Source organism: uncultured Psychromonas sp. (assembly GCF_947489755.1).
GTDB lineage: Bacteria > Pseudomonadota > Gammaproteobacteria > Enterobacterales > Psychromonadaceae > Psychromonas.
This window is the reverse complement of record NZ_CANLFB010000018.1, coordinates 1-104,524: the sequence shown is the minus strand read 5'-3', so window position 1 is coordinate 104,524 and position 104,524 is coordinate 1. Positions and strand designations below refer to the sequence as shown.

Genomic DNA, 104,524 nt, shown 5'->3' with positions numbered 1-104,524 from the left:
GGTGTTTAAAATCATCTAAAAATAGATATCCAGTAGCTAAAAGCAAATATGCCGTTCACCTTAAGTGAACGGCATTAGAGTAGGGGCCGGCTTTCTAATCGAATCTGGAATTTGATAGTTACCAGGTTTAAAACCATTCAAGTGGTATTGCATAAAATAATCTCCTAACTCATCAATAGTCTGTACTGTAAATAGTGTTTTTTTATAGTAAGTAACTCTATATGAATTGGTCCATTCAGACTGTCATCTAAAAAAGGGGACAGATAAAAAAAAGAATTGGTAACCTATCTAACACACTGAAATTTAATAACTAAATTATTTCACTGTAATCAAAATTAGTCTTAGTGCCTATTCTTATTTATCTACAAGTAAGCTAAAATGTTAACTAGATCTATTTATAAGTAGTAACCCCTTATATTAGATGTTTACCTTAATTAATTATTTCTAATGAATACTTCTCATTTTTAGAAAAATTTATATTTATGGTGATATTAGTCACCATTTTTGTTTATTCTCACAGGAAGTTTTTGATGATCCTAAAAGGTAATCTGATTAAAAATAATAAATATTTACAATCCAATGGGAGTTAATGAAGTCCATATAGCACCAATTTAGAACATGACTCCAATACTACAATTCAAAGCTTCAATTAAAGGGAACGAGTATAATGAGGCCTGATAAACCATTCATTCAAATACTATTTTAGGTCGCCATATTAAGTAAGCAAATTACAATAAAACTCTCTGATTAACTGCATATTCATCGGCACATTGTTTTGTTACACTGCGCCTAATTTGTCAAAGACCCAATAATCAAGCGTAATAAATAGGTAACCTCAATGAGCTCAGCGTTAACAGAACAACAAAATATTATCTTACAATACTTAGATACAACGCATTACATTGATATAAATGCACCGACAGCTGAAGAAAAACGAGAAGCTAAATATAAAATTGGTCAAGCTTGTAATAAAGCAAGAGAGATATTGTGTAGTGATGACGCTTTTCTTGATTGGGCGTGGTCGAACGTAATTGATGAGTGTCCAAATGATATTGAAGAGGTGACGCCTAATACGTTAACTTCATGGCGTATGCTGCCTAAATTTGGGACATTAGCACAATGTGAACTTGTGGGATTTACGCATATTGCTAAATTACTGCAAGAGAAAAATGCAGTAATGAAAGCCGAAGTACTCGCGGTTATAGCCAATAATGACCCTGAATCTGCTAAAAAACTAATTCAAACGATATTAAAGCCAGCTATCGACTATACACCAGTAGTGACTAACAAAAAGAAACTAGCAGCAACTGTCGAAAAAGCCGATAAATTATCAAAAGACGCACTCGTCGCTTTAGTAAAAGCGATGCATCAACAGATGACTAAGTGACTTCCAAGTTGAATAAGTAATAAAGAATTATTATTTGGGGGAATTTTCGTTAATAAAATAATCGTGAGAGGTTAAATGTCATGGCGCTTTTAATAACCAGAATTAAGGTTAATGAAAGCGCGAGTCACTCATCAATACATTACGTTTTAAATCATGTCGAATTCAAATATTAAATCTCATTCACTTTGTTAAAACACGGGTGACATACCAACGGGTTGAGACTGTAATAATACAATGCCAGTTAAGACTAATAAAATGCCACCAGTTAACTTAACGATTGTTTTCATATTGGTTCTTCTGGCACTTTTATATTGTTTATTACCACTACTCAAGTAACCCTGTATTAGCTTAGTGCCCAGTGTCGTCATAATCGCAATTGTAGAGGTGGTTAATGCGGTACCGACTGACATAAACAAAGCACTGACAATCCCAAGCCAATACAAACCCAACATATTAGAAAAAAGTAATACCATGATGGCGCCTGTACAAGGGCGAAGTCCCACGCTGAAAATAATGGCAAGATATTCTTTAAGTGAAGAGGCTTTATTAACGTCTTCAGCACCCGCAAAATGGACATGACCACAACCACACATATTATGCTGTGGTTTGTGAGTGCTCAAGCTATTCCTAGGAATAGCGCTGCTTTGATTGTTGATATTGATAACAGGTTTTATAGCGGTTATGTTAATGGAGCTGGGGCGAGAAAACCTTCCTTTGAACAGTGACTTTGCATTACGCCAAATAACAATTGAGCCTAAGATCACCACTGAATAAAAACTTAAGCTAATTAAATGATTGGCTTCACTGTTCACTTCTCGCATGGTTGAATTAAATAATAGCAGTAATACCGAAACAACTACGATTGCGACGATTGCTTGTAACAAAGCTGACAAAATAGTGAGTATTAAACTTATTTTGACCTTAGTTGGGTGCGTTGCAAGATAGGTTGTAACGATCAATTTCCCATGACCCGGGCCAAGAGAATGTAATACGCCGTATATAAAGGCTAAAGAAACTAATGAAATTCCAGATGCAACAAGCTCAGTTTTAGCTGAATACAATAACTCAATGATTTGTTCATTGATGTCTTTTTGCCAGTGCATACTGGTTATTATTAATGAAGGCCAAGCTTGCCAAATTGCGTACACAGAACCTACAAAGAGCAAGCTTGCGCAATATAACCATGCTTTGTTAGATCTTGTCTTATGAGATCTTGTTTTATTGGATTCATTATTAGGCCTTGCTTTTTTAGTCGGCCTATTAGCAACCGTTTTATTGAAAATTATTTTATCTGTCACGTTAGATCCTTATTACTTGGATTCAAGAGGCAATTAATGATGACGGTTTGAGTAAAAAGTTGTCCGAGAGCATCATCGGGGTCTTCATCAACACCTAAAGACATCGCATAGGTGACCTGTTCCGGTGTTGGGTTTGGCTCGACGAGTTTGAAAACACAAAACTTATTTAATTCAGGAGATAATTCAATGTCATTTTTGCTGTCCCAACTCATATCGACATAATAGCTGGGCTCAAAAATAGACAGCTTGAAAGGGCGATTTGAAATTGTTTTAGGCTTTGAAAGAGGGACATAAAAATCTAGTGTCAATTTAGAACCGTTTTGCGTTAATTTACCTTGGTTTGAAAAAGCATATTTAACAGGTGAGTCACCGTCATAAAAGTAGGTAAAGTAATGCTCTAAATTAATATTCTCCATGACGGAGTCTTTTATTTTTACTAACGTTTTTGATTTATTCGCTGCAGATAAATCCTCTCCATCTAGCATGTAAGCGGAGGTGATTGAGTCAAAAGTCCAAGACATGGTGAAACCTAATATTTGACTTCCTTTTCCTTCAATTTTTGTTTTTAAGCTAATCCATGAGTGAGGATGAGCTTGTACTTTTATTGATAGAATTAAGTTAATGATGATAACAAAACAGAGGTAGTTAAGATTTTTTTTCATAATTATTCATTATTCTATTATGTGAATCCAAAGTATTTACAGGTTTTTTGTTAAAAAAGTGACTAAATAGATTTGAGCACTTTCTATTTCAGACAAACTGATTAATGCGTTAATGCTTCGGCAATTGTTGTTACATTATGTTCAATCATTTTTAAGTAAGCCGATACAATACATTCGATTCAGAAAATGCATCAGAACGATTGTGGATGCCATCATTAAACAGAATGAGTAATAATAGCGATTTGGTAGACTCATCCATTTTGTTGATGTGATGAAAATTCTTTTTCATTTTATTCTTCTTATTATCTTTAGCAGATGTAAATTAATCTAAATTTGTTATGTTATAACGTATCAAATGTAGGGCGAGAGAACAATTTAAATCAACATATTAATTTAAGGTGTTCATAGCATTATTTTTGAAAAAAGATGAGTAGAAGAGAATAAAAATAGCGACTTAAGCGGCTAGGTCTTTGAAAAAGCTCTAAACTAAATTTAGATTATTTTTAATAACATCAATAATATTTCGTAGTGGGTGATCTCGACTGCTAGTGCTTAATTTTATGTTGGATTCAAAAACAGTAAACATTTTCTTACTGACAACAACGCTACGATGCTGTTCCAAGCATTGATTAAATATTAAAATTAATTAATGGCTTGACCCAAGAAAATTAGGCTCTACTGAAGAATACTAGATTCTACTGAAGGTGTTTGCGCTGGTAAATTATAGGTATTCACAAAATAAATACAAAGATATTATCCACTTGTAAATACAGCATTTATAATTTTTTAATGATTGTATTTTTGATTGACTCATCACTATATTTCCAATAATAAAGAGTTAAAGAATATTCGTCATCCATCGAAGACTGAAATAGTTTATTGGTTGTGAACAATATTTTTATATTCCCTAACCCATTATATTCATGAATAAAAAATCCTCACATAACCGTTATTTTCATTTATTTCTGCATTAAATTGTTTCCTAATAACTAGTTATTATATTTGTAATGTTATAACGTATCAATAATAATGAGTTGGATAAGTATCAATCAAAATAGTTTTTCCTGAAACTCCTAGCAATAAAACAAGATCGAATGTGGTTATGTGTTAAAGAGTTATTAGTGATTACATAATATTGGAAAACATTATCGGAGGACGTTGTATATGAATGTTAATTTGGCTATGGAAGCGAGTGTGGTTGATGTAAATGTTTCGCAGCCTATAAGCTCAAAATCAAGTATTTTGACTGAAATTTATCAAGAAAAATATAACATTGCAGTATGGCAGCGAACATTGCCAACGATAATGACTGAGTCGATTAATGAAATGCTAGAAACGCGGAAGTCATTAGCTTTAGTACAACGTGTTTCGCCTGATAACGCTGCTGAATATATTCGAGATAAGTTGGAAGGAGAGGCCTGTGCTGGTCGGCTAAGTGAAGATGTTGCCTTGATAGTGGATATGTTTTGTTGTTTATTCGATGTAGAAGAAGCGGGATTACGACTCACGATGTTAGACAGCGCTATGTGTCCTAAATTTCATGTAGACCAAATTCCATGTCGCTTGGTGACAACTTATACTGGCATTGCGACACAATGGTTAGAAAGCAAAGATATCGACCGCAGTAAATTAGGCCGAGCGAGTGTTGGTATTGCAGATGATTTATCCGGTTTGTTTAATGATGAGCTTGCTATAAAACAGATGCAGGCGGGTGATGTTGGGTTGCTCAAAGGCAGCGGCTGGAAAGGTAATGAAAGCGCGGGGTTAGTCCATCGCTCTCCAGGATTGATGTTGAATGAGCGGCGATTACTCCTGACATTAGATTTGGTGTGATGTAGATGACTGAAATTAATGTCATTCTTGATCATGTCGCTGAAAGCTGTACTGCACGTGGCAAACAATTAACAACTAAACGTAAGTTGGTTTTAAAAGCCTTGTTACATGCTGATAAAGCTTTGTCTGCCTATGACTTAGTCGATTATTGTAAAGAGCATTTCGAAGAGACTATTCAGGCGATGACAGTGTATCGAGTGTTGGATTTTCTTGAGAATGAGCATTTTGCTCACAAGCTTAAAGTGTCTAATAAATACATTATGTGTTCGCATATTCTCTGCGATCACGATCATGGCACTCCTCAGTTTTTTATCTGCTCTAAATGCGACAAAATAACGGAACAAACCATCGCGCCGATCATAATGACTGGTCTTCAATCTCAAGCGAAACAAAAAGGGTTTACTGTTACTCAGCCGCAACTCGAAATTAGCGGTGTGTGTGATGAGTGTGTTAATTAACGTTTCGCCTGTTTACTCCATTTATTTCCCTATCTTAAAATTATCAATCTCATCCCAAAAAGAAAACGAGGAACATTATGTCAGCAACGCTCATTAAAAATGCAAGTGTGGTAAACGAAGGCTCGATTGCAGAGATGGATTTACGAATCGTTAATCAACGCATCGACACCATCGCAACTAACATTTCAGCAAGATTAGGTGATCAAGTGATCGAAGCCAAAGGGTGTTATTTATTGCCTGGTATGATTGACGACCAGGTTCATTTTCGTGAGCCAGGCTTAACGCACAAAGGCTCTATTGCGTCAGAGTCACGTGCGGCAGTCGCTGGTGGCATCACAAGTTACATGGAAATGCCAAACGTAAATCCTGCAACTACAACAATAGAAGCGCTTGAACGTAAGTTTGCGATGGCGGAAGCAAGTTCATTAGCAAATTATTCATTTTATTTAGGCGCTACAGAAGACAACCTTGAGCAAATAAAACGACTTGATCCAACTAAACATTGTGGTGTGAAAGTGTTTATGGGGGCTTCAACAGGTGATTTATTAGTAGAAGATCCACAAGCGTTAGACGCTATTTTTCGAGACTCTCCGGTGCTCATTGTGACACATTGCGAAAGTGGGGCGGTTATCAGCCAAAACCAAGCAAAGCTGTTAAAAAGTAAATCACTATTTACCATCGAAGATCATCCAGTACTTCGCGATGATGAAGCTTGTTATGCTTCATCTTCTTTTGCCGTCGCATTGGCAAAAAAGCATCATAGCCAACTTCATGTATTACACATTACTACTGCAAAAGAACTGGCCTTGTTTGACGCTGGGCCTATTCATAATAAACATATCACTGCTGAAGCTTGTGTACATCACCTATGGTTTAGCAATAAAGATTATGCGCAGCTTGGTAACCAAATAAAATGTAACCCTGCTATTAAATACGAAAGTGATCGTGAGATGTTGTTACAAGCATTGAATACCGATCAAATCGATATTATTGCGACGGATCATGCACCACATACTTGGGATGAAAAACAAGTACCTTATGATCAAGCCCCAGCTGGGTTGCCTTTAGTGCAACATGCCTTACTAAGCCTATTTGACCAAGCAAAGAAAGGGCAGTTCAGCATCGCTAAAATTGTTGAGAAAACCGCACATAATCCTGCTATTCGTTATCGTATTAAAGATCGCGGGTTTATTCGAGAAGGTTATTATGCCGATTTAGTATTAGTCGATATAAACACTTCAACACCTGTCAGTAATGAAAACAGTTTATATCACTGTGGTTGGTCTCCCTTTGCAGGTCATGCATTTTCAGCACAAATCAAAAATACCTGGGTTAATGGTGACTTGGTGTATAAAAATCAGCAAGTGATCGGTACCCCTTCTTCAGCCTTGCGATTAGTGTTTGAAAGTGGTGCGTGAATAAATTGTTTTAAAGTTTTGTCTGAAGGTACTATTTTAAAGTATTGTCTGAATGTATTGTTTGAAGATATTTTTCAAAAAGTAGGCTAACTATTGTCTAAATCAATTTATATCGTTTACATGCTTTTTAGGATCATAAAAATGATAAATTATAAGTTAAGATAAACGTTTACAGTTGTTCGTGTCGATCACGTAAAATAATAAATAGGGTAGCGAGCCTAATGAAGTATGCTGCTGATATTTAAAATAATAAGCGTGTAAGTTGCTTAATTTTTAGATAATACAATCTAAGTTGATAAAGTTTAAGTTAATAAAATTTAAGACAGGAAAGTTTAAAATGCTGCGGTTATTCACTTAAAAACGGTTCTGGTTTTATTATTGATGCCCGATCATCTGTTGCTAATGATTGTTGAGTTGACTCCGTATTTATTGCAGTCTATATCCAATGTAACCAGTATTCAATGTCACGTTTAATACGTATGACTAAAGAAGTTATTAGTCGCTAAATACCGTGATAAAAGGCTTATAATCATTGGAAATATTGCATGACAGCAGTAACTAGTATCGTTATGAATTTTTATTTGAATATTATATCGATAGTACCAATCGAGCATTCAGATCTATTGACGTCTGTTGTTTCAGCAAACCAAATGCTTGTAAAAAGTGATAGGAAAATCATTAATGAGTTTTGATAATCAATCTGTTTTAGGTGTACCAACTAATATTATTACCGGTTTTCTTGGCGTAGGAAAAACCACTGCGATTTTGAGTCTCCTCGCGAATAAACCAAAAGGTGAACGTTGGGCTGTTTTAATCAATGAGTTTGGTGAAATAGGTGTTGATGGTAGCCTGGTCCAAGGGCAACAGCATGATAAAGCGCAAGTGTTTATTCGTGAAGTCGCTGGTGGTTGCATGTGTTGTGCTGCTGGTGTACCAATGAAAATTGCGCTTAATCAATTGCTATTAAAAGCGAAGCCAGACCGTTTATTAATTGAACCAACAGGGCTTGGTCATCCAAAAGAGGTCATGGCCGTCCTATCTTCGGAACATTATCGCGAAGTGTTATCGCTGCAAAAAAATATTACTTTAGTCGATGCACGAAATTTATCTGACGTTCGTTATACCAATCATGACACCTTCAACCAACAAATTGCTATTGCAGATACTGTCGTTGGTAACAAAGCGGATCTTTATCAAAATGATGATCTAGAAAAACTAGCATCTTATGTCGCTGAAGTAAGTCGCCCAAATACTAAAGTGATTTTGGCAGAACATGGAAAATTTTCACTCTCTGAACTTGATGGACATGACACTATTCATGGGCATTCAATAGCCGATGAGCACTTGCTGGATCATGAGCATAGTCATGAACATCACCATACACATAACCATGTTCATAATGATAACAAACCGCTTGCTTCCGAAGCAATTATACCAGCAAGCGGTATGCTAAAAGCAGTAAATGAAGGTGAAGGTTTCTATAGCATTGGATGGCGTTTTTCTTCGGATAAAATATTTGATCATCAGAAACTCATTTCATTTTTTACTAAGCTGTCTGAACTGAAAGTAGAACGTATGAAAGCAGCCATGATAACTGATAAAGGCCTTTTTGGTTACAACCTCACATTAGATGGATTAACTGAAACTAGTTTAAACGCGAGTTCGGAAAGTCGAATTGAATTAATTGCAGATACCGGTGATGAGTCGTTTGAAATACAGTTATTAAAATGTATTAAATAATGGCTAAACATATTAATCAGATCGTTTTTTCTTAAACCATTGCGTGCTAAACATCATTGGCAAGATTGTATTACTAAAATAGCATTACTAAAGTGGTATTTCTAAAGCTCAATGCAGTGTTGCTCCTAACATTAATTTTACCTTTAGACGGATAAACCACTTTAACTACTTTAAAACACTGTCGTAATTTAATATAGCCTTCATCAAGCTTGTACTATTGCCTTATGTGTTGGTGGTTTATCTTCTGTTTAATATAAAAGTGTTATCAGATAATGGCTCTTAAGCCGCTATTTGATAACACTCTTTGCTCGAGTGTTTTACTTTACGTTTAAATGAACCTTTCCCTTTTTTTGCTTTAACGACTCTCATGCAAAAGACCTTACTTGTCACTAATGCCGCCATTGCTGAATGATTGATAATGCCACGGCCTATATCAGCCTGTTTTTGTGTTGAGTTTAAGGTGAGAGATTGTGTTTTAATCTTTTTGTTGTGCTTTGCCATTTATTGTCTTCTCCTTTGAAGAACAGTGAAAGAATACGTTTTACGCTGAGTGATATGAATTGCAATAGCAAATTAAAAAATATTAACGATTTGCTGCAACTATTAACTTCGAGTATGTCTGTTTTGTTTCTTTTTTATCTAGTCATTAAAGCGACCGGTATCGCTATTCTGATAACGGCCGCGGCTAATTAATGTCCCGTAACGGCTTGAACGGCTGGTTTAATATAAAGTCCAAGGACTTCGAACTGAATATACCAAACGGCTACAGAAGCAAAGTAACCAACGACGATTGTCCAAGAATATTTCATGTGCGCCCCAAAAGTATAAATACCTTTTAGCTTGCCCATTACCCCAACTCCAGCAGCTGAGCCGAAAGAGATCATGCTGCCACCGACACCTGCCGTTAATGTCACTAGCATCCATTGTGCTAATGGAATATCAGGTGATGATTTTAAGACGGCTGACATCACTGGTACGTTATCAACAATTGCAGATAAGAAGCCGACACCCATGTTGACGTACATTGGATCAAATAAAGTATACAGTTTAGCGGCGTGGTTTAAAAATCCTGCAAAATGTAGTGCGCCAACGGCTGCTAAGATACCAAAGAAGAATAATAGGGTGTCATTTTCAACTTTAGAAACCGACTTATAAATATTAATATCATTATTGTGATATTTTTTAAGTGTGTATGCATACAGCTGTAATAGTGACAGACCAAATAGCATGCCCCACATTGGCGGTAAATGCATAAGCTGTTTACCTAATACTGCTGATGCAATCGTGAAAATGCCAAGACCAATGATCACTTTACCACCTTTGTGGATTTTAACGGGTTCAGTGCCTTCTATTTTTTCAGGTGAGCCGTCTGGTACAAATCGGGATAATAGGAAAGCCGTAATTCCCCAACCAATAACAGCCGACGGAAAGAGAAATAAGAAGTCAATGAATGAGCCTTTACCTGCTGACCATGCCATCAACGTTGTGATATCACCAAATGGTGACCAAGCACCACCCGCATTAGCCGCTACTACAATATTAATAGCAGCAGGAATAAGGAATGCTTTATTGTTTTTTTCTATGGTGATTAAGACGGTTGAAAGGATAAGAGCGGTGGTTAAGTTATCTGCGACGGGTGAGATAAAGAAGGCAAGAAAGCCCGTTACCCAAAACAGTTTTTTATAATTGAACCCCGATTTGAGTAGCTTTTCTTTTAACGCATCAAATACATTTCTTTCAATCAATGCTTCAATGAAAGTCATTGCAACGAATAAGAAGAAGAATATCTCTGCAATCTCTAATATTAAATGTGCAATTTCAGTATCGAATGCTCTGAAGTCCAACCCATTTACTGCGTAATACCCACCGAGTAGCATAAACATAAATGTACCAGTGAAAAGTGCCGGTTTGGCTTTATTGATATGGTATTTTTCTTCCGCTGCAATAAAGTAATAACCAACAACGAATATGGTTAATAATAGCCAACCAAATGGTCTAATGGCTAAGTCAACAGCATGAACAATACCTTGTGCACCTTCTATTTTTGTGGTCATTTTATCCCCTTTAAAATTATATAAGCATTCATCGATTTTTCATTGTGCTTTTAAACGTCATTTAACGTGTTGCTATGATGTTTTTAGAAAAATCGAGATTGTCTTAATTATCTGAATATTAAAAAGTTTAATCGATTTTTTGTTTAAAACCTTATCTTCGGTCAATATATTGTCTATTTGTATGATTATTTAAATAATCTGCTTATTTACATCAATTTACAACTTGTACAGTAAAATCCAGTTGCAATAAAAAATGCTAATGCATTATTTAAGCAGTGAAAGTACTGAAATAATTTTTTAGTTATTATGTTTTTTTGCTTATATTTTTATTTTTTAATGCTTAGTTACAGAGGATATTTTATTACTGCTGTTGGCGTGTTCTAAGTCATTGTTAATATGTCTTATTATTTAATAATTAACCTCAGTTCCTGATAAGAAAAGCGATATAACACCGCTATGTAAGCGAATTTCTGCGTTAAATTATTTCCCAATCACCCATTATTGCTTCAATCATTTTCCTTAAACTACGCACAACTAACAGATTATTATAATAAATGTTTTTAACTAACTGATTTTAAATTTATTTTTAGTTCTAGTGGGCAGGAGGAAGGTAAATGTTTTGATTTTTTATTTCTAATAAAAGAGTAAGAAAAGAGTTTATGAAATGTGATCTACGTTATATATTATTGACAACTAACACTCTTACCTAAGGCCGTTCATGGACTCGATACTTATTATCCTTGCTATCTCATTAGCCATCGCAAGTATTATTAATATTGTGCTTACTAAATTCGCTATTTCACATATTGTGGGTTACATCATCACGGGTACAATCATCAGTAATATTTTTGACTTTAATGGCCATGCAGATTTCTCATCACTCGATTTAATAGGGGAGTTTGGTATTGTTTTCTTGATGTTTACTATCGGTTTGGAAATGTCCTTTTCTAAACTGAAAAAACTGCGCAAAATAATCTTTGTCAATGGTTTTGTGCAAGTGGTTGCCAGTTCTGTGATTATCTTTTTAATTGCCTTTTACTTGATTAAGTTAGATACCACTTCTGCGATCATTATTGCTTTGGCTTTTAGTTTATCGTCTACCGCCATTGTGGTGACATATCTGAAAAAATCTAAAGATATCGTGACACCCTATGGTGAAAAGTCGGTCGCCATTTTAATCTTTCAAGACTTAGCCGTTATTCCTATCTTATTGTTGATTGGATTTTTAGCAAAAGAAGGGTTGTCGGTTGGTGATGTTTTATTAAAGACAGCACTCTATGCCTGTTTAGTGATTGCATTTATGTTTACCTTAGGCAAAAAGATCATTGAATGGCTATTACATTTCTCAAGCCGAGCCCGTATGGAAGAGATGTTTCTGGGTTCTGTTTTAACCATTGTTTTAGGCGCGTCATTATTGGCTCATGAAATGGGGTTCACTTATTCTTTAGGTGCTTTTATTGCTGGTATGATCATTGCTGAAAGCCATTTTCATGTAAAAGTTGAGTCTGATATTGCTTCTTATAAAGACCTATTACTCGGTGCTTTTTTCTTTTCTATTGGTACTAAAATTGACGTGCTGTATTTCTTAATGCATTTGCATTTAGTTGCTGGTGTTTTAGTGTCTGCGATGTTGATTAAAGCCATTGTAATTTACTTTTTGATAAGACAAGAATCAAACAAAAGTGACTCTATAAAGTCTGCATTAGCGCTTTGTCAGGTTGGGGAGTTCTCCTTTGCTATTTTTGCTTTAGCGACCAGTCAAAGCCTACTATCAGAGGAGCTAGGCGGCTTCCTTATTTTGGTGACTGTGTTGTCGATGATTATCACGCCATTTATGGTCAATAATATTTATAAATTAGCTTCTTTGTTTGTTAAAGAGTTTTTTGAGGCTGACAAAATTACACCAGTTAAGGTCGATCATCATACGGTTATTTGTGGTTTTGATACCTTAGGACGAATTGTTGCTAAAGAGTTACATGGTAAAAACAAAAACTTCTTAATTATTTCGGATAACTTACAGCATGTATTGATTGCCAGAAAAAGAGGTTATCACGCTTACTTTGGTCATCTAGACAAACAACCGGTATTGGAGTCTCTCAAGATAGAGTTATCATCTAGTATTATTCTAACGGTAAATTCGATTAGAAATATCAAGATTATTTGTGAATCTGTTTTGCAATATCACCCTCAAGCAAACTTGGTGGTTAAGATTAATACTTTGGATGAGAAAGAGCAGTTATCGGATCTTGCTATCCACTCGTTTGTGCATGCACAGCATGAAACCGCGATGCTACTAGTGCAACATAGTCAAGTGACTAAGGCGCTAGCTGAATCAACCGATGATGTTATTACTGTTAAGTAAAGTGCAAGTTTTCAGGATACGATGCTTTGATCTGTTTGAGTCTGGCGAATTAGGCCGCAGTCTATTGTTATAAGCTGAAGGGTCGACGTATCTTATTTTTAGTTTGCAGATATTTTGTACTGGTTGTTATGTTTAGGTTTAATGTTATAGATCTAAAAGAATAACCCTAACACCAGACCCCCTGTAGGCTGAAGCCAGTGCCCCAAAGTCAATAGAGTAAAGAATCTCTGTAGGCGTAGCTTAGTGTTATAAACGGAAGCGCCTACGTATCCTGTTTAGCTTGCAAATGTTTTTATATTGTCTGTTATGTTTAGGTTTAATGTTATAGATCTAAAAGAATAACCCTAACACCAGAATCCCTGCAGGCTGAAGCCAGCGCCTCAAAATCAATAGAGTAAACCTAACATCTGAACCCCACGCCCCAAAGTCAACAGAATAACCCTAACAGCAGAACCCCACGCGCCAAAGTCAACAGAATAAGCCTAAACCCAGATCCTTGCAGGCTGAAGCCAGCGCCCCAAAATCAATAGAGTAAACCTAACATCTGAACCCCACTCAACAGAATAAGCCTAACCCCAGACCACTTGCAGGCTGAACCCCACGCCCCAAAATCAATAGAATAGACCTAACTCTAGAACCCCACGCCCCAAAATCAATAGAATAGACCTAACTCTAGAACCCAGGCGCCAAAGTCAAAGAATAAATCTAACATCAGAATCTTTGAATGGTTAAGCCAGCGTTACGGAGTAAAAGGTATTTACTCATACATCAATTTAAACGTCTTTTGGCCATTTATTCTTGCTTGTTTTTATAATGTCATTTGTTGATGATTATTTTAGAACTTATAGAGTGTTTAGTAGTCGATAGTTATGAAGGTCACTGTTTTATCTACTTAATTATTGCTAATTGAATGGTTACTTACCAATTAATAGGTGGTTTTTATATCAAACTAAAATAGTTTAACGTTTGTTACTTTATTTTTCATTCATAACTTAAGAGTTTAAATATGCCATTACTATATAAGTCTTTACGTTCTACTTTTTGGAGGAACCTGAGTGTAATGAGTCTTTTATTACCCAGTTTATCCATTTCAATGATTCCTTTAGCATCACAAGCAGATTCATTACAAGAGGTAGAGGCATCGAAAGCACTTTATGCAGTAAATGGAAAATTTGACCGTAATACCGTTACTGATTTAGCGCGTAAACTGGCTAAATTACCTTATAAAGAGCCTGATCTTACGTTACCGACTGCTTTACAAGATTTGAATTATGACGAATATAGAGATATTCGTTTTAACCCAACGTCCTCTATCTGGGCTGAGGACGATCTTCCATTCCAAGTACAATTTTTTAATCGTGGTTTCTACTTTAAAGAAACAGTCGAAATAGCGATTGTGGATGATGGCACCTCTACCCATGTACGTTACGATCCGAGTATGTTTACAACGGGTGAAGTCATGAATAAACCTTTGCCTACCGGTGATATTGGCTTTGCAGGATTTCGTTTGCATCATCCTTTGAATAAGTCAGATTACTTTGATGAATTAGCTGTTTTCCAAGGGGGGAGTTATTTTCGTTCTTTGGGCAAGGGCCAATCATATGGAGTTTCTTCTCGTGGTCTAGCATTAAAAACAGCCGATCCAGAAGGCGAAGAGTTCCCCGCATTTCGTGCATTTTGGATTGAGAAACCATCGAATGAAAGTACGTCAACCGTTGTTTATGCATTATTAGATAGCCCCAGTACAACGGGTGCTTATCGTTTTACAATACGCCCGGGTGAAAATACGGTGATGGATATTGAAGCGACGCTTTTTCCGAGAGTTGATTTAGATAAAGTCGGGTTAGCTACAGAAACAAGTATGTTTATGTTCTCTTCTTATGGCAGAGAAAATGTCGATGATTTCCGTCCACGTGTTCATGATTCTGATGGGTTATTGATACACAATGGACGCGGCGAACGATTATGGCGACCATTACGTAACCCTAATAATCTGCAAATTAGTGCTTTTTCAGATAACGCACCGTTAGGATTTGGCTTGATTCAGCGTAATCGTGACTTTAATAATTTCCAAGATTTAGAAGCACATTATGAACGTCGTCCAAGTTTATGGGTTGAGCCGATAGGGAATTGGGATAAGGGAGCCGTTGTATTAGTAGAGATTCCTACTCAATCTGAAATTAACGATAATATTGTTGCTTATTGGGCTCCTAGTAAAGTTATTCCTGCTGGGTCGGAGTATCAATTTTCCTATCGTTTATTTTGGGGGAAAAAGCCGAGTGTAGAACAAGGTGAAGCAATAGTTGATTCAACAAAAAGTGGTCGAGCTAGTATTAATGGCCCAACACCAACACGTTTATTTGTGATTGATTATAAATTTCCTAACCCATTAATTGATATTGAAAAACAAGTTCCTAAAGCAATGATCGAAAACTCTGCAGGTGAAATTCACAACATAGTAGTCGCTGACAACCCACATAACGATGGATATCGTGTGACCTTTGAATTAGATCCGTTGGATGTCGATTTAGTTGAGCTGCGTTTAGACTTAGCATTTTCTGATGGTCGTAAAGCTGAAACGTGGATGTACCAATGGACAAACTGAAAACGTGCAAATCCAAAGAGGGAAAATTAAATAATTTAAAAGGCCATAGTGTTCACATTGATGGTGAACATCAAACTGACTTTCACTCTGGTTCCGCTCAGTCTGATATTGAGCTGGGCATGCCTGTTGAACATAGTGGTGAGATGCCAGCTCAATCTTTATCAACGGTTAATGCTGAGGTTCAACACGTTTCCATAAACCCTAACGGTTGTCGCTCTCATGCATGGCGACGTTGGTTAGTATTAGGCACTGCTTTATTGTTATCCATTTGGGGAATTAATGAAATGCGTTCAGTACTGACGATTGAGTCGGCTACTTTCGTTCAGTACTTATTTCTTTTGTTATTCGGGTTAACATTTAGTTGGATCACCGTCGCTTTCAGTAGTTCCATCATGGGGTTCTTTTTAGTGCTTCGTCAAAGGCGCTCTCCACCTGAGCCTTTAACAACAAAGCTTATGAGCCGCACCGCAGTGCTAATGCCGACCTATAACGAAACGCCTGAACAAATCTTTGCTTCCATTGAAGTGATGGCAATGGCTATTAGTGAAATGGGTGAAGGCAGTGCCTTTGATTGGTTTATTATCAGTGATACAACTGATGCTGACATTATTATTGCTGAAGAAGCTGCGTTTCATTTATTACGTAAACGAATTGGTAAAAAAATTAATGTTTATTACCGCCGTCGTCATAAAAACACGGCCAGAAAAGCGGGGAATGTAGCTGACTTTTGTCGTCGATGGGGCAGTCACTATGATCACTTATTAGTATTAGATGCAGATAGCCTAATGGAAGCTGACACCATTATACAATTGGCGCGTCGAATGGAAGCGGATCCTGATACTGGTTTAATACAAACCATTCCTCAGTTAATTAATGGCACAACATTAATGGCTAGGTTACAACAGTTTGCCACGGGTGTGTACGGACCTGTCGTAGGAACTGGATTGGCTTGGTGGACGGATAAAGAAGGTAATTTTTGGGGACATAATGCCATTATAAGAACAGAAGCATTTATGTCTTCGGCTGGCTTACCAGATCTTAAAGGACCTCCACCTTTTGGTGGACATATACTGAGCCATGACTTTGTGGAAGCATCTTTAATTCGACGAGCTGGATGGAGTGTGATTATTGCGTCTGATTTGGGTGGTTCTTATGAGGAGTGTCCGCCTACCATGACAGACCTTGCAATCCGAGATCGACGTTGGTGCCAAGGTAACTTACAACATAGTCGCATTGTCACTGCTAAAGGTTTGCACTGGGTGAGTCGTATTCATCTTATCACTGGGATTATGTCATATTTATCTTCACCATTATGGTTGTTATTGATTCTTGTAGGTTTAGGGCTTTCTTTGCAAGCAGAGTTTATTCGTCCTGAATATTTTGCTAATGAGTTTTCATTTTTTCCATCATGGCCAACCATGGATGCCGCGCGTGCGCTGAGTCTGTTTATATTCACGATGGTGATTCTATTCACACCCAAAACACTGGGGTTTATCTCCTATATTTTAGATGGAAAACTAAGAAAGCGTGCCGGTGGCTTTATTGTATTAACCCTTAGTTTTATTCTTGAAGTTATTATGTCTGCTTTAATAGCCCCTATTATGATGCTGATTCATAGTGGTGCTGTTATCTCTATTTTAATGGGACAAGATTCTGGTTGGAATCCGCAAAGCCGAGGAGATGGTAGCTTACCTGTTAAATATTTAGTATATAGACATCGTTGGCACATGGCGTTCGGGGTATTTTTAACCGTAGCCGCTTATTTTAATTCTTTAGCGCTATTGGCTTGGTTATCACCTGCTCTTGCTGGAATGTTACTCGCTGTGCCTTTGTCGATGTTGACGGGATCATGGAGTGTGGGAGCAACATTAAAAAGATGTCGTTTATTACGTACTCCAGATGAGACACAAAGACCTGCTATTAGAGAAGCAATGGATGAAACATACTTCATTTATGAAGAAACATTGATTACTTGTCCTGATTTAATTGAATTAGCCAGTGAGCCAGAATGGAATGCTATTCATCTTGCTTACAACGATCGTGTGATTCCTCGTCCACGTGGGCAAGTAAACCCTGTTGAAGCGACTGCTACAATGAAAATAATTGAAGCGGTCACCATAAGTGAAGCGGTGGGTTATTTGAATAAACAAGAAAAAACACAAGTGTTAACGTCACCTGAACTATTCAAAGCCCTTTCTAATTTAGTAAGAGAATAGGAAAATAGATCGCGGAAGGGTAGTAGGATATTTTTTTATCGTTTTTTATAGTGGTGTTATCATAAAGGCAGGCCAGATTTACTTGACCACTACAGGCCTGCCTTTATTTATTGAAAATATTAGCTATTAACTATTATCAAGTGTTAAAAAATAACAGTTAAAAACAAAAATAAAAAAGTGCTGATTAAAGAACGTTAATATTAATGCTCTGTTGCAAGGTTGCGCAACACATAATGCAATATCCCACCATTTTGGTAATAACTAAACTCATTCGGTGTATCAATTCGAATCTTAACTTCAAAAGACTGTTTTTTATTATCTTTATCAACGACTGATACCAGCACCGTTTTTTGGCCTTTAGTGACCGCAGGAATAGTGAATTCCTCTTCGCCAGTCAGATTCAATGAATCGACGTTATCGTCAGGCATAAACTGCAGTGGCAATATTCCCATTCCGACTAAATTAGAACGATGAATTCTCTCGTAACTCTGTGCAATGACTGCTTTAACACCTAATAGCGCAGGTCCTTTAGCTGCCCAGTCACGAGAACTGCCTGTTCCGTATTCTTTACCTGCTAATACAATTGAAGCAATGTTTTGTTGTTTATATTGCATAGCAGCATCGAATACACTCATTTCTTCACCAGATGGCATCATTCGTGTCCAACAACCTTCAGTACATGGAGCGAGTAAGTTACGTAAACGAACGTTTGCAAAAGTCCCTCGCATCATCACTTCATGATTGCCTCGTCTAGACCCATAAGAGTTAAAATCTTTAGCAGCAACACCCTCATTCTGTAAGTACTCAGCAGCTGGGCTATCCAGTGCAATGGAACCTGCAGGTGATATATGATCAGTAGTGACACTATCACCTAGTTTTAATAAACAACGTGCATTGTTGATATCCTTAATTTCTGGAATCTGCGCACTAATATCATCAAAAAAGGGCGGTAGTTTGACATAAGTAGAATCAGGCCAATCATATTTTTGGCTTTGAATGACGTCTAATGCTTGCCAATCTTTATTGCCGCTATAAACATCTGAGTAGCGTTTGGTAAACATAGCGCTGTCGATGGATTTTTCAATAAATTGTTTAATTTCTTGGTTATCAGGCCAGATATCTTTTAAGTAAACGGGGTTACCTGAAGCATCATTCCCTAATGATTCTGTGGCAATGTCTATTTTCATATTGCCTGCCAACGCATAGGCAACAACAAGAGGTGGTGACGCTAAGTAGTTTGCTTGTACTTCTGGATGAATACGTCCCTCAAAGTTACGGTTACCTGATAATACCGATGTTACCGACAAGTCACCTTGATGGATTGCTTGGCTAATTTCTTTTGGTAAAGGACCAGAGTTACCAATACAGGTAGTACAACCATATCCGACTAATTGAAAACCCAGTGCATCTAAATCTTCGTTTAAACCGGACTTAAGTAAATAATCAGTCACAACTTGTGAGCCGGGTGCAAAACTGGTTTTAACCCAAGGTTTAACATCTAAACCACACTGCTTTGCATTTCTCGCTAATAACCCTGCGGCGATCAATACCGATGGGTTCGAGGTGTTAGTACAACTCGTAATGGCGGCAATAACGACTGAGCCATGTTTGAGCACAAAGTCTTTGCCATCGTATTGACAAGGGACACCTGCGTCTCCCTCATCTGAGGGTAATAATGTAGAAGGTTGGCCTCCTTCACTTTCGAAACCACTTTCGGGTTGATTGGCATCTATTTGTGTGATGTTGTTTTGTAAATCTAACCAGTCTCGGTAAGCTTTGCCTGCTGTATCTAATGAAATTCTATCTTGTGGTCGTTTTGGTCCTGCAATAGAAGGCACTACATCTTCTAGCTGTAATGATAGTTGACTATGGTAAACCGCATTCTGTTGCGACTCGGTTCCCCACATATCCATTGCTTTTAGATAGGCTTTAATACGATCGATATGTTTGTCATCACGACCGGTTAATTGTAAGTAGTCAGTGGTTTGATGATCAATAGGGAAAATACCACAAGTTGCGCCATATTCAGGGGCCATATTTGCAATGGTGGCTCTATCCGCTAAGGTGAGTTCATTGACGCCTTCACCAAAAAACTCTACAAATTTCCCTACCACACCTGCCGAGCGTAATTGTTCTGTTACGGTCAATACTAAGTCAGTCGCAGTGGTACCTGCGAGTAACTTACCTGTTAATTCGAAACCTACAATTTCTGGCAATAACATAGTGACTGGTTGACCTAACATCGCAGCTTCTGCTTCTATGCCGCCAACTCCCCAACCTAATACACCTAATCCATTGATCATGGTGGTATGTGAATCAGTTCCTACTAAGGTATCTGGGTATAGTAAGTTATCTTGATCTGGTTTGTTAAAGACAACTCTTGCTAAATACTCCAAGTTTACTTGATGCACGATACCGCGACCTGGTGGTACCACTTTAAAGTTATCAAAGCTTTGTTGTCCCCAACGCAGAAATTGATAACGTTCATTATTGCGTTGAAATTCAATCGCGGTATTTTGTTGCATGGCATCAGCTTGTCCAAAAACATCTACCATGACTGAATGGTCAATAACTAGTTCTACTGGGTTTAAAGGATTTATTTTATCGGCTTGTCCACCCATCTTCACGATAGCGTCACGCATTGCGGCTAAATCAACCACGGCAGGAACGCCTGTGAAATCCTGTAATATAACGCGAGAGGGGACAAAGGCAATTTCGGTATCTTGCCAATTATCTACATCCCATTTTGCGAGGGTATCAATATCTTGCTGTTGGACGAAATCACTATCGGCATGACGTAATAAATTTTCTAATAGGATTTTTGCGGCGAAGGGTAAACGAGAAAGGTCATATTTATCTGCTAATCCCTCAAAACTGTAGTAGTGGCAAGTTTCGCCATTAATTTCAAGTTTTTGTAAGCATTGTGTCGACTTGTTCATTAGAAGTTCTCCATTAATAAATTGATGAATAACGCTAAGTTCAGTCAGTCTACATTAACATATTAGGCTAGAAATTTAAGGGGAAGTGATAAAACTATCGATATAATTTAATGGGCATAAAGTAAAAATGTAACGAGAGAATCGAAATACACTTTGCACACTCATACTGAAGTCATGTCCATTAATCATATAAAAATTAAAGTAAATAAGGGGAGAGGAATATATTGAAACGTTATTAACATGGTTGATTGTTGCATTTTAATAATACAAATGAAGCACTTTGAATTTTTCATTCAATTCTAAACTCTTTACTTAGTTCTTTCATTAGAATAAATATCGATGGCAAAATAGATACGTTTCAGATCGTTATTTATTTAAAAAATAAACTGCATTTTTAGCAAAAAATAGAATGAGCCCTAATTACTATTTTAATCATAAAATGAGTAACTAACTTGTGCTTTATTGCTCTAGGTGCCTAATATGTAGGCGTTAGGTTTTTTAATTAAACTTTCAGTAGATCTAACTTCTTAGGAATTTTATGCTCAAACTGAGATCTAGTTTAGACTTTCTGACAATGTTCAATACTTACTAGAAAAACTTAATGTAGGCTTATAAGCAAGAAATAAAGAGCACCATCTGCAGATTTGGTCGATATAAATAATCATTTTATACAGCTTGAAATTGCATTTGTTACATCATTAAATAATATAAATAAGGGTTCTAATGAAACACGGAAAATTAAGTTTATTTTTAAGTACTTCTATTGCTGTTGCATTATCAGGTTGTGCTACTACAACAGATGAGCCAACAGGTCCAATTAACTTAGCAGGTACTCAAGCGGCACTAACCGTTGTCGCTACAGAATCTAGTGTTCATGACGGAAATGGCCCAGATCGTTTAATCGATGGTGACATTTCAACACGTTGGTCTGCAAGTGGTGATAATGCTTACGCTACTTTAGATTACGGTCAAGTTGCTGAATTTGATGCTGTGCGAATCGCTTTCTCTAAAGGTCATCAACGTGCTAGTAATTTTGATATCTTAGTGAGTGAAGATGGCAAAACATGGACAACGGTTCTTGAAGGCATGAAATCATCAGGTAAGGTAACGTCAATTGAACGTTTCCCATTTACTGCCGTTAAAGCACGTTATATTAAATACGTAGGTCACGGTAACACTAAAAACATGTGGAACAGTGTGACTGAGTTTTATGCAGTAAACTGTGCCGTTAATACTTGTCTTCCAAATGAATTTATTACTGATGATGTTATTGCAGCAAATGCAGCAGAAAATAAAATCTTAGACAAAGCAGCAAAAGCTAAAAAAGCGAAAGAAAAAGCTAAAATGAAAGCATTGCGTTTAGGGGACTTCGGTACGCATGTTCCTTTAAAATGTGATTCAGCGGTTTCTGATTGTAGCAAAAAAACGTGGTGGGATGTGCCATTAAAATCACCAACAATCCCAGCAGTTCCATTAGCGGGTAACAAACCTGGTGAAAACTTTGATTTAACAACATGGTATTTATCACAACCGTTTGACCATGATAAAAATGGTAAACCTGATAATGTTGATGAATGGTACTTAAACCAAGGTTACGAGCAACCAGAGTTATTTTATACTGGTGATGACGGTGGTTTAGTGATTAAAACATTCATTAAAGGGACTCGTACTTCTAAAAACACTAAATACACACGTACTGAAATGCGTGAAATGTTACGCCGAGGCGATAAGTCTATCTCTACTAAAGGTGTTAACAAAAATAACTGGGTATTTGGTAGTGCGCCAGAATCTGATCTTGAAGCCGCTGGTGGTGTTGATGGTACGTTAGATGTCACAATGAAAGTAGATCATACAACGTCTACAGGTGAGTTAGGCCAAGTAGGTCGTTTCATTATCGGTCAAATCCATGACCAAGATGATGAGCCTATCCGTCTTTACTACCGTAAATTACCAAACAGAGACACTGGTTCAGTTTACTTTGCACATGAAAATACACTTGAAGGTTCAGATAACTACTTTAGTTTAGTAGGCGATTTAAGTGGTGAAGTTGATGATGGTATTGCGTTAGGTGAAGTATTCTCATACCAAATTAAAGTTGAAGGCAACACAATGACTGTTACCGTAAAACGTGATGGAAAAGATGATGCTGTTCAAGTTGTTGATATGAGCAAAAGTGGTTATGACCAAGGTGGTCGTTACATGTACTTTAAAGTGGGTGCATACAACCAAAACAACTCTGGTGACCCAGAAGATTTTGTACAAGCTACCTTCTACAAAATTAAAACATCACATGATGAATACAAAAAATAATAGTTAATTAGTTTTTTACATCGGTAAAGCCAGCATCTTGCTGGCTTTTTTCATTTCTAGCCTCGTCTCCTTGCTCGATATCTACTATACTCACCAGCTTTAAGTTTATTTTTGTAAAGTTTCTCTATTATTTAGTCACTAACAGCTCAGTCAAATACTGTTTTACTATTGAGCCTGTTGATTTTCATATTCTCTCATTTTGTATTTTGTATTTTGTATTTTGTATTTTGTATTTGGAATTTAGCTCATGGCAAAAGGAAAATTTGTTAGCGGTAATATTTTCAATCATATTATTGTTATGTCATCAACCAATGCGATTGGATTAACGGCGCTATTTATTGTTGATTTGGCCGATCTCTTCTTCATTAGTTTGCTGGGTGAAACTGAACTCGCTGCAGCGGTTGGTTATGCTGGAACAATTGCCTTCTTTACTACCTCTATCAGTATTGGCTTATCGATTTCGATGACTGCATTAGTTTCTAAAGCGATTGGACAACAAAATCGAGAAAAAGCCCGGCGTTTAGTGATTAATATTTTAGTCTCAGGTTTTATCGTCGGCGTTATTATTGCAGGGTTAACTTGGTACTTTGCACCTGAATTGGTTAGCTTAATTGGTGCTCAAGGTGAAACACATGATTTAGCCGTCAGCTACTTACGTATTCTTTTACCCTCTTTACCTGTTTTGTGTGTTGCTATGAGCGCGGGTGCTGCTTTGCGATCTGTTGGTGATGCCAAACTTGCGATGTATTCAACTTTAGCGGGTGGTGGTGTGAATGCCATATTGGACCCACTGTTTATATTTACTTTTGGTTTAGGGCTACATGGTGCTGCTATCGCTTCTGTTATTTCCCGGTTTGCCGTTGCTTGGGTGGCGTTATACGGTGTTACGCACATTCATAAGTTAATGGGGAAATTTGATTATAGACAATGGCTTGCTGACCAAAAAGAAATATTTAACGTTGCGATTCCTGCAATGAGCACCAATATCGCAACCCCTTTAGGTAATGCTTATGTCACCATGATGATTGCCTCATTCGGAGATAGTTATGTTGCTGGTTGGGCTGTTATAGGGCGCTTATTACCAGTTGCTTTTGGGATGATTTTTGCAATATCAGGTGCTGTTGGTCCTATTATAGGACAAAATTTTGGTGCGTTATTATACGACCGCGTGCGTCTTACTAATAAACGAGCACTGCAATTCACCGCCGCTTATGTAGTGGTGATAGCCGCAATTATCGGCCTATCTAAAAATTATATTATTAGTGCTTTTGGTGCGCAGGGTGATGCCGCAGAAATGATCGATTTTTATTGCACTTGGTTATGTATTGTCTTTATATTTAACGGTGTGATGTTCATTGCTAATGGGACATTTAATAATTTAGGATACCCGAGTACTTCTACCGTCATGAATATAGGTAAAGCAACGATCGGTACCATTCCATTTGTTTATTTTGGCGGTGAATGGTTTGGCGCGTTAGGTGTTGTTGCTGGTCAAGCGGTGGGTGCTATTTTATTTGGTTTAATTTCATGGGCTTGGGCACAGCGAATTCTTAACAAGTTAGGGATGAATGACAATATTAATAACGATAATAATGAAGAAGAGCTTAATATGACCTCAGCTTTACCCTTAACTCCATTTTGTTCTAGTCGAATTTATATGTGTGCTGATAGCGAAGAAAGTTTAACTGAGCAGCAATATAATACGGATAATAATGAAGCTGTTCTTAGCAGCTTGGATTCAGAGAATAAGTGCATAAATGATAATGAAAATAAATAAACAGGGTCATTAGAAGTATATCAACAAGCTAAAAATGATTGGAAATGTCTCTTTTTAACTTGTTGATGCATTGCTTTTAGCGACGCAAAGATTTTTTAGTTAACTTTTCATTTCAGCAATCATATTTATTACACTCCGCTTATGATTGCCCATTCAATACAAATAAAAGAACACAGATAATCACGCTCAGTACAGCGGATAGACCTTTCCAAAATAATAATGGGTCTCGTTCCAATAAAGGCGGGCGAATATTATTTAAAAAGGCTTTATTAGGATTCCGTAAATCATATAAAAATTCAGATAATTCATGGTAGCGATCTTGTGGGTTAGGGTTAAGTGCTTTCCAAAGTGTATCGTCTATCCATGCAGGTATTTCACGATCATCATCAAGAACAGAGTGATATTGTAAACGTTTTTGTGCTGATTTGGTTTTAGCACGAGCAACTTCAGCCCCAAAGGGAAGCTTTCCAGTTAGCATTTGATAAGTCATTACACCTAATGAGAAGATATCTGCATTACTTGCAGCAAGTTCCCCTAAAAAGTATTCTGGTGCTGTATATTGCGCTGTTCCTAAGTTATCTTGATGCATTAATGGTGAGTTTATTTCCATTAATCCAGCCACTTTAGTAGAACCAAAATCAATTATTTTTACCAAGCCTTTGTTGTCTATCATAATGTTTTCTGGTCGTAAATCTTGATGGATCATTTCTTGTCGGTGGAAAGCCAATAGACCTTTGGCAATTTGCTCAACAATGACTCTGACACTTTCTAAATCAGGTTTTGGATTATCAATCATCCATTGTGTGAGAGTTTGACCTTCAATAAATTCACTAGCAACGTAAATAAAATGACGTTCACGCATTTGTAAACAAGGCTTTAATACATGTGCATTATCGATGCGACGCGCTATCCATTCTTCCATTAAAAAGCGTTCTAAATAAGCAGGGTCAGAAGATAAATCCGTTGAAGGTGTCTTGATGACAACTTTTTGTTGGCTGTGGTTATCAATGGCTAAGTAAATATGGCTACGGCTACTATCGTGTAATGTATCAATAATTTCATAGCCATCAAATTGCATACGCGCGTGTAAAATAGGGGGGAATGGCAGAGCTGTAAGTTGAGCATAAACCTCATCGGAAGTTTTACTTGGCAAATTAACAATATCGATGATTTGAAGTGTTAAATTATCGTCACTGCCTTGCTTTAGTGCATTGTGTGCAATTACTTCACAAGCTTTTGTTAAATCTTGTTTATACTTTTCAATTGTTTCAATAATAAATGCTTCATTATTGTGTTCATATATTCCATCGGTCGCCAGTATGAAAACATCACCTATTTCTAGGTTAATGATATTATAATCAATCTCAACGTATGCACTTATTCCCATTGCTCTGGACAGGTAATGTTGATCTTTAGATACCCAATGACGGTGATCCTCCGTTAATAATTGCAGTTTATTATCACGCAGTAAATAGATGCGTGAATCGCCAACATGGAAAAGGTGGGCTGTGGTTGACTTGATAATAAGCGCGCTAAAAGTACAAACGTACCCTTTATCTTTATTAAAGCGATGATGACTCTTCTGGCTTTGTGAGTATAACCAGGCGTTATTCGCGACTAAAACTTGCTGCGCAGACTTCTTCACCGACCAGGTTTCCGAGGTACAAAAATAGTCCTCAAGAAAAGACTTAACACTTGCTTCACTGGCTATTTGGCTAACGTCACTACTACTGATGCCATCTGAAATTGCAATGGCGATACCTTTACTCGTTAAAATAGGTTCTTGTGGAATGTAAATACCATAAGCGTCTTGATTGACTGGCTTTAATCCTTTATCTGAATATTCTCCAACTGAAATCTGTAATTGTGTCGACATTTTTCATTCCTTTGAAAAGCCTTATTGAAAACTCAGTACTTTTTAACGTGAGTACTTTTAAAATCTAGCTAATGACTGATTTTTAAGTTTTAGATGTTGAGTTGTTTAATGCTGCTGATATTTTGAAAATGGTCGCTAGTAATACGATTATCCCAATAATAAAAAATTCTAATAGAGTATCACGTAATGAAATGAATCTTTTATATTCAACAACTCTCGCTATTTTTGTTACACATTTAAAACCGCTTAAATAAGACATAGTCTTCCCCTTCTATTAAATTAAATGATTCCTTTCCTGTTAATGGTTACGATCAAAGCAACAATTATTCCAATATAAGTGTCATTTCTATCTTATTGATATTATTTGACTTAATTTTATATATTTATATTTTTTAATCTATCAGTCTGTAAATCGCACCCTAAAAGAGCACAAAGACAACCTTTTAGATGACATTTTTAATTTATCTTTTTTGAATAAATCTAGATTATTGACAATAAGAGTATGATTAAAATCAAATTGTTAATAATCACTCTCATTTAGAGTTGAAAAATGATAAATAACATTTTGATATGATAGGTAATTTTTATATTTATCTTTAATATCAAATATATGTGATTTATAAGTTGGATTTATATCCAATATGACAAAGGTCACATATTGGCCTCTATTGATTGTTAATTAATTAGTATAGACTGAATTTTAGTGCAATTTAGATGCATAAAAACAAACTAAGATGATGATTCTTAATATAAGTTAATCAGTCTTAGCCTTTTTAAATATTCTTTAATAAGTACATTTAAGAGGTGGATAAAGAAAGAAGTCCAAATATTAGCTTTCGGCTATTAACACGATATAAATATATGGAAATAAATACGTAATGAAGAGCCTTAAAAACAAAATATTTTTGTTATTTGTTTCTATATTATTAATGGTGCAGGGAATTGCATTTTGGTCGTTATATTGTGCTAATAAAAGCCAAGAAGACGCCGAAATTAAAAACCGATTAACCACGGGAATAACTATTTTTACTGAGTTATTTGAACGACGCTTAGCCTACTTATCAGCTTTTACTGATATTGCAGCAACTGATCACGGTGTAAAAAAAGTATTTGATAATGAAGATATTAGACATTTATTACTTTCTTTGAATAACCATAGACAACGTATTAATACTGATCTTGCAATGGCGATTTCTGTCGATGGTGTTATTACTGGTCAATTACAACGTCACTTTATCAAATCTGAATTTTCATATGAAAGCTCAGAAATTATCAAAAATAATACTATAAAATCTGGAAATGAATTAGGTTCTTTATTTCGTTATCCAGATTGGTTAACTTCTAGACAACATTCTAAGATATATATTATTGATAATGTACTTTATCAGATCAGTATTTCCCCTATTAAGTCTAGCTCTAAAAATATTGGCTGGTTGGTTTTTGGTTTTGAAATTAATCAAGCATTAGCAAATGAATTTAAAAGTATTACGCATTTACAAACTGATTTTATTTTAAAAGAAAATGGAACATTTACGCTTCAAGCTTCTTCAAAACAAAACATTAAAATGAGTAATACAGAAAAGTTAGCATTAGCCAAATCAGTTAATCAAAATATTACACCAGAGCAATATATCGCTACGCACACCATTATATCTCAATTTAATCAGAGAGAATTAGGTGTTTATATGTATAGTTTACGTGAGAATATTGTTTCACTACTGGAAGAACAATGGCTGCAACTTTTGTTATTGGCGGCATTAACATTTTTTGCCTCATTATCTGGTGCTTATTTAGTTGCGGCTTCTATTAGTAAGCCCATTAACCGATTAGTCGCTCACGCAAAAGTGATTGCCGCAGGCCATTTTGAACAAAAAATCAAGTTCACAGAGAAGAATGAAATAGGTCAACTTGCCAATGAATTTAATCATATGCAACTGGCGCTTGCACAACGTGAAGAGGCGATTATTCGTCTTGCTAATCACGATCTCCTGACCGATTTACCTAATAGACACAGACTTAATGAAGTATTATCTGCATTGAAAGATGATCACTTTATGATGGTGCATTTAAATTTAAGTCGTTTAAAAGATGTTAATGCAACATTAGGGTATGACGTCGGCGATTTAGTTATTCAAACACTCGCGATTCGTTTACAAACTATTTCAGAGCATCAACATGTACAATTTCTAGTTCACCTAGGGGCCGATGAATTTATTTTAATCTTAGATTCAATGGAAATTAATGAGGTGAGTGCTCAAGTTAATAAAGGGTTAGAGGATGTATTTTGTTTTCAAGGAATTAGTCTTCAACTCCAAGTGAGGATGGGGATTGCCCTCTATCCAGAACATACTTCAGATGTCACTAGATTAGTACAAATGGCAGATACCGCCTTACATCATACAAGAAATAACGGTAGTCTCATTCAAGTTTATCAGCCTAATTTAGACATTAATTCAGTTGAACGATTAAACTTGATTAATGATTTAAGACAAGCAATTCCTTGTAACCAATTTGAACTCCATTTCCAACCTAAGTTATGTTTATATTCATTAAAAGTAACGCATGTAGAAGCATTAGTGCGTTGGACACATCCAACACTTGGTATGATTCCCCCTGATAATTTTATTCCCATTGCAGAGAAAACAGGACAGATCGAAGGGTTAACTCGTTGGGTCTTTGTCGCTGCGTTGATGCAATGTGCTGAATGGAATAAGTTAGGCCTTGGTATTAATATTTCTGTTAATATTTCTGCTGAGAATTTGAAAGAGTCTGATTTTTATGAGTTTGTTTGTAAAATGATGAGGATTCAAAACATTAAACCACAACAAATTACACTTGAAGTCACAGAAAGTTCGGTTGTAGAGGATCCAAAATCAGCTATTAAATTATTAGGTAAATTTAAAGACTACGGTTTTAGAATTTCGATTGATGATTATGGAACAGGTTACTCTTCATTAGCACAGCTTAAGCAACTTCCTGTCCATGAATTAAAAATAGATAAATCATTTATTCAACGTCTTGAGCATGATATCGATGATCAAATTATTGTTCGATCTACTATTGATTTAGCACATAACATGGGCCTTAAAGTGGTTGCCGAAGGTATTGAGGATGAGTTCTCCTTGTTATGGCTAGCTCAATATAATTGTGAATTAGCACAAGGGTATTTCATTAGTAGACCTAAACCTGCGAGTGAGTTAACACCTTGGCTTTTAAATCCACCTAAATTTACTCATTCACTATAATGAACATGAAGGTATAGGTCATACACTTTAACGCTACTTTTTTATGCAATTGATATTCCTATTTATTCCTCTTGCTATCACCATAAGTAATCGCTCTATTTTCACCTGAAAACGGTTACTTTTTCGTTAATATTTAAGGCCTGTGCTAGTTTAGCTAGTTTAATTTATGATTCTAATCTAACTGAGTTGAGCCTTTACTCTTAACATAAATGAGCATGAAATGTAACGCTCAGACATCTTATTCTAATTAACTAACCTCAATTTTGGTTAATCAAAGTGGAATCATATCTTTTGATTAGTCAGTGCCATTCGTTTTGTATAGTTCGAGAGGCATTATTGAATCAATAACGGGTTACTGAGAGGTAATTTAACGCAGAAATAGCGGTGGTATCGCTTTGTTTATCGAGAGATGAGGTTATGTAGTGCCTTATTAAGATTTTTAGCTGCCTAAAGCATTCATTTTGATATAGCTTTATCGCAATTTAACCACAGTGCTTCGATATAGAAGCGCTGTGGTTATTTTTTACTTAACGAATAAATGACGATAAGTTAATCGTTTGATCATAAGATTTTGTAAAGAGTGGTGATGTAATTTCAAAGTGTAATGGTAGCTCAGGGCTCAACAATAACGCGAATACATTACTGAACATATCACTTGGTTTAATAGTTAATGGTAATTGCAGGTTACTTTTACCTTCTGTTATTTTTTGGCTGTTTAATGCACCTTTAAATAATTCACTACCTTTTGAAGAGACTGAATAATTAACATCATCTAACGGTAAACTGAAATCATTCTGATTATCAACATCCACACTTAATATAATATCTAATTGGCTAAAACTTGCGTTGACAACCTTAAGGTCGGCAATTGAAACTTCTGGGATATAGATAGTTGAAGAGCGTTCAAAAGGAATCGCTAAACCTAATGAATTTACATTACCTTTAATTTGGTAATCTAATTTTCTTTCTTTAAATAAAAGTTGCTGTAAAGATGTTAGTGTTTCTTGTGTTAAAGCAAGCGACAGACTTACATCTTTGTTTCCATTTGCAGGTAAAGTACCAATGGCATCGGTTTCACCAGCTAGCATCTTTTCATCGTTTAATGAAAGTTCATAAGTTACGCTATTAATCGGTAACGAAAATGCATTACCGTTTACAATATTAAATGTCGGATTAAGTTCAATCCGATCCATCGACACTTCACCAATCGCAAATGACTTATAGTTAACGTCCGGTTGTTTTACGTAATCTTTTATTACGCTACAAGCTGTCAACATAGTTACTGTTGTCACGATCATAAGTTTTTTGAACATAATTTTTCCTGTGATAAAAAATAATTTATTTTAATGAGTATAAATTTTTGTATTGGTCTTATGTGGATTATATCAGATTGTTTATATTGATTAATGCGATAAAAATAAATGTTTAATAATATAAGAATGATCGCTGTACGATGCCGACAAAAAATTAAACGATGAATATTTAACTAATATTCTTTGATTCACTTTTAGCCTGTTTTTAATATTGTTTATTTCAACATCTTTGGTTTCAAAACTATTCCCTTATTGATTTAGAGTTCTCACGACCTGCAAATATTTAGTATGAGTACCTACTTCGCATTTTAGTTCACTTAAAATACCTAATTTGTATTATTTTAATACCTTTATCACAAATAGTAATCGTTATCATCAATAGATCAAAAAAAGAATGTTAATGTTCTTGGGCAGTAATATAAAATGAAGAATACCGATTAACAAAGCGATGTAAGTTGTTGTTTTGTTTGTGTTGTTTTTCGTTTAATAGGGCATTAGTTCATCTAGAAAAACACCTTAAAGAATTATTTAGTTGTTTTAAGTTATTCAAGGCGTTGCTAGATGTTTATATTTGGAAAGCTATATCGACGCCCATAGCTATTCATTTGAATATTTCAAATATAAGTTTAATTAAATAATTATTACAAGGAAATACTAATGAATATGAGTTTTAAAAAAAGCAAATTATCGTTGTTAATCGGTACATTAATGTGCAGTGTTTATACTGCGAATGTAAGTGCAGCAACGGATTATGGACTTGATAGTACTGTTGCCCCATCAGGTAATTTTGAACTAATAGATTGGTATTTGAGCATTCCAGTAGATAATGGGAGTGGAAAAGCAACCTCCATTAAAGAAAGTGAATTATCTTCTGGTTATGAAGATGAGTATTTTTATACTGGTGATGATGGCGGAATGGTATTCATAACACCTATTGATGGAGTAAAAACATCTAGTGGCACTAAATTTACACGAACAGAACTTCGTGAAATGCTACGTCGTGGTGATACTAGTATCGATACTAGCTATGATGCAGATGATGATGGAGATGCCAACGGTCGATTAAATAACTGGGCATTTTCAAGCATTTCAAGTAGTGATGAAGATGAATTTGGTGGAATAGATGGTGTTTTAAGCGCTACTTTAGCAGTTAACCATGTAACGACGACTAGCTCAAATGATGAGCAAGTTGGGCGTATCGTCATTGGGCAAATACACGCTGACGGTAATGAGCCCATTAGATTGTATTATCACAAACTACCAGGCAATACGAATGGGTCTATTTACTTTGCACATGAAACATCTAAATCAGATGGTGGAGATGAAACTTGGTATAACTTATTAGGTGACATGGTAGATTCTGATGGTTTTAAAGATTCAGGCTATGATACCGACCCATCTGATGGCATTGCTTTAGATGAAGAGTTTTCTTACAGCATCACTGTCGATGGCGATGATATGAATGTTACTATTAGCCAAAATGGAAAAACATTAGCTGATGAAGATATTGATATGTCTGACAGTGGTTATGATGATTCTGATAATTATATGTATTTCAAAGCAGGCATCTATTTACAAGATTGTGATGACGAAGAAGAAGAGTGTGATAGTGATACCGACGACTATGCAAAAGCGACTTTCTACGAGTTAAGCAATAACCATGATAACTATAGTTATTAACATGTTAATTAAATTAATGTTAACTTCGCTATGATATGGTTTAAGTCATTATGTTAATTAAATGAGATAAATGGCCACTATTACTGTGGCCATTTTTGTATGTCGTTCGGTTTTAATTAGTCTGCTAGTTAGCGAATCTTTTAGAGAATTCAGTAATACGTTTTGCATTAACACCTCTGTCACCACGCCCAATACGAGACACACTTCTAATATCAATACGGCTACCGGTTTCTTCGGCTGATACTCTAATAACAATATCATCAGCAAAATTAAAAAATGCAGTTCTTGCTGTTGCTTCGATAGTATATAAAGCTGGGTTTTTAGCGACAATCTTCCAACCCATTGAATTTGCTATTATCATTGCTTTATCATAGGCCTTTTCAGCAGTAAGGTTAGCGGTAAGTGGTTTAATATTAGGAAATGCTTTTAATTGTTGCTGAGCAATTTCTTCGCCACCGTAAACTAAGGTATTTTTTGAACCTGGGCGTTGATCCGTTAAAAAGGTGAATTGCGGCGGTGTTTGAGTATCAGTTGTAATATCGTGGATAGGCGGATAACGAGTTGGTTCTTTTATCATGTTCGCTATAGCAGGCGCTAAGATCATTAACCCTAATACTAATGCAATTAATGACTTTACCGCTGATTTAAATTGCTTACCATATAGATTGAATACTGTTGAAATACTTGCCGATACAACGACGATATAGCCTAATATATTGTTATAGTTTCTACTTGCACCAAAACCGACAATCGGTTCCCATAAGCCAATTGAAGATCCAAATACCATTAATGCCGCTATTAAAAAACAACTGATTGCTACGAATAACACCGTATTACTTAAGTCTATTCTTTTCATAAATTTCTCTTCTTGGTTTATTTCATTAGTTTTAAAAATAGTTATTTTTATTGAATTATTTCACATCAACTTACTGCCATTAGATTAGGTGTATTAAGTTATTTGACATTAAGTTACGTTAGTTACTCCCAAACATGGAGTATTTTTTCTAATAACGTATTTAATTGTGCTTTTTCATTTTCGCTTAATACCGACATTCTTTTTTGTTCATCAGCATGTAATTCAACAATAACGTTATCAATTAAGTGCTTACCTGCTTCTGTTAATTGAACGAGCCTTCCGCGTTTATCGTTAGGGTTATCAATGCGTATGATGAAATCAGCCACGGCGAGGCGGTTTAATACTTTAGTTAACCCACCTGAGCTGAATAACATCGCGCTAGATAACTCTGTAGGTGTTAAACAATGTGGCAGTGGTTCTTTTCTTAGTGTTTCTAGAACAGAAAAGTCAGCGGGTTGTATTGTGTAATGACTTAAAACTTGTTCAAGATTACGGTGTAAATAAGTACTAATTCTATGAATACGTAATATTTCAGGTGATAAATCTTGATTCGATTCAGGCCAATTATTTTTAGTATTGATTAATATTTCATTAACAGGTGTTTGTTTGATCATAAAGGTTACCTTTTTTATTTCGTTAATATACCTTGCTAGAAAGGTAAAATACACTTATTATTAGCTTTCTAGAAAGTAAAAATAAAAATAAAAGTAAATCAGTCAGCAAACCGTTAAATGAAAAGTGAGTTAAGAGGTTTTATGAATAAATATATTTCAACACCATTATTAATATTATTAGCAGGTATTTCTGCATTAACACCTTTTGCGACTGATGGCTATTTATCGGCAATTCCAGTGATGGCAAATGATCTTAATACAGATATCTCGATGGTTGCCATTACCGTCAGCCTTTATATTTTTGGGTTAGCGATAGGGCAATTGATTGGGGGACCGTTATCAGATCGTTTTGGTCGTAAATCAATCATCGTATTTGGACTCGTTATATTTAGCGTTGCTAGTTTTTTTATACCTTATGCAAACTCATTGGAAATGCTTTGGGGAATTAGATTAATACAAGCTATTGGTGGGGGTATTGCTGTTGTTGGTGTACCGGCTATTATCCGTGATAATTCGGTTGGTAAAGATTCCGCTCGATTGTTTTCATTGATTATGTTGATCACTATGTTAGCTCCCTCAATTGCACCTTCTGTAGGAACACTTATCTTAAAATTATTAAACTGGGGATGGATTTTCACATCATTGGGACTAGTTGGCGTGATGGTGACGATAATGGTTATCGTCATTATGCCTAAAGTGGCTAAACTGGATAAGAGTGTTAAAAGGGGGGGGTACTTAAGCGTATTTAAAGAAAGACGTGCATTAGGTTATCTCGTTGCTCAAGGTTTTTGTTTCTCAGTGTTAATGACGTTTTTAACGAATGCACCTTTTGCTTATATAGAACATTTTCATGTTAGTGAAACATTTTTCTCTGCTTTATTAATTTTAAATGTAGTGGGTGTCTCGATTGTTAACAGAATTAATCATTATTTATTAAATCATTATGAGCCAAACCAACTCTTAAAATTATTCTTAAGTGTTCAGTTGGTTGGTGCAATTATCTTAGTGATCGCGACCGCCTTTTTCCCTAATAACTTATGGTTTACTGTTGCTGGTTTTGTACTTATCACTGCGCCAATAGGTGGGGTGATTCCTAACTCTAGTGCGTGTTTTATGCATTACTTTGGAAAAAATGCAGGTATTGCTGCTGCCACATTAGGTGCGACACAATATATCTTAGGCGCTGTTGTTAGTGCTGTTGCAGCCATATTAAGTCATGACTCATTGTGGCCAATTGTTTTAGTTATGATGACTGCAACGTTGATTGCACTTTTTGGAGCCACTTATCGTTCGCAGCCACTGTTAGTTTCTGATTTAGAAGAACAAGTATAAATAAACTTGTATTCAGATAAGAAGTGAAGTGTTTATTGACCATAACGTATACTTTTGAGAATAAAGCCCTCTATGTAAATAGAGGGTATTTTCAGGTTAAAGTAATGCTTTACTTTAACTTCGAAAACCTTAACCGAAAACATTAAGCTTAAAAAATAAATGGATTTTAAAGCAATTTGAATGCTATTTACCGACTAATTTTTTCAATAAACTGGTAATAATCGACATAAAACTGACTGTTGCAGCGTCTGCTGAACTAGCTGCGCTTTCTGCTTTAATTTCTGCTTTGTTCTCAGGGATTGTACGTATCATATCGGTAAGACTTGCTTCATCGAAAATGAACCCATCACTATCGCCTTCTTGTGATTCATATTTATCGATTAACAAGTCAAGCAAATTAACGATAGTACTAGGCTTGTTGTGTGAGCCTATATTATCAAAGACAGCGCCATCACCTAATTCAACGATTCTGCGGCGAGGACGGAACTGGCTTTTACGTTCACTTAATTCTTTCCACGTTAGTTTATTAACGGTGGTTTCAATTTTATGATCATTTTTCCAATAAAGCGCATCACGGCCAATGATTAAACCTCTATGAAACTGCGTAAAAGAGGTGCGCATTGCTGCCAACACATATTCATCATCGGGAATGTCTAATACCGCACGCGCATAATGCTCGATTTCACGTGGTACAAGAGGGTTCATATTAAAGTTATTTTCCCCATGGTAATACGTTAGGATCTTAATTACCTCATCCAGCATATTCATTTGTAACTCCTTGATAAAATTCAGGTGCTTATCTTACTCGATTTATCATTTTTAAACAGGATAAAAGCGCTATACCCGTCTCGTTTTAAGTGATTGAATGAAGGTTTATAAGCCGATGCAGGAGATACTAGTTACTTCCCCGGTTATTTGAATAAATAATTATTCCAATAACCGTTAAATTGATGGCTTATTTAAAGCATCTTTATTGATTAATCGTGCTGCCTGTTTTTGTTGGCCATCATAGTATAGAATCCACTTTGTAATTTTTATTTATTTAAAAACCATCAATCAACATTCATGACTACTTCTTATCTCTTTCTAAAATGATATAAAAAATGACTCAAACAACTATAGCAACGCATAACGGTAATTTTCATGCTGATGATGTTTTTAGCATCGCGGCTCTTAAAAATATTTTTCCTTCTATTAATCTAATACGTACTCGTGATTTAGAAGTGATTAATAAAGCAGATCTAGTGATCGATGTTGGTGGAATATACGACGCTGATGCAGGACGTTTTGATCATCATCAACGTGGTGGAGCTGGTCAGCGCGAAAACGGTATTCCATATTCATCATTTGGCCTTATTTGGCAGAAATATGGTGTTGAGATCTGTGAAGGGAACGAAGACGTCGCGAAATCTATTGATTCAGGCTTAGTGTCTACCATTGATGCGATTGATTGCGGACATGTTGAAGGCGTTGCTCAGGGTATTAGCTTGAGTCAAACTATTTCAATGTTTAATCCGACTTGGCAAGAAGACAGTCATTTTGATACATGTTTTGATGAAGCCGTTGAATTTGCATCACGAGTATTAGCTCGTTTTATTGCTTCTGCTAGTGGCGGTATTAGTGCTAAAACAATAGTTGCAGCCGCTATTGATAACGCTGAAGATGCAAGAGTGATTGTGTTAGAAAAATACATCCCTTGGAAAAGAACAGTACATGCTTTATCTAAAGAAGCACTGTATATGGTTTATCCTTCATCAACAGGGCAATGGAGAATTCAAACAGTTCCTGTTGAGCCTGGTTCATTTGAAGATAGAAAGTCTTTACCTACTCCTTGGGCTGGACTGTCTGATCAAGCGCTTAAAGATGTCACTGGCATTGATGATGCAATGTTTTGTCATAACGGCCTATTTATTGCTGGCTGTGAATCTTTTGAAAGTACGATGAAAATGGCTGCAATGGCATTAGAAGCATAATATTTTAATATAAGAGGTGACGTTTTTTCACCTCTTACTTAAGCTTTCAAAGCTAAACCTAACCCTAACCCATTAACTACTGCTCCAACTTTACGTTCAATTTTATTGCTTAATGCATCTTTTGATATTTTATCTTTAATTTCATGTAACGACTCTAACTCTCACACTATTATTGCCATTTTTTTTAACCCTGATGTAGTTAACTAAAAAACATTTGCAAATGATAATCAATTGCATTAGTGTTTTGTTAATCATTTATCTAAGGGGAGAAAATATGAAACATTATCAGAAAATAAAGCATAGGGTGATTAAGTTTGTTTGAACAATTGTCTTTAAATTTACCTCATGAAATTTGCAAAGAATTTCGCATTGCATTAACACTCGGCTACTGGAAGAACGGCTTGCAGTTAAGTGATAAACAACGAAAAATTTGTGAACAAGCCTTGTTTTACAGTGAAAGTAATAAAACATCTATTATGCATTAATCGTTAAGTAACTTATTTGACTGCATGAATAGACAGCTATTAATCGTAAAGGAGTCTCTAAAATGGACGTACTTCGTAGAAAGATTAGATATGCAGAAGAAGCAGATAATCCATTACTTTTCTCACATTTTCTCAGCACTGATTTTAATACTCATATCGACAATCACAATCACAGTGACGGTGAACATAAGCAATGTATAGTCACTAAAGCTAAACAAAGAGCCTGTTTACTAGCACAATTCGAGTTGCTATTGGTGACATTATCAGATCAAAGTATTCCCATGCATTGGCGTCTTCAATGCTTAGATCATATTAATAAACCATTATTTACATTGCAGCGGTTAGTGGATGATGAAGACAGTGCTGAACAAGTTAAGGGCTTGTTTATTGAGCTTAAAATGATTAATCAGTCTTTATTATATAGCCTATAAAGTTTTAAATTTAAAATAACCATCTGTAATTTTTTGGCTGATTGAGTTTGTATTTAATTAACTAGGTTGAATTTAATGAACCATGTTTAGTCTTATTAAAGCTATAAAGTAATAAAACGATATTATCGAAACATTGCCATAAGAGACCATTAAAATGAAAAAAATGCGTATTGAACATGACAGTATGGGCGAGCTAGAAGTCGCATCTGAAGCGCTGTATGGCGCTCAAACACAACGTGCAATCAACAACTTCCCAATCAGTGGTAATCAATTACCCAAGTCATTTATAAAATCCCTATTATTAATTAAAGTTGCCGCAGCAAAAACCAACGTTACATTAGGTCAAATACCACCAAAAATGGGGGATGCCATTGAACAAGCCGTCAAACAATTACTCAATGATCCTCAATTAATGACACATTTCCCGGTTGATATTTACCAAACTGGCTCAGGCACGAGCACTAACATGAACGCAAATGAAGTGTTAGCAAACATTGCTAGTGGCATCTATGGAGAAAAAGTAGGAGCTAATGATCACATTAATTGCAGTCAAAGCAGTAATGATGTGATACCGACTACTATTCATGTGAGTGCCTCATTAGCATTACATGAAAAATTAATCCCTTCATTACAACGACTAGCGAGTACCACTCGTATCAAAGCAGAAAGTGTACATCATCATATTAAAACGGGGCGAACGCATTTAATGGATGCAATGCCAATTCGCTTAAGTCAAAGTCTCAATGGTTGGGCTTCACAAATAGAGCTTAATATAGCGCATTTAGAAGCATTACAAACAAGCATTCAAAGTTTGGCACAAGGTGGAACTGCGGTGGGGACTAGCATTAATGCAGATCCAAAATTTGCTGATATTTTTAATCAAAATTTATCTACCATGACAGGTATTCATTTTACGCCTGCAGATAACTTTTTTACGCATATTGGCACTCAAGATATTGCCGTTTCATTGTCAGGGCAATTAAAAGCAACCGCTGTTTCTATTATTAAAATTTCGAATGATTTACGATGGATGAACTCTGGACCTTTAGCAGGTTTGGGGGAAATAGAGTTAGAGGCTCTCCAACCTGGTTCTTCTATCATGCCTGGTAAAGTTAACCCAGTAATAGCAGAAGCTGCAGCAATGGTTGGTGCACAAGTGATAGGTAACGATGCTGCGATTACGGTTGCGGGGCAATCAGGTAATTTTGAATTAAATGTTATGTTGCCATTAGTGGCTAATAATTTACTGTCTAGTATTGAGTTATTAGCTAATGTGAGCATTTTATTAGCTGACAAAGCGATTAAAACGTTTACTGTTAATGAACAAAAATTAAAAGAAACATTAACCAGGAATCCTATTTTAGTCACCGCATTAAACCCAGTTATTGGTTATGAAAAAGCGGCAAAAATTGCAAAAATTGCTTATGCAGAAGGGCGTCCCATCATAGAAGTTGCCAATGAACATACCGATCTATCAAAAGAAGAGTTGATGGTGTTGTTAGATCCAACTAAATTAACCGAAGGTGGTATAAGTGGGTAAGAGATCTTAGAGCTTCAATAAGCTATTTTTAAGCCGTTTTACATTGTTTGAAAGTACCTTACTTTACATTATGTCTATTTATGCCAAATACGTTAATACCAATTACGTAAAATAAGTAGCCTAAGTTTTGCGCAGGAAAAATGACTTAGTTTAAAGTGTAAGTTAAGGCCTTTCGAAGATTAACTTCGCTAATTGTCTGTCGGTGAATTAATTAAAAAAGGATAATTCATTCATGTTTTTTCCTTTTACGAAATTTACAACGCAAAAAAAGTTATGTTAACAAGCTTGAATCTGCCAATTAAAATTGATCGATTAATTAGCGTGATTGGTATTATTAAGACTGACGTTAGCGAGCCAATAGTGAATGTTAGGTTTATCATTAAACATACTACCTGTCGTTACAAGCCGTCCCTATAAAAATGAAAATAACATTCACTCTTTCCATTTTTTATCTCTAAAATCGATGTATTGAATCCTCTTCAATATATCGCAGATTGATTTATTAAGTAGCAACTACTGCCTGACTAAATGCTTAATATGAACCTATCTACTAATCACACGTCAAAATTAAGCAAGTGTCTGATTAATGCTCTTTCTGTTCGATAAAAATAAGGGATGAGTCATACAGACCAGCAGCAAGTTATTTTTTAATATCAAAATATTAATGACAAACCAATTTAAAATATTAATGAAAGACCAATAAGTGTGAAGATAAAATTAATCAAGATCTGAATAAATACTTTTCACGTATATTAATCTTAACTTACATTTCATGTTTTATTAGAGGATACAATGAACATTACGATGGCTACATTTATGAGAAATTTCTTCTCAAAAGTACTTACTATTATCTTTTTTGGACTCGCGGCAGCGATTATTTTTTCTTTATTTCAACATATTGTAGATGGCATTATTAACCAAGTTGATCTTACTGAGCTTTTATTAAAGGGAATTAACACGGCTATTATCGCATTAGCCGTTTTTGAACTAGCGTTAATTATCCATAAAGAATATTCTGAACCTGAGGACGATAATAAAAAAGATGCGATAGAAACGTTGCGGGGTACATTACCGCGTTTCATTGGTACCGTGTGCGTCGCTTTAGCATTAGAAGGGTTGATCATGGTGATTAAATACAGTCAGCTAGATTTAGCTGGCAATCTTTATTATCCAGTGGCAATTATAATGAGTACTGCACTACTATTAACGTCATTAGGTGTTTTCTTGTTCTTAACTGAAAAACGTAAATAGTTTTTGTTAACAACATTAGAATTAAAAGGGCCATAAGTGATTAATGTGTAGCGATCAAGGGGGATGGATCAATAAGCCATTAATGAGCAAATAAGAAAAATACGTAATGTAAAAGCTTTGTATATTATCGGCATAGAAATCAAGTTTAAGTCGATAATTAACAAAGCTTTTTTTTAGCTAAATAGCAGTTAGTTTTTTAGCATTAAGATTTAAAACGGTTCACTAAGTTATCTAAACTTGATGCCATTGATTTCAACAAGTCAGTTGAAGACTCAATACTCTTAGAGGCTTCAGCACTTTCTTCCGTTCGGTCACTAATATTAACTACATGAACGTTAATTTCATTAATCACGGCTGATTGTTCTTCCGTTGCTGTTGCTATTTGCGTGTTTAAATCTGATATATGTTGAACGTTTTGAACGATATCATTTAACGCAACATTGGTTTTTTGTGCTGCGTCCAGTCCCAAAATGGCTTGCTTACGACTTTTATGTACCGAATCAACCGCCATTTTTGAACCATCTTGAAGTTCAGTAATCATTTTATGAATTTCATCTGTTGAGTCATGGGTTTTCTTCGCAAGGTTTCTTACTTCATCTGCTACGACTGCAAAACCTCGGCCATATTCACCTGCTCGTGCTGCTTCAATCGCCGCATTAAGTGCGAGTAGATTTGTCTGATCAGAAATACCACGTATAACATCAAGTACGCTACTAATTGAATCACTACGTTTCGCTAATATTTCAATATTAGATGAAACATGTTCCATATCATCTGCCATGTGACTGATTGTTTGGGTTGATTCATTCACAACTAATTGTGCTTGAGAGGTCATGTTCGTTGCTTCGTTGGTTGTTTGTGCTGCTACAGCCGCATTATTAGCAATTTCAGCAATAGTGCTGCCCATCTCATTAATAGCAACAGAAACTTGATGTGCTTCATCGCGTTGTTTATCAAGTGAAAGCTTTGATATGTTCGCATCTTGATAGACACTTTCAGATGCTTCTTTAATATTTGAAGACGTGTCCTTAACATCTTGCACGACAGTGCGAATGTTCTCTACAAATGCATTAAACCCTTTGGCTAACTCCGCAATTTCATAAGCACCATTTTCATCTACTTTACTCGTTAGATCACCTTCACCTTCGCCTAATACTCGGAAGTTGTTTGCCATTTTTTTGATCGGTAATACGAGTTGGTTGGCAAGTATGACACTAAGCCCAACAAATATAATAAGAATAACAATGAAGATGATGATCATATTATTACGAGATTCATTGAGCTGTGCATATAGCTCTGATTTTGGGACCTCAGCAATGATATACCAACCTAAGCTTTCAATATAACTAGTTGATATCACATAGTCACCAACTTGTTGAAAAGCAAATGGTTGACGTGAAAACAATGCTTGTTTATCTAATTCAGGGTAAATATCACTTACATTTTTAGACTCTGCAAAATCACGATTTTTGTGTACTTTCACTAAACCATCTTGATTTGCTAGGTAAACAAATCCAGTTTTTTCTATTTTAAATTGACGTAATAAGTTTGCAATATCACCAAATGTTCTTGACACTCCTGATGAACCGCGACCATTAACTTGTTGGTAATTAACGAAAACATTAATGGTGCCATCACTTTCAGTATAAGTGCTCGCAGATTCTGCTAAACCACTATTCTTGAATTTGTAATACCATGCATCATGATCATCATCTTTTAATGCACGAAGAAACCCATCTTGATTCCAATATTTAGCAGAGTCTCGTTCAATATAAGATGCATTACTTAACGCATTATTTTTTGCTATGCCAGTTAGGTATTGTGTTAGTAAACGATCTGTTTCATCTGAATCATTATTATCAATTAATCTGTAGATAAAAGGGTTATTAGCGATAGCCTTCGTGATCGCTTTCATCTCTGAAACTTCACCGTCTACGGTTTGTGAGACTCGTTGAACTAAACTTGGTAGTTCTGAATTTTCTAATCGGCTTAACAATAACTCACGAGATTTCATCTGTGAGACTACAGAAATGACACCTGTCGAGACAAAAACTGCCAGTAAAATGCTAAGTATTAATCGGTTTTTTATAGAAAGTGAACGCATAATAGCCTTAATAAAACAAAATAAGTTAAGAGTATTAGTACTTATAAATATAAGTACTTAGATCATCGCTATTTAAAACATAGCGATGAGTAAAAAGTATATGTTGCTCGTTATATAATATAATGATTTATTAAATTAAGTAACCACAAGTAGGTAGTGTATCACTTGGTTAATTGTTAACAATTAATTATTAAATTTATTACTAAATTAAAGGTAGAGTGTTTATGACTTTTATCTTTAAACGTCTATTTCATTTAATGTGTTTTATTAATTTACGCTCTCGTAAAGCTTAAAAATAACGTTATAGCTCATCATTTTAGTGGCGAAGCAACATATATTTTTAGTTTAATGTCACTGATGATTTATTAGTTCACTGCATTTTCCTCTCTATTTCATAATGCCAATAAATTTTTATTTATCATTACTTTCTGTTAAATCATTGTATTAAATAATTTATTTTTTATTTGTAAATTTATTGAACAATTAATTTTACAAATGAACATTTCTAAACTACCTTTTTAGGGGTAGTTATTTAAATTTTTATAAAATCAAATATAAAAAATATATCATTTAATTGTTTGCATGTTATAGCTAGAAAAAGGCAAGATAAGGGAAACTTTATCACGCAAAACCACCGGCCTGTCGACTGTTTAATGTCTATGGTAGCGGAGTTGCCGAGGCGATATTTATTATCTTCCTCCACTTTACATCTATGCAATATAGCAGAAAAAAAGTGATAATTTAGTGGAGGAAAAATGAATAAAAAATCTATTGGTATAAAAAGAAAAGTACTTGTTATCGCTTCATCTGTCTTAATCAGTAGCTCTGTATTTGCAGAAACCTTACAAGTATCCTGGTTAGACAGCTCTTCAAATGAAGACGGTTTTATGATCGAAAAGCGTCTTTTAGAAAATGAATTATTTGAAACTATTTCAACACTTTCTGCTAATACGAGTACCTATACTGATTCTGACGTTATCATCGACGAAACATATTGTTATCGTATCGTTGCGTATAATCAAGCAGGGCTGAGTCCATCTGAAGAATCTTGTCTAGCGGTTATTGGTGAGGATGAAGTAGAAGTCATTACGCCTAGAACGCCAGATAAAGTATCTACTGAGGAATACACTTATACAGATATAACCATTTCACACGAGTTTATTAGTAAACCAACTACTATCGAACTGGGTGACAAAAAGCTTTATTCATTCAAAAGCGATGAAACCTATAATGAATCATACAGTGACAGCAGTATCGAGAATGCTGAATTTTATGCCGAGAGTGGAAGTGTTAAAGAATATGATCGTGACTATTTTATTTTTCAAAAAAATGGTGACGAATTAGTTAATGGTTATGTTCACATGGGGTTTAACAGTAATAATAAACTAACGTTTGATTTACAATCTATCGGAAGCATGCAAACTGCAACCTTATATATGCAAGCGGGTGTTTGGAGTAATGAAAGTTCATCCGTTGTGGTTACTGTCGGTGACAAAGAGCAAAATATTTCATTACCGAGGGGATATGCGTGGCAATATATTTCTGTCGAGATAATGCTTGATGGAACTGCACCTGTCATGATAACCACTGACACTGATCAAGGAGGATATAGTTCATTAATGTTTGCAGGTATTGTGCTTAACGATCCGATACTTCTTGAAAACGAAGAAAACGAAGAGCCTATACAATATGCTTCATTACTTTCTGTTGATACAGGGATCAGTACATCGGTTGACGTTACTGATATAGAGTTTGTAACGCATAGTATTCAAACTGGAAATGTTGATTTTTCAGATGCAAGCGTAATAGATTTATCATTTTATGGTGATAGCAAAACTTATAGCAATAACTATAACTTTATTAACCAAAATGGCAGCAGCTACGCAGGGTATAAATTTATGCAATGGAATGAAGAAAACGGCATTATGTTGAAATTACAAAGTGGTGATTCTCAAATCAATATTGCATCATTATACTTTTCCGCTGGGGCTTGGACATCTCAAATCGCTACAATAGAAGTTATCATTAATGATCAAAGTGAATTTATAGAATTATCTTCTGGTTATGCTTGGAAAAGAATGAAAGTAGATATTGAGTTTGAAGGTGAGTTGAATGTAGATATTCGTCCCGTTGGTACTTTGGGTGGATACAGTGCATTACAATTTGCAGGTTTAACACTTTATTAACATTATTTATTAATAAGTAACTTTAATAAAAATAGGCTGAAAACCGAATCTTTACGATTCGGTTTTTTTCATTTGTATTTAACCTCAATTCTGGTTAGTGAAAACGACATTATATTTAAAGTCATAAGGTTATATTATGTGACTAGTCAGTACCGTTAGTTTTGCGTAGTTCAAGGCTAATTATTGAAGTAATAACTGCTATCGAGAGATAATTTAACTTAGAAATTCACGAAAATAGCGTTTTTTTATCGCTTTACTTATCCAGAACTGAAATTATTTAAGTCTTTATGCAAACCACTCTAATTAGCAGATTTATTCACTGGCTAAAAAACTGACTTCTTCGTTATAATTTTCGTTAAGGCATTTCATTTCTACATTTAAGGGATAAGATCTTTTAGTTAATTCTCCGACAATCCATTAACGGCGCTAATCTTCAAATTCCCATCATGCTTTCGTTTATTTTTTATTGTTTTTTTTGTGATAATAATGACTTATCAATCACATTGGTTATATGATGTTAGTTTTTGTCTATCTCTTTAAATAAGGTTAAATATGGATATTTTAATTATTCTTATCGTTCTTTTTATCTTTACGGCGATCCCCATAAAAATTAGTGCTAACATTTTAAAAATTGAAGGTGCTACGATAGGTGTTTGCATCATCGCTGTTATTCTTTCAATTATAGCGAATATATTAACGGCATTATTAATTGGGGAAGGAGTATTTCCTAGTGTTATTGCCTTCATTATTACGGGTATTTTCTTTTCTTGGCTGTTCAAAGTTAATACTGTGACTGGCTTTGTACTGGCAGGTATAAGTATTGCTGTACAACTCATCCTTGCCTTTTTTATTGCTGGTTTAGGTTATGCGCTAATTTAGCGCCTCAAATGAAAGTAAGTTATTTAACCTCAATTCTGGTTAACGGAAGCGAAAGGTTATTTGAAATCATATAGTTATAAAAGTTTATTATTCAATACTGCTAGTTGTGCGTAGTTCAAGGCAAATTGTGGAAGCAATAACTGGTTATTGGGAAATAATTTAACGAAGAAATTCGCTCAAATAGTGGTGTTGTATCGCTTTTCTTATCCGGAACTGAGGTTAGTTAGTGAGTTATTGCCAATAATTAATTCTAAATAAGCGGTAGGGGGTATTGGCTACCCTAAACTCCCCACTTCTTTTATACCGTTAATTTTTATTTTATAGCCAGATTTTATATTCACTATTTTGAATATAAACATGTTTGTCTCTCAGTTTTATTCATTTCTAAGATTTATAAATATAAGAAGAAAGCTATCCGGTTGGAATATTTTGTGTATTATTCTGTAATATTCAATAATTAGGACCCACTATCATGACGAAGCAAGCTCCCGGATTTCTAGATATAGCCCTCACTTCGAAAGTCGTAAAACCAGCCTTGAAAGTTGCATTGTTTGTAGGAACATTACTTGCGCTAATAAATCATGGCAGTGCACTTTTACTAATGGACTTAGACATGAGTCGATTCTTTCAGATTATATTGACCTACTTTGTGCCTTATGGCGTATCAACTTATTCAGCTGTTAAAGCCATACAGAATATTGAAAAAGTAAAATAATACATATTTAATAACCCCTTAGATTAAAATCATAAGTGTATAACTTAAATAGATAGAAAAAGTGATCTGCTGAATATATGCTCATCGCATTTATTTTTTTGTAAAACACGTTTGTATTTTTTAGTTTTAATGAGATCACCTTATGAAAATTATTTACCTTTTTACTTTATTATTTTTTAATGCTTTTAATGTAATGGCAAAAGAAGTGATTATGGATCATTCTCACTTGCCTATTAACGTTCCTGATAATATCGCGACACCTGCTTTGAGCTTACATCTCGTAAAAGATGCAATGTCTGGTTATAACCTAACATTGCAATTACAACGCTATACGCTTATACCCCCACCGGAAGGCGTTTCATCGATGATGGAACTAATGAAAGCCAGTATCAATAAGAAATCTGGGTTTGTTGAGGGACATGCTCACCTTTATGTTAACGGTATTAAAATTCAACGCATTTATGGTAAACATATCCATATAAATCAATCGTTATTTAAAAACGGCATTAATACCGTTTCAGTTACCTTAAATAATCACGGTCACATGTATTGGGTTGCACACGATAAAAAGGTGTTATCTACTTTATATGTTGATAAAGATAAAACTCCTTTTATTACCTACAAATTTGAAAGCTTCCCTGTGAAATAACTTTTTATATTTTAAATACTAAAATTAGCTTAGTTAGCTAATTTCTTAATAATTCTAATAAGTTAACCTACTTCAATAAACTAATTGTCATTATTTTTTGAAGCCTATTTATTTAATTAATTTTTAACTGTTGCACATTCACTGCACATTGTTGTTATAGATTAGTTAAATATTATGATGAGAGGCTTAAGAAATGAAAAACAAGGATAGTTTAAAAGTAATAATAAGTATCTGCTTAATACTTGGATTAGCAGGTTGTGGAGACTCTTCGTCTGATTCAACTGATAGCAGCACAGATTCTGATGATACGAGTGTTGAAGAGAGCACAACAACAGATAATTCATCACCCGTTGTCGATGCGGGTGAAGATCAAACGGTTTCTGAAACTGAAACAGTAACATTAGATTTAACGGTTACAGATGATGATGACGTAACAGTGACCTGGTCTCAAACATCTGGTACCACAGTCACTTTGTCAGATACAGGTAGCTATAATCCTACTTTTACCGCACCTGACGTAGATGAAGAAAGCGAGTTAATATTTCAGGTAAGTGTGGACGATGGTGAAAATACTGCGGTGACAGATAGTGTTAGCATTACTGTTTTAGATGACAGCGATGAAGACTCTACATGGATTATTAATAATACCACTACCTCTACGTATATTACCGATGATGATGGTGTTGGCGTAGTTGAAGATGTGCAATCAACGGAAACTGTCACCGTTGACGATGTAGAATATACTTATGTTTTAGCCAAAGGCATCCCTAAATACGATGTGACGATGACCTCTGATATGATTGAAACGTTAGATGATCGTCCTAAAGCAGATACCGATTTTGCTGATGGTTATACAACGGCAGCTGCTGGTGACATTGTCCTGTTTGGTCAAGATATTGGATATAACAGTAGCTCTGAGTATTGTGATGATACAGGTGGGGCTGGGTATTGGCCTCCTGGACCAGGTTGCCCATTTGAACAAAATGTTGAAGCATATTTACCAGTAACACCAACTGATATATCAGATGATGATCAGGTGTGTGAAACAGGGTTGAACACAGTGGGATTAATGGTAAACGGTGTTGCTATCTTTAACTGGGGTGATGGCATGAGTTATGCTACTAATCAATGGTATAATTTAGCACCAGTTGCTGAGCAATATGATGTTGATATTTGTGGTGGGCACGCAGCAAGTGGTACATATCATCATCACCAATATACCAGTTGTTTAGCGACTTTATTAGATGATAATGGTGATGATCATTCTCCCATTTATGGCTTTTCTGCTGACGGATATCCATTATATGGACCTTATGAAAGCGATGGTGAATTAGCCATCAGTGGCTGGAAAACGCGTGATTATGGCGCTTCAGAATCTGAAGGTGGTTGTGATAGCGAAGGACAACGTACATGCGTGTTAGTTGACGAATATGATGTTGATGCGGGTGTGGTTGATGCAGATTCGGATGGCCCTGATATTGGTGAAGATGTTACAACATTATCAGATAATACCATTGCCGCCGATGATGGTTACTATTATGAAGATTACTATTATGCAAAAGAAGAAGTCACAGGTGCTGTACTTGATGAGCATAATGGACATGATACTGGTGATGGCAAAGGCTACCATTATCATATTACCTTAACAGAAGATGACGAGGGGTCATTATCGCCTTCTTTCCCTTATCAAATGGGGCCTCGATTTAAAGGGGAGCTCCCTGATAATTCTTTTGCTTCTTGTGATACCGAGACTGATACCGACACCGATCTCGGGCCCGGTAGTGAGGGTGGGCCACCACAATAGAAATTAGCTTTTATTTATCCTTTGATTGTTAACCATATTTCAAACTAAAAAGGTGCTGTAATACAGCACCTTTTTTATTAATAATGACCATCAAAAGAAAATAATTTCTAACGGTAAAAAGCCTCTACAGTGCCTTTTTTAGTGACTAGAAGTGGGTTTCCTCGGCGATCTAACGCTTTATGTGCCGCTACTTTTACCCAACCTTCACTAATACAATATTCTTCAACATCGAAACGTTCTTTACCATTAAAACGAATACCAACTTCGTATTCAAAAATTTCTGCTATGTGGTGCGGGCTACGTGGGTTGCCTGAAAAGCGATCTGGTAGAGCTGGTTTCGATTTAGTGTCGTTCATGTTTGTTGCCTGTAGTAAATAAAAGTGCGTCATTGTAAGCAATATAATAAAAACGCTCAAGAAATGTATTTATAAATTTTAACCTATACTTAACCTTAATTTATTTATAGTGACAAAAGTATCACTAAGACATTGAAAGCATGATTCATTTTGTTCCTATAAAACCATTGTTTTTAACAGATAAATAGACAATATGAATCAATATTATCATCGAAAATTATGATTTTTATGCACACCAAGGAATAAATAAAATGAAACTTATCAACAAGAAAGCTTGCACTTTATTTGCAGGTTTTATTGGAATGACAATCCCTTTAAGTTCGGCTCTTGCCGATCTGGACATTCAACGTATTAGTAAAGATGCTTTAATAAAAGCACCTGAAACGGTTGAATGTACATTAGAGAATGGTACCACTACGATGTGTGGAAAATTCGTTGTTAAATATCAGCCAGACAATTTAGAAATAGGTCCTTTTTGTGCAACGACTGTAAAAGATGAAGGTGGCATTTGGGATTGGGATGGTGAAATGGCTGGTCTTTATCGAATTAATGAAAAGTTCTTAACCATGCTGAGTGAATTGGGGTATCAATTTTATGATAAAGAGTCGGGTAAAGGGCATATTACAGATATTCGAACGACAAGGCCTACTGATAAAAACGCTTGTCTAGAAGCCTCTGTCGATAAAACCGTTGAAATTACCGTGTTATTACCTTTAACCCCTGTAAAGGCTGAACAGACAACGGACTTAGGAACTGTAGCAAAAGTCGGATTAGCGCTAGATGGAGTGCCTATATTTGCAGATGCACCCTCAGTTTTAGATACTGGGCATATGCCTGCTCTAGATACTTGTGGTGGTCATGTTGACCCTGGTGGTTGGTATCATTGGCATGCAACGGCGACTGATATTAAAACAGTATATGACCATGAGCATGTTCAAGCCGATTGTGGACTAGAACAAAAGGCCAGTGCGATGTTTGCTTACGCATTTGATGGCTTTCCAATTTACGGTAGTGTTGATCAAAATGGTGTAATACCAACAGATTTAGATAGCTGTAACGGACATATAAGTGCAACGGTAGATAATCCTGAAGGCGCTTATCATTATCATGCATCAACTACTTTCCCAAATCTTCCAAGTTGTTTAAGTGGTGTTGTTGCTAAAAACAATTTCTCTACGACAGCCGCGCAGGGTATTGGAGCTGCTAATAGCGGTAAAGGTGGTCACGGTGGACCAAGGCCTGATTTTACAAAAGCAGCGGATACGCTAGGTGTCTCATTACATAAATTTCAACATGCAATTATGGATAATGGTGGCAGAGCTCTAGACATTTCTGCTGCAGCGAAAGATTTAGACGTAACAGAGGCGGAACTAAAAGCAGTGCTGCCATCTCGACCTACTAAGTAAACGCTATTATATAGTTACTCTCCCCTCGTAAGGGGAGCTACTTTAATAAAGGCGAATCACAATTGATTTGCCTTTATTAAACCTTTCAGTTACTTAATATGATGATAGCTAAACATATACACTGCATTAAACTAAATACCTCGGCTTTTAAATTCGATTAAATTCAAAGACTAACAATGCAGATCGTATCTATTAATCTGCTTTATACTCTTCTAGTTACTTTCATACTTTCATACTTTTCTACTTGCATTGTCGTTACAGCTGAAACTTTTATCGTAAGGTTACAAAGTAAAAATCAGTCAATATATATTCCAATTATTACGTTAATAACCACATATTTTGTTACCTAGTAAGAGGTAATGTTGATTAATTTTATTAAAGTGATTTAAGTCACACTTTAGATGTGCTTTGTTTACTAAACTAAATCAGTTAAAGCATAAAAAATTTAATTTTAACTGATTAATCAATGCGTTAAATTTACTTCACATAATCACTGCTTACTCGCCGATATACAATATCAAACTAATATATGGAAATATGATGAAAGAAGTTCAGTTTAGAAATATCGATAAGTTATTTATTAAAATGTCACTCTACGATAAATTTTGGGTGATTTTTGGGTTCGTGCTTGTTATTTTGAGTGCTGTATCTCTCAATAGTTACCAGAATACGTTAAAACAAATAGAAGCAGAGTCAATGACTTCTGTTGAGCAGAGATTAACAGGAATAGTACAAGCATTAGAATTGACTAACCAGACAGATAAGCTATCGACGATGGGAGTAAAATTAACATCTCATGATCGAAGCTCTCACCGACAAAATGATCAAGTTACAGCCGTTATTCAAACCAAATCACAGCAATATGCTTCACTTATGCAATCTGTTGCTTCTGATGAACAAGAAAAAAAGCAACAAGCATTGTATTCACTGGGTTTATCGTTGCTGTGGATATTACCTATTGGATTAGTACTTTATTGGACAGCTACCTTCATTAGCGGTGCTTTATGGGTATTATGGGACACGACTCTAAAAATCATAAAAGGGGACTTAACGTCTCGCCTCGGTTTTATCGAAGGTCGTGATGAGTTTGGTACTATTGGTGCTTCACTTGATAAAGCAATGGATACACTTTCTGAGCTGGTTGATACGGTCAAAGAAAATGCGTTAATGCTTCATAATACTTCATCTGAGATTGCTGACCACAGCAAACAAAGTGAACAACAAATTAACCAGCAATATACTTCATTGGATTCTGTGGCAACAGCAATGGAAGAAATGACGGCTTCATCTTTAGAAGTGACTAACATTTCACAAGGTGCTTCAAAACATGTCGAACAAAACTCTGAGCATATTAAACAAAGTGATAATCGTGTTCAGTTAGTGATAAGTGAGATACAACAACTATCTAATTATATTGAAGAAACATCTCAGTCAGTGGCCACATTGAAAGTGAATGCAACACAAATCGATGAAGTTATTACGACAATCAACTCTATTTCCGATCAAACAAACCTGTTAGCACTCAATGCGGCAATTGAAGCGGCTCGTGCTGGAGAGATGGGACGAGGTTTTGCTGTTGTTGCTGATGAAGTCAGGACATTAGCAGGTCGTACTCAAGCTGCAACGGTTGAGATTCAAACAATGATCAGCAATTTACAATCTGAAACCAATAACATTGCCAATATCACTAACAATACTGTTGAACAGGCACAGGCAAGTACTATGTTGATAAAAGAAATAGGAACGGACATCAATTCAATCGCTGAATCTTCACAAGCGGTTATCGAAATGACATTCCAAATTGCAACTTCATCAGAAGAACAGAGTACTGTTGTAAACAATATTTCATCAGAACTAAGTGGCGTTAGAGATCAATCTAATTCTATTCGTGATTTTGCACATCAATCATCGTTAGGCACTAAAAACTTATCAAATGGTACTGAAAACTTAGGTAGAATTTTAGCGCATTACAGAACGTCTTGATTTTTACTGCTTAATGAGTAATGCGTATATTACGATTTTAAAACGGTATTATACGCGTTACTCATTGCCTGGGGTTGCCCATAGTCCGTCGTGGATGTTTAATCAGGGGGCTAAATTAGGATATAAAACAAGATGTAAAACAATAGGAAGCTATTTTGAATCATACAACGATGACGTTTTTTGAACGATTTGAAGCTGATATTTTATCTGCTAAAAAAATATTAACCATAAGAGATGAAACGGAAAAAAATTATCTGCCTGAGAGCATTGTTCAGGTCTCAACCTATGAGGAAAATCGCTGGTTTTGTTCATTAAAAATAAAGTCTGTGCAACCTATTTTATTTAGCGACTTATCAGAAATGCATGCAAAACAAGAGAATATGAGTTTATTAGCACTTAAACAGGTAATACAGGAAATCTATCCAGGCATTAAAGAGTTGTATGTTATTTATTACGAGTTATTAAAAGATTAAGAGATAAAATTCAGAATTGATAAATTGATTGAGAAGCTAGAAGTCTCTATACACTTAATAACGAACAAGTTTTTAACCTTAACATAGGCCCAACTTGTTCGTTATTAATTCATGTTTAAGTCAGTATTTAAGTCACTATTTCCTAACTAAATATTTCTTAACTAAGCATTCCCTAACCAAATGTCAGCATTAATTTGTGGTTGTTTTTTCTTCTTTTTCTTACCTGTACCTTCAGGCTTAGCCATCGGCTTATCGGCAGCAGCAAAGACATCTTTTACAAATTCGACGGTTTCAAAACCAGGTACTTGCTCTCTTTCAAGGCGTAGTTTGTTCTTTTTCTCAATCACATTGAAATGATGGTAGTCTTCATGGTCGATGATAGATATTGCTAAACCAACTTCACCAGCACGACCACTTCGGCCAATACGATGCATATAATCTGACGGACTTCTTGGTAAGTCAAAGTTAATAACAACGGGTAGTTTATCGATATCTAATCCACGCGCTGCGATATCAGTCGCGATCAGTACTTGAATCTCACCAGCTTTAAAAGCATCGAGTACACGAGTACGTGCACCTTGGCCTTTATCTCCATGAAATACTTCAGCGGTTATTCCTCGTTTAGCTAGTTTATCAGCTAAGTGATTACAACTGTTTTTCGCGTTGACAAAAATCAAGGCTTGCTGCCATTGATGTAATTTAATCAAATGCGCCAGAAGGGCTGTTTTTTGACCTTTATTAACCGTGAAAGCACGCTGTACTAACGTACTTGAATCAGCACTTTGCAATTGAATTTCTATCGGATCGTTAAGTAATGCTTCGGTTAACGTTTTTACTTGCTCAGGGAAGGTCGCTGAAAACAATAAGGTTTGTTTTTTAGCGGGTAATAAAGCAAGAAGTGAAGATAGTTCTTCAGTAAAGCCAAGGCTTAACATACGATCAGCTTCATCTAGTACTAAGGTTTTTACTTTATCGAGTTTAATAGCATTACTCGAAATTAAATCAAGTAATCGGCCCGGAGTAGCGACTAAAATATCAGTGCCGCCACGTAATGCGAGCATTTGAGTATTTGCTGATACACCACCAAACACGGCAACTGTTTTGATTGCCCCATTAAAATGTACTGCATATGATTTAATGCTATCAGCGACTTGTTTTGCAAGCTCACGTGTTGGCACTAAAATTAAACTAGAAACATAATTACCTTCACCCGCTTTATTCGCAAACTTCTTGTTCGTAGCAGAATATAAAGAAAGTTGTTGTAAAATAGGCAACGCAAATGCCGCCGTTTTACCTGAGCCAGTATTCGCCCCTGCAATTAAATCACGACCGGCTAATATATTGGGAATAGCTTGTGCTTGAATGGGTGTAGCTTGAAGGTATTCAAGTTCAGTTAATCGAGATAATAAAGGTGAAATGAGGCCAAGTTCAGTAAAGTTGGCAGCAGTCGCGTCAATTGTCATATTTGTTGTATCAGAGGTCATTAATATAAAAGGCTCAAAGCTAAAAATAATAGCCGTGTATTTTAGCTTATTTATACTACCTTGAGTTAATTAAATCGTGATCTGTTTGGCTAAGGCGTAATCGACTCTATAGAGCACTGAATTTTAAACTAATATTGTTTTCAAAAGACATCATTGATGCCCTAAACATTCATGCTCTATCAGGTTTATAAGTAAAATGACCTATTTCAGTCAATCGAAGTGTAATTCAACTTCAAATCAATCAGTCATATTTTTTAATCGTTTATGCAGTAAGTTCTGTGGTATTCAAAGTAATTCTTCTATCAATAACAAGTTATTAGAAACGTCGTGTACGGTGGTGGTGTACATAGAGAGGGATAGACTACAGAAATAACAACGCTGATTCGCTTTGCTTATCCAAGACTAAGCTTACTTAAACTCAAATAAGATAAATTATGTTTAATTATTATGACCAGTAGCAATGAGTTATAGCAACGAGATAGCAAGTAGGAGGTAATCAGTATCATGCTATTAGTGAATTTATTCGGCGACATTGGAGAGGGGAAGTCATATAAATTAGTTACGCTGAGACTCTGTTTCGACCATTTTGTTTAGCGATATATAAATTAGCATCTGCAGCATCAAAAAGGGCTTCTGCTGATTGATCATGTTCTAGATAATTAGCGACACCAAAACTACAAGTTACATCTCTCGCCAAGAAAAAAGCATCATTAATATTTGTATCTTCAGATAACATCTTTGATTTTTCTAGGTCATAAGCGGTAACTTGGTTAAGGCCGTAGTTTCCTATTTGTAAACGTTCGTTAATTACAGAACGCAGCCTTTCTGCTACTAATACCGCATTTTCTAAATTAGTGTTAGGCAGTAAAATCAAAAACTCTTCACCGCCATATCGATAACCAAAATCGGATGGTCGTAATGTTTCGCTTAATAGGGCACCAAAAAGTGATAACGTATCATCTCCCACTGAATGACCAAATTCATCATTAATGGTTTTAAAACGATCTAAGTCGCACATGATCATAGAGAAATCGTCGAGTTTTCCATGGTAGACCTCATTTTCTAAACTTAACAACTTACGCTCTAAAAACTCTTTATTTTTTAATCCAGTTAAATGATCCAATGATAAGTTGTTAATTGCATTTAGATTTTTCGCCGCTAAATCGAAACGTCCATCAGCAAGGTGCTGATTATGAGAATCAACAAATGCATAATTCATGATGTCACGATAAAAGAGTTCGACTTGTAGTTCGTTTGTGCAACGTAAAGCATCATCAGGGCTGGGGTTTTTAACAAAGTTTAACAGCGAGAACAAGGCATCTGAAAAACGAAACCCTGTATCTAACTCAATCAATTCACCTTGTTGGTTTAATACGATCATGAAGTACCTTATAAGTGAAATGAATTAATTAGTTTACTATGATACTTTAAGATGCAAAGTTGGTAAACGAATTCAAGTATTTTAGCTTTTAAATCAATGGTTAATAAAAAAACTATGAATGTTAAGTGAATGGCTGTCGTGTTGCTTTTAATCACAATAGCCTCGTTACAACAAAATTTTTATTGTGTATTTTAAGGTTACAAAGTAAATGTTGTATGATTAGTATAAGTCAATTTAGACATTTTTTTATGTGACTGTGATTAGCTTTCTAACAACTTTAACGCGCCCATTACCTACCTTGTCATACTATTAAGTTATAAGGTACTAATCACATGTTTACATCATTTTTATAACGTGTTTAATTGTTTATGCCTTCATTATGTCAACGTACTATATGATGTTTTGACCTGTCTTTTTAAAAATAATACTGTCTATTTAGGAATCTATAATAAATGATAAATACCATTGATTATCAAAAGATATTGTTAGAAATTACTGCTGAATTTACAGAGGCTGACAATATCGGAAAGATAGCTACCTACATACCTGAGTTAGGCAAAGTTAACCCTGCTAAATTAGGGATTCATTTAAGTACTCTTGATAATCAACATTATGCTTTTGGTGACTCAAACGAACCCTTCTCGATTCAGAGTGTGGCTAAAGTATTGTCATTAACGCTGGCGTTGAAAATCATGGGAGGAGAGTTATGGGATCGCGTTGGTGTTGAACCATCAGGCTCAGCTTTCAATTCTTTAGTGCAATTGGAGTATGAAAAAGGAATACCTCGCAATCCGTTTATTAATGCAGGTGCGATTGTCATTTGCGATATTTTAGTCACCTGTTTGGAGAACCCAAAACAAGATTTGTTGGCATTTATTCGAGAATCATCAGGTATTGATAGCATCAATTACTCTACACAAGTTGCTGAATCAGAGAAAAAATGTGGCTATAGAAATTCTGCTTTGGTTAATTTAATGAAAGATTTTGGAAATATTCATAATGATGTAGATGTTGTATTAGATTTATACTTCTATCTTTGTTCAATTGAAATGACCTGTAAAGAATTAACCCAATCGTTTATGTTTCTTGCGTCAGCTGGCGTTAACCCAATAACAAATCAAAGGGTTATTAGTTCAACACGAGCCAAACGTATTAACTCAGTTATGTTGATGTGCGGATTTTATGATGAAGCGGGGGATTTTGCCTTTAAAGTCGGGTTGCCTGGTAAAAGTGGTGTTGGCGGTGGTATCGTTGCTATCCATCCAGGGAAGTTCTGTATTGCTGTCTGGAGTCCAAAGTTAAATGCTAAAGGAAATTCTTATAAAGGAATGAAAGTCCTTGAAGCACTAACGTCTAAAACAGAATGTTCTATTTTCTAATCTGTTTTAATCATTAATTTAATAAATTCACTATTAAGCGAGTAACTCCCTCAATAGTGGATAATAAACGTAAATGATAAGTGAATTTATTGATCGACTTTATCACGTTACTTATTTTTATAATTTACATATACATCAATAATATATCCTTATTTAAAAGCTAATAAAAAATAATGGACATTATGTAAAAACATTTTTAATTGTAACGTCATCATTTAATTAAACTTCTTCCAAACATCTCTCTTATTACGCTGATAAATTATCCAAAGACAAGCTCGCAAGAAATATTTATCAAATAAAATTTTAATTAACAATAATTTAACGTGTTTTATAGGAATAATTATTGTAAAATTTATTTCTAACTACTCATTTAGATATATCTAATTTATTTTTCTTTAAGTCATTACATTACACATTAAATACGTTACGTTTTTCACTAATCAGTGTAGATACCTTTGTGGTTTATTGGTTATGAACGTTAATATTTATTTATTAAATATTTTATATTTTTACTTAATTTAAAGGTTGATTTTAATGCGACAAAACCTACCCGTCCTCGATAAAAGAAAAACGTTTTCCCCAGAGACTAAACTTATTTCAGTGACTGATACAAAAGGTAATATCGTTGATTGTAATGATGCTTTCGTAGAGATCAGTGGCTTTTCACGTGAAGAATTAATAGGTCAGCCTCATAACTTAGTCAGGCATCCAGATATGCCTTCAGCTGTATTTTCTGTCATGTGGGATCATTTAAAAGCAGGTAAACCTTGGATGGGGCTTGTTAAAAACCGCTGTAAAGAAGGCGAGTATTATTGGGTTGATGCATACGTAACACCGGTTACTGAAAATGGCGTTATTATCGGTTATGAATCGGTACGTTCATTCCCTCAACAACGTGATATAGAGCGAGCAGAAAAACTTTATACAAGAGTCAATGCAGGTAAAGGGCTTAAAAAAGTATTACCTGTATCAACTGCAAATGTATTTATAAGTCTTATGGTGATGTTATCATTAGTAAGCTTTTCTATGGATTTTACTACTCTTTCATTTAGCTTAATGACTTGCTCTAGCTTATTGTATGCGGTTTGGGTGAGTGTCACTAATCATCGTACTTTTTCTCATTTATCACATCTCTTAAGACGTAATTTCTCGCATGAGCAAGCTGCACAGTCCTATACTGACAGTAAAGGGCTGTTAGGGAATTTAGAAGTCGCTATTATCAGTCAGTATTCACACCTTATAACTATTATTAGCCGTATTGAAGATGCCGCGACAAAGGTTTCAAAGGGGACGTATAACTCATCGGTCCTTATCGAACACTCCAAAACAAGTTTAGAACAACAACAATCTGAAACAATTCAAGTTGCGACTGCAATGAATGAAATCACGACCACTATTTCAGAAGTGTCTGCTCGTGTAACGGATACTGCAAACCATGCTGAAACAGCCTTCAAGCTTGCAACTAAAGGTGAGGAACTATCTAAGGTTACTAGCCAATCAATTGATAACCTAAGAGGGACAGTACAAACAATAAGCCGTTCGGTTGTGGATGTTTCTGAGCAAGCAAAACTAATTGCAACAGCAACAAACATGATCGAAAATATTGCTAAGCAAACAAACTTATTAGCTTTAAATGCAGCAATCGAAGCCGCTCGAGCAGGAGAATACGGCAGAGGTTTTGCAGTTGTTGCCGATGAAGTCAGGAATTTAGCAAAAAATACGCAAGATTCAACGAGTGAAATTTATGGCATTGTTGAGTTATTAACAGACAAAACTAATGAAGCTGTACGTAATGTAGAAAAGGGCACCGTTGAAGCTGACAAAGGTTTAGAGAGAGTGTTAGAAAGTGGTGATATGCTCAACGGCATTGTAGCCTCTGTTGGTCAAATTTCTGATATGTCGATTCAAATTGCAGCTGCGGTTGAACAGCAATCTCATGTGTCCGAAGACATTAATCGCCAGGTGGTGAGTATTTCAACCCTGACGGATGACAATGTAGCCATTACTGCGGATTCAAATAGCTCTATTATTTATCTTAAAAAAGTGTCAGACGATCTACATGAACTGGTGATGCGCTTTAAATAATTGAAATGAAACTTGATGGTGCCACTTAATGGCGCTGCTTGATGGTAAGTCGTTACTGTAAACTTTGCCTTTTTATTTTTAGTCATAAGTGTTTTTTCTGACTGTGTTTATAAGATGAAACTCAGTCAGGCTTAACTGATGAAAACCTCAATAAATCTCATAAGCGTTAGAATTTATAAATTTAACTTGAACGATCGATACGCTTACCCTTGAATTAAAAATTTTAGTCCTCAGATATAAACTAAGTTGCCTATACTCAGTTATATAGACTCACTTGCATATTCTTAGTTACATAAATATAAGCCGAATGAATGGCCATATAGCAATTTGATTTTTTACCAATCAAGGATTTATAAAATGACTAACGCATTACTTTCTCCATTTAAATTGAATGACACAATTACCCTTAATAACCGTATATTAATGGCGCCGTTAACTCGCTGTATGAGCGATGAAGATCTAGTACCAACACAAGCATCTGTAGATTATTATGCACGCCGTGCTGATACAGGTTTAATCATTACTGAAGCAACCATAATCAGACCTGATGCCCAAGGTTATCCGAATACGCCAGGGTTATTTACACAAAAACAAATACAAGGTTGGAAAAAAGTCACTGAAGCCGTTCATGCAAAAAAAGGCAAAATATTTGCACAACTTTGGCATGTAGGGCGTGTTGCACATCCTCATTTTTTTGATGGCGATGTACTAGCACCGTCAGCTATTGGTGTTGAAGGCTCTGTACCACGTATGCGCGAATTAACTTACATTACGCCTAAACCAGCCACTTTGGATGATATCAAATCATTAATCGCCGATTTTGCAAAAGTGGCAGAAAATGCCATTGAAGCAGGGTTTGATGGCGTAGAAATTCACGGTGCAAATGGCTATTTAATTGACCAGTTCTTACATTATGCAGCGAATGAACGTACTGACCAATACGGTCAAACACCTGAAAATATGGCGCGTTTTGCATTAGAGATTGTTGATGCAGTGATTGCAGCAGTAGGCAATGATCGTACGTCAATTAGATTATCACCGGGCGCGTACTTTAATATGACTGAAGATGCGCGTGATAAAGCGGTATTTGATTATCTATTGCCACAATTAGCAGAGAGAAAGCTTGCTTATGTGCATGGTGGTATTTTCGATGACAGCCTAACATTTGATTCGCTAGAAGGTAAAACAACATCTGAATATCTGCGTGCTAATTACACTGGGACATTAGTGGGTGTTGGTAGTTATGACTATGACAGTGCAACAGTCGCCATTGAAACAGACAAATTTGATTTAATTGCGATTGGGCGTCCTCTCATTGCTAACCCTGATTACATTAGTAAAGTAACAAACGGTGAACAACTAGTAGAATACAGCGATGAGATGCTGACTGAATTAGTCTAAAATTTAGCGTGCTAACTTACTATTGATGACTGATGAATACTGTTTTGATTTGAAGGTTGATAAGATTTTATTCGTCGTTATAACATTATGTAAACACGTCAATAATTAAAAAAGCGAACCTAGTTGGGTTCGCTTTTTTGTTGCTAACGGTTTTATTGCTTCAAGTTATGCACTTATGATCTGAATCCAAGTGATGTTTCATCGTATAAACTTTTTTAATACTTAAACGGTAAAGTTAAGCGCATACAATTTAAACTTAGACCAATCACTTAATGCAAGGATAACCTCGTTGGTTGGCGGGGCAATATAAACTAATCCAGCAATCGCTATTATTGTTATCAAGGTTAACAATTTATTATTAAAGTCAGCGAGTTTTAATGCCGTTCCAAAGGATCGTTTAATTCTAATATTACTTAAATCGACACTATATATTTCATCTAATAATAGATGTACCAATCCGCCAAATAGAATAAATCCACCTGATAACCAAGCAAAAGTAGCTGATGTTAGTGTTTCTTGCTCACTAAGTTGCCAGGTTACCTGTGTCGTTAATAGTGCAGCAAACAATAGAAAGAATAACGAATGACAGCTGCCGCGATGCACTGTTATTTTCTCAAAGATAGGTCTCACTATGTACCTCATAAAACAATAAACTATGAAAGGCAGTAGAATAATTTCAACAAAGCTAATTTGGATTAATAAATTAGTGGTAATAAAACTGAGCACAATGAGCATGGCACTGAGGGCAAATAAATTAAAAATCATGTCTAATGATGTGGAGTTATCTGAATCAATATCAGGTAATAGGCCACCCATCGTGCCTAAAAACCATAGCCAAAGGGCACTTTGAAGGTCAATATGTTCTGCGGACAATAAAGTCGCTGAACCAAGTCCGGTGGTAATGATGGCTGTATTGAGGTGAACGTTAAAATTTGCCATTGTGTCTCTTTAGGGAAGAATTAAGCGCGCATTCTAACCTCTGCAAAGACGGCACAGCAACGTTTACTGTTATTTAAGTGTTAAACAATCTTTGGCTTCAGTTAACGATAAGCAAAGTTGGCAATTTCGAGGCGTTTAAACTGAAGATGACTCACTCAAGTAACATACAATTAATTAATGCGTTTAAAAAGAGTAACTGGCATTGCGAAGTGTCAAAAGGATCCACGAGCAATTGTATTAAGCGTGACTGATAAAGGTTACAAAAACCACAAAGAGTAACGAACGCATGAATCAGCGACTTTTAAACCTTCAATTGTTTAACCCTAACGGCAGTTTATAGTAAAAAAATAACGTTATGATTTAAATATAATTGGGTTTTGGTTAAACAGAAGTAAGGTTAAATAGTCGATGACGGTTAGTCATACTGTATTTTGTGGCGAAATGGTGTTGATTTATCTGTTTTCTTATCGCGAGTCTCGCTAATATGTAGTCGATAACTCATGACATCAGCACCTTCTCTTTTTTAGTGCCAGTAACCTGTCAATCTCAAAGACGAAACTTATAGGAAGTAACCGGATTATGTCAAACTACGACCAACTTACCGCTCATTACCAAACAATCAATCACTTTAATCATGCTCAATCAATATTGGGGTGGGATGCTGCTGCCAATATGCCATCAGGTGGTAACGATGCGCGTTCAAAAGCCATGGCAGAACTGTCCGTTCACGTTCACCGTTTATCAACACAACCACAACTTGAAGAATGGTTTGGCAACGCACAACAAGAGTCGTTAAGCACAGAACAGCAAGCCAGCTTACGTGAAATGAAACGTCAGTGGCAGCAAGCGACGATCGTACCTGAAGCTCTGGTACAAGCTCAATCTATCGCTGGTTCAAAATGCGAACATGCGTGGCGTTCTCAACGACAAGAAAACGATTGGGTAGGTTTTGAAAAAAACTGGAAAGAGGTCGTTGCTTTATCGCGTGAAGAAGCACAAATTCGAGGCGAAGCCCTTAATTTAACGCCATACGATGCCATGTTAGATAAGTTTGAACCAGGCACAACAACTGCATCACTCGATACTTTATTTTCAGATGTTAAGAGTTGGTTACCCGAATTAATTGAAAAAGCATTAATAAAACAGCAATCAGAATCGATCATCATGCCTTCAGGCACTTTCTCAGTTGCTAGCCAAAAAGCGCTGGGTTTAGAAACCATGAAACTATTGAAGTTTGATTTTGACCACGGACGACTCGATCAAAGTGTTCATCCATTCTGTGGCGGTGTGCCGTCAGACGTTCGTATTACGACTCGTTATGACGAGAAAGACTTCGTGCAAGCATTAATGGGCATCGTCCACGAAACAGGGCATGCACGTTACGAGCAAGGTTTACCAAAAGCCTTTGCAGGCTTACCTGTAGGCGAAGCGCGTTCAATGGGTGTTCATGAATCACAGTCGCTATTCTTTGAAATGCAGATAGGGCGCAGTAAACCTTTTATTTCTCACTTATCACGCCTTTCAACAGATGCATTTAACGCACATAACGATCCCGTTTTTGCAGAAGATAATCTTTATAAAATCTACACTCAAATTGAAAAAGGCTTTATTCGAGTAGATGCAGATGAACTGACGTATCCCGCACATGTGATCATGCGTTATGAAATTGAGCGTGATTTAATCAACGGCGTGATAGAACACACAGACGTACCTGCACTGTGGGATGAAAAAATGAAAGCGACGCTTGGCCTTTCAACGAAAGGCAATTATAAAAATGGGTGTATGCAGGATATTCATTGGACAGATGGTGCCTTTGGATATTTTCCGTCTTACACATTAGGCGCAATGTATGCAGCCCAATACAAAGCGACTATGCAACAAACGGTTGATATTGATGCTGCAATTAAAAGCGGTGACCTTAGCCCAATCTTCCAATGGTTAAGTGATAATATTTGGTCGCAAGCATCACTCCATACTACGGATCAATTGATAACACGTGCTACGGGTGAAACGCTAAATGCTGCACACTTTAGAAAACATTTAGAAACGCGCTATTTGTAATGGTCTAGATAGTGGGAGGTATAGAATAATAGATGAGTTAAGGCTAACCAAATTGCTGTTTAGCCTTACTTATTTATTAGGAATGTATTTTTCAGGATGCTGGCCGTACGCTTTAAATTTTTCATACATTAATGTCATCTCATCATGCTCAAGAATAACTCAGGTGCCAAAGCTTGATGCAATACAATGAGTTTTAGCGCAATGCTCAGTTTATTGTGCGGGTTTTCTTCGTGTCCTTCGTTCAGCGTAGCGGCTTCGTGGTTGCTTGTAGTCTTTTAAAATCAAAAAACGATTGAACCACGAAGGTTTGAAGGTGGGAGAAGGTTAATTCAAAGTATTTATTGTGTGGGTTTTCTTCGTGTTCTTCGTACAGCGAAGCGGCTTCGTGGTTGTTTGTTGTATTTAAAATCAAAAACTGATTTAACCTCGAAGGTTTGAAGGGTGGAGAAGGTTAATTCAAAATATTTATTGTGTGGTTTTTCTTCGTGACCATCGTGCTGCGTAGCGGCTTCGTGGTTACTTGTTTTCTTTAAAAGTGAAAAATCGATTGAAGCACAAAGGTTTTAATGATGGAAAAGGTTAATTGAGCATATCTCCTTATGCGTTCATCGATTATTGAGAGCTTGTCAATTGGGCTAGATGAGCAATACAAGATAATAAACACGGAGCTATATCAGTACAAACGTTCGAATAATATAATCATGGCGCTGTCGGAAATAGGAAAGGCTATCTGACAACGAATATTTCATTAACTCCTAACAATCTCCACCGTATTGAATTCATTTATTAGCATCAGTTAATGTACTGTTTGATTTTAAGCTAAGCCTTTTAAATCTAATTATTTTTTGATAAATCTTATTAACTATTAGTCTTGTTGTATTTCGTATTAAAATAAGCGAATAATTTATGGATGTCGCGTTCTTTATCACCATGAAAAATAAGCTAAATATCACATAAAGGAAATGGTATGTTAAGAGATACAATAAAAAACAGAATTTATTTTGATGCAAGGGTAGATTTTAGAGAAGAAACGATTAGTAAGAGATTACCAAAACTTGAAAATAATGATATTCCACTTTTTCAAAAATTAAAAGCATCTTTTACTTGTGTTGAATATTCTCTTATTCTTTTACATCAACGTTATTCAAGAGGTGATAATTTAACTGATTTTAAACCGATTCTTGATAAAATAGTATTTTTTCGTATTCAACAAAAAAAATTTGGTGATTTGCTTTCACTTAAAGAACAAAAAAATCGTATTGGATGGGAAGAAATTAGACAAGATTATATGCGTAACATTTTCCTTAAATGGTTTGCTTTTGCTTACTGCCTCGATATGGGAGAAGTTTATTATAAACAAGTACTCGATTTAATCGCTAATCAGGGACAAGACGCTTTATTAGATGAAATTGCCGTACAACTTGGCGATACTGATAGACTTGTTAGTGAGTCATTGTTATATAAAACGCGTTTTAATAAGCTTTACAAAATAATCCAAGCCGCGCCTGATAAACGACCTAAGTTAATGTTAGCGTATTTAGATGCCTGGTATAAATTAGAAGGTAGTCCAGAAAATCACTTGATGGATAATGATTCATATAGAGGTTATTGGAGTTGGGAAGCGGCGTTAGTCACTAAATTGTATGGTATTGATGACAGTTCATTCATTGACCATGAATATTACCCAAAAGATTTAGTGCATTGGCATAAACGGTAACTAAAAATCCCACATAAAAGAGAACCGTATGTTACGAGATTCAATCAAAAATTTAACTTATTTTAATGCAAGAGTCGAAGAATCAATCACGTATGTTAATAAGTGGGCATCTAGAATAGAAGCAGAGCAATTTACTCCCGCCCAAAAGCTACAAGCGGCTTATCGATGTATCGAAGATGTAATGTATTTAATTCATCAGCGTTATACCCGTGGCGATGACTTATCTGATTTGAAAGTCGAACTTCAAGCATTGCTTTCTTACCGTACCCAACAAAAGCAATACGCTGATGCATTGCCACTTAAGGAACAAAAGTACCGTATCGGCTGGGAAGAAATTAGAAAAGATCATATGCGTAATCTATTTCTTAAATGGTTAAGTTTTGCTTATTGCCTTGATATGGGGGATGTATATTATAAACAAGTACTCGATTTAATCGCTAACCAGGGACAAGACGCTTTATTAGATGAAATTGCTGTGCAACTTGGCGATACTGAACGACCTGTTAGTGAGTCATTGTTATATAAAACGCGTTTTAATAAACTTTATAAAGTAATACAGGCCGCTCCTGATAAACGGCCTAAGTTAATGTTAGCATATTTGGATGCCTGGTATAAATTAGAAGGTAGCCCTCAGTTTCACGTTATGAGTAATGACTCATATTATGGTTATTGGAGTTGGGAAGCGGCGTTAGTCACTAAATTGTATGGTATTGACGACAGTTTATTCATTGACCATGAATACTATCCAAAAGATTTAGTACATTTTCATAAACGGTGATTCAAAATCCCATACAAAAGAGAATGGTATGTTACGAGATTCAATAAAAAGTCTAACCTATTTTAATGCAAGAATTGATTTTAGGATAAAGACCATCAATAATAGAGCAGCTAAGCTTGAAGAAGTGTCTAGACCTGCATCTCAAAAATTACAAGTGGCTTATCGATGTATCGAATCTACAATGTACTTAATACATCTGCGTTATACACGTGGCGATGACGTATCTGATTTGAAAGTCGAACTTCAAGCATTGCTTTCTTACCGTACCCAACAAAAACAATACGCTGATGCATTGCCCCTTAAAGAACAAAAGGACCGTATCGGCTGGGAAGAAATTAGAAAAGATCATATGCGTAATCTATTTCTTAAATGGTTAAGTTTTGCTTACTGCCTCGATATGGGAGAAGTTTATTATAAACAAGTACTCGATTTAATCGCTAACCAAGGACAAGATGCTTTATTAGATGAAATTGCCGTACAACTTGGCGATACTGACAGACCTGTTAGTGAGTCATTGTTATATAAAACGCGTTTTAATAAACTTTATAAAGTAATACAGGCCGCACCTGATAAACGACCTAAATTAATGTTAGCGTATTTGGATGCCTGGTATAAATTAGAAGGTAGCCCTCAGTTTCACGTTATGAGTAATGACTCATATTTTGGTTACTGGAGTTGGGAAGCCGCGTTAGTTACTAAGCTTTATGATATTGATGACATTTCATTCATTGATCATGAATACTACCCGAAAGATTTAGTACATTGGAGCGAGCAGTGATTAGAGATAGTCGTCGAGATGCAACTTATTTCAACAAATTGTTGATTGATTTAGACATTGCCTTACAAGAAACACAGCAGGCTTTGGATGATGAAGTTTTTACCTCTATTTCTTTGCAAGTTGATGCAGCGCAGCAGTTGTTTCAATTGTCTATTATGCGTGCGGTTGCGCATTATTCTGCAGGTAGTGAGATTCCTACGATTAAAACCGCCGTATTAGCAATATTGGATTATCGCCGACAATTATCAAGTACAGCGGATAAATTGCCACCCGCACATCAGTGTTACCGTTATGACTTTGAAAAATTGGGTGAATGGGGTGATGCTTGCGGCTCTGCTAATGTTAACCGTTATGTCTATGTGTTGTGGTGGCTAACGTTATTAACGGCTTGTGATGTAGAACAATCACATATTGATAGCGTACTAGGGCTTGTTTGTGTTGATGAGAATGATGCGTTATTAGCCCGTATTACGAGTAAATTAGGGCGAGTTAACACGGCTTTTCCTGATAACTTATACTATCCAGAAACTTATCAGTCGTTATACGACGCAATTACAGCTTCACCTCTGGAGCAGTCAGCGTTACTCGGTAAGTTTATTAATGAATGGTATGACAGTTTAGAAGAAGCCGATTGGTACGAAAGTCATGATTGCGATTGTGAATTTGTTTATACGGATTACTACATTGGATATTGGTGTTTTGAAGCTGCGTTAATCATTAATTTATTCAACATACCTAACACGCTTGTAGAACATGAATTGTATCCTAAAGATCTCGTTTTTAATTACAACATTAAGTATTAATAAAAGTGAATATTGAGTTAACTAGCAGTATTAAGTTAAATAAATTATTTACCTAAAGGTTAATAAAAATGACTAGAGAAGAGTTAATTGAACACTTAGATTACTTAATTAATAAATATATAAAAAATGCTAGTAAACGTTATGAATTACAGCAGGAGATACTGCGTCGTGATTTTTATGTGGCAAAAGGGATTTTAGATGAAGTTACAAGAAGTGCTAAACCTGTTGAGCAAATTGATTTTGATCTGATTAAAGTAATTGCTTTTAATTTTTCTTAATGAATTCTAGATGGCAGTGATTATCTTCGATAATTCACTTATAAAAAACGAAGAAAGTCGTCTTTGGTAATAAAGCAATAACAACAAACTGTAATCAAATTTTTCTTATAATCCTCATCTGGAATTGCCATACATTGTGATTTGATTTTTAAAATCAAAGCCGATTAGCCACGAAGGGGCGGGAAAATAGATCCACTAACTAAATTTGTATTTACGATTCTGGCGAAATATTTTCTAATTGCCTAGGGCTACCAGTTAACCATTGGATCCGCCGTCGCCTACGAATGCCTTTCTCATCAACAAGTGCGGCGTTAATGAGTGTTTAGCTATTTCATGTGCCAGTGCCTTTATTAAAAATTCCAGTAAAGGACCTTGTCGTAGTTCGAAAACCAAAGGAATTAATATAGCGATCAGCAATGCGTTTTAGCAGGGTAAGGGTTGTGGGAGCCTAGATACCTCTGGCTACCCGATTATGTACTGTTTTATTACGATATTACAATAAGGTTTTTTCTTTGATTAAGTTGAAACTCTTCATAGATTGATTCTGAAAAATATGTTGCACTTATTATTTTATCTTGCCTTAATACAAGTGATACGTCATTTGAAACGTCTGTATATTTTGTAGTAAGTTTAAGGCTTAAATTATCTTCATTTCTGAAACCACTAATATATGGGGTAATTGTAATTTCTTGATCCATTCCCGATGACTCATTTGGCTCACCTAAACTTATAACACGGCCAATATAAACCTTCCGATCTTCCATTGTAAGCATTAAATAGAAGCCGTCGATTACATAAGATTTTAAAAATAAGTGGTCAAGAGGACTATCTTTGAGGACTGATGCCATTAGAATTATTTTAGTGCGCTCTTTATAAGTTAAGTCAGATTTGTCTTCTCTCGAAGACCACTTTTTACGCTTAAATGATATTTTAATGCGTCTAATAGAAAATGCATCAAGGATATCAAAGGCTCTCAAAGATAATTTAAACTTTACAAGCGAAACGTAAATTTTACTGACAAGTAATGAACCTAATGTTGTGAGTATTACCCAGGTTAATTGCTCTGAATTTTCGGTTAAGGTATCAAGAAGGCTTTTAACAAACTCAAAGACATTAATATTAATTGAGTAATTACAAAGCTGAATATATGGAGGGACAAATGCATTAAGCGAAATTATGACTAAGAAACTAGCCAAAGTGCACATAAAACCTATCCTTAAACTTTCTAGGTAAAGTAACTGACCTTCATATCTATGTAATCGGTAGTAATGGTAAGGATTTTTTATAAAGGCGCTATAGCCGGAAACTAGTATTGGTAATATGAGTAGTAATAACATTTAAGCTACGTTTATCCGACAAGTTTATCCATTTTTGAAATGAATTCTTTCGATTTTTGTGTAGATCTTGCTTCTTTAGCGCTCATAGTAAGAGTGCCTCTACCTATAACTCTCATCGATGATGATTCTTTTTTACGAAGATGTTTAAGTAATTCTCTTTCTTCTTCGGTCGGAACAAGACCAAAAAGCTTTAATAATTTTGTCATAAGAAAATCCTTAGTTAATTAATAGAGCTAACCCCATTGATTAAAAATTATAGCACCACTCATTACTATAATACTATGAAATTTATAGGGAGGTATATAACAGATAATTATATGGAATTATTACATGTAACAGATGGAGGTACAGAATATTATTTTTCACTAAAATTTGATATTTATACACTTAACTAAATTATTTACGCTATATATGTCGTCTAAAAAAATATCCGTCAAACCTTCGAACAGTTACTATTAAGTTATTAGGTTTATACTTTATGGATGACAGAAATTTTTCGTATAAAAAACACTGGAGGTTACTATGACTACTACACGTTTAGATATTAGCTTGGATCAAACAATAAAATCCAAAGCTGAAAAAGCAGCTGCGCTGCTAGGGTTTAACAGTTTGAGTGAATACGTGGTTAGTTTAATTGACGAAGATGCATCAAATATTATTGCTGAACATGAAGCGATAGTTGTAGAAAGTGATGTTTTTGATCTGTTCATTAAGGCATGTGATAAAGCGAATCGTCCTAGCTCTGCATTATTAGCTGCAAAGAAGTTTACAGTAAAAAGCGAAGTTCAATAAAAGCGGATCATTTCTGAAAAGGGCTGATCCGCCTTTTATTTTCTAACACTTATCTATTTAAGTAACTTAGCTAAGCTTTATTTACCACTTCAACATCGATTCAAATCCAGATAACTTACTAATAGGGATCTTCCATCTTATCGATGTTTAATAGGAACACTTGTACTACTTACCAAACACAACGGTTTTATTTCCATGTAGAAATATTCTATTTTCAATATGGTAACGTACTGCACGGGATAGAGTTAAGCATTCAATATGCCGTCCTTTGGCTGCTAGGTCTTCTGGGTAATAACTGTGATCAACCGTGTCGACGCTTTGCGTAATAATCGGGCCTTCATCTAAATCGTCACTGACATAATGCGCTGTCGCGCCAACTAACTTTATGCCACGATCGTAAGCTTGATAATACGGTTTTGCTCCTTTAAATCCGGGTAACAAGGAGTGATGAATATTAATGGCTCTGCCAGATAATTTTTTAGACATATCACTTGAAAGCACTTGCATGTAACGAGCTAGCACCACTAAGTCACATTGACTTTCTTCGATTATTTTATAAACCTCTGCTTCCTGTTCTGGTTTAGTATCTTTTGTGATCGGCAGGTGGTAATAAGGGATGCCATGCCATTTTGCTAGTTCTTCTAAATCTGGATGATTTGAAATGATCGCCGGTATCTCGATATTAAGATCGCCAGTACGGTAACGATATAAAAGGTCATTTAAACAGTGATCATGTTTTGACACCATAATAACGACTTTCGATTTATAAGGTCTTGGGGCGAGTTGCCATTTCATTTCGAACTGACTCGCACGTTGTTCAAATTGCTCAGTGAAGTCATGTTGGTTGAATATTGCATCTGAATCGAGTCTAAATTCAACACGAATAAAAAATCTATTTTCAGTGGTGTCTACAAATGAATGGATTTCATTAATATAACATTGCTGTTCAAATAAAAAGCGAGTCACGACATCAACTGTGCCTGTTCGACTTGGGCAGTCTGCAGTGATGATGTAGGTTTGTGCTACTGATTCAATATCCTTCATTTTAAATCCTTTTGATATTTCAATAAAATTTGATGATTAAAGAGTATCTTTCGATGTATTTAAATTGTGTTGTGGAGAGTGTTTCTTGCTTTAAATGATGGTTAATAGTGATTTTTGAACGAATGAATCCCTTACGCTTAAACAGGGTTAATTTTTAAAGATACTGGATTAGAAACTAATTTTTTTAGAAACTGATTTTTAGAAAGTAGTTTTTTAGAAAGTAAAAGCAGAGCTACATTATATTCAGAGAATAAGGTGTAGCTCTCCTCTTTGTTATTAAATATTGATTATTGAAAGTATCAACATAACGAATTTAAACGCTAAAAAATATTAATGATTAGCGATATAAATTCGTTTTTAATACCGTCTTAATCTTCCATATAGCTTTCAATACTTGGGCATGAACAGATTAAGTTTCTGTCACCAAATACGTTATCTACACGGTTTACGGTTGGCCAGTATTTAGCGCCTTTGCTGAATTCAGTTGGGAAACAAGCAATTTCACGTGAGTAGCTATGTGCCCATTCAGATTCCATTAGGTCTACTTGTGTATGCGGTGCATTCACTAGTGGGTTATCTTCTAATGTTAATTCACCTGATTCAACTTGTGTGATTTCATGACGAATCGCAATCATTGCGTCACAGAATCTATCTAACTCAGTTAAGTTTTCTGATTCTGTTGGTTCAATCATTAACGTGCCGGCTACTGGGAATGACATAGTAGGGGCGTGAAAACCGTAATCGATTAAACGTTTCGCGATGTCTTCACCTGAAATGCCAGATGCTTCTTCGATAGGACGAATATCGATAATACATTCATGTGCAACTCGGCCTTGTTTACCTAAATATAAAACAGGGTAGTGCGGACGTAAACGTTCCATCACGTAGTTGGCATTTAAGATGGCGAGTTTAGTCGCTTCTGTTAAACCTTGTTCGCCCATCATGGCAATATAAGCGTATGAAATCGGTAATATAGACGCTGAACCTAACTCTGCCGCTGACACTGCGTAATGTTTGTTGTCTGCAGATTCAGTGACTTCAATGTGTCCTGGTAGGAACGGAATTAGGTGCGCTTTAACACCAATTGGTCCCATACCTGGGCCGCCACCGCCATGTGGAATACAGAATGTTTTGTGTAAGTTAAGGTGAGACACATCAGAGCCAATAAAGCCCGGTGTGGTTAACCCTACTTGTGCATTCATGTTTGCGCCATCTAGGTAAACTTGACCACCAGCTTCATGTACCCATTCACAGACTTCTTGTACTGACTCTTCGTATACACCGTGTGTAGAAGGATAAGTGATCATGATGCATGATAAGTTTTCACGATGTTTTTCGATTTTAGCTTTTAGATCCGCATGGTCGATATTACCTTCAGCATCACAGCCAACAACTACCACTTTCATTGAGACCATTGCCGCAGACGCTGGGTTAGTCCCGTGTGCGGAGCTTGGAATTAGACACACATTACGGTGCGCATCGCCATTGCTTTGGTGGTAACGTTGAATGGCGATTAAACCTGCATATTCACCTTGCGCACCTGAGTTAGGTTGCAGTGACATGCCGTCGTAACCGGTGATTTCACATAACATAGCAGACAGTTTTTCTGCGAGTTCTTGATAACCAAAGCTTTGTTCTGTTGGTGCAAACGGGTGCATTTGGCCAAATTCAGGCCATGTTACAGGAAGCATTTCAGCCGCTGCGTTCAGCTTCATGGTACAGCTGCCGAGTGGGATCATGCCGTGTGTTAATGAGTAATCTTTGTTTTCTAGTTTTTTCATGTAACGCATCATTTGTGTTTCACTGTGATGCGCTGAAAAGACGGGGTGTGTTAGGTATTTACTAGTACGACGACAGCTTGCTGGAATCGCAGCGAACTCATCTTTTGCAATGGTATCGCTGAATTCACTGACTAGAATGGCTTTACCAGTGATCGCTAATAACAGATCTTCAACATCTTTTGCGGTGGTTGTTTCATCTAAACTGATGCCCAATTGCACCGGTGTATTGTCTGTTGCTGCATCTAGCGATGGGAACTTACGTAAGTTCATGCCTTCAGCGAGTGCGCGATGGTAAATGGCTTTTGTGTGTTCATTGGTATTGATGGTTAAGGTATCAAAGAACGCTGTATTTTCTAATTCAATACCTTCACTTTGTAAACCCGCTGCTAAAATAGCCGTGTAATGGTGCACACGGCGACCAATTTTCAATAGACCTTCTGGCCCGTGGTATAACGCGTAAAATGCCGCCATATTCGCAAGTAATGCTTGCGCAGTACAAATGTTTGACGTGGCTTTTTCACGGCGAATATGTTGCTCACGTGTTTGCATTGCCATACGTAATGCTTGCTTGCCTTTGCTATCTTTTGAGACTCCGATAACACGCCCCGGCATAGTACGTTTAAATTTATCTCGTGTTGCCATGAAGCCTGCGTGTGGCCCACCAAAACCCATTGGCACACCAAAACGTTGTGCACTACCAATCACGACATCTGCACCCATTTCACCCGGTGCTTTTAATACGGTTAATGCTAATAAGTCTGATGCGACAGTGACTAAGGTTTTTTTAGTATGTGCTTGTGCAATGACGTCTGTTAGGTCTGTTACATTACCTGTCGTACTTGGGTATTGTAAAATAGCACCAAATACATCGTGGTTATCTAGCTCTTCAACACTGCCTGTAATGATTTCGTAACCGATATATTCAGCACGAGTGCGGATAACATCAACAGTTTGAGGGTGTAATTCATTGCTCACAAAGAACGCATTACTTTTGCTTTTACTCGCACGTTTGCTCAATGTCATTGATTCAGCGGCGGCGGTTGCTTCATCTAATAAAGATGCATTGGCTAAGTCCATTGCCGTTAAATCCATTACTGCTTGCTGGTAGTTCAGTAATGACTCTAAACGACCTTGAGAAATTTCTGGTTGGTAAGGCGTATAAGCGGTGTACCAACCTGGATTTTCTAAGACGTTACGTAGAATAACGTTTGGCGTTAAAGTGTTGTAGTAACCTTGACCAATAAAGCTACGGTTGACGACGTTCTTTTCTGCGATCGTTTTTAATGACGCTAACATTGATGATTCACTTTGCGGTTCAGCAAGGTTCATCTTTTCTTTAAGACGGATCGCTGCTGGCACAGTTTGGTCTATCAGTTGATCTAAACTGTTGACCCCAATGGTATCCAACATGGTTTGTTGTTGTGCTGGGTTCGGGCCATTGTGACGTGTTGCAAATTCTTGTTGGTTACTTAATAAGTCGAGTAGTGTGTTGGCAGTCATATTCATCCTAAACAGTCGCAGTAAGTATGTTTATAAAAAAGGCGAGTTCAAATGAAATCGCCTTAATATGTTATGGGTTATGCATGTAATACGCTAAGCAATGTGCTTATTCTTCGTTGGCAGCGTGATAAGCTTCGCTAGTAATTAAGTTATCTAACTCTGCTGCATCTGCTAGTTTGATTTTTACAATCCATCCCGCTGAATACGGAGATTCATTTATTAGCTCTGGGCTGCTTTCAAGTTCTTCATTAATTTCAACAACTTCACCTGTAACCGGTGCATAAAGGTCTGACGCTGCTTTAACTGATTCTACTAAAGAGAAGGCTTCACCTGCTTCTGCGTCATCGCCAACATCTGGTAAATCAACATAAACAACATCACCTAGTAACTTTTGAGCTTGATTTGAGATACCCATAGTGATTGTACCGTCACCATTGTCTAATACCCATTCATGCGTTTCAGTGAATTTTAAGTTGTTTTCCATAAGGTTCCCTTAGCTAATATGTAGTTTGATTATCTGCTGCGTTGAAGCGCATTACGATTTGTAATGTATTTTTACCATATTGATACAAGAGATCAATAACAAAGTTTCCAATAAGAGAATTATTTTCAAGGTTTGCTATTAACCAATTGGTCAGAATATCAGGCTGTTAACACTATTTAGGGTAATAAATGCTTAATATATGGACATTTAGTTAAAAATTATTAAGATGAGTTGAATTAAGTTTCCTAAAGGAAACTTTAACGAGTTAATTTGTAGTAATGTACTTTCTTTAAAACGCCGCATAGTAAAAAGAAAGGAAGGGGGCAGTAATGACTGAACAACAAGATGCGTATCCATCGATGACAATTTCAACGGATCAATCATCAGAAAATATTGCACCTATTAAACTGGGCGAACGCTTAAAAGAAATTCGCCGAACACTAGGGTTAACACTAGAGGAAGCAAGCCAAAAAACGGGCTTAGCGCGTTCGACGTTATCAAAAATTGAAAATGAGCAGATATCTCCTACCTTTCAAGCGATGCAGAAGTTAACAAATGGGTTAGATATTAATATTCCGCAACTGTTTGCTGCGCCTAAAAAGGTCAATACAACAGGGCGTAGGGATATTACTCGTAATGAATTGGGTAAATCACATCCCACATCGACCTACGAACATGAATTATTAGCGACACAGTTATCGAATAAAAAGATGATGCCATTTAAGTCGTTAGTGCGAGCACGTAGTTTTGATGATTACAGTGACTGGATCCGTCATGATGGTGAAGAGTTTTTATTAGTTTTAAAAGGGGAGATAACCTTCTTCTCTGAGTATTATGAACCCGTTAACCTCAGTGAAGGTGATTCGGTTTATTACGATGCTAATATGGGGCATATGCTTGCTTCTGTTAGTGAAGATGATGCGCTCATTTTATGGGTTACTGCATCGTAAATAACATATAAATGAATTAGCACACTTCGCGCTAGTTAAACGTTCAATGCTTTTTTGGAGATCGACTCAATGTCTGAAACTTTATTAGTTACACCACTGCATGCTTTACATATCGAAATGGGCGCGAAAATGGTGCCTTTTGCTGGTTATGATATGCCAGTGCAGTATGCGTTAGGTGTTAAGAAAGAACATTTACATTGCCGTGAATTCGCAGGGTTATTTGATGTGTCGCACATGGGGCAATTACGTTTAAAGGGTGAAGGTGCTGCTAAAGCATTAGAAAAACTAGTGCCCGTTGATATTATCGACTTACCAAGTAATAAACAGCGCTATGCTTTTTTTACTAATGAAGAAGGTGGCATTGATGACGATTTAATGGTGACTAACTTTGGTGACCATTTGTTTGTAGTGGTTAATGCAGCTTGTAAAACGCAAGATATTGCACATTTAAAAGTAAACTTACCGTCAGATGTTGAGTTAGAGGTCATTGAAGACAGAGCCTTATTAGCACTGCAAGGTCCTAAAGCGGTTGATATGTTAGCTAAGTTAAACCCTAGCGTAGCGAACATGGTCTTTATGGATGCTGAGAAAGTAGAGTTAGTTGGCGTTGAATGTTATGTAAGCCGTTCTGGTTATACAGGTGAAGATGGTTTTGAAATTTCAGTACCTGCTGAACAAGCTGAGCTATTAGCGCGTGAATTATTAGCGAATGATGAAGTTGAGTGGATTGGTTTGGGCGCGCGTGACTCTTTACGTTTAGAGTGTGGTTTATGTTTATACGGCCATGATTTAGACGAAACAACAACACCTGTTGAAGCGAGCTTATTATGGGGTATCAGCAAAGCACGTCGTGCTGATGGTATACGCGCTGGTGGTTTTATCGGCAGTGAGTTAATACTTGAACAAATAGCGACTAAAAATGTATCACGCAAGCGTGTTGGTTTAATTGGTAAAACGAAAGCGCCGGTCCGTGAAGGCGCGGTATTATTTGATGCCAACGATAATCAAATTGGCGTGGTAACAAGCGGTACGTTTGGTCCGTCAAAAGGTATGCCGGTTGCAATGGGTTATATATACACGTCATTCACGGATATTGGTACTGAAGTTTTTGCAGAAGTCCGCGGTAAAAAGCTAGCCATGACGGTCGAAAAAATGCCGTTTGTTGCACAAAGTTATTACCGAGGCTAAGCCTTTTATTCCCTTTGTTAATGTATTTAATAAAGGTTAATATTTTATCGAGCAGGCTATTACCTGCTTTTTTTATGCTTATTTAAGCTTCTTTATGACAACGATATTTATGATGATTATGCCTAGTTCATGTCTAGTTAAAAACGTAACTGTATAAATGAACAGTATTTAATTATCTGTAGTATGAATAAAAACTAAGGCATTAACATCGTAATTGTTTGATTAATGACCATTAAACGTCATTTTTAACGTGTTTTAGGCCGTTTTTTTTAAAACCTAATCCTTACTGTTTATATATACAGTTGTTTTTTGGGTTGCCTTATTCAGCTGCCTTGCTTAGTTGCTCAGTTAATTGGCTCAGCGATTTCATTTTCTTGAATACGCATTTCCATTTAAAAGCATTAAATACCCCAACTCTATCTTGTATCTTTATCCCACTCCCTTGATACTAGCCATTCAATGTTGATAACGTAAACGGAGCAAAATAATGGAATTCGCTATCTATGTAGTCGATACATTCACTGACACGCAATTTAAAGGTAACTCGGCAGCAGTTGTTCCCTTGAGTGAATGGATTGATGATGCGTTAATGCAGCGCATTGCTGCTGAAAATAACTTATCTGAAACCGCTTTTATTAAGCAGATCGCGCCTAACCGTTATGAGATACGTTGGTTTTCACCACTCACTGAAATTGATTTCTGTGGACATGCGACGTTAGCGTCTTCATTCATCTTATTTAATCATTTTGATATTACAGGTGAAATTGATTTCGTGACCTTGGAAGTGGGGAATCTATCGGTTCAGCAGTTAGATAATGGTCGTATTCAAATGCGCTTTCCAAACCAATGTCCTGAAGTTGTTACTGATATTCCACCAGCATTAATTGATGGGTTATCCATTAAACCATTAACCGTCATGAAGAATAGACAAGCTTATTTTGCTGTTTTGGCTTCTGCAAATGAAGTATTAGATGTGGACTATAAAGCAGAACACCTTAAGTTATTAGCGCCTTATGACTTAGTGGTGACCGCTAGTGGCATATGTGGTAGTGAGGTCAATGCTGAAGTTAGTTCTGAATTCAGTGTTGATAGTGTTCATGGCGCTGAATATGACTTTATATCTCGATATTTTTGGCCTGCAAATGGTGGCGATGAAGACCCTGTCACAGGGTCGATACATGCTGGGTTAGCGCCGTATTGGTCACAGCAACTTAACAAAAATGAACTGGTTGCCTATCAGGCGTCGGCACGTGGTGGAATCCTCTATTGTGAACATAAAGATGACTGGGTCTTGGTATCTGGTTCAGCCGTTTTATACCTTGAAGGCAAGATCTTTGTTTAAAGGCCCTTATTGGTTATTAATTGGCGATTAACTGGTTACTGGTATCTGTAGTGCGCTTTATAGGTCGCTCTAAAGAGAGACTTATTGAATCATTAATTAACAGCCCTTATTCTGCGTGATTAATTCTGAATAATTAATTCTGCATGATTAAAAGATTCATTTAAAAAGGTATAGCGCCATGCGTTTAGATAAATTTATTGGTAAAAGTACAACGTTATCTAAAGCTCAAACGATAGAAGCACTATTAAATAATCAAGTTTCGGTTAATGGTGTTGTCGTAAGTAAAGCTGCTTTTCAAGTACATGCAAACAATCAGGTGGCGCTTGATGGAACAGTGCTTGTTCTGCGTCCATTTCGTTACCTGCTAATGAATAAACCTGCTAATACTATTTGCGCTAATGTTGATCAAGTTTATCCTTCTGCTTTACATTTATTAAGCAAAGAAAATGAGGATATGAGGCAGTCGCCTCATTCCACTGCTTTGTTAAAAGAGGGATCAGATTTACATATAGCAGGGCGCTTAGATGCAGATACGACGGGGTTAATTCTGATTACCGATGATGGATCTTGGACATTTAATATCACGTTACCGAGTAACGACTGTAAGAAAGTCTACCGAGTGGGATTATCTCGACCCTTTCATGCCGGTATTATTGAACAATTTGAGCAAGGTATTCAGTTACAAGGTGAAACGGGGCTAACATTGCCTGCGACGGTTGAGCAAATAACTAAAAAAGACGTGTTATTAACGATCACTGAAGGTAAATTTCATCAAGTTAAACGTATGTTTGCCGCTGTAGGGAATCGTGTTGTTTCGCTACATAGGGAGCAAATAGGCGATGTTAAGCTAGATGTTGCGCTTGGCAAGTGGCGTTTCTTAACACCACTTGAGGTTACTTCTTTTGATAGTAAGGTTTAAGAAATAAATACTGCGTTAATAATTGATGAGCCTGTTAATGTTAACAACTGGCTCTGGCTAACGAATATATTTATATTCTTCGACCTATCGATCGACTGCCTTGCTTGATGCTTAAGGCTTATTTTTAAGTAAATAATCTAATGCCGTTTCAATCGCCACGACTTGTGCATTGTTGCAATCATCGGCAGTGGCATGTTCACTGTCTGGGTAGACTTCTGTGGTGGTGGTGTATTTAGCATTTGTCATGCCGGCACATAATCCTAACTGTTTTACCGCGTAATAAATTACGCCTTCAGCTTCTGCTTTTGAACCGATGATTTCACCTTTGTCATCCATTGGGGCTATATGAGTCACTTGTTTAACCACTTCAATGATAGCGTTCTGGAAATCAACGCATTTATTGTCTGAGTCGCCAACCAAGTAAAAACCATCTGGAATAGCGCCTGCAATATACTGTTCGCCGTCTCTTGCTGATAACGCGGGTCTAAATTCACTTTCGTCTGTATCGGTTGTTTCATGTAAGTCTATGTGTAAAAGCACTTCACCTTCTAAGTCTTTGACAAAATCCATTGCATTAGCGGCCTCTTGACTCGGGCTGTTACTAACAAACGATCGGTTAGGATCTACCGTATAAGGATTCCAACGTGCAATATGCTCATATCCCCACGGGCTAATACAGGGTAAAACAACGATGTTAAAGTCTTGAGAATAGCGTTCTGCCGATGTTTGTAAAAATTGAATTGCGCCATGTACGCCACTGGTTTCATAACCATGTACACCGCCAGTGACTAACACTACAGGTTTGTTTTTATTCCAGTGTTGGCTTTTTAGTGCGAACAAAGGGTAACTATTGGGGTCAATACTTAGCGCTGCGTATCGAATTAAATCAAAATGCTCAGAAGACAGTGATTGTATTTTTGTGACAACGTCATCTAAATAAGAGCGTGATTTAGTCGCCGCTTTTAGCCATTGTTGTTTCTCTTCTTTCGACCAAGCGATACCGGCGGTACCAATAGGGTAAAATGCATTCTCTGGCATGTCATTTCCTTTGTAGCTGTTCATGTTAAGGTATTGAAGTGAGTAATTTATAGTCATATTATAGATAGGCTTATTATCCTATCATCATTAGAAAGGTTTTTATGTATTACGGTGAAAAGCTCAATAGTATTACCCATCTCGTTGGTGCCATTTTAGCCTTGATTGGTTTTGGTGCCTTGCTCACTATCGCTTTTCAAGAGTATCACTGGCGTATCATCGTTGGCTTTATTGTATTTGGTTTCACCTTGATTATGCTTTATACCATGTCGACGTTATACCATAGCTTTCATCCTCCGAAGCTAAAGAAGCTATTCCAACAATTAGACCATGTTTCAATTTATTTATTGATTGCAGGTACTTATACGCCTTACATGCTGCTGACATTACAAGGTAACGGAGGCATGTTAATGCTTGCCTTAGTGTGGGGGCTTGCGGTCATTGGTTTAGTGATTGATGTGGTAGTGGTTAAACGTATTGAATGGTTACAAATCATCATCTATTTAGCGATGGGGTGGATATGCGTCTTTAAATATTCTGCATTACAACTGGCGATTCCTGGTCCTGGTATTAGTTGGTTAACCATTGGCGGTATTGCTTATACGGTTGGTATTATCTTTTATGTGTTAGATGATTTAACTAAGATGAAACATGCCCACGGTATTTGGCATCTGTTTGTTTTAATGGGGTCAATAAGTCACTTTATCTCAATTGCGCTTTATGTCCGTTAACAGGGGGTGATGATTCGTATTTATGTCTTAGCTCTTAGTTCTTTTCTCTTATTTTCATTCTATTATTTTGTCTATCTCATTAGTGAATGGCTATTTTAGCCTGAACAAAAGAGTTATAAATCGTTAAATAGGTTTTAGAGCTAAGTCGGCTTTAAATGCGCTAATTAATAGGGGAAAGTTAAGTCCCCATTTTATTATGATCTCTATCGTTTGATCGATAATCAACATAGACGTTAAGCCGATTTTACTGACGCAGTTGTTGAAATTGTTTTGTTTTTAATGGTTTCAACTTTACGCTGTTTTTCATATAAGAAGGTTAATACGTCAGATCTTAAACGGTTGTAATGCGCATCTTTCGATAAGCTTAATCGATCGCGAGGACGTTCTAAATCGACGTCTAAAATCTCACCAACGGTTGCACTTGGGCCATTGGTCATCATCACAATTCGGTCAGATAATAATACGGCTTCATCAACATCATGGGTGATCATGATAACGGTATTATTTAACTCATTTTGAATTTCCATTAATGAGTCTTGCATGTGTGCTCTTGTTAACGCATCTAATGCACCAAAAGGCTCATCCATTAATAACACCTCTGGTTGCATTGCTAAAGCTCTAGCAATTCCCACACGCTGCTTCATACCGCCTGATATTTCATTAGGGCGTTTATACATGGCATGATCCATGTGTACTAACTTTAAGTTATGTTCAATCCACTCTTTTTTAGCCGGTTTGCTCATGGTTTTACCAAAAACTTGTTCAACCGCCAGTTCAACATTTTGATAAGCCGTTAACCAAGGCAACAATGAATGATTTTGAAAAACCACGGCTCGTTCAGGGCCTGGTTCAGTGACTTCTTTACCACTTAAAATCACGCCGCCTTTTGTGGCTTGATATAAACCAGCAACCACATTCAATACCGTTGATTTACCACAGCCTGAATGACCAATCAGTGAAACAAATTCACCTTTTTTTATCTTTAAATCGACATCTTTAAGTGCCGTAAAACTACCCGTCGGGGTTGGGAACGCCATATCTATATGGCTGATATCAAGTAAAACATTCATGTTCTTTTCCTTAATTGCTTAATGCTTGTTAACTAATTAGTCGTTAATGACTAGATATTTAGTCATTAACCGTCTTAAGTAAGTCTTTTCAATTAGCGCGAAACTTAAGTCACTCGCGCTAATGACTTTATTTATACTGTTGTTGCTGATTTATCCCAAGATGCCATGCGTTGTAGTTGCAACATACCTCTATCGAGTACGAATCCGATAAAGCCAATCACAATAACCGCTGCCATGATGCGTGCTAATGAATCAGAACTACCATTTTGAAATTCATCCCACACAAACTTTCCTAGTCCAGGGTTCTGTGCCAACATTTCTGCTGCAATTAATACCATCCATGCCACACCAAAAGATAAACGCATACCAGTAAATATCATCGGTACAGAGGCCGGCAATACAATCTTTTTAATGTGTGTAAATAGCGGTAAACGTAAAACGCGACTGACATTTTTTAAGTCTTGCTCTAACGATGAAACACCAATTGAGGTATTGATGACCATTGGCCATAAACTACAAAGTGTCACTGTTAATAATGAGTTAACAAATGATTTTGAGACTAACGGGTCATCAGACACATAGAGTGCACTCACGACCATTGTCACTAAAGGTAACCAGGCTAATGGTGAAACGGGTTTAAATATTTGAATGATTGGGTTCACAGCTGAGTTGAGGTTTTTACTTAGCCCCATTGCAATACCTAATGGAATCGCAATGATGGCGGCTAATAAAAACCCACTGGTAACAGTGATTAAGCTGGTGACGATTTGATCTAAAAAGGTCTCTTTACCGGTATAGTTTCTAATTTTTACAACATAAGTAGGATCCGAAGCTAATCGCGCTTCATTACGTACTTCTTGACGTTCATAAAATTTATCGGCTTTTTCTCTTTCTGCTGTATGTTCGTCATAAAGTGATCCAAACTGTTGAAAAACAGCATTCGGACCAGGGAAATCCCCTAAAGACGTATGGATATTTTTAGCGGCAACACTCCATAAGAATAGAAAGATCATGATGCCTATAAAAGGCAATACCAATAATTTACTGATTGATTTAAACCAGCCTTGTAGCTTTTGACTGGTTATTGTTGGAAGTTCTAATTTATTGATAAGTGAGCTGGTTGTCATTGCGACTGTTCCTTTTTTGAACGCGATTGAACACTTAGTACTAAAGGTGTTCAATCGCTTTATTAAAGATTAAATTTAGCGGTTATTAATTTACTTTTTACTAGTAACGGTTAAATAACCTTAAATTTTGTCATCTTTTTTAAGTCCAATTTTAAAAGAGTCTATGTAAGCGTTTGGCGTGTTACCGTCATAAACTAAGTCATCAATAAAGTGGGTTTGTGGTGCTCTAAAGCCTTTTTCAGTCGAAAAGTCTGGAAAGTCTTTGGCATCAGCTAGTTTTTCATCAATTAATGATTGCGCGGCCATTTGGTAAATATCTGGACGGTAAACTTTTTTCGCTAAATCTTTGTACCATTCATCTGTTTTACTTTCTGATATTTGTCCCCAACGACGCATTTGTGTTAAATACCAAATTGCATCTGAGTAGTATGGGTAAGTTGCGTTGTGTCTAAAGAATACATTGAAATCAGGCACCGCACGTTTGTCGCCTTTTTCATATTCAAAAGTCCCTGTCATACTATTTGCAATTACTTCATAATCGGCACCCACATAGTTAGACTGCGATAAAATTTTCACAGCAGCAGGGCGGTTTGCATTATCTTTTTCGTCTAACCACATAGCTGCACGAATCAGTGCACGTGTTAAACGTATTGTTGTATTTGGATACTTTTCAGCAAACTCAGCGGTTAAACCAAATACTTTCTCTGGATTATTTTTCCAAATTTCGTAGTCAGTGACTACAGGTACACCGATGCCTTTAAAAACAGCTTGTTGGTTCCATGGTTCACCGACTGAATAACCGTAGATAGTCCCAGCTTCTAAAGTCGATGGCATTTGTGGCGGTGGCGTAACAGATAAAATTGCGTCACCATCAATGTGACCACTTGTATCACCTTTATGAGGTGCGTAAAAACCTGGGTGAATGCCACCAGCTGCTAACCAATAACGTAATTCATAATTATGTGTTGAAACGGGAAATACCATGCCTAAATTAAAAGGTTTACCTTGTGCTTTATAAGATTCTACAACAGGCTTTAAAGCATCCGCTTTGATTGGATGTACTGGCCATCCATCTGCTTGTTTAGGAATATTAGGTTTCATCTGTTTCCAAATTTCATTAGAAACAGTAATTGCATTACCATTTAAATCCATTGAAAAGGGCGTAATAATATGGGCTTTAGTACCAAACCCCATTGTCGCTGCAATAGGTTGTCCTGCAAGCATGTGTGCACCATCTAAGGTTCCGTCAATTAAGCCGTTAAGTAACACTTTCCAGTTAGCCTGGGCTTCAATCGTGACGTATAAACCTTCATCTTCAAAATAACCATTTTCATAAGCGATGGCGATCGGCGCCATATCGGTTAATTTAATAAAGCCAAATTTTAATTCCTCTTTTTCTGGGTAACCTAATTTTTCAGCTTGCGCAAAAGAAAGCACGGTTGCTGATATAGCGATACTTAGTGCCAGTTTTTTAGCGACAAATTTGACTGGTTTAATCCAACTCATTATATAAATCCTTTTATTTTGGTTATTTTGATGCAAAAAAAAGCGCTCATTAGCCTCCTTACAAGAAGGGGGTTAATGAGCGCCATTGCTCTTTTTAAATGCTTAAACGTCGTTGTTTAAGTTTAAATTCTTAATTTTATTATCGCCGTTGATAATAAAAGGTACTCTTTTTCTTTTTCGTACTTTAACGATGTCCTTTTTATGAGACACCGTATTTAAAGCTGTTTTTTAATGAGTAAAAACAGAAATAATATTATTTGAAACCTCTGCTAAGGTTTGTCCATTATTCATGGCCATCTTTCTTAATAGTGTGAATGCTTCCTGTTCTGTCATTTTCCGTTGCTGCATAATATAACCTTTGGCACGCTCGACAATTTTTCGATCAGCAAGGAGATTCTTTGTTTGTTTTAACTCTTTGGCTAAAAGTTGTTGTTGTTCAAACCTTGCACATGCAACGGTAATGAGACTTGTTAAGCGATCTGGCTGATTATCATTGACGATATAAGCACTGACACCAGCTTTGATAGATGATTTGATTAATAAATGATTTTCTTGTTTTGCAAAAATCAATACAGGTAACGGGGTTAGCTGATTGATGCTCGCTAATTCGGTTAAAAGCACGCTAGAAGGAGCATTTGTATTAATGATTAAAATATCATGAGGCTCTTGTGCACACTTTTTAGATAACAGCATTGGATTATCGATGAAACTAATGACATCGAAATCAAGATTGATAAGCGATTGCTTTAAACTATTTGTTGATTTTTCAACGCCATCTGTTTCAACATTGCCTTCTTCGACAAGCAATACCGAGCATTTCTGTTCTGACTTCAACTGCTCTGTTTGTATTGCAATCATGTATCACTCCTAGTGAATCGAAAAACATTGTTAACATCCATTTAACAACCTCGACATTGCACATAGAGTGCCATATTTTTATTTTCTCATTAAATCAATGGTTTAATGTTTTTTGTGTTTGTTTTATACCATTTTAATAGAGGAAATATTGCACCAATCAGGCGAGTGAAAATTATAAACGCACTGAACAGGTGCACTATTACGGAGTGTTTTTTAGACAATTCAATGACTTTTATGAATAAGATCAAATGTGCGATAAAAAAGATAAATTAATGTTAATTAGTAATGTTAATTAGCATTTATTCAACTTTAAAACTTCAATTATGATCATCCTGATTTGTATTTATGGCTTGATAAGGTAATATCTCGCCCCTTAATTTTTTCAATTAGGTATTCCTATGACAACTGATTTTATTGGCATTGATTTTGGTACGAGTAATTGTGCTGTTGCAGCGCTTGTTAATGACTTACCAACACTGATTGTTGTAGATGAGAACAGCGAAAATCCGTACAAAATACGTTCAGCTATTTATTTAGCGCATGATGAGTCAGGCGATGATAGCCATGATGCTAAAGCAAATGAACAAACCTTAAATGATATGTTAGCCGCGGGTGAAATATTATTTGGTGAGCAGGGATTTAATGCTTTTTTAGAAACACCGCATGAAGGCCGTTATGTTAATAGCCCTAAAAACTTCTTAGGGGCGAAAATTCCTAAACGTTTGTTAGATAGTTTTGAAAAGCTAGTGGTGCGTTTTCTTTCGTATTTAAAGCAGTGTGCAGAGAAACAACTCTCTATTGTGATCACTAAAGTGGTGATCGCTCGTCCAGTTAACTATCATTCTACGATGGGTGAGTTAGGCAATAAACAGGCTGAAGCATTAATGTTACGTGCTGCACACAAAGTAGGTTTTACTGATGTCGAGTTTATTCATGAGCCGCTTGCCGCTGCCTATCACTTTGAACAGAATATCGACAAAGCCACCGACGCCATGGTTGTGGATTTAGGGGGCGGTACATCAGATGTTACTTTCTGTTTGTTAAGTCAAGAGAATGCAGAGAAGCTTGACCGAAGCGATGATATCTATTCAACCGTTGGTATTCGACAAGGCGGGATTGTTTGCGATAAGTTATTAGCCAGTGGCATTGTTTCTCCTTTATTTGGTAGAGGCACGCGTACTAACAAGGGAAGAGCGATTCCTAATATGCTGTTTTCTGGTGTTTACGACATTGATAACATGCCATTAATGAGTGATTTTTATTCGCCTGCTCGCAGTAAGTCGATTACTGAATATATTAATGAAAGTGAAAATCCAATACCGTTAATGCGTTTACAGCAAGTACAAACGGAAAGATTAACACATCAATTGATGCATGCGATTGAGCTTGCGAAGATCAATTTAAGTGATAATGAAAAAGCTGAGTTGTCGCTATCCTTCGTTGAAGATGAGTTACAACTGGATATTCAACGTCCACAAGTATCGGAAACAATGGTTAATTGGTTAGATAAAATGTTTGTAATGATTGATGATGCGATAGCACAGGCACAGAGAACGCCTGAAATCATTTATTTAACGGGCGGGATGGGTTTATCACCTTTAGTGCAACAAGCGTTAAGTGAAAGATATCCTTTTGTGTCGATCTCTGTTGCAGACGCATTTAGCTCTGTTGTGTTTGGCGCATTACTCAAAGCGAAGCGTTTATACTCGTAATAAGTAGAACCTTCATAAAGATTTATATAAAATGTTATTTTGATTTGTATTTGATTTTATTTTGCGTGTTATAATCGTACTCCGAAAATAGAGATAGAAACTTAATATTAGGGACAATAATGATGAAATTAAAACACTTGGTGGTATTAGCTGCCTCAACAGCAATGATGCCACTAGCATCCGCGACCACTATTACTTTTGACGGTTTAGATAACGGTACGATTGTTGATGATGAGTACTTTGCTGATTATGGCATTACTTTTAATGGTTACAATGCCGATAAAAACGAAAACAATTTAGCCGTAGTATTTGATAGTAGTTCGTCGAATACTCAAGATAGTGATTTAGAGTCTCCTTTTGCAAATATTAATGACCCAAGTTTAGGCACATCAAATCCTGGTAATGTTTTAGTTATCCATGAAAATCCGAGTACTTGTGATGCATTAACTTGTACCGATCCAGATGATGAAGGTAGCCGACCAGCAGGTACGTTTACGATTGATTTTTCTGAGGCTGTTACATTAAATAGTATTGATTTTTTTGACATTGAACTAGAAGAAGCATCGGATAATAATTCGATTAACTTATTCGACATTAATGGAGATGAAATTAGTGAAGATACTTTTTATACGCCAAGTACAGGCGGTAATAATACTTGGGATCGTCTATTATTTGATATCGTAGGTGTTTACTCAATTGAAATAAACCTCAATGGTTCTGGCGCAATCAGCAATTTAGATTTCGACTCTGCGACCGTTTCTGTTCCTGAGCCATCAACTATCGCTATTTTTGGTTTAGCGTTGTTAGGTTTTGCTGGAGCGTCTCGTCGTAAGGCTTAAGCTCACTCATATAGAACAATGGGCATAACTTTAAGTTTAGGTCTAAATCTAGGTTTAGGTTAAGACTTAGATTTAGGCTTAATCTTAAATGCTATTGTTAGAAAGGTCACTTCGGTGGCCTTTTTTGTCCCTATTAAAAATGACTCGTTAACCACGCTATTATCACCACAAATATCACCAAAAATAACAATTAAGCCTCTATTTAAAGTTCTTCCTAAATTCTTGTTGCTCTTTATGTTGCTATCTTCATGCTTGATTTTGTCATTCATGCCACCTTTGAATCGGTGCTCTAAATATTAACGGCGGCTTTTGACTCATTGTTCATTTTAGATGGGTAGGTTTCCCCCCATCACGCACACTTTCTATTTTCTATTATTCTAAGTATTTCTCTGTAAGCCTTACTATCACTGCGTTGTTAACAATAATTTAACATTGGCTCGTTGCTTGCTATATCAGTTCATACGATAGAACGTTTTCGTTATTAACAGTTAGATCATTTTATTAAAGTCAGTTTTATACAACATACGCAATCAATGCGTACCAATATGGATATAGGAGCTCAACATGTTTAAAAAATTAACGGTTATGTCTTTATGTAGTGCAGCACTTTTAAGTGGCGCTAATGCTTATGCTAATTGTGATCCAGGTGAGATGGTCATTAAGTTTAGCCATGTTACTAATTCTGATAAACACCCTAAAGGAGTGGCTGCATCATTATTAGAACAACGTGTTAATGCTGAAATGAACGGTAAAGCCTGTATGCAGGTTTTTCCAAATTCAACTTTATATGATGACAACCAAGTATTAGAAGCGTTATTAAATGGTGATGTGCAAATGGCTGCACCTTCTTTATCTAAGTTTGAAAAAATCACCAAAAAATACCGACTATTTGATTTACCGTTTTTATTCGATGATGTTGCTGCCGTAGATAGATTTCAGAACTCTGAAGCGGGCGATAAGTTAAAAAATGCGATGAACCGTCGAGGCCTTAAAGGCTTAGAATTTTGGCATAACGGTATGAAACAAATGTCTGCAAATAAACCTTTATTATTACCAACTGATGCTAAAGGACTTAAGTTCCGTGTACAAGCCTCTGATGTGTTAGTGGCACAATTTGAACAACTAGGTGCTAACCCTCAGAAAATGTCATTTAAAGAAGTTTACGGAGGCTTACAAACTAAAGTTATCGATGGTCAGGAAAATACGTGGTCAAACACTTACGGTAAAAAATTCTTTGAAGTTCAAGATGGCGTAACAGAAACGAATCACGGTATTTTAGACTACTTAGTGGTGACGTCTGGCGATTGGTGGGACAACCTCCCTGATGATATTCGTACTCAGTTAGGGACTATCTTAAAAGAAGTCACTGAAGAGAGAAACGCTGAATCAACGATTGTGAATGAAGCGAATAAACAGAATATCATTAAAGCGGGTGGTGTAGTACGTACTCTAACACCTGAGCAACGTTCAGAATGGGTTACAGCACTTAAACCTGTTTGGAAAAAGTTTGAAAAAGATATTGGTAGTGACTTACTTGAAGCTGCACAAGCATCAAATAAGTAAGTATTAGTTTATTGCCATTACCTACCATTTTTTAGTGTTGAGGTAATGGCTTTACTAAGTCACAAAAGAGAGTGAATAAGAAAGGGATAAACAAATGAAAATCGGAATTTTTGCCCGAATAGGGAAAATCACCGACTATGCAGAAGAAACATTAATTGCCGCATTTTTAGGGTTAATGACGTTATTAACCTTTGCCAATGTAGTGGTGCGTTATGTCTTCAATGACAATATATTATGGGCATTAGAGCTCACGGTATTTATGTTTGCATGGATGGTGTTAGTAGGGGCTTCTTATGGCGTTAAAAAGCATTTTCACATCGGTGTCGATGTGGTTATTAACATTGCACCAAAAGGCTTAAGAAAGACGTTTGCTTTAATCGCTGTTTTCTTTTGTTTATTCTTTTCTGTTTCGTTATTAATAGGCTCTTGGAATTATTGGGTGCCTTTTATTACTGATCGCGCTTGGTATGAGACGGAAGATATTCCCATGCCTGACATCTTACAGTTTCTTTCAGGTTGGTTTAATGAAGGTGAACGATACGAAAGGTTACCTCGCTTTATCCCTTACTTTGCATTGCCTTTAGGGATGGCATTAATGACGTTCAGATTTTTGCAAATCACTTGGTTAATTATGACCAATAAATTAGATCGTATGATTGCCAGTCATGAAGCTGAAGAACAACTCGATGAGTTTCATCAAGAACAGGGCAATAACGAGTTAAAAGAGCTTAAAGAAAACTTTGCTAATAAAAGCCACGATCAAAATAAAGCTGAACAAGCGAATGTTAACAAGGAGGGTAACTAATGGCTATGCTAATGCTTTTTATCATGGTGATTGCATTGATGATCGTCGGCGTACCTATTGCGATTTCGCTAGGTGCTTCAAGTATTGTCTTTTTGATGGTGCATTCTGATGCATCATTAGCGTCTATTGCACAAACGTTACTTAATGCGTTTACTGGTCATTATACTTTATTGGCGATTCCTTTCTTCATTCTTGCTTCTAGCTTTATGGCAACCGGTGGTGTGGCTAAACGTATTATTCGCTTTGCAATTGCACTGGTTGGGTCATTACGTGGTGGTTTAGCCATGGCATCTGTTGTGGCTTGTATGATGTTTGCTGCTTTATCTGGCTCTTCACCTGCAACAGTTGTTGCGATTGGTGGGATCGTTATCGCAGGGATGGTTAAAAATGGTTACACCAAAGAGTTTGCTGCAGGGGTTATTTGTAATGCTGGTACGTTGGGTATTTTGATTCCACCTTCGATCGTGATGGTCGTTTATGCTGCTGCAACCGATGTATCCGTTGGGCGCATGTTCTTAGGGGGCGTTATTCCTGGTTTGTTAGCCGGAGTCATGTTGATGATCGCCATTTATATTTATGCACGTTATAAAAACATTCCAGCACAACCTTTTGTGGGTTGGGGCGAAGTGTTCCGTTCTGCAAGAGATGCTGGTTGGGGATTATTGTTGATTGTCATTATCCTTGGTGGTATTTATGGTGGTGTTTTTACACCGACTGAAGCGGCTGCTGTTGCCGCTGTGTATGCCTTTATTATTTCTAACTTTGTCTATAAAGACATGGGACCATTAGCAGATAAAGAACCCGCAGAGAAAAAGGCCAAAGCATATTGGTTTAAAGCGATGCATGTGTTTTGCCATGAAGATACGCGTAAGACATTATATGATGCGGGTAAATTAACGATTATGCTGATGTTCATTGTCGCTAATGCATTAATTCTTAAACATGTATTAACTGAAGAGCGTATTCCGCAAATGATAACAGAGTCGATGTTGTCAGCTGGTTTAGGCCCAATAGAATTCCTAATTGTTGTTAATCTATTATTATTGATTGGCGGTCAGTTTATGGAACCCTCTGGTTTATTGATTATTGTGGCACCTTTAGTCTTCCCTATTGCGATTGCTTTAGGCATTGATCCTATTCACTTGGGTATTATGATGGTGGTAAATATGGAGATAGGAATGATCACACCACCCGTTGGTTTAAATCTCTTTGTGACCGCAGGGGTCGCCAAACTGTCCATGATGAAAGTGGTGAAAGCGTCGTTACCGTTAGTAGGGGTGATGTTCTTGTTCTTAATGATTGTGACTTATGTACCAGCGGTCTCTACGTGGTTACCAAACCTGATGATGGGACCTGAGATCATTACTAAATAAACAGTGTTTATGCTTAACAAGGGTGATGACTTAACCTTTAAAAAAGCTAAAGCTGGTGGATAAAACCACCAGCTCTTTTTAACTTTTTATATTGACTCACTAATCCTGATGAAGTTCTTATTCTAATAGCTTTCTTTATTATCTACTCTATCTATCTCTCTCTCAACTTATTCTGCTTTGAAGCTTTGCTTTTCAACACTGTGTTTTTGCATTTTGTCATACAATGTTTTACGCGGTAAGTTAAGTGCTTGCATGGTGTCTTTAATGCTGCCATTGGTTAGGCTCAATGCTTGTTCTATTAAGGTTTTTTCAAAGGCATCGACTTGTTCAGATAAACTTAAACCGGCATTAACATCATTCTCGGCACAATTGAGGTCAGAGAGAGAACCTAATAAAATGAATCGTTCAGCGGCATTCCTCAACTCACGAACATTACCTGGCCAATCATGGCTTAATAATGCTTGTAATGAATGAGTGGGTAGTGCCGGTGCGGCTTTTCCGTATCGAGCGGCTGCCACTAATAAAAAATGATGAAATAACTTGGGAATATCCTCTTTACGATGACGTAATGGTGGTAGATCTAGGGTTACCATATTTAATCTGTAATACAGGTCTTGTCTGAAACCTGGTGCTTCTTTTAAATCAACTTTGGTAGCCGCAATGATTCTGATGTCTAGGTCAATGGCTTTGTTAGAGCCGACGCGTTCTAAACTTCTTTCCTGTAATACTCTTAATAAACGTACTTGAGCTTGCATTGGCATCGATTCGATTTCATCAAGAAATAGCGTGCCTCCTTGAGCATATTCGAATTTTCCGATACGTTGTGAGTCAGCACCTGTAAAAGCGCCTTTTTCATGACCGTATAATTCACTCTCGATAAGATTCTCTGGCACCGCGCCACAGTTTACTGCGACAAAATTGTTAGCACTACGTTGGCTTTGTTCATGTAGGGAACGTGCGACTAACTCTTTACCTGTGCCTGTTTCTCCATACAGGAGTATGTCAGCGTGGCTATCTGCGACACGATATATCATTTGTTTTAATGAGACGATACTCGGTGTATTCCCTATAATTCTTGGTCCGAGCGTTTCTTTACTCTGTAATGCTTTCTTTAATTCTCTATTTTCAAGTGTCAGTTGTCGTTTCTCAATAGCTTTACGGGTTACTTCTATCAGCCTATCTGACGAAAAGGGTTTTTCAATAAAATCATAAGCACCATTTCTTATTGCTTCAACCGCCATTGAGATATCACCATGACCAGTGATCAAAATAATAGGCAAGTCAGCATCTTGCTGTTGTAAGGTGTTTAACAATTGTTGTCCTGTGATACCAGGTAATCTAATATCAGAGATCACCACTAAAGGTAACGATTGTTTAGCAGCTATGAGTGCAGATTCTGCATCTTCAAAAAATTCAGCTTCAATATCAGCTAATGCAAAGGTTTGCTCGTTTGATAAACGCATATCGTATTCATCATCAATAAAAAATACCAAACTCATTATGGCTCCCTGAACTTATTTTGTTTTTAATTGTTTATTCATTGTTAAACATGACGCTAGCAAAATCATGCTGAGCGTTATGATTGGCCTTTTGACCTGTCGTTGTTCATTATGTTTGACTCATTTAATAAGCTGTTCATGACTAATGGCAGTGTAATCGTAAATTCAGCGCCTGTTGTTGGCCTATTTTGTGCTGATAAAGTGCCTTTCATATTACTGATAATTTGTTGTGAAATGGATAAACCTAAACCCAGCCCTGTTTCTTTGGTGGTAAAAAAGGGTTCAAACAAATGTGAGAGATACTTTTTATCGATACCCGTTCCTTTATCGAGTACTTTGATAATAGCCAGTGGTTTATTATCCTGCTTATCTTCCAGTTGAACGGCTAATATAATGATGATTTGCTTATCGTCACTGTGTTGCATTGATTGTAAAGCGTTAGACAGTAGGTTCACAATAATTTGTTCTAATTGAATAGGCTCAGCTCTTACGTTAACAGGTGTTTCCGGTAACTCTATGGTTAAGTTAACTTTGTTCGCTTTTAATTGCGGTTTCAGTAATTCATGTGCAGCGAAAATAACAGGCTGTAACGCGATCACTTGTAATTCTCCATTAGGTTTGCGTGCAAATGATTTAAGCTGTGAACTGATTTTCGCCATACGCTCGGTTAATAACCCAATGCGCGTTAAGTTATTACTAACATTATCTAATTGGTTTCTTTCAAGAAATAATACCGCATTTTCTGCATAGGTTCGTATCGCTGATAAAGGGTTGTTGAGTTCATGACTGATACTGGCAGATAGTTGCCCTAATACGGCTAATTTAGCAGATTGAATGAGTTCTTTCTGTGTAGAGCGAAGTGCCGATTCTGCTTTGTGTCTTTCTTCTACTTCAGCTTGTAAGGCTGATGTTCTTTGCATCACCGTATATTCAAGTTCTCGCTTAGATTTAATTTCTAATAATGCTTGTTCGTGAAATCTGTTTCTCTTCTGTTTAATGACAATAAAGGATAAATAGAGTAATAAGTAGAGCAATGAAATGAAAGTAAATAAAATTAAGATGTCGATGATGATCGGAGCAATAGGGGCAAATACTCTGACACTCCAATCTTGGATGATTGATACACTTAGCAGAGACAAGTAGTAATTTGAAAAAGGTTTTTTGTTTGCTGTCGTTAAAATACTCGCGTTTTGTTGCAAGTCACCTTTGATAGAGACAGATTCGATGGATTTTTCTAGATACCGACGGCTACTTAATATGGCTTGTCTTTGTTTATCTGAGAGGGGAGAAAGCGCTTTAAAAAGCCATTTCTCTTCAGAAGAAATAAATACAATGTCATTCATATCTGAGACTAAAAAGTGTTGCTCTTTACCTATCCAGTCTTTCTCTATCAGTGATAGATCCATCTTAACGACTACCACGCCAATCACTTCAGCAGCATACTTAATAGGATATGAGAAATAATAGCCTCTTCTACCCGATGTTGAGCCTAATGCAAAGTACTGACCTTGTTCACCGCGTATTGCATCTTGATAGTAAGGGCGGAATGCATAGTTATCACCTATAAAAGAGGTTTCTTTTAACCAGTTACTCGCGGCGATAGTCGTTGCTTTTGCATCTAATAAGTAAGTATCTGATGCGCCGACTATATTGTTGATTGATCTTAAATGGCGGTTAGTTAAATCGAGTTGCGCGGTATTATGTGGAGACATTAACGCATCGATGATAATGCCTTGCTTAGACAGTAACTGTGGAATGAACGCAAAGTGTCCTAGTTGACTCTCTAGATGGCGACTAAAACGATCAAGTTGTTGTTGATTACTCGTTTGTAATTGTTGAAAACTATGTTGCCATAAGAGGTTAATACTCACGACCAAGGTTAAGCAATACATGAAAAGATAAACGAGTGTTATATGTTTACTCAGTTTTGCCATGATTAACTGCATTGTGGTTGTTCCTTATTTATTACCTTTTTCATTTCTTTACTTATTTCTTACTTATTTAACGTAGCGAATACTGTTTCTCTAAACTTGTCTATTATACTGGATCAATTTACCTTAACTTCAGCATTTAAGCTGTATGATTGCTCATGGTTTTATAGATAATATTGTCAGAATTAGGTTTATATATTGATGAAGTGACTGATAATAAAGCTAAAATGACTAATGGTTAAACTATATGCTATGTTATTAGCACATTTTATTTGATGACAAGACATATGACACTACCTGAACTGATATTAGATAAAGCACTTTGCAAAGTCCGAACGATCACCACTTTTATTCATTTAGATTTTGATCAAAGCCAATGGCCTTCATTAATTAAAAATGCCAATGATTTTTGTCAATCATTAGCAGATGATTTCAAAGACAAGGGCTATACAGTTCAATCTATTCGGATTGTGACCAATGCTTTTGCTGAATATATCGATACCACTAACTTACAAACTGCTCAACAAGATTTACGAACGTTAAATACGTTACTCAGCAATAGCCAACAATCAGGTTTAAGACTTCGATTTGCTATTGGCGAAGCGACGACTGCGCATCAACTCAGTCTGATTCCTGAATTAATTCAAGAATTCGGTGATTTATGTAATGTTTGTGTGAATATTCCAATGGATGAACAGTTTCTATTGGATAATCAATTAATTGAAAGTGCTACGAAAGCGGTAAATAGAATTAGTCAAATGACTCCACGTGGAGAGGGTAACTTTAATTTTACGGTTAACTTTAACTGCAAGCCGTTAATTCCTTATTTCCCTGCCAGCTATTCTGATAAAACCACTAATAATAGCTTTGTCATAGGGTTAGAAACGCCAGATTTATTAGTTGCCACATTAAAAGCATTTAATGCGCAAAACGCAGTATTAGATCATCAGCAAGCTTTTGATGGTTATTACCAATCTTTAACCCAACAAATACAGCATCACGTTGACCAATTAAAAATAATTATTGATGCTCGCAGCCTTAACCAACACGTTAATAGAGGTTTTGAAAAGGATTTTAAGTTTGCAGGTTTGGATAGCTCAGCGGCGCCTTCTAAAAATTGTGCGAGTATGACGGAAGTTTACGAGTTAATGGGTGTTGAGTACTTCGGAGCCTCTGGCACCGTTGAAGCGTCTTCGTTATTAACGCGTGTATTCAAATCAATTAAAAATATGCCGCTGGTGGGCTTTTCAGGCCTCATGCTAGCATTAACCGAAGACAGAGGGCTTGCGTTTGGTAGTCAACAAGCCCATTTCGATATTCGTGCGTTATTAACCTATAGCTCAGTGTGTGGAATCGGTTTAGATACGGTGCCTATTCCCGGTGATACACCGATTGATAAAATTTCAGCTTTAATGCGTGATACTGGTACGATGGCATTCAGATTAAACAAACCATTAACGGTACGCGTGTTTCCAATACCAGGTTTAAACGCGGGTGATTCAACGTCATTTGAAAGTGACGACCTATGTAACTGTACTGTGTTAGCAGTACCTTAAGGATAAAATATGTCGATAATAATTTATGGCGATAGCATGTCAGGCAACTGTTATAAAATTAAATTGTTATGTTCATTGTTACACATTGAACATCAATGGATTGAAGTGAATATTTTAGAGGGAGAAACTCGCACTAGTGAGTTTTTAGCAATGAATCCTAATGCTAAGATTCCATTGTTAGTGACAGAAAATAAACAATATATTTCTGAATCGAATGCTATTTTGTATTACCTCTCTCAACAAACCACATTTTTCCCAACAGATGCTTTACAACAATCAGTTTGTTTACAATGGATGTTCTTTGAGCAATATAGCCATGAACCTTATATTGCGGTGGCTCGTTTCATCAATAAATATCTTGGTAGCCCTGCGGACAGATTAGAAGAATTAGAAAGCAAACAGGAAGGCGGCCTTAAAGCACTTGCCGTCATGGAAATTCAACTACAAAAAACACCTTATTTAGTCGGTGATACGATTAGTATTGCTGACCTTTGTTTATTTGCTTACACCCATGTTGCTTATGAAGGAGGTTTCGATTTAAACAACTTCCCAGCGATTTTGACATGGATTTCTCGTATTGAACAACAGCCAAACTTTATTAATATCGGATAGATATTAGGCAAGTTAATTAAAAATTAGCCAGAATACGAAAGTTTGCTTGTTATGGCACTAATATATAACGTTAAGTTATAAATTCGTTGAGGACAGACGCGTTGCTTAATGTTTTAATGCGCCTTAATAGGAAGTTGAATTATTTAATATAACTATATTTAAATCAGTGATTTTAGATTATTTAATCACTTATTTTCATGTAGAATTCAGCCGTTCTCCTGATAGAAAGTAATTTGATCAAATATTAGTGTGCCGTTGTGTCCATTATGATGTTGAATGTGAACTTTAATTAGCTACCTTTTTCACAGCTAAAAATTTCATTGTCATCATCGTTAAACTAATTTATGCACTAACGTTAAATGATTGAGAAATTATTTGAACATAACAAACTCATCATCAAGTATTTATACCTTGGTATATTAAAACGTACTTAGATGACCATTTAATTACACGTTAAACAATTGATATAGGAATAATATGAAAATTCTATTTAAAAAAGCATTGATTGCATTAGTTGCAGTGAGCAGTTTATTAACTGTACCTGCATTTGCTCAACAAACCGTTAAAGTGGGTATGTCTGGCCGTTATTTTCCATTCACGTTTTCTAAAAAAGATGTACTACAAGGCTTTGAAGTTGATGTTTGGAACGAAATAGCTAAACGTTCTGATTACAAAGTTGAATATATAACATCAAGCTTTTCTGGTTTATTTGGTATGTTAGAAGCAGGGCACATTGATACGATTGCGAATCAAATTACTATTACTGAAGCACGTACTGCTAAATATGCCTTCTCAGTGCCTTATGTTATTGATGGTGTTCAAATTACTGTTCGTAAAGGTCGTGATGATATTCAAGGTCTTGATGATCTAAAAGGTAAGAAAGTCGCAGTTAATTTAGGCAGTAACTTTGAACAAGTATTAAGAAAGCACGATGTAAATAAAGAAATTAATATTGTTACTTATGATACAGGCATAGAGCAAGATGTTGCGTTAGGCCGTGCAGATGCATTTATCATGGATCGCGTTTCATCAGTGCAATTAATTAAAGAAGCTGGTTTACCGCTACAACTTGCAGGTCATCCATTTGAAGAGATTCAAAATGCGATGCCATTTTTGAATAAACCTTCGCAACTAGCTATCCGTGATCAAGTTAATACAGCATTAGCTGCAATGCGTGCAGATGGTAAGTTAGCTGAAATATCAAACAAGTGGTTTGATACTGATATCACTCAATAATATTAATCCTTAAAGAGTCATTTTTATGCAAAGTTCTTTTGATCTTCAATACATTATTGAATTAATGCCCATTTTATTTAAATATCTTGGGGTGACAATGGAAATGGCACTTTGGGGGTTCTTATTTGCATTAATACTCGCGCTTGGTTTAGCGTTAGTGCGAGTATTTAAAATTGCTTTTATACAACACCTTGCGTCACTCTATATCTCTTTCTTTCGTGGTACACCGTTATTAGTACAATTATTTTTATTGTATTACGGTTTCCCACAGTTCATGCCTATCTTTGTAGGGATGGATGCATTTACTGCCGCTGTTATTGGCCTTTCATTACATTTCTCAGCTTATATGGCAGAAAGTATTCGAGCCGCTATTTTAGGTATTGATAAGTCTCAAATGGAAGCTTGTTTAAGTATTGGTATGACACGCTTACAAGCAATGAAACGTATTATTTTACCGCAAGCATCTCGTTTGGCGACGCCATCTTTAATGAACTATTTTATTGATATGATAAAAAGTACTTCATTAGCTTTTACGCTTGGTGTTGCAGAAATCATGGCGAAAGCACAAATGGAAGCGTCTTCAAGCTTTAAGTTCTTTGAAAGTTTCCTCGCTGTTGCGGTTATTTATTGGGTGGTTGTTATCTTCTTTACACGCATTCAACACCTTCTAGAAAAAAGATTAAATAAGGCATATTAATCATGATCAAAGTATCCAATTTAAGTAAAAAATTTGGTGATTTAGCCGTACTAAAAGACATTAGTTTTGAAGTTGCTAAAGGTGAGATTGTTGTGATTATTGGTCCATCAGGTACAGGGAAATCAACATTATTACGTTGTTTGAATTATCTTGAGACGCCTACAACAGGTCAGATTCATATTGGTAATGCGACTATCGATGCGGTTTCACACAAAGCAAAAGAAGTAACCGCATTACGCCAACAAAGTAGTTTTGTTTTTCAGAATTATTCTTTGTTCGCAAATAAAACCGCGTTACAAAATGTAGCTGAAAGTTTAATTACCGTATGGAAAATTCCGACACAAGAAGCGCTTGAAACTGCAAGAGCTATCTTACTTAAAGTTGGGCTGAAAGATAAGTTTGATATTTATCCATCGCAACTATCAGGCGGTCAACAACAACGTGTTGGTATTGCAAGAGCCATGGCCGCTAAAGGTGAAGTTATTTTATTTGATGAGCCTACCTCTTCGTTAGATCCAGAGTGGGTTGATGAAGTACTTGCAGTAATGAAGCAACTCGCCATTGAAAAGCAAACAATGATCGTTGTTACTCACGAAATGCAATTTGCTAAAGAAGTCGCTGATCGTGTTATTTTTATGGAAGATGGTTTCATTGTTGAACAAGGCTCCCCACAAGATGTCTTTAATAACCCTCAACACGAACGAACTAAAGCGTTTGTAAAAAGGGCACTTAAGCAGCATTAATATGGCTATTTATTCTTAACCATCAACGCTACCTTACTCTGAGGTAGCTTATTTAATTTATTCAAATCACATTTAATATTCTGATTTATTTTTCAATATTTAACATTCCAAAGGTTTTACATGTTTTTATTTCGCGCATTTTTATATTTAGTCTCATTAGCAGGCGTTGCTTACTTAATCGGTTTAGAAGGGTATGAGCATCAAACGCTTGCCCAGTACAATGAAAATACTTTGACAGAGCATATGCAAGATATTTTAACGCTGTTAAGTAGCTTGTTGTTTTTATATGCTGCTCGTCTCGACGATAAGTTAAAAGTAGCCAGTACTTTACTCGCTGGTTTATTAGCGATGATGTTTGTGAGAGAGTCTGACTCGTTGCTAGACCACAACATATATGATGGTGCTTGGGAAACTTTAGTACTTTTCATTGGTATTGCTTTAGTTATTTTCTTACGAGGAAAATTTTCGACTATCTATTCTTCTTTAAAGGCTTATTCAGAAACAACTTGTTATGGTACTTTTTTAGCAGGTTTAGTGGTCATACTTGCTTTTTCAAGAGTCATGGGAAGAGGGTCTTTTTGGACATCTGTCATGGGCGAAAATTATATACGCATTGTGAAAAATATAGTTGAAGAAGGCACAGAAACGTTGGGCTACACTTTGATATTTATCTCCGCTGTTGAGTTAGTCTTAATTTGTCGAAAGCGTCGGCATGCAGTAACTAAAGCTTAATAAACATATTCTTTATACTTGCATTATTGTCAATAAATGCACATTAATGGTTAAGCTTTGTTAATACTTAGCTTAACTTTTTTCTTCCCTGATAAATCATCTTATAAGAAACTATCTGATACCAATATTTTATAGTGATTTAGCACGCTAAAAACTACTATAACTAACCTGACTTTTATATAATAACTCCCATTATAAACTTACAAAAATCCCCCCAATTTTAAAGGAACTAAAATGCAAACGTTAAACTCAATCGATTATGGCCCATTAGCTGGCTTAATAGGTATTTGGTCGGGTAATAAAGGCAAGGATCTTGCGCCTGAAGCAGATGGTACAATGGAACTTAATGAATATTATGAAACCATAGTATTTACAGAAGCTGGTGAGACTTCTAATGCTGAAGAAGAGGTATTAAGCGCAGTACAATACACTCAAAAAGTACAAAGAATTAGTAGCGACAAAATAATACATCAAGAAGTGGGTTATTGGCTTTGGGAACAAGGCACAGATAATGTGATTCATTCACTTACTATTCCACGTGGATTATGTGTATTAGCTGGCGGGAAGGTAGTCACAAAAAATGCAACCGTATTTGATGTTGAAGCTAGTTTTGATAGCGAACAATGGCCAATAGCCCAGTCGATTTTTCTTCAAAATAAAGCGATGACAAAAACCTTTAAACAGAAAATGACGTTATCTGGCGATAAGTTACAGTACTCACAACATATGTTATTAGACATTTATGGTAATAGTTTTGATCATAACGATCATAGTAGTTTAAGACGTCAACCATAAAAATTAATCTGCTATAGAATAGAGTTAAGTGTAAAGGCCCATAATAGTTGTTATGGGTTACCTATGATTTTTATAGTTCTTTTATCTTTATTTTAAAAATATCGTCGAAATACTTTACGAACCTATAATTACCTCTAATTGTATATTTAAAAAATACTATTACTTACAATTGGTTACAAAGTTGGTCTAATAATTGCTATTTATGCGACGTAGATATAATTAATTTTAAATTAGAGGTATAAATGATAAAAACGCGTGTAGTAGTCGCATTATTAGTTGGGCTTTATTCTCAATACAGTTTAGCTGGACCGATTGAAACGTTAAGTGAGTACAACCTTATCGTTTTAAATGATCTTACATCATCCAGTGAAGTTGAAGGTAAAACGTTGATAGGTGGTGATTTATCAGGGACTTCAAATTATGGTATTCGTTTACAACAAAATGATCCAACAAATGGCGATGCGTTAGTCATTGCTGGGGACTTAGTTTCAGGTTCGACTGTTAATGCTAATGGCCAAAGTGTTGTTATTGCAGGTAATAATAACGGACAAGTTAATGCTAGCTCAGTATCAAGTGATGCTTCTGAGTATGATTTTGATTTAATAAAATCAGAATTTGTTAACTTTTCAGGTTATTTATCTGAATTGGCAGTTAACTCTATTTTAACAACATCTACAAATGAACAGCCTGGTCCTGCATCATTTGAAGTTGGTTCTGATATTGGTACAGATGTTGCTGTCTTTAATATTACAGCTGAAGATTTCTTCAATAATAATTTAATTCAACAATATGATGTTGATTTGAATGGTCAAAGCCCATCAGCGATTGTTATTAATGTTTCTGGCGAAGTCATTAATGATAATAATTTTAACGGTAATGGAGTGGGTAACATTGTTACTGATGCCTTCCGTGAAAATATCATTTGGAATTTTTTTGAAGCAACCGATATTGATCTTCTTAAACAGTTGAATGGTAGCTTGTTAGCACCTTTTGCTGATTTAAGTAATGCAACACCAATTGAAGGTTCTGTGGTTGTTAATAACTTTGATCAAGATGGTGAAGTTCATGATGCACTGTTCGCAGGAACAATAAACTACGATGTATCAACGGATCCACAAGATCCAGTTGTCGATGTGCCAGCACCTTCATCATTCATTATTTTTGCTTCTGCTTTATTAGGTTTAGGTCTGTGGCGTCGTAAAACTGTTACAGCAAAATAAGTCTTCTTCTTTTAAACTAAAACATTAATGTTTAAAAATAAAAGGTTACCTATCGGTTAATGCCGTTCACTTAAGGTGAATGGCATATTTACTTTTTGCAACAGGATATCGATTTTTAGATGATTTTAAACACCTCGGATAACTTCGTTCTCGCCTCCCCTCTAACTTAAACTGCACTGCATTTCTTTCTATATCAATCACTATCTTCGGTACATTACCAGGGGCATATATCGGCATCATCGTCAGTGTATGG

At 36.2% G+C, this 104,524-nt stretch carries 82 protein-coding genes, 2 pseudogenes and 1 riboswitch; of the genes and pseudogenes, 54 read left to right on the top strand and 30 right to left on the bottom strand.

The genetic code is table 11. From position 1 onward, the window contains the following. Window positions 1-838: 838 nt before the first annotated feature. Entirely contained in the window at window positions 839-1,387 is a 549-nt protein-coding gene (locus Q0794_RS11655; RefSeq protein WP_298942070.1) for a hypothetical protein, read from the top strand. 188 nt (window positions 1,388-1,575) lie between these two features. Here Q0794_RS11655 and Q0794_RS11650 read toward each other — a convergent pair whose 3' ends face one another. The 3 genes from Q0794_RS11650 to Q0794_RS11640 form a co-directional block, all read right to left on the bottom strand. After that, on the bottom strand, window positions 1,576-2,685 hold the full coding sequence (locus Q0794_RS11650) for a nickel/cobalt transporter (protein WP_298942069.1): 1,110 nt from the start codon (window positions 2,683-2,685) through the stop codon (window positions 1,576-1,578). Continuing rightward, entirely contained in the window at window positions 2,682-3,347 is a 666-nt protein-coding gene (locus tag Q0794_RS11645) for a DUF1007 family protein (protein WP_298942067.1), read from the bottom strand. Before Q0794_RS11645 ends, Q0794_RS11650 begins: the two co-directional genes overlap by 4 nt. Before the next feature lie 151 nt (window positions 3,348-3,498). Further along, complete coding sequence (locus Q0794_RS11640; protein ID WP_298942065.1) at window positions 3,499-3,636, bottom strand: hypothetical protein; 138 nt, start codon at window positions 3,634-3,636, stop codon at window positions 3,499-3,501. A gap of 875 nt (window positions 3,637-4,511) precedes the next feature. Between Q0794_RS11640 and Q0794_RS11635 the strand changes: the two genes are divergently transcribed. From Q0794_RS11635 to Q0794_RS11620, 4 genes are all read left to right on the top strand, one after another. Beyond that, window positions 4,512-5,180 carry a DUF1826 domain-containing protein gene (locus tag Q0794_RS11635; RefSeq protein WP_298942063.1) on the top strand — a complete coding sequence of 223 codons (669 nt, stop codon included), beginning with the start codon at window positions 4,512-4,514 and terminating at the stop codon, window positions 5,178-5,180. A gap of 5 nt (window positions 5,181-5,185) precedes the next feature. Beyond that, entirely contained in the window at window positions 5,186-5,638 is a 453-nt protein-coding gene (locus Q0794_RS11630; RefSeq protein WP_298942061.1) for a transcriptional repressor, read from the top strand. 77 nt (window positions 5,639-5,715) lie between these two features. Next, window positions 5,716-7,056 carry a dihydroorotase gene (locus Q0794_RS11625; protein ID WP_298942059.1) on the top strand — a complete coding sequence of 447 codons (1,341 nt, stop codon included), beginning with the start codon at window positions 5,716-5,718 and terminating at the stop codon, window positions 7,054-7,056. Between the two features lie 681 nt (window positions 7,057-7,737). Then, the gene (locus tag Q0794_RS11620) at window positions 7,738-8,796 is read left to right on the top strand and encodes a GTP-binding protein (RefSeq protein ID WP_298942058.1); all 1,059 of its coding nucleotides are present in this window, start codon (window positions 7,738-7,740) and stop codon (window positions 8,794-8,796) included. A 279-nt stretch (window positions 8,797-9,075) separates the two neighbouring features. On the opposite strand, the gene arfA is transcribed toward Q0794_RS11620, so the two are convergent. Continuing rightward, window positions 9,076-9,297: an alternative ribosome rescue factor ArfA gene (gene arfA / locus Q0794_RS11615; protein ID WP_298942056.1), complete on the bottom strand. Its 222-nt coding sequence runs from the start codon at window positions 9,295-9,297 to the stop codon at window positions 9,076-9,078. A gap of 188 nt (window positions 9,298-9,485) precedes the next feature. Beyond that, window positions 9,486-10,850: a sodium:proton antiporter NhaD gene (nhaD, locus tag Q0794_RS11610; RefSeq protein WP_298942054.1), complete on the bottom strand. Its 1,365-nt coding sequence runs from the start codon at window positions 10,848-10,850 to the stop codon at window positions 9,486-9,488. 718 nt (window positions 10,851-11,568) lie between these two features. On the opposite strand from nhaD, the gene Q0794_RS11605 reads away from it, so the two are divergent. The 3 genes and pseudogenes from Q0794_RS11605 (at window position 11,569) to mdoH (ending at window position 18,033) form a co-directional block, all read left to right on the top strand. Next, window positions 11,569-13,212, top strand: coding sequence for a cation:proton antiporter (locus Q0794_RS11605; RefSeq protein ID WP_298942052.1), 1,644 nt, complete (start codon window positions 11,569-11,571; stop codon window positions 13,210-13,212). 1,165 nt (window positions 13,213-14,377) lie between these two features. After that, window positions 14,378-15,817 (top strand): annotated as a pseudogene (locus tag Q0794_RS11600) (glucan biosynthesis protein G); the annotation flags it as partial. After that, entirely contained in the window at window positions 15,805-18,033 is a 2,229-nt protein-coding gene (mdoH, locus tag Q0794_RS11595; protein ID WP_298942049.1) for a glucans biosynthesis glucosyltransferase MdoH, read from the top strand. The pseudogene Q0794_RS11600 and the gene mdoH, both read left to right, overlap by 13 nt. Window positions 18,034-18,233: 200 nt before the next feature. On the opposite strand, the gene acnA is transcribed toward mdoH, so the two are convergent. Beyond that, complete coding sequence (acnA, locus tag Q0794_RS11590; RefSeq protein WP_298942047.1) at window positions 18,234-20,972, bottom strand: aconitate hydratase AcnA; 2,739 nt, start codon at window positions 20,970-20,972, stop codon at window positions 18,234-18,236. A 723-nt stretch (window positions 20,973-21,695) separates the two neighbouring features. On the opposite strand from acnA, the gene Q0794_RS11585 reads away from it, so the two are divergent. Further along, on the top strand, window positions 21,696-23,282 hold the full coding sequence (locus Q0794_RS11585) for a polysaccharide lyase family 7 protein (RefSeq protein ID WP_298942046.1): 1,587 nt from the start codon (window positions 21,696-21,698) through the stop codon (window positions 23,280-23,282). Window positions 23,283-23,529: 247 nt separating this feature from the next. Beyond that, window positions 23,530-25,059: an MATE family efflux transporter gene (locus Q0794_RS11580; RefSeq protein WP_298942044.1), complete on the top strand. Its 1,530-nt coding sequence runs from the start codon at window positions 23,530-23,532 to the stop codon at window positions 25,057-25,059. A gap of 139 nt (window positions 25,060-25,198) precedes the next feature. On the opposite strand, the gene Q0794_RS11575 is transcribed toward Q0794_RS11580, so the two are convergent. After that, window positions 25,199-26,935 carry a bifunctional protein-serine/threonine kinase/phosphatase gene (locus tag Q0794_RS11575; RefSeq protein WP_298942042.1) on the bottom strand — a complete coding sequence of 579 codons (1,737 nt, stop codon included), beginning with the start codon at window positions 26,933-26,935 and terminating at the stop codon, window positions 25,199-25,201. A gap of 878 nt (window positions 26,936-27,813) precedes the next feature. On the opposite strand from Q0794_RS11575, the gene Q0794_RS11570 reads away from it, so the two are divergent. After that, complete coding sequence (locus tag Q0794_RS11570) at window positions 27,814-30,180, top strand: GGDEF domain-containing phosphodiesterase (protein ID WP_298942040.1); 2,367 nt, start codon at window positions 27,814-27,816, stop codon at window positions 30,178-30,180. A 527-nt stretch (window positions 30,181-30,707) separates the two neighbouring features. Here the strand turns inward: Q0794_RS11570 and Q0794_RS11565 are convergent. Continuing rightward, a complete protein-coding gene (locus Q0794_RS11565; protein ID WP_298942039.1) occupies window positions 30,708-31,493 on the bottom strand; it encodes an LEA type 2 family protein in 786 nt (261 codons plus the stop codon). A gap of 657 nt (window positions 31,494-32,150) precedes the next feature. On the opposite strand from Q0794_RS11565, the gene Q0794_RS11560 reads away from it, so the two are divergent. Beyond that, window positions 32,151-33,173 carry a polysaccharide lyase family 7 protein gene (locus Q0794_RS11560; RefSeq protein WP_298942037.1) on the top strand — a complete coding sequence of 341 codons (1,023 nt, stop codon included), beginning with the start codon at window positions 32,151-32,153 and terminating at the stop codon, window positions 33,171-33,173. A gap of 124 nt (window positions 33,174-33,297) precedes the next feature. On the opposite strand, the gene Q0794_RS11555 is transcribed toward Q0794_RS11560, so the two are convergent. Together Q0794_RS11555 and Q0794_RS11550 are read right to left on the bottom strand one after the other, a co-directional pair. Beyond that, complete coding sequence (locus Q0794_RS11555) at window positions 33,298-34,029, bottom strand: DUF1499 domain-containing protein (RefSeq protein WP_298942035.1); 732 nt, start codon at window positions 34,027-34,029, stop codon at window positions 33,298-33,300. Between the two features lie 122 nt (window positions 34,030-34,151). Continuing rightward, window positions 34,152-34,643, bottom strand: coding sequence for a MarR family transcriptional regulator (locus Q0794_RS11550; RefSeq protein ID WP_298942033.1), 492 nt, complete (start codon window positions 34,641-34,643; stop codon window positions 34,152-34,154). Window positions 34,644-34,784: 141 nt separating this feature from the next. Here Q0794_RS11550 and Q0794_RS11545 point away from each other — a divergent pair, with 141 nt between their 5' ends. Then, the gene (locus Q0794_RS11545; RefSeq protein ID WP_298942031.1) at window positions 34,785-35,975 is read left to right on the top strand and encodes a multidrug effflux MFS transporter; all 1,191 of its coding nucleotides are present in this window, start codon (window positions 34,785-34,787) and stop codon (window positions 35,973-35,975) included. 183 nt (window positions 35,976-36,158) lie between these two features. On the opposite strand, the gene Q0794_RS11540 is transcribed toward Q0794_RS11545, so the two are convergent. After that, a complete protein-coding gene (locus tag Q0794_RS11540) occupies window positions 36,159-36,743 on the bottom strand; it encodes a hypothetical protein (protein ID WP_298942029.1) in 585 nt (194 codons plus the stop codon). A 335-nt stretch (window positions 36,744-37,078) separates the two neighbouring features. Between Q0794_RS11540 and Q0794_RS11535 the strand changes: the two genes are divergently transcribed. The 5 genes from Q0794_RS11535 (at window position 37,079) to Q0794_RS11520 (ending at window position 41,655) form a co-directional block, all read left to right on the top strand. Then, window positions 37,079-37,948, top strand: a complete 870-nt coding sequence (locus tag Q0794_RS11535; protein WP_298942028.1) for an MYG1 family protein — start codon at window positions 37,079-37,081, stop codon at window positions 37,946-37,948. Between the two features lie 314 nt (window positions 37,949-38,262). Beyond that, the gene (locus tag Q0794_RS18290; RefSeq protein WP_366522544.1) at window positions 38,263-38,433 is read left to right on the top strand and encodes a DUF1315 family protein; all 171 of its coding nucleotides are present in this window, start codon (window positions 38,263-38,265) and stop codon (window positions 38,431-38,433) included. A gap of 62 nt (window positions 38,434-38,495) precedes the next feature. Continuing rightward, window positions 38,496-38,864 carry a hypothetical protein gene (locus Q0794_RS11530; protein ID WP_298942026.1) on the top strand — a complete coding sequence of 123 codons (369 nt, stop codon included), beginning with the start codon at window positions 38,496-38,498 and terminating at the stop codon, window positions 38,862-38,864. 154 nt (window positions 38,865-39,018) lie between these two features. Continuing rightward, on the top strand, window positions 39,019-40,404 hold the full coding sequence (locus Q0794_RS11525; protein WP_298942025.1) for a class II fumarate hydratase: 1,386 nt from the start codon (window positions 39,019-39,021) through the stop codon (window positions 40,402-40,404). An 804-nt stretch (window positions 40,405-41,208) separates the two neighbouring features. Beyond that, window positions 41,209-41,655: a hypothetical protein gene (locus Q0794_RS11520; RefSeq protein WP_298942024.1), complete on the top strand. Its 447-nt coding sequence runs from the start codon at window positions 41,209-41,211 to the stop codon at window positions 41,653-41,655. A gap of 202 nt (window positions 41,656-41,857) precedes the next feature. Here Q0794_RS11520 and Q0794_RS11515 read toward each other — a convergent pair whose 3' ends face one another. Continuing rightward, window positions 41,858-43,669, bottom strand: a complete 1,812-nt coding sequence (locus Q0794_RS11515) for a methyl-accepting chemotaxis protein (RefSeq protein WP_298942022.1) — start codon at window positions 43,667-43,669, stop codon at window positions 41,858-41,860. Between the two features lie 680 nt (window positions 43,670-44,349). Then, window positions 44,350-44,438: riboswitch (cyclic di-GMP riboswitch) on the top strand. A 76-nt stretch (window positions 44,439-44,514) separates the two neighbouring features. Between Q0794_RS11515 and Q0794_RS11510 the strand changes: the two genes are divergently transcribed. From Q0794_RS11510 to Q0794_RS11490, 5 genes are all read left to right on the top strand, one after another. Beyond that, a complete protein-coding gene (locus Q0794_RS11510) occupies window positions 44,515-45,945 on the top strand; it encodes a fibronectin type III domain-containing protein (protein WP_298942021.1) in 1,431 nt (476 codons plus the stop codon). A 552-nt stretch (window positions 45,946-46,497) separates the two neighbouring features. Then, window positions 46,498-46,824 (top strand): hypothetical protein, encoded by a 327-nt coding sequence (locus Q0794_RS11505; protein WP_298942019.1) that lies wholly within the window; start codon window positions 46,498-46,500, stop codon window positions 46,822-46,824. A 472-nt stretch (window positions 46,825-47,296) separates the two neighbouring features. Beyond that, window positions 47,297-47,539, top strand: coding sequence for a nitrate/nitrite transporter NrtS (nrtS, locus tag Q0794_RS11500; RefSeq protein ID WP_298942017.1), 243 nt, complete (start codon window positions 47,297-47,299; stop codon window positions 47,537-47,539). Between the two features lie 142 nt (window positions 47,540-47,681). Next, entirely contained in the window at window positions 47,682-48,188 is a 507-nt protein-coding gene (locus Q0794_RS11495) for a hypothetical protein (RefSeq protein WP_298942015.1), read from the top strand. Window positions 48,189-48,381: 193 nt separating this feature from the next. Beyond that, window positions 48,382-49,992, top strand: a complete 1,611-nt coding sequence (locus Q0794_RS11490; RefSeq protein WP_298942013.1) for a YHYH protein — start codon at window positions 48,382-48,384, stop codon at window positions 49,990-49,992. Between the two features lie 107 nt (window positions 49,993-50,099). On the opposite strand, the gene Q0794_RS11485 is transcribed toward Q0794_RS11490, so the two are convergent. Then, a complete protein-coding gene (locus tag Q0794_RS11485; protein WP_160061461.1) occupies window positions 50,100-50,348 on the bottom strand; it encodes a DUF3297 family protein in 249 nt (82 codons plus the stop codon). 251 nt (window positions 50,349-50,599) lie between these two features. Here Q0794_RS11485 and Q0794_RS11480 point away from each other — a divergent pair, with 251 nt between their 5' ends. From Q0794_RS11480 to yqfB, 3 genes are all read left to right on the top strand, one after another. After that, entirely contained in the window at window positions 50,600-51,754 is a 1,155-nt protein-coding gene (locus tag Q0794_RS11480) for a YHYH protein (protein WP_298942010.1), read from the top strand. Between the two features lie 540 nt (window positions 51,755-52,294). Next, window positions 52,295-53,737: a methyl-accepting chemotaxis protein gene (locus Q0794_RS11475; protein WP_298942008.1), complete on the top strand. Its 1,443-nt coding sequence runs from the start codon at window positions 52,295-52,297 to the stop codon at window positions 53,735-53,737. Between the two features lie 170 nt (window positions 53,738-53,907). Further along, entirely contained in the window at window positions 53,908-54,210 is a 303-nt protein-coding gene (gene yqfB, locus Q0794_RS11470; RefSeq protein ID WP_298942076.1) for a N(4)-acetylcytidine aminohydrolase, read from the top strand. A gap of 161 nt (window positions 54,211-54,371) precedes the next feature. Here yqfB and Q0794_RS11465 read toward each other — a convergent pair whose 3' ends face one another. Beyond that, window positions 54,372-55,673, bottom strand: coding sequence for a DEAD/DEAH box helicase (locus tag Q0794_RS11465; RefSeq protein WP_298942006.1), 1,302 nt, complete (start codon window positions 55,671-55,673; stop codon window positions 54,372-54,374). Window positions 55,674-56,253: 580 nt separating this feature from the next. Then, window positions 56,254-57,075 carry a GGDEF domain-containing protein gene (locus tag Q0794_RS11460; RefSeq protein ID WP_298942004.1) on the bottom strand — a complete coding sequence of 274 codons (822 nt, stop codon included), beginning with the start codon at window positions 57,073-57,075 and terminating at the stop codon, window positions 56,254-56,256. A 455-nt stretch (window positions 57,076-57,530) separates the two neighbouring features. On the opposite strand from Q0794_RS11460, the gene Q0794_RS11455 reads away from it, so the two are divergent. The 3 genes from Q0794_RS11455 to Q0794_RS11445 all read left to right on the top strand — a co-directional run bounded on the left by Q0794_RS11455 (window position 57,531) and on the right by Q0794_RS11445 (window position 61,940). Next, on the top strand, window positions 57,531-58,454 hold the full coding sequence (locus Q0794_RS11455; protein ID WP_298942074.1) for a glutaminase: 924 nt from the start codon (window positions 57,531-57,533) through the stop codon (window positions 58,452-58,454). Between the two features lie 534 nt (window positions 58,455-58,988). Beyond that, window positions 58,989-60,539, top strand: a complete 1,551-nt coding sequence (locus tag Q0794_RS11450; RefSeq protein ID WP_298942003.1) for a PAS domain-containing methyl-accepting chemotaxis protein — start codon at window positions 58,989-58,991, stop codon at window positions 60,537-60,539. Between the two features lie 357 nt (window positions 60,540-60,896). Next, the gene (locus Q0794_RS11445; RefSeq protein ID WP_298942001.1) at window positions 60,897-61,940 is read left to right on the top strand and encodes an alkene reductase; all 1,044 of its coding nucleotides are present in this window, start codon (window positions 60,897-60,899) and stop codon (window positions 61,938-61,940) included. A 222-nt stretch (window positions 61,941-62,162) separates the two neighbouring features. Here Q0794_RS11445 and Q0794_RS11440 read toward each other — a convergent pair whose 3' ends face one another. Then, window positions 62,163-62,879: a metal-dependent hydrolase gene (locus Q0794_RS11440; RefSeq protein WP_298941999.1), complete on the bottom strand. Its 717-nt coding sequence runs from the start codon at window positions 62,877-62,879 to the stop codon at window positions 62,163-62,165. Between the two features lie 579 nt (window positions 62,880-63,458). On the opposite strand from Q0794_RS11440, the gene Q0794_RS11435 reads away from it, so the two are divergent. From Q0794_RS11435 to Q0794_RS11410, 6 genes are all read left to right on the top strand, one after another. After that, the gene (locus Q0794_RS11435; protein ID WP_298941997.1) at window positions 63,459-64,940 is read left to right on the top strand and encodes a carboxypeptidase M32; all 1,482 of its coding nucleotides are present in this window, start codon (window positions 63,459-63,461) and stop codon (window positions 64,938-64,940) included. Window positions 64,941-65,907: 967 nt separating this feature from the next. Beyond that, on the top strand, window positions 65,908-66,657 hold the full coding sequence (locus Q0794_RS11430) for a PoNe immunity protein domain-containing protein (RefSeq protein WP_298941996.1): 750 nt from the start codon (window positions 65,908-65,910) through the stop codon (window positions 66,655-66,657). Between the two features lie 28 nt (window positions 66,658-66,685). Beyond that, a complete protein-coding gene (locus Q0794_RS11425) occupies window positions 66,686-67,435 on the top strand; it encodes a PoNe immunity protein domain-containing protein (RefSeq protein ID WP_298941994.1) in 750 nt (249 codons plus the stop codon). A gap of 28 nt (window positions 67,436-67,463) precedes the next feature. Then, window positions 67,464-68,213, top strand: coding sequence for a PoNe immunity protein domain-containing protein (locus Q0794_RS11420; protein ID WP_298941992.1), 750 nt, complete (start codon window positions 67,464-67,466; stop codon window positions 68,211-68,213). Then, complete coding sequence (locus Q0794_RS11415) at window positions 68,210-69,016, top strand: PoNe immunity protein domain-containing protein (protein WP_298941991.1); 807 nt, start codon at window positions 68,210-68,212, stop codon at window positions 69,014-69,016. The genes Q0794_RS11420 and Q0794_RS11415 overlap by 4 nt, the downstream gene beginning before the upstream one ends. A gap of 68 nt (window positions 69,017-69,084) precedes the next feature. Further along, on the top strand, window positions 69,085-69,294 hold the full coding sequence (locus tag Q0794_RS11410) for a hypothetical protein (protein WP_298941989.1): 210 nt from the start codon (window positions 69,085-69,087) through the stop codon (window positions 69,292-69,294). A 485-nt stretch (window positions 69,295-69,779) separates the two neighbouring features. Here the strand turns inward: Q0794_RS11410 and Q0794_RS11405 are convergent, their stop codons facing one another. Next, entirely contained in the window at window positions 69,780-70,631 is an 852-nt protein-coding gene (locus Q0794_RS11405) for a hypothetical protein (protein ID WP_298941988.1), read from the bottom strand. 11 nt (window positions 70,632-70,642) lie between these two features. Beyond that, window positions 70,643-70,837: a hypothetical protein gene (locus Q0794_RS11400; protein ID WP_298941986.1), complete on the bottom strand. Its 195-nt coding sequence runs from the start codon at window positions 70,835-70,837 to the stop codon at window positions 70,643-70,645. A gap of 316 nt (window positions 70,838-71,153) precedes the next feature. Between Q0794_RS11400 and Q0794_RS11395 the strand changes: the two genes are divergently transcribed. After that, complete coding sequence (locus Q0794_RS11395) at window positions 71,154-71,423, top strand: DUF1778 domain-containing protein (RefSeq protein ID WP_298941984.1); 270 nt, start codon at window positions 71,154-71,156, stop codon at window positions 71,421-71,423. Window positions 71,424-71,588: 165 nt separating this feature from the next. Here Q0794_RS11395 and purU read toward each other — a convergent pair whose 3' ends face one another. The 3 genes from purU to gcvH form a co-directional block, all read right to left on the bottom strand. Then, on the bottom strand, window positions 71,589-72,467 hold the full coding sequence (gene purU / locus Q0794_RS11390; RefSeq protein ID WP_298941982.1) for a formyltetrahydrofolate deformylase: 879 nt from the start codon (window positions 72,465-72,467) through the stop codon (window positions 71,589-71,591). Between the two features lie 368 nt (window positions 72,468-72,835). Next, window positions 72,836-75,754 carry an aminomethyl-transferring glycine dehydrogenase gene (gene gcvP, locus Q0794_RS11385; protein ID WP_298941980.1) on the bottom strand — a complete coding sequence of 973 codons (2,919 nt, stop codon included), beginning with the start codon at window positions 75,752-75,754 and terminating at the stop codon, window positions 72,836-72,838. Between the two features lie 100 nt (window positions 75,755-75,854). Continuing rightward, window positions 75,855-76,232, bottom strand: coding sequence for a glycine cleavage system protein GcvH (gene gcvH / locus Q0794_RS11380; protein WP_298941978.1), 378 nt, complete (start codon window positions 76,230-76,232; stop codon window positions 75,855-75,857). Window positions 76,233-76,561: 329 nt separating this feature from the next. On the opposite strand from gcvH, the gene Q0794_RS11375 reads away from it, so the two are divergent. The 4 genes from Q0794_RS11375 (at window position 76,562) to Q0794_RS11360 (ending at window position 80,631) form a co-directional block, all read left to right on the top strand. Then, on the top strand, window positions 76,562-77,182 hold the full coding sequence (locus Q0794_RS11375; RefSeq protein ID WP_298941976.1) for an XRE family transcriptional regulator: 621 nt from the start codon (window positions 76,562-76,564) through the stop codon (window positions 77,180-77,182). 69 nt (window positions 77,183-77,251) lie between these two features. Continuing rightward, window positions 77,252-78,370 (top strand): glycine cleavage system aminomethyltransferase GcvT, encoded by a 1,119-nt coding sequence (gcvT, locus tag Q0794_RS11370; RefSeq protein ID WP_298941975.1) that lies wholly within the window; start codon window positions 77,252-77,254, stop codon window positions 78,368-78,370. Window positions 78,371-78,857: 487 nt separating this feature from the next. Further along, window positions 78,858-79,712, top strand: coding sequence for a PhzF family phenazine biosynthesis protein (locus Q0794_RS11365; protein ID WP_298941973.1), 855 nt, complete (start codon window positions 78,858-78,860; stop codon window positions 79,710-79,712). Between the two features lie 178 nt (window positions 79,713-79,890). After that, window positions 79,891-80,631: a pseudouridine synthase gene (locus tag Q0794_RS11360; protein ID WP_298941971.1), complete on the top strand. Its 741-nt coding sequence runs from the start codon at window positions 79,891-79,893 to the stop codon at window positions 80,629-80,631. A gap of 111 nt (window positions 80,632-80,742) precedes the next feature. Here Q0794_RS11360 and Q0794_RS11355 read toward each other — a convergent pair whose 3' ends face one another. After that, entirely contained in the window at window positions 80,743-81,669 is a 927-nt protein-coding gene (locus Q0794_RS11355; RefSeq protein WP_298941969.1) for a M14 family metallocarboxypeptidase, read from the bottom strand. A 101-nt stretch (window positions 81,670-81,770) separates the two neighbouring features. Here Q0794_RS11355 and Q0794_RS11350 point away from each other — a divergent pair, with 101 nt between their 5' ends. Then, window positions 81,771-82,397, top strand: coding sequence for a hemolysin III family protein (locus Q0794_RS11350; RefSeq protein ID WP_298941968.1), 627 nt, complete (start codon window positions 81,771-81,773; stop codon window positions 82,395-82,397). 233 nt (window positions 82,398-82,630) lie between these two features. On the opposite strand, the gene Q0794_RS11345 is transcribed toward Q0794_RS11350, so the two are convergent. The 4 genes from Q0794_RS11345 to Q0794_RS11330 form a co-directional block, all read right to left on the bottom strand. Continuing rightward, window positions 82,631-83,467, bottom strand: a complete 837-nt coding sequence (locus tag Q0794_RS11345; protein WP_298941966.1) for an ABC transporter ATP-binding protein — start codon at window positions 83,465-83,467, stop codon at window positions 82,631-82,633. Between the two features lie 131 nt (window positions 83,468-83,598). Further along, window positions 83,599-84,594 carry an ABC transporter permease gene (locus tag Q0794_RS11340; RefSeq protein ID WP_298941964.1) on the bottom strand — a complete coding sequence of 332 codons (996 nt, stop codon included), beginning with the start codon at window positions 84,592-84,594 and terminating at the stop codon, window positions 83,599-83,601. 120 nt (window positions 84,595-84,714) lie between these two features. Next, window positions 84,715-86,100 (bottom strand): CmpA/NrtA family ABC transporter substrate-binding protein, encoded by a 1,386-nt coding sequence (locus Q0794_RS11335; protein WP_298941962.1) that lies wholly within the window; start codon window positions 86,098-86,100, stop codon window positions 84,715-84,717. A gap of 228 nt (window positions 86,101-86,328) precedes the next feature. Beyond that, entirely contained in the window at window positions 86,329-86,958 is a 630-nt protein-coding gene (locus Q0794_RS11330) for an ANTAR domain-containing protein (protein WP_298941960.1), read from the bottom strand. Between the two features lie 398 nt (window positions 86,959-87,356). Between Q0794_RS11330 and Q0794_RS11325 the strand changes: the two genes are divergently transcribed. Both Q0794_RS11325 and Q0794_RS11320 read left to right on the top strand, forming a co-directional pair. Then, entirely contained in the window at window positions 87,357-88,670 is a 1,314-nt protein-coding gene (locus Q0794_RS11325; RefSeq protein WP_298941958.1) for an Hsp70 family protein, read from the top strand. A 119-nt stretch (window positions 88,671-88,789) separates the two neighbouring features. Beyond that, window positions 88,790-89,509: a PEP-CTERM sorting domain-containing protein gene (locus Q0794_RS11320; RefSeq protein WP_298941957.1), complete on the top strand. Its 720-nt coding sequence runs from the start codon at window positions 88,790-88,792 to the stop codon at window positions 89,507-89,509. A gap of 59 nt (window positions 89,510-89,568) precedes the next feature. Here Q0794_RS11320 and Q0794_RS11315 read toward each other — a convergent pair whose 3' ends face one another. Next, window positions 89,569-89,778, bottom strand: a complete 210-nt coding sequence (locus Q0794_RS11315) for a hypothetical protein (protein ID WP_298941955.1) — start codon at window positions 89,776-89,778, stop codon at window positions 89,569-89,571. 295 nt (window positions 89,779-90,073) lie between these two features. Here Q0794_RS11315 and Q0794_RS11310 point away from each other — a divergent pair, with 295 nt between their 5' ends. The 3 genes from Q0794_RS11310 (at window position 90,074) to Q0794_RS11300 (ending at window position 93,250) form a co-directional block, all read left to right on the top strand. Continuing rightward, window positions 90,074-91,072, top strand: coding sequence for a TRAP transporter substrate-binding protein (locus Q0794_RS11310; protein ID WP_298941954.1), 999 nt, complete (start codon window positions 90,074-90,076; stop codon window positions 91,070-91,072). 94 nt (window positions 91,073-91,166) lie between these two features. Next, window positions 91,167-91,877 (top strand): TRAP transporter small permease, encoded by a 711-nt coding sequence (locus Q0794_RS11305; RefSeq protein WP_298941953.1) that lies wholly within the window; start codon window positions 91,167-91,169, stop codon window positions 91,875-91,877. Next, on the top strand, window positions 91,877-93,250 hold the full coding sequence (locus Q0794_RS11300) for a TRAP transporter large permease (protein WP_298941951.1): 1,374 nt from the start codon (window positions 91,877-91,879) through the stop codon (window positions 93,248-93,250). The genes Q0794_RS11305 and Q0794_RS11300 overlap by 1 nt, the downstream gene beginning before the upstream one ends. A 167-nt stretch (window positions 93,251-93,417) precedes the next feature. On the opposite strand, the gene Q0794_RS11295 is transcribed toward Q0794_RS11300, so the two are convergent. Further along, window positions 93,418-94,749 carry a sigma-54 dependent transcriptional regulator gene (locus tag Q0794_RS11295; protein ID WP_298941948.1) on the bottom strand — a complete coding sequence of 444 codons (1,332 nt, stop codon included), beginning with the start codon at window positions 94,747-94,749 and terminating at the stop codon, window positions 93,418-93,420. A gap of 77 nt (window positions 94,750-94,826) precedes the next feature. After that, window positions 94,827-96,695, bottom strand: a complete 1,869-nt coding sequence (locus tag Q0794_RS11290) for an ATP-binding protein (RefSeq protein ID WP_298941947.1) — start codon at window positions 96,693-96,695, stop codon at window positions 94,827-94,829. A gap of 272 nt (window positions 96,696-96,967) precedes the next feature. On the opposite strand from Q0794_RS11290, the gene Q0794_RS11285 reads away from it, so the two are divergent. From Q0794_RS11285 to Q0794_RS11250, 8 genes are all read left to right on the top strand, one after another. Next, the gene (locus tag Q0794_RS11285; RefSeq protein WP_298941945.1) at window positions 96,968-98,236 is read left to right on the top strand and encodes a DUF711 family protein; all 1,269 of its coding nucleotides are present in this window, start codon (window positions 96,968-96,970) and stop codon (window positions 98,234-98,236) included. Between the two features lie 15 nt (window positions 98,237-98,251). Continuing rightward, window positions 98,252-98,848 carry a glutathione S-transferase family protein gene (locus Q0794_RS11280; RefSeq protein WP_298942072.1) on the top strand — a complete coding sequence of 199 codons (597 nt, stop codon included), beginning with the start codon at window positions 98,252-98,254 and terminating at the stop codon, window positions 98,846-98,848. Between the two features lie 477 nt (window positions 98,849-99,325). Next, a complete protein-coding gene (locus tag Q0794_RS11275; protein WP_298941943.1) occupies window positions 99,326-100,084 on the top strand; it encodes an amino acid ABC transporter substrate-binding protein in 759 nt (252 codons plus the stop codon). A gap of 25 nt (window positions 100,085-100,109) precedes the next feature. After that, complete coding sequence (locus Q0794_RS11270) at window positions 100,110-100,781, top strand: amino acid ABC transporter permease (protein WP_298941941.1); 672 nt, start codon at window positions 100,110-100,112, stop codon at window positions 100,779-100,781. Window positions 100,782-100,783: 2 nt separating this feature from the next. After that, window positions 100,784-101,524 (top strand): amino acid ABC transporter ATP-binding protein, encoded by a 741-nt coding sequence (locus tag Q0794_RS11265; protein WP_298941940.1) that lies wholly within the window; start codon window positions 100,784-100,786, stop codon window positions 101,522-101,524. Window positions 101,525-101,644: 120 nt separating this feature from the next. After that, window positions 101,645-102,256: a hypothetical protein gene (locus Q0794_RS11260; protein ID WP_298941937.1), complete on the top strand. Its 612-nt coding sequence runs from the start codon at window positions 101,645-101,647 to the stop codon at window positions 102,254-102,256. A 234-nt stretch (window positions 102,257-102,490) separates the two neighbouring features. Continuing rightward, entirely contained in the window at window positions 102,491-103,051 is a 561-nt protein-coding gene (locus Q0794_RS11255) for a heme-binding beta-barrel domain-containing protein (protein WP_298941936.1), read from the top strand. Window positions 103,052-103,293: 242 nt separating this feature from the next. Beyond that, on the top strand, window positions 103,294-104,271 hold the full coding sequence (locus tag Q0794_RS11250) for a collagen-binding domain-containing protein (protein WP_298941934.1): 978 nt from the start codon (window positions 103,294-103,296) through the stop codon (window positions 104,269-104,271). A 66-nt stretch (window positions 104,272-104,337) separates the two neighbouring features. Here Q0794_RS11250 and Q0794_RS11245 read toward each other — a convergent pair. Continuing rightward, window positions 104,338-104,524 (bottom strand): annotated as a pseudogene (locus Q0794_RS11245) (IS4 family transposase); the annotation flags it as partial.

Coding starts and splice junctions, on each gene's coding strand:
- Q0794_RS11585 (WP_298942046.1), top strand. CDS start 21,696: ATGAAACACGGAAAATTAAGTTTATTTTTAAGTACTTCTATTGCTGTT.
- Q0794_RS11330 (WP_298941960.1), bottom strand. CDS start 86,958: ATGATTGCAATACAAACAGAGCAGTTGAAGTCAGAACAGAAATGCTCG.
- Q0794_RS11300 (WP_298941951.1), top strand. CDS start 91,877: ATGGCTATGCTAATGCTTTTTATCATGGTGATTGCATTGATGATCGTC.
- Q0794_RS11405 (WP_298941988.1), bottom strand. CDS start 70,631: ATGTTATTACTACTCATATTACCAATACTAGTTTCCGGCTATAGCGCC.
- gcvP (WP_298941980.1), bottom strand. CDS start 75,754: ATGAATATGACTGCCAACACACTACTCGACTTATTAAGTAACCAACAA.
- Q0794_RS11395 (WP_298941984.1), top strand. CDS start 71,154: ATGACTACTACACGTTTAGATATTAGCTTGGATCAAACAATAAAATCC.
- Q0794_RS11555 (WP_298942035.1), bottom strand. CDS start 34,029: ATGAAAAGAATAGACTTAAGTAATACGGTGTTATTCGTAGCAATCAGT.
- nhaD (WP_298942054.1), bottom strand. CDS start 10,850: ATGACCACAAAAATAGAAGGTGCACAAGGTATTGTTCATGCTGTTGAC.
- Q0794_RS11445 (WP_298942001.1), top strand. CDS start 60,897: ATGACTAACGCATTACTTTCTCCATTTAAATTGAATGACACAATTACC.
- Q0794_RS11545 (WP_298942031.1), top strand. CDS start 34,785: ATGAATAAATATATTTCAACACCATTATTAATATTATTAGCAGGTATT.
- Q0794_RS11525 (WP_298942025.1), top strand. CDS start 39,019: ATGAAAAAAATGCGTATTGAACATGACAGTATGGGCGAGCTAGAAGTC.
- Q0794_RS11490 (WP_298942013.1), top strand. CDS start 48,382: ATGAAAAACAAGGATAGTTTAAAAGTAATAATAAGTATCTGCTTAATA.
- Q0794_RS11310 (WP_298941954.1), top strand. CDS start 90,074: ATGTTTAAAAAATTAACGGTTATGTCTTTATGTAGTGCAGCACTTTTA.
- purU (WP_298941982.1), bottom strand. CDS start 72,467: ATGAAGGATATTGAATCAGTAGCACAAACCTACATCATCACTGCAGAC.
- Q0794_RS11655 (WP_298942070.1), top strand. CDS start 839: ATGAGCTCAGCGTTAACAGAACAACAAAATATTATCTTACAATACTTA.
- Q0794_RS11410 (WP_298941989.1), top strand. CDS start 69,085: ATGACTAGAGAAGAGTTAATTGAACACTTAGATTACTTAATTAATAAA.
- Q0794_RS11355 (WP_298941969.1), bottom strand. CDS start 81,669: ATGCCAGAGAATGCATTTTACCCTATTGGTACCGCCGGTATCGCTTGG.
- Q0794_RS11515 (WP_298942022.1), bottom strand. CDS start 43,669: ATGAAATCTCGTGAGTTATTGTTAAGCCGATTAGAAAATTCAGAACTA.
- Q0794_RS11295 (WP_298941948.1), bottom strand. CDS start 94,749: ATGAGTTTGGTATTTTTTATTGATGATGAATACGATATGCGTTTATCA.
- Q0794_RS11540 (WP_298942029.1), bottom strand. CDS start 36,743: ATGAATATGCTGGATGAGGTAATTAAGATCCTAACGTATTACCATGGG.
- Q0794_RS11350 (WP_298941968.1), top strand. CDS start 81,771: ATGTATTACGGTGAAAAGCTCAATAGTATTACCCATCTCGTTGGTGCC.
- Q0794_RS11375 (WP_298941976.1), top strand. CDS start 76,562: ATGACTGAACAACAAGATGCGTATCCATCGATGACAATTTCAACGGAT.
- Q0794_RS11420 (WP_298941992.1), top strand. CDS start 67,464: ATGTTACGAGATTCAATAAAAAGTCTAACCTATTTTAATGCAAGAATT.
- Q0794_RS11620 (WP_298942058.1), top strand. CDS start 7,738: ATGAGTTTTGATAATCAATCTGTTTTAGGTGTACCAACTAATATTATT.
- Q0794_RS11630 (WP_298942061.1), top strand. CDS start 5,186: ATGACTGAAATTAATGTCATTCTTGATCATGTCGCTGAAAGCTGTACT.
- Q0794_RS11485 (WP_160061461.1), bottom strand. CDS start 50,348: ATGAACGACACTAAATCGAAACCAGCTCTACCAGATCGCTTTTCAGGC.
- Q0794_RS11605 (WP_298942052.1), top strand. CDS start 11,569: ATGGACTCGATACTTATTATCCTTGCTATCTCATTAGCCATCGCAAGT.
- Q0794_RS11270 (WP_298941941.1), top strand. CDS start 100,110: ATGCAAAGTTCTTTTGATCTTCAATACATTATTGAATTAATGCCCATT.
- Q0794_RS11340 (WP_298941964.1), bottom strand. CDS start 84,594: ATGACAACCAGCTCACTTATCAATAAATTAGAACTTCCAACAATAACC.
- Q0794_RS11335 (WP_298941962.1), bottom strand. CDS start 86,100: ATGAGTTGGATTAAACCAGTCAAATTTGTCGCTAAAAAACTGGCACTA.
- arfA (WP_298942056.1), bottom strand. CDS start 9,297: ATGGCAAAGCACAACAAAAAGATTAAAACACAATCTCTCACCTTAAAC.
- Q0794_RS11475 (WP_298942008.1), top strand. CDS start 52,295: ATGAAAGAAGTTCAGTTTAGAAATATCGATAAGTTATTTATTAAAATG.
- Q0794_RS11365 (WP_298941973.1), top strand. CDS start 78,858: ATGGAATTCGCTATCTATGTAGTCGATACATTCACTGACACGCAATTT.
- gcvH (WP_298941978.1), bottom strand. CDS start 76,232: ATGGAAAACAACTTAAAATTCACTGAAACGCATGAATGGGTATTAGAC.
- Q0794_RS11645 (WP_298942067.1), bottom strand. CDS start 3,347: ATGAAAAAAAATCTTAACTACCTCTGTTTTGTTATCATCATTAACTTA.
- Q0794_RS11565 (WP_298942039.1), bottom strand. CDS start 31,493: ATGTTCAAAAAACTTATGATCGTGACAACAGTAACTATGTTGACAGCT.
- Q0794_RS11305 (WP_298941953.1), top strand. CDS start 91,167: ATGAAAATCGGAATTTTTGCCCGAATAGGGAAAATCACCGACTATGCA.
- Q0794_RS11495 (WP_298942015.1), top strand. CDS start 47,682: ATGAAAATTATTTACCTTTTTACTTTATTATTTTTTAATGCTTTTAAT.
- Q0794_RS11315 (WP_298941955.1), bottom strand. CDS start 89,778: ATGAATGACAAAATCAAGCATGAAGATAGCAACATAAAGAGCAACAAG.
- nrtS (WP_298942017.1), top strand. CDS start 47,297: ATGACGAAGCAAGCTCCCGGATTTCTAGATATAGCCCTCACTTCGAAA.
- Q0794_RS11360 (WP_298941971.1), top strand. CDS start 79,891: ATGCGTTTAGATAAATTTATTGGTAAAAGTACAACGTTATCTAAAGCT.
- Q0794_RS11325 (WP_298941958.1), top strand. CDS start 87,357: ATGACAACTGATTTTATTGGCATTGATTTTGGTACGAGTAATTGTGCT.
- acnA (WP_298942047.1), bottom strand. CDS start 20,972: ATGAACAAGTCGACACAATGCTTACAAAAACTTGAAATTAATGGCGAA.
- Q0794_RS11255 (WP_298941936.1), top strand. CDS start 102,491: ATGCAAACGTTAAACTCAATCGATTATGGCCCATTAGCTGGCTTAATA.
- Q0794_RS11560 (WP_298942037.1), top strand. CDS start 32,151: ATGAATATGAGTTTTAAAAAAAGCAAATTATCGTTGTTAATCGGTACA.
- Q0794_RS11290 (WP_298941947.1), bottom strand. CDS start 96,695: ATGCAGTTAATCATGGCAAAACTGAGTAAACATATAACACTCGTTTAT.
- Q0794_RS11435 (WP_298941997.1), top strand. CDS start 63,459: ATGTCAAACTACGACCAACTTACCGCTCATTACCAAACAATCAATCAC.
- Q0794_RS11450 (WP_298942003.1), top strand. CDS start 58,989: ATGCGACAAAACCTACCCGTCCTCGATAAAAGAAAAACGTTTTCCCCA.
- yqfB (WP_298942076.1), top strand. CDS start 53,908: ATGACGTTTTTTGAACGATTTGAAGCTGATATTTTATCTGCTAAAAAA.
- Q0794_RS11260 (WP_298941937.1), top strand. CDS start 101,645: ATGTTTTTATTTCGCGCATTTTTATATTTAGTCTCATTAGCAGGCGTT.
- Q0794_RS11550 (WP_298942033.1), bottom strand. CDS start 34,643: ATGATCAAACAAACACCTGTTAATGAAATATTAATCAATACTAAAAAT.
- Q0794_RS11520 (WP_298942024.1), top strand. CDS start 41,209: ATGGCTACATTTATGAGAAATTTCTTCTCAAAAGTACTTACTATTATC.
- Q0794_RS11400 (WP_298941986.1), bottom strand. CDS start 70,837: ATGACAAAATTATTAAAGCTTTTTGGTCTTGTTCCGACCGAAGAAGAA.
- Q0794_RS11460 (WP_298942004.1), bottom strand. CDS start 57,075: ATGATCGTATTAAACCAACAAGGTGAATTGATTGAGTTAGATACAGGG.
- Q0794_RS11625 (WP_298942059.1), top strand. CDS start 5,716: ATGTCAGCAACGCTCATTAAAAATGCAAGTGTGGTAAACGAAGGCTCG.
- Q0794_RS11570 (WP_298942040.1), top strand. CDS start 27,814: ATGAAGAGCCTTAAAAACAAAATATTTTTGTTATTTGTTTCTATATTA.
- Q0794_RS11465 (WP_298942006.1), bottom strand. CDS start 55,673: ATGACAATTGACGCGACTGCTGCCAACTTTACTGAACTTGGCCTCATT.
- Q0794_RS11345 (WP_298941966.1), bottom strand. CDS start 83,467: ATGAATGTTTTACTTGATATCAGCCATATAGATATGGCGTTCCCAACC.
- Q0794_RS11430 (WP_298941996.1), top strand. CDS start 65,908: ATGTTAAGAGATACAATAAAAAACAGAATTTATTTTGATGCAAGGGTA.
- Q0794_RS11535 (WP_298942028.1), top strand. CDS start 37,079: ATGACTCAAACAACTATAGCAACGCATAACGGTAATTTTCATGCTGAT.
- Q0794_RS11575 (WP_298942042.1), bottom strand. CDS start 26,935: ATGTCGACACAATTACAGATTTCAGTTGGAGAATATTCAGATAAAGGA.
- Q0794_RS11505 (WP_298942019.1), top strand. CDS start 46,498: ATGGATATTTTAATTATTCTTATCGTTCTTTTTATCTTTACGGCGATC.
- Q0794_RS11320 (WP_298941957.1), top strand. CDS start 88,790: ATGATGAAATTAAAACACTTGGTGGTATTAGCTGCCTCAACAGCAATG.
- Q0794_RS11530 (WP_298942026.1), top strand. CDS start 38,496: ATGGACGTACTTCGTAGAAAGATTAGATATGCAGAAGAAGCAGATAAT.
- Q0794_RS11480 (WP_298942010.1), top strand. CDS start 50,600: ATGAAACTTATCAACAAGAAAGCTTGCACTTTATTTGCAGGTTTTATT.
- Q0794_RS11640 (WP_298942065.1), bottom strand. CDS start 3,636: ATGAAAAAGAATTTTCATCACATCAACAAAATGGATGAGTCTACCAAA.
- Q0794_RS11275 (WP_298941943.1), top strand. CDS start 99,326: ATGAAAATTCTATTTAAAAAAGCATTGATTGCATTAGTTGCAGTGAGC.
- Q0794_RS11265 (WP_298941940.1), top strand. CDS start 100,784: ATGATCAAAGTATCCAATTTAAGTAAAAAATTTGGTGATTTAGCCGTA.
- Q0794_RS11580 (WP_298942044.1), top strand. CDS start 23,530: ATGGCAAAAGGAAAATTTGTTAGCGGTAATATTTTCAATCATATTATT.
- Q0794_RS11425 (WP_298941994.1), top strand. CDS start 66,686: ATGTTACGAGATTCAATCAAAAATTTAACTTATTTTAATGCAAGAGTC.
- Q0794_RS11250 (WP_298941934.1), top strand. CDS start 103,294: ATGATAAAAACGCGTGTAGTAGTCGCATTATTAGTTGGGCTTTATTCT.
- Q0794_RS11285 (WP_298941945.1), top strand. CDS start 96,968: ATGACACTACCTGAACTGATATTAGATAAAGCACTTTGCAAAGTCCGA.
- gcvT (WP_298941975.1), top strand. CDS start 77,252: ATGTCTGAAACTTTATTAGTTACACCACTGCATGCTTTACATATCGAA.
- mdoH (WP_298942049.1), top strand. CDS start 15,805: ATGGACAAACTGAAAACGTGCAAATCCAAAGAGGGAAAATTAAATAAT.
- Q0794_RS11510 (WP_298942021.1), top strand. CDS start 44,515: ATGAATAAAAAATCTATTGGTATAAAAAGAAAAGTACTTGTTATCGCT.
- Q0794_RS11440 (WP_298941999.1), bottom strand. CDS start 62,879: ATGGCAAATTTTAACGTTCACCTCAATACAGCCATCATTACCACCGGA.
- Q0794_RS11635 (WP_298942063.1), top strand. CDS start 4,512: ATGAATGTTAATTTGGCTATGGAAGCGAGTGTGGTTGATGTAAATGTT.